The 115,343-nt window shown below is 70.5% G+C and carries 85 protein-coding genes and 6 pseudogenes (1 of these 91 running past the window's edge); 40 read left to right on the forward strand and 51 right to left on the reverse strand.

Annotated elements, in window-relative coordinates:
• Positions 1 to 185: 185 nt before the first annotated feature.
• Positions 186 to 398, forward strand: a complete 213-nt coding sequence (locus tag ACZ7JA_RS11795; RefSeq protein ID WP_389447196.1) for a hypothetical protein — start codon at positions 186 to 188, stop codon at positions 396 to 398.
• A 357-nt stretch (positions 399 to 755) separates the two neighbouring features.
• Here the strand turns inward: ACZ7JA_RS11795 and ACZ7JA_RS11800 are convergent, their stop codons facing one another.
• Together ACZ7JA_RS11800 and ACZ7JA_RS11805 are read right to left on the reverse strand one after the other, a co-directional pair.
• Positions 756 to 1,286: a GNAT family N-acetyltransferase gene (locus ACZ7JA_RS11800; RefSeq protein WP_470807978.1), complete on the reverse strand. Its 531-nt coding sequence runs from the start codon at positions 1,284 to 1,286 to the stop codon at positions 756 to 758.
• A gap of 191 nt (positions 1,287 to 1,477) precedes the next feature.
• Positions 1,478 to 2,206: a TetR/AcrR family transcriptional regulator gene (locus ACZ7JA_RS11805; protein ID WP_351668428.1), complete on the reverse strand. Its 729-nt coding sequence runs from the start codon at positions 2,204 to 2,206 to the stop codon at positions 1,478 to 1,480.
• Positions 2,207 to 2,264: 58 nt separating this feature from the next.
• Here ACZ7JA_RS11805 and ACZ7JA_RS11810 point away from each other — a divergent pair, with 58 nt between their 5' ends.
• Positions 2,265 to 3,125, forward strand: coding sequence for an SDR family oxidoreductase (locus ACZ7JA_RS11810; protein ID WP_470807979.1), 861 nt, complete (start codon positions 2,265 to 2,267; stop codon positions 3,123 to 3,125).
• Positions 3,126 to 3,346: 221 nt separating this feature from the next.
• Here ACZ7JA_RS11810 and ACZ7JA_RS11815 read toward each other — a convergent pair whose 3' ends face one another.
• Positions 3,347 to 4,285 carry a hypothetical protein gene (locus ACZ7JA_RS11815; protein ID WP_389447201.1) on the reverse strand — a complete coding sequence of 313 codons (939 nt, stop codon included), beginning with the start codon at positions 4,283 to 4,285 and terminating at the stop codon, positions 3,347 to 3,349.
• A gap of 217 nt (positions 4,286 to 4,502) precedes the next feature.
• Here ACZ7JA_RS11815 and ACZ7JA_RS11820 point away from each other — a divergent pair, with 217 nt between their 5' ends.
• The 5 genes from ACZ7JA_RS11820 (at position 4,503) to ACZ7JA_RS11840 (ending at position 8,920) form a co-directional block, all read left to right on the forward strand.
• Complete coding sequence (locus ACZ7JA_RS11820) at positions 4,503 to 5,501, forward strand: ArsR/SmtB family transcription factor (RefSeq protein WP_351668434.1); 999 nt, start codon at positions 4,503 to 4,505, stop codon at positions 5,499 to 5,501.
• Positions 5,502 to 5,755: 254 nt separating this feature from the next.
• Positions 5,756 to 6,391 (forward strand): hypothetical protein, encoded by a 636-nt coding sequence (locus ACZ7JA_RS11825; protein WP_351668436.1) that lies wholly within the window; start codon positions 5,756 to 5,758, stop codon positions 6,389 to 6,391.
• A 73-nt stretch (positions 6,392 to 6,464) separates the two neighbouring features.
• Positions 6,465 to 6,905, forward strand: coding sequence for a hypothetical protein (locus ACZ7JA_RS11830; RefSeq protein WP_470807980.1), 441 nt, complete (start codon positions 6,465 to 6,467; stop codon positions 6,903 to 6,905).
• A gap of 273 nt (positions 6,906 to 7,178) precedes the next feature.
• Positions 7,179 to 8,045: a hypothetical protein gene (locus ACZ7JA_RS11835; RefSeq protein WP_470807981.1), complete on the forward strand. Its 867-nt coding sequence runs from the start codon at positions 7,179 to 7,181 to the stop codon at positions 8,043 to 8,045.
• A gap of 215 nt (positions 8,046 to 8,260) precedes the next feature.
• The gene (locus tag ACZ7JA_RS11840) at positions 8,261 to 8,920 is read left to right on the forward strand and encodes an MSMEG_1061 family FMN-dependent PPOX-type flavoprotein (protein WP_470807982.1); all 660 of its coding nucleotides are present in this window, start codon (positions 8,261 to 8,263) and stop codon (positions 8,918 to 8,920) included.
• Between the two features lie 269 nt (positions 8,921 to 9,189).
• Here ACZ7JA_RS11840 and ACZ7JA_RS11845 read toward each other — a convergent pair.
• A pseudogene (locus tag ACZ7JA_RS11845) lies at positions 9,190 to 9,392 on the reverse strand (alcohol dehydrogenase catalytic domain-containing protein); the annotation flags it as partial.
• A gap of 70 nt (positions 9,393 to 9,462) precedes the next feature.
• Here ACZ7JA_RS11845 and istA point away from each other — a divergent pair.
• Together istA and istB are read left to right on the forward strand one after the other, a co-directional pair.
• Positions 9,463 to 10,707, forward strand: a pseudogene (gene istA, locus ACZ7JA_RS11850) (IS21 family transposase).
• A 179-nt stretch (positions 10,708 to 10,886) separates the two neighbouring features.
• Positions 10,887 to 11,522 carry an IS21-like element helper ATPase IstB gene (gene istB, locus ACZ7JA_RS11855; RefSeq protein WP_470808516.1) on the forward strand — a complete coding sequence of 212 codons (636 nt, stop codon included), beginning with the start codon at positions 10,887 to 10,889 and terminating at the stop codon, positions 11,520 to 11,522.
• Between the two features lie 4 nt (positions 11,523 to 11,526).
• On the opposite strand, the gene ACZ7JA_RS11860 is transcribed toward istB, so the two are convergent.
• The 3 genes from ACZ7JA_RS11860 to ACZ7JA_RS11870 form a co-directional block, all read right to left on the reverse strand.
• Positions 11,527 to 11,964: a hypothetical protein gene (locus ACZ7JA_RS11860; RefSeq protein WP_470807983.1), complete on the reverse strand. Its 438-nt coding sequence runs from the start codon at positions 11,962 to 11,964 to the stop codon at positions 11,527 to 11,529.
• A 661-nt stretch (positions 11,965 to 12,625) separates the two neighbouring features.
• Positions 12,626 to 13,285, reverse strand: coding sequence for a formylglycine-generating enzyme family protein (locus ACZ7JA_RS11865; RefSeq protein WP_470807984.1), 660 nt, complete (start codon positions 13,283 to 13,285; stop codon positions 12,626 to 12,628).
• 765 nt (positions 13,286 to 14,050) lie between these two features.
• On the reverse strand, positions 14,051 to 14,737 hold the full coding sequence (locus ACZ7JA_RS11870; RefSeq protein ID WP_470807985.1) for an SDR family oxidoreductase: 687 nt from the start codon (positions 14,735 to 14,737) through the stop codon (positions 14,051 to 14,053).
• A gap of 121 nt (positions 14,738 to 14,858) precedes the next feature.
• Here ACZ7JA_RS11870 and ACZ7JA_RS11875 point away from each other — a divergent pair, with 121 nt between their 5' ends.
• Positions 14,859 to 15,419: a TetR/AcrR family transcriptional regulator gene (locus ACZ7JA_RS11875; protein ID WP_389305560.1), complete on the forward strand. Its 561-nt coding sequence runs from the start codon at positions 14,859 to 14,861 to the stop codon at positions 15,417 to 15,419.
• 545 nt (positions 15,420 to 15,964) lie between these two features.
• Here ACZ7JA_RS11875 and ACZ7JA_RS11880 read toward each other — a convergent pair.
• The gene (locus tag ACZ7JA_RS11880; RefSeq protein ID WP_450743269.1) at positions 15,965 to 16,675 is read right to left on the reverse strand and encodes a peptidylprolyl isomerase; all 711 of its coding nucleotides are present in this window, start codon (positions 16,673 to 16,675) and stop codon (positions 15,965 to 15,967) included.
• A gap of 306 nt (positions 16,676 to 16,981) precedes the next feature.
• On the reverse strand, positions 16,982 to 18,151 hold the full coding sequence (locus ACZ7JA_RS11885; RefSeq protein ID WP_470807986.1) for a hypothetical protein: 1,170 nt from the start codon (positions 18,149 to 18,151) through the stop codon (positions 16,982 to 16,984).
• A 194-nt stretch (positions 18,152 to 18,345) separates the two neighbouring features.
• On the opposite strand from ACZ7JA_RS11885, the gene ACZ7JA_RS11890 reads away from it, so the two are divergent.
• Positions 18,346 to 19,065, forward strand: a complete 720-nt coding sequence (locus ACZ7JA_RS11890) for a YoaK family protein (RefSeq protein ID WP_389305556.1) — start codon at positions 18,346 to 18,348, stop codon at positions 19,063 to 19,065.
• Positions 19,066 to 19,231: 166 nt separating this feature from the next.
• A complete protein-coding gene (locus ACZ7JA_RS11895) occupies positions 19,232 to 19,471 on the forward strand; it encodes a hypothetical protein (protein ID WP_389305554.1) in 240 nt (79 codons plus the stop codon).
• Between the two features lie 282 nt (positions 19,472 to 19,753).
• Here the strand turns inward: ACZ7JA_RS11895 and ACZ7JA_RS11900 are convergent, their stop codons facing one another.
• Positions 19,754 to 21,466 (reverse strand): MFS transporter, encoded by a 1,713-nt coding sequence (locus ACZ7JA_RS11900; protein WP_470807987.1) that lies wholly within the window; start codon positions 21,464 to 21,466, stop codon positions 19,754 to 19,756.
• Between the two features lie 246 nt (positions 21,467 to 21,712).
• On the opposite strand from ACZ7JA_RS11900, the gene ACZ7JA_RS11905 reads away from it, so the two are divergent.
• The 4 genes and pseudogenes from ACZ7JA_RS11905 (at position 21,713) to ACZ7JA_RS11920 (ending at position 25,120) form a co-directional block, all read left to right on the forward strand.
• Positions 21,713 to 22,504: a TetR/AcrR family transcriptional regulator gene (locus tag ACZ7JA_RS11905; RefSeq protein ID WP_389305550.1), complete on the forward strand. Its 792-nt coding sequence runs from the start codon at positions 21,713 to 21,715 to the stop codon at positions 22,502 to 22,504.
• Between the two features lie 139 nt (positions 22,505 to 22,643).
• Positions 22,644 to 22,775, forward strand: a pseudogene (locus ACZ7JA_RS11910) (DUF397 domain-containing protein); the annotation flags it as partial.
• A gap of 65 nt (positions 22,776 to 22,840) precedes the next feature.
• Positions 22,841 to 24,331 (forward strand): alpha/beta hydrolase, encoded by a 1,491-nt coding sequence (locus ACZ7JA_RS11915; RefSeq protein ID WP_470807988.1) that lies wholly within the window; start codon positions 22,841 to 22,843, stop codon positions 24,329 to 24,331.
• A gap of 279 nt (positions 24,332 to 24,610) precedes the next feature.
• Positions 24,611 to 25,120, forward strand: coding sequence for a hypothetical protein (locus ACZ7JA_RS11920; protein WP_351668576.1), 510 nt, complete (start codon positions 24,611 to 24,613; stop codon positions 25,118 to 25,120).
• A gap of 125 nt (positions 25,121 to 25,245) precedes the next feature.
• Here ACZ7JA_RS11920 and ACZ7JA_RS11925 read toward each other — a convergent pair whose 3' ends face one another.
• Positions 25,246 to 26,799: an alpha/beta hydrolase gene (locus tag ACZ7JA_RS11925; RefSeq protein ID WP_470807989.1), complete on the reverse strand. Its 1,554-nt coding sequence runs from the start codon at positions 26,797 to 26,799 to the stop codon at positions 25,246 to 25,248.
• A 741-nt stretch (positions 26,800 to 27,540) separates the two neighbouring features.
• A complete protein-coding gene (locus ACZ7JA_RS11930; protein ID WP_470807990.1) occupies positions 27,541 to 28,674 on the reverse strand; it encodes an FAD-dependent oxidoreductase in 1,134 nt (377 codons plus the stop codon).
• Between the two features lie 54 nt (positions 28,675 to 28,728).
• On the opposite strand from ACZ7JA_RS11930, the pseudogene ACZ7JA_RS11935 reads away from it, so the two are divergent.
• A pseudogene (locus tag ACZ7JA_RS11935) lies at positions 28,729 to 29,418 on the forward strand (TetR/AcrR family transcriptional regulator); the annotation flags it as partial.
• A gap of 495 nt (positions 29,419 to 29,913) precedes the next feature.
• On the opposite strand, the gene ACZ7JA_RS11940 reads toward ACZ7JA_RS11935, so the two are convergent.
• The 3 genes from ACZ7JA_RS11940 to ACZ7JA_RS11950 form a co-directional block, all read right to left on the reverse strand.
• Complete coding sequence (locus ACZ7JA_RS11940) at positions 29,914 to 30,240, reverse strand: hypothetical protein (RefSeq protein ID WP_470807991.1); 327 nt, start codon at positions 30,238 to 30,240, stop codon at positions 29,914 to 29,916.
• Positions 30,241 to 30,769: 529 nt separating this feature from the next.
• Positions 30,770 to 31,483 (reverse strand): SDR family NAD(P)-dependent oxidoreductase, encoded by a 714-nt coding sequence (locus ACZ7JA_RS11945; RefSeq protein WP_389447222.1) that lies wholly within the window; start codon positions 31,481 to 31,483, stop codon positions 30,770 to 30,772.
• 807 nt (positions 31,484 to 32,290) lie between these two features.
• Entirely contained in the window at positions 32,291 to 32,947 is a 657-nt protein-coding gene (locus tag ACZ7JA_RS11950; RefSeq protein ID WP_470807992.1) for a hypothetical protein, read from the reverse strand.
• A gap of 167 nt (positions 32,948 to 33,114) precedes the next feature.
• On the opposite strand from ACZ7JA_RS11950, the gene ACZ7JA_RS11955 reads away from it, so the two are divergent.
• Positions 33,115 to 34,482 (forward strand): Fic family protein, encoded by a 1,368-nt coding sequence (locus ACZ7JA_RS11955; RefSeq protein ID WP_470808519.1) that lies wholly within the window; start codon positions 33,115 to 33,117, stop codon positions 34,480 to 34,482.
• 304 nt (positions 34,483 to 34,786) lie between these two features.
• A complete protein-coding gene (locus tag ACZ7JA_RS11960) occupies positions 34,787 to 35,476 on the forward strand; it encodes an SDR family oxidoreductase (RefSeq protein WP_389305531.1) in 690 nt (229 codons plus the stop codon).
• A gap of 507 nt (positions 35,477 to 35,983) precedes the next feature.
• Here ACZ7JA_RS11960 and ACZ7JA_RS11965 read toward each other — a convergent pair.
• Positions 35,984 to 36,286, reverse strand: coding sequence for a hypothetical protein (locus tag ACZ7JA_RS11965; protein ID WP_389305529.1), 303 nt, complete (start codon positions 36,284 to 36,286; stop codon positions 35,984 to 35,986).
• A 419-nt stretch (positions 36,287 to 36,705) separates the two neighbouring features.
• Positions 36,706 to 37,428 (reverse strand): SMI1/KNR4 family protein, encoded by a 723-nt coding sequence (locus ACZ7JA_RS11970; protein ID WP_470807993.1) that lies wholly within the window; start codon positions 37,426 to 37,428, stop codon positions 36,706 to 36,708.
• 343 nt (positions 37,429 to 37,771) lie between these two features.
• On the opposite strand from ACZ7JA_RS11970, the gene ACZ7JA_RS11975 reads away from it, so the two are divergent.
• A complete protein-coding gene (locus ACZ7JA_RS11975) occupies positions 37,772 to 39,049 on the forward strand; it encodes a hypothetical protein (protein ID WP_470807994.1) in 1,278 nt (425 codons plus the stop codon).
• A gap of 856 nt (positions 39,050 to 39,905) precedes the next feature.
• Positions 39,906 to 40,619, forward strand: a complete 714-nt coding sequence (locus ACZ7JA_RS11980) for a VOC family protein (protein WP_470807995.1) — start codon at positions 39,906 to 39,908, stop codon at positions 40,617 to 40,619.
• Positions 40,620 to 40,701: 82 nt separating this feature from the next.
• Here ACZ7JA_RS11980 and ACZ7JA_RS11985 read toward each other — a convergent pair whose 3' ends face one another.
• Both ACZ7JA_RS11985 and ACZ7JA_RS11990 read right to left on the reverse strand, forming a co-directional pair.
• On the reverse strand, positions 40,702 to 41,409 hold the full coding sequence (locus tag ACZ7JA_RS11985; RefSeq protein ID WP_470807996.1) for a SecDF P1 head subdomain-containing protein: 708 nt from the start codon (positions 41,407 to 41,409) through the stop codon (positions 40,702 to 40,704).
• Positions 41,406 to 41,951 carry a SigE family RNA polymerase sigma factor gene (locus ACZ7JA_RS11990; protein WP_351668468.1) on the reverse strand — a complete coding sequence of 182 codons (546 nt, stop codon included), beginning with the start codon at positions 41,949 to 41,951 and terminating at the stop codon, positions 41,406 to 41,408. Before ACZ7JA_RS11990 ends, ACZ7JA_RS11985 begins: the two co-directional genes overlap by 4 nt.
• A gap of 571 nt (positions 41,952 to 42,522) precedes the next feature.
• On the opposite strand from ACZ7JA_RS11990, the gene ACZ7JA_RS11995 reads away from it, so the two are divergent.
• Complete coding sequence (locus ACZ7JA_RS11995) at positions 42,523 to 43,584, forward strand: M48 family metalloprotease (protein WP_470807997.1); 1,062 nt, start codon at positions 42,523 to 42,525, stop codon at positions 43,582 to 43,584.
• 112 nt (positions 43,585 to 43,696) lie between these two features.
• Positions 43,697 to 44,179: a hypothetical protein gene (locus ACZ7JA_RS12000; RefSeq protein WP_470807998.1), complete on the forward strand. Its 483-nt coding sequence runs from the start codon at positions 43,697 to 43,699 to the stop codon at positions 44,177 to 44,179.
• 54 nt (positions 44,180 to 44,233) lie between these two features.
• Here ACZ7JA_RS12000 and ACZ7JA_RS12005 read toward each other — a convergent pair whose 3' ends face one another.
• Positions 44,234 to 45,697, reverse strand: coding sequence for an amidase (locus ACZ7JA_RS12005; RefSeq protein WP_470807999.1), 1,464 nt, complete (start codon positions 45,695 to 45,697; stop codon positions 44,234 to 44,236).
• A gap of 89 nt (positions 45,698 to 45,786) precedes the next feature.
• On the opposite strand from ACZ7JA_RS12005, the gene ACZ7JA_RS12010 reads away from it, so the two are divergent.
• Entirely contained in the window at positions 45,787 to 46,422 is a 636-nt protein-coding gene (locus ACZ7JA_RS12010) for a TetR/AcrR family transcriptional regulator (protein WP_470808000.1), read from the forward strand.
• Positions 46,423 to 46,504: 82 nt separating this feature from the next.
• Here ACZ7JA_RS12010 and ACZ7JA_RS12015 read toward each other — a convergent pair whose 3' ends face one another.
• Complete coding sequence (locus ACZ7JA_RS12015) at positions 46,505 to 47,107, reverse strand: hypothetical protein (RefSeq protein ID WP_470808001.1); 603 nt, start codon at positions 47,105 to 47,107, stop codon at positions 46,505 to 46,507.
• Between the two features lie 215 nt (positions 47,108 to 47,322).
• Between ACZ7JA_RS12015 and ACZ7JA_RS12020 the strand changes: the two genes are divergently transcribed.
• Complete coding sequence (locus tag ACZ7JA_RS12020) at positions 47,323 to 47,592, forward strand: DUF4190 domain-containing protein (protein WP_468890724.1); 270 nt, start codon at positions 47,323 to 47,325, stop codon at positions 47,590 to 47,592.
• A 294-nt stretch (positions 47,593 to 47,886) separates the two neighbouring features.
• Here the strand turns inward: ACZ7JA_RS12020 and ACZ7JA_RS12025 are convergent, their stop codons facing one another.
• Positions 47,887 to 48,987 (reverse strand): hypothetical protein, encoded by a 1,101-nt coding sequence (locus ACZ7JA_RS12025; RefSeq protein ID WP_470808002.1) that lies wholly within the window; start codon positions 48,985 to 48,987, stop codon positions 47,887 to 47,889.
• Between the two features lie 238 nt (positions 48,988 to 49,225).
• Between ACZ7JA_RS12025 and ACZ7JA_RS12030 the strand changes: the two genes are divergently transcribed.
• On the forward strand, positions 49,226 to 49,468 hold the full coding sequence (locus tag ACZ7JA_RS12030) for a hypothetical protein (protein WP_450743496.1): 243 nt from the start codon (positions 49,226 to 49,228) through the stop codon (positions 49,466 to 49,468).
• A gap of 335 nt (positions 49,469 to 49,803) precedes the next feature.
• Here ACZ7JA_RS12030 and ACZ7JA_RS12035 read toward each other — a convergent pair whose 3' ends face one another.
• Entirely contained in the window at positions 49,804 to 50,415 is a 612-nt protein-coding gene (locus ACZ7JA_RS12035) for a VOC family protein (protein ID WP_389305501.1), read from the reverse strand.
• 78 nt (positions 50,416 to 50,493) lie between these two features.
• Positions 50,494 to 51,252 carry an SDR family oxidoreductase gene (locus tag ACZ7JA_RS12040; RefSeq protein ID WP_470808003.1) on the reverse strand — a complete coding sequence of 253 codons (759 nt, stop codon included), beginning with the start codon at positions 51,250 to 51,252 and terminating at the stop codon, positions 50,494 to 50,496.
• 459 nt (positions 51,253 to 51,711) lie between these two features.
• Between ACZ7JA_RS12040 and ACZ7JA_RS12045 the strand changes: the two genes are divergently transcribed.
• Complete coding sequence (locus ACZ7JA_RS12045) at positions 51,712 to 52,929, forward strand: PP2C family protein-serine/threonine phosphatase (RefSeq protein WP_470808004.1); 1,218 nt, start codon at positions 51,712 to 51,714, stop codon at positions 52,927 to 52,929.
• 146 nt (positions 52,930 to 53,075) lie between these two features.
• On the opposite strand, the gene ACZ7JA_RS12050 is transcribed toward ACZ7JA_RS12045, so the two are convergent.
• Positions 53,076 to 54,323 carry an ANTAR domain-containing protein gene (locus ACZ7JA_RS12050; RefSeq protein ID WP_470808005.1) on the reverse strand — a complete coding sequence of 416 codons (1,248 nt, stop codon included), beginning with the start codon at positions 54,321 to 54,323 and terminating at the stop codon, positions 53,076 to 53,078.
• A gap of 175 nt (positions 54,324 to 54,498) precedes the next feature.
• The gene (locus ACZ7JA_RS12055; RefSeq protein WP_470808006.1) at positions 54,499 to 55,356 is read right to left on the reverse strand and encodes an alpha/beta fold hydrolase; all 858 of its coding nucleotides are present in this window, start codon (positions 55,354 to 55,356) and stop codon (positions 54,499 to 54,501) included.
• A 107-nt stretch (positions 55,357 to 55,463) separates the two neighbouring features.
• Between ACZ7JA_RS12055 and ACZ7JA_RS12060 the strand changes: the two genes are divergently transcribed.
• Complete coding sequence (locus ACZ7JA_RS12060; protein ID WP_351668486.1) at positions 55,464 to 56,009, forward strand: TetR/AcrR family transcriptional regulator; 546 nt, start codon at positions 55,464 to 55,466, stop codon at positions 56,007 to 56,009.
• A gap of 168 nt (positions 56,010 to 56,177) precedes the next feature.
• Here ACZ7JA_RS12060 and ACZ7JA_RS12065 read toward each other — a convergent pair whose 3' ends face one another.
• A complete protein-coding gene (locus tag ACZ7JA_RS12065; protein ID WP_470808007.1) occupies positions 56,178 to 56,567 on the reverse strand; it encodes a hypothetical protein in 390 nt (129 codons plus the stop codon).
• A gap of 172 nt (positions 56,568 to 56,739) precedes the next feature.
• On the opposite strand from ACZ7JA_RS12065, the gene ACZ7JA_RS12070 reads away from it, so the two are divergent.
• Positions 56,740 to 57,096: a PRC-barrel domain containing protein gene (locus ACZ7JA_RS12070; protein ID WP_351668490.1), complete on the forward strand. Its 357-nt coding sequence runs from the start codon at positions 56,740 to 56,742 to the stop codon at positions 57,094 to 57,096.
• Positions 57,097 to 57,509: 413 nt separating this feature from the next.
• Here ACZ7JA_RS12070 and ACZ7JA_RS12075 read toward each other — a convergent pair whose 3' ends face one another.
• Together ACZ7JA_RS12075 and ACZ7JA_RS12080 are read right to left on the reverse strand one after the other, a co-directional pair.
• Entirely contained in the window at positions 57,510 to 59,978 is a 2,469-nt protein-coding gene (locus ACZ7JA_RS12075) for a hypothetical protein (protein ID WP_470808008.1), read from the reverse strand.
• A gap of 168 nt (positions 59,979 to 60,146) precedes the next feature.
• The gene (locus ACZ7JA_RS12080) at positions 60,147 to 60,872 is read right to left on the reverse strand and encodes a DUF6333 family protein (RefSeq protein WP_470808009.1); all 726 of its coding nucleotides are present in this window, start codon (positions 60,870 to 60,872) and stop codon (positions 60,147 to 60,149) included.
• 544 nt (positions 60,873 to 61,416) lie between these two features.
• On the opposite strand from ACZ7JA_RS12080, the pseudogene ACZ7JA_RS12085 reads away from it, so the two are divergent.
• Positions 61,417 to 61,923: pseudogene (locus ACZ7JA_RS12085) on the forward strand (Ig-like domain repeat protein); the annotation flags it as partial.
• Positions 61,924 to 62,115: 192 nt separating this feature from the next.
• Positions 62,116 to 62,289, forward strand: coding sequence for a hypothetical protein (locus ACZ7JA_RS12090; protein WP_470808010.1), 174 nt, complete (start codon positions 62,116 to 62,118; stop codon positions 62,287 to 62,289).
• A gap of 9 nt (positions 62,290 to 62,298) precedes the next feature.
• On the opposite strand, the gene ACZ7JA_RS12095 is transcribed toward ACZ7JA_RS12090, so the two are convergent.
• From ACZ7JA_RS12095 to ACZ7JA_RS12105, 3 genes are all read right to left on the reverse strand, one after another.
• Positions 62,299 to 62,652: a carboxymuconolactone decarboxylase gene (locus ACZ7JA_RS12095; RefSeq protein ID WP_351668498.1), complete on the reverse strand. Its 354-nt coding sequence runs from the start codon at positions 62,650 to 62,652 to the stop codon at positions 62,299 to 62,301.
• A gap of 313 nt (positions 62,653 to 62,965) precedes the next feature.
• Positions 62,966 to 63,214 (reverse strand): hypothetical protein, encoded by a 249-nt coding sequence (locus tag ACZ7JA_RS12100; protein WP_470808011.1) that lies wholly within the window; start codon positions 63,212 to 63,214, stop codon positions 62,966 to 62,968.
• Positions 63,215 to 63,290: 76 nt separating this feature from the next.
• Positions 63,291 to 65,366 carry a glycosyltransferase family 4 protein gene (locus tag ACZ7JA_RS12105; protein ID WP_470808012.1) on the reverse strand — a complete coding sequence of 692 codons (2,076 nt, stop codon included), beginning with the start codon at positions 65,364 to 65,366 and terminating at the stop codon, positions 63,291 to 63,293.
• A 187-nt stretch (positions 65,367 to 65,553) separates the two neighbouring features.
• Between ACZ7JA_RS12105 and ACZ7JA_RS12110 the strand changes: the two genes are divergently transcribed.
• Complete coding sequence (locus ACZ7JA_RS12110; RefSeq protein ID WP_470808013.1) at positions 65,554 to 66,891, forward strand: glycosyltransferase; 1,338 nt, start codon at positions 65,554 to 65,556, stop codon at positions 66,889 to 66,891.
• Between the two features lie 104 nt (positions 66,892 to 66,995).
• Here the strand turns inward: ACZ7JA_RS12110 and ACZ7JA_RS12115 are convergent, their stop codons facing one another.
• A complete protein-coding gene (locus tag ACZ7JA_RS12115; protein ID WP_389305477.1) occupies positions 66,996 to 67,532 on the reverse strand; it encodes a hypothetical protein in 537 nt (178 codons plus the stop codon).
• Between the two features lie 151 nt (positions 67,533 to 67,683).
• On the opposite strand from ACZ7JA_RS12115, the gene ACZ7JA_RS12120 reads away from it, so the two are divergent.
• Together ACZ7JA_RS12120 and ACZ7JA_RS12125 are read left to right on the forward strand one after the other, a co-directional pair.
• Positions 67,684 to 68,856, forward strand: a complete 1,173-nt coding sequence (locus tag ACZ7JA_RS12120) for a sensor histidine kinase (RefSeq protein WP_470808014.1) — start codon at positions 67,684 to 67,686, stop codon at positions 68,854 to 68,856.
• Positions 68,853 to 69,494: a response regulator transcription factor gene (locus tag ACZ7JA_RS12125; RefSeq protein WP_351668510.1), complete on the forward strand. Its 642-nt coding sequence runs from the start codon at positions 68,853 to 68,855 to the stop codon at positions 69,492 to 69,494. The genes ACZ7JA_RS12120 and ACZ7JA_RS12125 overlap by 4 nt, the downstream gene beginning before the upstream one ends.
• A 139-nt stretch (positions 69,495 to 69,633) precedes the next feature.
• Here ACZ7JA_RS12125 and ACZ7JA_RS12130 read toward each other — a convergent pair whose 3' ends face one another.
• The 8 genes from ACZ7JA_RS12130 to ACZ7JA_RS12165 form a co-directional block, all read right to left on the reverse strand.
• Complete coding sequence (locus ACZ7JA_RS12130) at positions 69,634 to 71,088, reverse strand: RNB domain-containing ribonuclease (protein ID WP_470808015.1); 1,455 nt, start codon at positions 71,086 to 71,088, stop codon at positions 69,634 to 69,636.
• A gap of 93 nt (positions 71,089 to 71,181) precedes the next feature.
• Positions 71,182 to 71,805 carry an AAA family ATPase gene (locus tag ACZ7JA_RS12135; RefSeq protein ID WP_403680683.1) on the reverse strand — a complete coding sequence of 208 codons (624 nt, stop codon included), beginning with the start codon at positions 71,803 to 71,805 and terminating at the stop codon, positions 71,182 to 71,184.
• Between the two features lie 193 nt (positions 71,806 to 71,998).
• Positions 71,999 to 74,311 (reverse strand): FdhF/YdeP family oxidoreductase, encoded by a 2,313-nt coding sequence (locus tag ACZ7JA_RS12140; RefSeq protein ID WP_470808016.1) that lies wholly within the window; start codon positions 74,309 to 74,311, stop codon positions 71,999 to 72,001.
• 36 nt (positions 74,312 to 74,347) lie between these two features.
• Entirely contained in the window at positions 74,348 to 74,968 is a 621-nt protein-coding gene (locus ACZ7JA_RS12145) for an SRPBCC family protein (protein ID WP_389447761.1), read from the reverse strand.
• An 825-nt stretch (positions 74,969 to 75,793) separates the two neighbouring features.
• Entirely contained in the window at positions 75,794 to 76,339 is a 546-nt protein-coding gene (locus ACZ7JA_RS12150) for a GNAT family N-acetyltransferase (RefSeq protein ID WP_470808017.1), read from the reverse strand.
• 148 nt (positions 76,340 to 76,487) lie between these two features.
• Positions 76,488 to 76,940: a hypothetical protein gene (locus tag ACZ7JA_RS12155; protein WP_389447276.1), complete on the reverse strand. Its 453-nt coding sequence runs from the start codon at positions 76,938 to 76,940 to the stop codon at positions 76,488 to 76,490.
• A 285-nt stretch (positions 76,941 to 77,225) separates the two neighbouring features.
• On the reverse strand, positions 77,226 to 77,669 hold the full coding sequence (gene mscL, locus ACZ7JA_RS12160) for a large conductance mechanosensitive channel protein MscL (RefSeq protein WP_351668522.1): 444 nt from the start codon (positions 77,667 to 77,669) through the stop codon (positions 77,226 to 77,228).
• Positions 77,670 to 77,816: 147 nt separating this feature from the next.
• Positions 77,817 to 78,332, reverse strand: coding sequence for a GNAT family N-acetyltransferase (locus ACZ7JA_RS12165; protein ID WP_351668584.1), 516 nt, complete (start codon positions 78,330 to 78,332; stop codon positions 77,817 to 77,819).
• A 449-nt stretch (positions 78,333 to 78,781) separates the two neighbouring features.
• Between ACZ7JA_RS12165 and ACZ7JA_RS12170 the strand changes: the two genes are divergently transcribed.
• The gene (locus ACZ7JA_RS12170) at positions 78,782 to 79,009 is read left to right on the forward strand and encodes a hypothetical protein (protein WP_389305461.1); all 228 of its coding nucleotides are present in this window, start codon (positions 78,782 to 78,784) and stop codon (positions 79,007 to 79,009) included.
• A gap of 324 nt (positions 79,010 to 79,333) precedes the next feature.
• Complete coding sequence (locus ACZ7JA_RS12175; RefSeq protein ID WP_351668526.1) at positions 79,334 to 79,975, forward strand: carbonic anhydrase; 642 nt, start codon at positions 79,334 to 79,336, stop codon at positions 79,973 to 79,975.
• A gap of 318 nt (positions 79,976 to 80,293) precedes the next feature.
• Here the strand turns inward: ACZ7JA_RS12175 and ACZ7JA_RS12180 are convergent, their stop codons facing one another.
• From ACZ7JA_RS12180 to ACZ7JA_RS12205, 6 genes are all read right to left on the reverse strand, one after another.
• Complete coding sequence (locus ACZ7JA_RS12180; RefSeq protein WP_351668528.1) at positions 80,294 to 80,974, reverse strand: class I SAM-dependent methyltransferase; 681 nt, start codon at positions 80,972 to 80,974, stop codon at positions 80,294 to 80,296.
• Between the two features lie 508 nt (positions 80,975 to 81,482).
• On the reverse strand, positions 81,483 to 83,918 hold the full coding sequence (pepN, locus tag ACZ7JA_RS12185) for an aminopeptidase N (protein ID WP_470808018.1): 2,436 nt from the start codon (positions 83,916 to 83,918) through the stop codon (positions 81,483 to 81,485).
• A gap of 236 nt (positions 83,919 to 84,154) precedes the next feature.
• Positions 84,155 to 84,811, reverse strand: coding sequence for a GNAT family N-acetyltransferase (locus ACZ7JA_RS12190; RefSeq protein ID WP_470808019.1), 657 nt, complete (start codon positions 84,809 to 84,811; stop codon positions 84,155 to 84,157).
• 98 nt (positions 84,812 to 84,909) lie between these two features.
• Positions 84,910 to 86,406 (reverse strand): dihydrolipoyl dehydrogenase family protein, encoded by a 1,497-nt coding sequence (locus ACZ7JA_RS12195; RefSeq protein ID WP_470808020.1) that lies wholly within the window; start codon positions 86,404 to 86,406, stop codon positions 84,910 to 84,912.
• A gap of 47 nt (positions 86,407 to 86,453) precedes the next feature.
• Complete coding sequence (locus ACZ7JA_RS12200) at positions 86,454 to 88,226, reverse strand: MOSC domain-containing protein (RefSeq protein WP_470808021.1); 1,773 nt, start codon at positions 88,224 to 88,226, stop codon at positions 86,454 to 86,456.
• Between the two features lie 21 nt (positions 88,227 to 88,247).
• Positions 88,248 to 89,114, reverse strand: a complete 867-nt coding sequence (locus tag ACZ7JA_RS12205) for an alpha/beta fold hydrolase (protein WP_470808022.1) — start codon at positions 89,112 to 89,114, stop codon at positions 88,248 to 88,250.
• Positions 89,115 to 89,381: 267 nt separating this feature from the next.
• Between ACZ7JA_RS12205 and ACZ7JA_RS12210 the strand changes: the two genes are divergently transcribed.
• The 4 genes from ACZ7JA_RS12210 to ACZ7JA_RS12225 all read left to right on the forward strand — a co-directional run bounded on the left by ACZ7JA_RS12210 (position 89,382) and on the right by ACZ7JA_RS12225 (position 93,544).
• A complete protein-coding gene (locus ACZ7JA_RS12210) occupies positions 89,382 to 89,612 on the forward strand; it encodes a hypothetical protein (RefSeq protein ID WP_470808563.1) in 231 nt (76 codons plus the stop codon).
• A 174-nt stretch (positions 89,613 to 89,786) separates the two neighbouring features.
• Positions 89,787 to 92,513, forward strand: a complete 2,727-nt coding sequence (locus tag ACZ7JA_RS12215; RefSeq protein ID WP_470808023.1) for a CHAT domain-containing protein — start codon at positions 89,787 to 89,789, stop codon at positions 92,511 to 92,513.
• Between the two features lie 2 nt (positions 92,514 to 92,515).
• Positions 92,516 to 93,022 (forward strand): trypco2 family protein, encoded by a 507-nt coding sequence (locus ACZ7JA_RS12220; RefSeq protein ID WP_470808024.1) that lies wholly within the window; start codon positions 92,516 to 92,518, stop codon positions 93,020 to 93,022.
• Between the two features lie 231 nt (positions 93,023 to 93,253).
• Positions 93,254 to 93,544, forward strand: coding sequence for a hypothetical protein (locus ACZ7JA_RS12225; protein WP_470808025.1), 291 nt, complete (start codon positions 93,254 to 93,256; stop codon positions 93,542 to 93,544).
• A gap of 123 nt (positions 93,545 to 93,667) precedes the next feature.
• On the opposite strand, the gene fabD is transcribed toward ACZ7JA_RS12225, so the two are convergent.
• From fabD to ACZ7JA_RS12245, 4 genes and pseudogenes are all read right to left on the reverse strand, one after another.
• Positions 93,668 to 96,979, reverse strand: coding sequence for an ACP S-malonyltransferase (fabD, locus tag ACZ7JA_RS12230; protein WP_470808026.1), 3,312 nt, complete (start codon positions 96,977 to 96,979; stop codon positions 93,668 to 93,670).
• Positions 96,976 to 104,973: an SDR family NAD(P)-dependent oxidoreductase gene (locus ACZ7JA_RS12235; protein ID WP_470808027.1), complete on the reverse strand. Its 7,998-nt coding sequence runs from the start codon at positions 104,971 to 104,973 to the stop codon at positions 96,976 to 96,978. The genes fabD and ACZ7JA_RS12235 overlap by 4 nt, the downstream gene beginning before the upstream one ends.
• Positions 104,974 to 105,098: 125 nt before the next feature.
• Positions 105,099 to 115,145, reverse strand: a pseudogene (locus tag ACZ7JA_RS12240) (amino acid adenylation domain-containing protein); the annotation flags it as partial.
• A gap of 63 nt (positions 115,146 to 115,208) precedes the next feature.
• A protein-coding gene (locus tag ACZ7JA_RS12245; RefSeq protein ID WP_470808028.1) for a type I polyketide synthase crosses the window boundary here: on the reverse strand, positions 115,209 to 115,343 show its 3' portion. Its footprint extends 2,511 nt past the window's final position; 135 of the gene's 2,646 nt are visible here — the last part of the coding sequence; the start codon falls outside the window, past its right edge; its stop codon occupies positions 115,209 to 115,211.

Below are 115,343 nucleotides of genomic sequence, written 5' to 3' on the forward strand. Positions count from 1 at the left end.
GCACCCCGCCGTCCACCCCACCTGCCGGCGCGCACCGCGCGGACAACCCGCTGCTCGCTCACCGCCCGCCGGCACCCGCCGGCAGGTCCCCACCCGGGAACCGGACAACACCGCCCCACACCACACCCGGACACACCCCACCACAACCCACACCCCACACCACACGACGAAAGGAACCCCACCCCATGAACACCCACCAGCTCCACACCCAAACCGCCGAACTCCTCCCCGCCCGCGAAGCACTCGGCAAGTTCTCCTTCAACCTCACCAAACTGACCACCATCACCAAGAAAACCGCCCACATCAACGCCCACAACGAATCCACCGCACTCAACCAGTGCTCCCCCTACGCCACCGCCCAATCCGAAACCACCCAAACCATCAACATCCACCAGTAACACCCCCACCCCCGACACCCCACCCCCGACAACCAAAACCCAAGACACAAACCAGAATTGACCCAGACCGGTGCCGGGGCCGGGTCAGGCCGAAGCCGCGCCAGGGCTGCCCGCGACCGGAATTCACGGCCGGGGGCGGGTGAGGCCAAGGCCGGGCCGCGGCCCGGACCGGGATCCAGGGCCGACGTAAGGCCCGGACCGGACCAGGAGCCGGCCCGCAACGACCCCGAACCAGGACCAGCACACAAACCAAGACAGGGGCCGAAGCAGGGGGCCGGACCGGCACAGGGGCCCGGGCCGAAACCAACAAACGCACCCAACCCCGGCCCCACCCCCGCATCCGCGATCTCCAGGGCATCAGGGCCTCAGCAGTCCGCCCACCCACCAGTCGTGCGGCTTGCCGTCGTTGGCGATGCCCCGATTGCGCAGTGTGCCTTCGAGGGTGAAGCCGAGCTTCTCGGCGACGGCACGAGAGCCGGTGTTCCCGGCCATGGCCCACCACTCGATGCGGTGGACGTCGAGCGTGGCCCAGCCCCAGTCGCACAGGGCCCGAGCGGCCTCCACGGAGTACCCGTGGCCGCGCTGTTCCTTGACGGCCCAGTAACCGAGCTCCCAGACGCCGCGGCTGACGAGGGTCAGGCAGTACGAGCCGACCAGGGCGCCGGTGTCCTTGCGGAACGCGCCGAGGGTGTAGTCCCTGTCCTCGGCCCACTGAGCGGGCAGCTTCTCGCCGACGAGTTTCTCCGCGTCCGTACGCCGGTAAGGCACCGGCACGGGTGTGTAGTACTGGATGTCCTCGTCCTGGCAGGCTTCGTACACCGCATCCACGTCGGCAGGCGTGAAGGCCCGCAGCACCAGCCGGTCGGTCTCAAGAGTCGCCGCATCCATTGCGGCAGTATGAGCACCACCGGCAAGCAGCGACCAGCGAATATCTCGATCATGCACCGCTCCTACAGCACCGCGGGCCGGTCAACGGCCGCACCGGCAGCCCAGATCGACTGTCACCGAGACGGGCCTAGGCCCTCAGATGCCATTCGCCGGACCGAGGCATAGCCTGCACGTGTACTCCTGACGCCCGATCAGACACGCGGAGCGCCACGGTCCGCCGCAAGGCGAGTGAGCCACTCGCGCAGCAGGTGTTGCTCGGCGTCGCTCAGGACGTCGGCGCCGTCGTGGAGAGCGGCGCGCAGCGCGCGGGCCGCTGCGGCTGGGCCGGTCTCCGCGGCGGGAACCACCGGTTCGGCGCGGGTGATGGCGGCGACCATGGCCTCGCGGAGGGCGGTCAGCAGCGCCGGATCGCGGCGGTCCGCCGGCGTGGAGTGCCAGGTGGTGACCGCGCCTCGGCCGGTTGCCTGGATTATCTGCGCGGCCAGGTCCTCGTCGACCCGCAGCCATCCCCCGGCTGCCAGTCGGCGCACCCGGCCGTGGAGGATTTCCAGGCCCGCGCGGTGCGCCATGTCCGCACCTCTGCCGGTGGCCCTGTCCATCACTGCGAACAGCTCGGGGCGGGAGATCCCGAACTCCACCACCGTGTCCCAGCCCCGGCGCAGATCCTCCACCGCGTCCTGTGGTTCGGGATCGAGCTGCGCGCGCTTGCTCTCGAGGAACTGCGCGTAGCCGTGCTCCGCCACGGCCTCAAGGAGCCCTTCTTTGTCGCCGAAGAGGCGGTAGATCGCCGGCGGTTGCATCCCGGCCGCGGCGGCGACCGCCCGGGTACTCACCGCGTCCGGGCCGCCCTTCTCCAGGAGCCCGACGGCCGCCTCGACGATGCGGCGACGAGGGCTTTCGGTGGCGTCACGCGTAGTCACGGATCGATGATACCGCGCATTTGATTCCAGCGCACTGGAAACAGCGTCGGGAGAACTCATGATCATCGTGACCGGAGCCACCGGAAAGCTCGGCCGCCGCACCGTCGAACGCCTCCTGGAGCGCGTCCCGGCCAACCGCATCGGCGTCAGCGTCCGCGACCCCCGCAAGGCTCGGGACCTCGCCCACCGCGGCGTCCGTGTCCGGCAGGGCAGCTTCGACGACGCTGCCTCGCTCGTCCATGCTTTCGAGGGAGCGGAGCAGCTGCTCCTCATCTCGCTCGACCGCACCGGTGAGGAATGCGTCACCGGCCACCGCACCGCCATCGACGCTGCCGTGAAGGCCGGCGTCGGCCGCATCCTCTACACCAGCCAGATGGGCGCCGCCCACGACTCCCGCTTCCAGGCATGCCGCGACCACGCTCGAACCGAGGATCTGCTGCGCGCCACCGGCTTGCCATGGACCGCGCTACGCAACGGCTTCTACGCGGCCAGCGCCCTGCAGTTCCTGGAGTCCGCCCGCCGCACTGGTGACATCGCCCTGCCCGCCGACGGCCCCGTCGCCTGGACCGGCCACGCCGACCTCGCCGATGCCACCGCCGCGATCCTCACCGAGGAGGGCCGCTTCGAAGGGCCCACTCCGCCGCTCACCGGCCCGGCGGCACTCGACTTCGGCACCGTCGCCGAGATCGCGTCGCAGGCCACCGGACGGCCCTTCACCCGCACCGTCGTCCCCGACGACGCCTTCCGCGAGCAGGCTTTGACCCACGGCGCCCCGGCGGCGATCGCGGACCTGATGCTGAGCATCTTCACAGCGGCGCGCAACGGCGAGTTCACCGCCGTCGACCCGACGCTCGCCGAGCTGATCGGGCGAGAGCCTGCCGCCTTCGGCACCCTGCTCGAACGAGCCTGGGCCGAATAGGCGCAGAGCGACGCGCAGAAGCCGTTGCCCCACTAGGACGCATCCGGTTAACGCACCGTAGGCGGCCCACCGCCTTGCACAGCGCTGACGCCCTCCATGCCGACAGCGCGTGCCCGAGCCTCATGTAGTCGTACGTACCCCTGAAAGGACGATGCTGCGCGACCCGCGCGTCCGGTTTCATGCCGGCCGCGGCGCCGCTCCTCCTTCCCGGACGGCGTCGGCTACCGGCAGGTGGGGTCGGAGAGGGCCGAGACGGTGTAGGGCGGATGCCCCGGCGGCTGATCAAGCTGACTGTTGACCACGTAGAGGCGGCAGCCGTGACGAGCCAGGGTGGTCGGCAGGTCGAACCGGTCACCGGTGACCTGATACTCCACCCTCCCGGTGCGGAGATCCTCACTCAGCTGGGCGATGTACACCCCAGCCGGCGCACCGTAGTTGAGCACCGCATACAGATGGCGGCCGTGCAGCAGCATGCCGTCCGCCCCGAACGACGACCCGCCGAGCTGCACCTCCTCGACGTCCTTCGTATCGGCATCCACCCGCCACACCGCCTCCGTGCCATTGGAGGCCACGAGCAGAGTCCTGCCGGTGCGGTCAGCCGTTATGCCGTTGAGCAGCCAGTACTGTGCCGGAAACCCCGGAGCAGCGCTGCGGATGTCGACCCAGGGGCGCAGCGGGCCCAGGTGACCGGCGCGCAGTACAGCTCGGTGGATCACGGGATTGGCCCAGTCGGTGACATACACGGCGTCTTTGGTGATGACGAGATCGTTGAGGTTCGCGGCTCCTAGGGGACCGTCCTCGGCCTTGCGGCGGGCTACCAGTCGGCCCGCTCGGTCGTGCACCGTGAGGCTCGAGCCGCCCACGGAGAAGACGCGGTGGCGGGCATCGGTGTGCACCCCGAGCGCGCTCGGACGATCGGCGATGCCCTCAGCGGCGAAAGGCCGCAGCTCGGCGTCACCGATGCGTCCCGTGAACAGCCGGCCGGTGCCTTTGGAGGTCACATACATGGTCCCGTCCCGCTCCACCGCGATCCCCTCCGGCAGGATGCCGGGATCTCGCGAGACGACGTAGACATCGGGCAGTTCCCGAGCGCCTGCGGGAACTGCCTGGCCGGCCACCGCGAGCAGCACCGAAGCCCCCAGACAGAGCAGCCGTGTCATGACGCGCATCCATCCACCTCCCCAACAATGTCCAGCATGATCTGCTGGAGCAATCGCCCCTGGCGCGGCCAGACCCACGGTTGCCTCGGTCGATCAGGCCGCGGGCCACCAGGCTGCGCCAATCCGGCATGCCGCCGCGACGTTCCGTGCCATGATTCGAACAGGTTCGAAGGGACGGGGCGCAAATGCCAACGGGATGGGACGGCCGGGAGGTTCGTTGATCGAGCTCACCGTGGACGCCGCAGGGCTCGCCCGTTCCCGCTTCGCCATCTCACCGTTGCACGAGGTCGTCGCGACACTGCTGCCCTGGGGCACTCGCCCGGCCCCCGATGCCGACCCGTGGGTCGCCCGCGCCAGACGCGTGCTGCGCCGGGCCCGGCTGCCCTTGCTCTCCGAACTCGCCCTGGACACAGGCGGGTACATCCCCGACTTCCTCAGCCCGCATCCCGTCCAGCCCTCCCCCAGCGTCGAGGAGGAACTGCAGCGGGTCCGCCGTACCCCGCCCGAGCGTGTCCTGGGCGAACTGCAAGCACTGCGGGATGGGCGGCCGTGCAACGGCCTCGCCGGCTCCGAGCTGCCCCCCGGAGTGCGGCGGGCCATGGCACGGGGCGGTGCACACGTCGCCCGGCAGGCCGCGGACGAGCTACGGCGCTACTGGGAGCTGGCCTTCGCCCCGCACTGGGACGCCGCCAAGAACGCCCTCGACGCAGAAGTCGACCGTTGCGCCGGCGTGCTGGCTCGGCACGGCGCGGCCACACTCTTCAACTCCTTGCACCCTCAGATCCGATGGGCCGACGGCACGCTGCACGTCGAAAGCCGGTACCAGATCTCACTGCCCGTGCCACAGGTCATCGTCGTGCCTTCCCTCGTCGCGCCTCAACCAGCCGTGGCCGTGGACCCCACACGTGACGGCAGCAGACCCCCGATGGTCATCCACCCCGTCCGTGACAAGGCCATCACCGACGCCATCACCCCAACAGCGCCCACCACCCAAACAGCCCAACTACTCGGCCCCACCCGCGCAGCGCTCCTCACCGCGCTCACACAACCAGCCACCACAGCCCAACTCGCAGCACGCCACTACCTCAGCCCCGCCACCGTCTCCTACCACCTCGGCGTGCTCCACCGAGCGGGCCTCGTCACCCGTACCCGAACCGGCCGAACAGTCCTCTACCGCCAAACACCCAACGCGATACGGCTCGCAGGAAGCCAATGAGCGCGACCAAGTCATTCTGAGATGGCCGTTGTCCAGCGTCACGACCGTCGCCCAGCAGCGTTCGAGTCGGCGAACCCGCCTGACTCCTACTGGGTGCGCCGGGGCGGCTGCTCCGAGAATCCGCCGTTTTGGCTCAGGCCCGCAGGGGCGCGGGGGCAGTCGGTCTGATATCACAGCACAGCAACAAGATTCACTGGACAACCACATGTGGTTTAGCGTGTTCCGCCTGTACTAGCACCACCATGGGGGGATCCATGCGTTTCCACATCATCAGTGCTGTCCTGCTCTGCGCAGTGAGCGCGGGCGCCGTTGCCTGTCAGCCGACGGACACAGCCAAGCCGAGCGGCAGCGCCCCGCCGGCCAAAAGCACAAGCGCCGAGCCGACGAAGGATGACAAGCCGGCCAGAGAGTCCAAGTCCGTGCCGAACTTTGTCGGCATGGGCCTTCAGTCGGCCCAGGACACCGCCCAGGAGCAGGGGTTCTACCTCCTCAAGAGCCACGACTCGCTGGGCCGGGCTCGTATGCAGGTCTTCGACCGGGACTGGAAGGTCTGTTCGCAGAGCGTCAGGGCCGGGAAAGTCGCGGCCACAACGACGGTGCTCGACTTCGGCGCGGTCAAACTCGCTGAAACCTGCCCGGCCCACGATGAGGCCGCGCCCTCTACGGTCGGCGGGACGATGCCGAACTTCCACGGCAAGAGCGTGAAGGCCGCTCGGCAGGCTCTCGACAGCGGCACGTCGATCACTGTGACTGACGCGACGGGCGCAAGCCGGTGGGTGCTGATGGAGTCGAACTGGCAGGTGTGCACGCAGAAGCCGGCCGCGGGGGTGAAGCTGAACGGGCAGCCGGTCAGCCTGGACGCGGTCAAGTTCGGGGAGGACTGCCCGTAGGGACAGCGAAACGCCCCTTCCCAGGGAGGGGGCGTTGTCCTTGCGCAAGGTTCGACCTGAAGGGGCTCGGAACATGGGTTACGACCTGCAGGCAGTGATCGCTGACCGGGAGGCGCTGCGCAGCATGGTGCGGCACCTGCCTGCGGCTCGGCTGGCGTCGATCGGACAGGGCCTTGCCCCGATGCCTATGACAGACGTCCTGTTCGATTCCGTCGCGGACGGCAGCGGCAGGGATGCGTTGGGGTTCTGGCGGTTGCCGGGAGGCTTCGAGAACACCCTCGCTGACTGGTCGGTCGGCGGACCGGTGGCCTACGTGGAAGTCGATTACTTCGGCGGTGCGGGCGAGCAGCGGGCTGCCGTGTGGGACGGCGGCACTGTCGTGCTGGGACCGCTTCACGTGACAGCGGGCCAGCTCCGCGTAGGTGCACTGCGCGGTCGTGCGGGAACGGCGGCGAGCAGGCTCAAGGTGTGGAGTCGCAGTCGTGGAGCACACGCGTCTGCGGGGGGCCGATGACGTGTAGGCCTCGACCGGCAGTCGAACGAGCCGGTAGTTCTGCGAGTGCGGTCAGGTCCATGCAAGTCCATGCACTCGCAGCATCCGATCAGCTGCGGAGACGCGCCAAAAAGGTTTGTCACGAGGTCGGACGTCGACGATCATCGCCTCATGACGACCAGAAAGGGCCGTGCCGTCTAGGCGCCCCGCTCCCCTCTCCAGTGCTCGCGCCTCGCCGTCCGCCGCTCACCGCAGAGCCCGATGGCCGTGACCGCCCACCCAGGAGAGCCGCCCGTGCAGAAGGCCACCCTCGTTCCCTACGCCCACCTCCCCCGAGCGCACCACGACCGCCACGTCCTGACCAGTACCGTCGACATCTTCGGCGCCGCCCACTGGCTGCTTGCCGAACGTGCTCCGCAGCCCGGCGGCGATGTCCTGCCCTTCGACACCCTGGTCGTCTCCGTCCATCCGGGCGGCGACATCGAAGTCACCGAGTTGAGCGCCGTAGGGGCCCGCTGGCCGCGCTTGGACCGCCTGCCGGACGGCGGGTTCGTCGTCGCCGCGGCTCGCGCCCGCCGGTTGAAGGACGCGAACCAGGTCCAGGTCTTCGACGCCCTCGGCCGTGAGACCTCATCCTTCTCCATCGGTGATGCCATCGAGCACCTGCTGGTCGATGAGGCCGGCCATGTATGGGTCGGGCACTTCGACGAGAACCCGGTGGGGATCCGCCGCTGGGACGCAAGGGGCCGACTTGCCTGGACGTCGGACGGCGCCCGTATCCCCGGTCTCTTCGACTGCTACGCCCTGAACGTGTCGGGCACCGCCGCCTGGGCGTGCCCATACACGGACTTCCCGCTCGTCGAGATACGCCCCGACCGCCCCGATAAGCCCGTGACGGTGTGGGCGAACCGCGTGCGGGGCGCCGATGCGGTGGCCGTTCACGGAAATCGGGTCGCCTTCTACGGCGGCTACGGCAAGGAGCGGAATCGGCTCGCCCACGGAGAGCTAACCGACACCTGCGTCGAGCCGACGGATGTCGGGCTGCTCGCCCTGCCCGATGGCCCTGCCTCCGGCCACCGACGGGTCGTCAGCCGAGGAAGCAGGATCTACATACAGGCCGACCCGTTCACCGCCTGGAGCGTGTTCGACCTCAGCACCTGATGGCGGTCTGACGGCCCCCGGCGCCGATCGGGGGCCATCGCGCGAACGCCGCGCACAAGCCGTCAGCCTCCCGCCCCCGGGCTCGGCTCTACGCCCTGACCCTCTTCCTGGGGCCTGTGCTGCGCTTCCTCGGTGCGGATGTTTCTGTGGCCGGGCCCTACTCACCGACTCACCGTACGAGCCCAACAGCAGGCCGCCCCATTAGGGTCAGACGCATGACGACACCCCTTGCCAGCAGTGCCTTCGACTCGCTCCGTCTCGACGCCGTGCCCGACCAGGAGGCGCTGCGGCGGGTCTACGCACTGCCCAGCGACGCGGCCGTGCGCAAGCAGATGACCGAACTCACCGAACAGACACGGCAGCTGATTGGATGCTCATCGCTGCTCTTCATAGCCAGCGCTGACGCCGAGGGCAACTGCGACGTCTCCCCGCGCGGCGGACCCGCGGGATTCGTCAGTGTCCTGGACGAACGGACCGTGGCGATACCGGACGCGACCGGCAACAAGCGTCTGGACACCCTGCAGAACGTCATCGCCACCGGACGGGCCGGGCTGCTGTTCGTCATCCCGGGACGCACCACGACGCTCCGGGTGAATGGCCGGGCCTGCATCTCCACCCGCCCGGAGCTGTTGTCGCAGCTGACCGCCGTGGGCAAGCCGCCGGCCAGCGCGCTGGTGGTCGGGATCGAGGAGGTCTATCCGCACTGCCCCAAGTCGCTGCTGCGCAGCGGGGCCTGGAAGCCGGAGCAGTGGCTGCCGGCGGACACCCAGCCGACCTCGGCCGAGGTGACGCTCGCCCAGCTGCGGATGCCGGAGCTGACGATCGCCGACATCGAACAGGCGGAGGCCGATTCACTGAAGTACCGGTACGAGTAACGGGCCGAACGGCAATTGCTGAATCACCGGGCTGCCTGCCCCCGGACCCCCCGGACCCATCGCGGAGCATGCGGTCAGTGGGCGCGTGCGGCGATGGGGTAGCGAAAGCCGTCGCCTTCAGGTCGCCAAGTCGCTGTTCTGCCCTAGCAGCCACTCGGCCGCCATGCGCGGCTCCCTATCTGTTCCAGGGCGCGCCACATGTCGGCGATCGGCTCCTCCAGGGAACCGTCCACGACCGCCGGGTAATGGTGGTCAGCCTCACCGGTGTCGGCGTACCAGGCGTAGGAGCCGGTGTCGGACCAGCCCAGTACCTCGTCCCCCACCTTCAGGTGGTTGACGTCATCGCCGGCGGCGTCGACCACTCCGGCGAACTCCCCGCCGGGTACGGGAGCAGCGTGGTGGGGAAGATGGCCTCCATGACGCCGGAGCGGATGTTGCCGTCCACGGGGTTGACGCCGACAGCGTGTACACGTGTTGACGCTTCCTGAAAAACTGACCCCTGAGCAGTCCGGGAATCTTGACCCCCTCCGGACTCTTGGAGGGTGCTGAAAGTGGAGGACTGGGCAGAGATACGCCGTCTGCATCGCGCGGAGGGTGTGCCCATCAAGGAGATCGCTCGGCGGCTTGGGGTGGCTCGGAACACGGTGCGGGCCGCCTTGAACTCGGACCGGCCGCCGAAGTACGAACGTGAGCCCCGCGGCCAGGTCGCGGACGCTTACGAGCCGCAGATGCGGGCCCTGCTGCAGGAATGGCCGAGGATGCCGGCGCCGGTGATAGCCGAGCGGATCGGCTGGCCGTACTCGCTGCCGCCGCTGCGCAAGCGCCTCGCGTGATCCGCCCGGAGTACGTGGGCATCGACCCGGTCGACCGGGTCGTCTACGAGCCCGGCCAGGTCGCCCAGTGCGATCTGTGGTTCCCGGAGACGAAGGTCCGGGTCGGGGCGTCAGCAACGGATCCTGCCGGTGCTATGACGCTGGGGTTCCCGCTTCATGTCCGCGGTGATGATCCCGTCCCGGCAGGCGGGCGACATCCTGTCGGGCATGTGGTCCCTGATCCACGGCATCGGCCGCGTCACGAAGACGCTGGTCTGGGACCGGGAGGCCGCGATCGGCGGGACCGGGAAGGTCACCGCCCCAGCGTCGGCCTTCGCCGGGACACTGGCCACTCGGATCCAGCTGGCCCCACCACGGGATCCTGAGTTCAAGGGACTGGTCGAGCGCAACAACCAGTACCTGGAGACCTCGTTCCTGCCCGGACGGCAATTCGTCTCGCCCGCTGACTTCAACGAGCAGCTGTCCGACTGGCTCGTCCGCGCGAACGAACGGACGGTCCGGTCGATCCAGGGCCGCCCAGTTGACCTGCTGGAGACCGACTACCTGGCGATGGTGCCGTTGCCGCCCGTGGTCCCGCCGATCGGGCTGAGCCACCGGATCCGGCTCGGTCGGGACTACTACGTCCGCGTCGACACCGTCGACTACTCGGTCGACCCACAGGTCATCGGCCGGTTCGTCGACGTCACCGTCTCCCTGGAGACCGTGACCGTGTTCTGCGACGGCAAGGTTGTCGCCCGACACGAGCGGTCATGGGCGAAACAGCACGTCATCACCGACCCGGTCCACGCGACCACCGCCGCGAGGATGCGCGAGGCCCTCGCGCTGGACCGCCAACGACGCCAGACCGCGATCCGTCACCACAGCGACGGGCACGCCGTCGCGCTTCGGGCCTTGCCCGACTACGACGCCCTCTTCGGCGTCGACTTCAACCCACCCACCACGAAAGCGGAGTGATACATGGCCACGACCACCAAACCGCCTAATGCGGCGAGCAACCCGAAGGATGGCATGCCGTCCATGCTGGCCTACCTCACGAGGGTGCTGAAGATGCCCACCATCGGCGCCTTCTGGGAGGAGCTCGCAGACCAGGCCCGCGACCAGAACTGGTCCACGAGGAGTATCTGGCCGCCCTGCTGCAGCGGCAGGTCGCCGACCGGGAGAGCAAAGGCACTACGATGCGGATCCGCACTGCCCACTTCCCGCAGGTCAAGACCCTAGAGGACTTCAACCTCGACCACCTGCCGTCACTCCGCCGCGACGTCCTCGCCCACCGGGCCACAGGGACGTTCGTCGCGGAGGCGGAGAATGTGATCCTGCTCGGGCCGCCCGGGATCGGGAAGACGCACCTGGCCATCGGGCTCAGCGTCAAGGCAGCCCATGCCGGCTACTCGGTTCTGTTCGACACCGCCAGCAACTGGATCTCTCGCCTCGCCGAGGCCCATCACTCCGGCCGCCTGGAGGCCGAACTGAAGAAGATCCGCCGCTACAAGTTGATCATTATCGACGAGGTGGGCTACATCCCGTTCGACCAGGACGCCGCGAACCTGTTCTTCCAGCTCATCGCGTCGCGTTACGAACAGGGCTCGGTGATGGTGACCTCGAACCTGCCCCTCGGACGCTGGGGAGAGACCTTCTCCGACGATGTCGTCGCGGCCGCGATGATCGACCGCCTAGTGCACCACGCCGAGGTCCTCACCCTCACCGGCGACTCCTACCGCACCCGGGCCCGACGCGAGCTGCTGGCCAAAGACCGGGCCGGACGGGAGTGAGCCTTCACAACGTCCACCAGCAATAAAGCCGCAGGTCAGCGGCGCGAGCACGCTTGGCCAGGCCGACCAGTGCCTCCACGACCACTGTCGCCGTCGCGGCATCGAGTCCGCGCAGGCCGCCGGTCGCAGACCAGGCCCCGGCCACGGTCATCAGGTGGTCCCCGGAGACGGAGACCAAGACGTCGAAGAGCGTGTCCGACACGGTCAGCACGAACGGACTGTCAACGTTCTCAGACGACAGCAACTGTCCCACCCTCGGGCGCTTGCTTGCCTCTTTATAGCTGCAGCCCGTCATGACAGCTTCGAGCTGGGCGACGGCATCAACCGGATCGATGTCCTTGAGGAAGATCACGTCCAGCCCAGCGCGGGCCGGGCCGCCGGCCTCGATCACGGCAACAGCGGACTCATCATCGGCGGCAGAGAAGTAGTCGGCGTCTGGCACACCACGGATTCTGGCACCTGCCACCGACGGTCAACGCCTGCGAGGACCGGACCGGGTCGTCACGCAACTGGGGGGTCAATTTTCGGAGACTGCCCGAGGGTCACTTTTCGCGAAGCGTTGACAACACACACTCTCCGGCACGGGTACGCGGATCAACTGGTGCGGGGACGCGGCCGCACGGTGGATGGACCTGTGCATACACAGGTCGGTCCATCACCTTGTCGGCGTGCCGAGGACCACCGTGGCCTGCAACGTCCCGAAGCCGAGGACGTTTCCAGAGCTCCGGGCACGCTCAGGTGCGCGGGGTCCAGCAGCCAGGCACGGCCTCCGAGAAGGGCGCATCGGCCGGCCTCGGATGAAGGCGCACCGCTCAGAGGCCGTCATGGTTGCTGCAGCGGCGGTGGCAGACGAGGCGGCGGGCGATGCGGCAGACGAACGAGCCCTCCGCCGCCGGGTTCGTCGCGGCGGCGGTCGCGTCGCTCGCCCGGCGCGCGGGAATCGACGCGGAGATGCCCGAACCGAGGCTCGGCCAGGTGTGTGGTGGCGTCCAGCGCGACGTGCGGATTCCCGGCACTCCCCTAACCGCTCGAGCCACCGTCGTCGCCTCTTGCGCACCGCCTCCTGAGACGACCTCTTAACTGATCGAGTCGAAATGAGGCGGTTACGGCTGAGGCAATGGTGTGCAGCGCACGATGCGAAATCCCACGTCGTCGATCCGGAAGGTCGGGTGGCTCCGCCGCCGCACCGACGCGCGGCAGCTCCAGTGCTCGTCGGCCCATCCGCCACCGCGGAGCACCCGGTAGGCCCCGTACACCTCGGCGTCGTAGACGTCCCAGCACCAGTCCCACACGTTGCCCAGCATGTCGTACAGGCCCCACGCATTGGGCTGCTTGCCGCCGACAGGGTGGATCCGCCCATCAGAATTGCCCTGGTACCAGGCGACCTCGTCGAGCTGTCCATACCGCGGGCCAGTAGTGCCCGCACGACAGGCGTGCTCCCATTCGGCCTCGGTCGGCAACCGGTACCCGTCTGCGGAGGTGTCCCATTCGGCCGTCTCGGCGTCGACGCACAGACGATACGCGGGCGTCAGCCCCTCACGCCGGGACAAGGCGTTACAGAACTCGACCGCGTCCCACCACGAAACACCCTCGACCGGCAGTCGCTCGCCCTGGGCGCTGCTCGGCCGCCGGCCGGTGATTCGTGCGTACCAGGCCTGCGTAACCGGGAACGCCGACATCTGGAACGGCGAGACCTCGACCGGCCAACTGCTCTGCGTCCGCCGGTCCGACAGCGTCACCTGCCCCAACGGGACCGCTACCATTTCGTTTCCAGCCCTCGCGTGCACAACGGGCCACCCTACCGGCGTCCGCCCAAAGCACTGTCGATCTCTCCGAACCGCGGTGGAGCGCAGTCGGCTTCCGGCACAGTGGAGGCACTTCCGGTCCGCGCAGTGGTGCCCGAAGAAGTGCTTGGCAACACCCCAGTGGCGCTCGCGACCGTCAGTCGTGACCGGCGACTGGCCGCGCTGAAGTGGTTCGCCGAGATGGACCGGAAGGTCGGGTCCGTCGCGGACCGGACGGTGTGACCAGTCGTTCTACGGTCCCGGGTCCTCCTGGGAACGAGGCGTGCGCGGCCGACGGGCGTTGGCCTCGGTAGCCACAGTGCGTCACCGAGGCCCGCGGTGGTGCCTACGGCGAAGGGCCTAGGGCTCGGCGGGACGGGAGGCGGGGCTGCCCGTCCGGCCGGACCGGGGCCTCCGGCGTGCGGCCGGGTTCGCGCGGTTCCCGCCCGTACCGGGCTGCGGCCGCGGCCGCACGGCCGTCCTGCGTGGTCTCACTGTTAGACACCGGGCGGTGGTCGTGCAGAGCAGAGATTCCTCCCCCTCTCCCGGCCGCCCCGTGTCTCGGCCGCAGACGCGCACACAGCTCCGGTGACGAGCCTTCCGGAACGCGCGCCCGCACAGGGGGCTCTGCCCGCCCCGGGCCAGGACCTCCCCCGCCGCGGCCACCTGTCCATGCATCGCTGCTCCGCCGTGACTTTCCTGACCCGGGTGGACAGCTCCCCGCCTTGTTCGGCGTCGTGCGCCTCAGGCCGCGTTCGGCGATGTGGCAAGGCTCCGCTTCACGTACCGGGTGGTCTCATCGGCGAGGATTTCGGGCAGGCCCGCCTCGATGCCGGACAGGGCCTGGGCGGCAACCTCGGCGGGGTCGACCTTCTGGCCGGTGGGGATGCCTGCGGCCATGTCGGTGTCCATGTACCCGACATACAGCCCCGAGACGGCGATGCCGCGGGGCGCCAGTTCCTCCCGGGCCGCGTCGGTCAGCGCCCAGGCGGCGGCTTTCGCCGCGGCGTAGGAGCCGAGGCCGGCGGGGTGCAGCCAGGACAGCACCGACAGCACGTTGAGCACGGCACCACCGCCGTTGCTGTCGATGACCGGGGCGAAGGCCCGGGTCACGGCGAGCGGCCCGAAGAAGTTCGTGTCCATCTCCAGACGCACCTCGCTCGGGCTGCCCGCGATCAGCGGAGCTCCGGTGGAGATTCCGGCGTTGTTCACCAGCAGCGTCGCGTCGGACGCGGTGCGGGCCGCGGCGCGGATCGACTCCTCGTCCGTCACGTCGAGCCGCAGCGGAGTGGCTCCAGGCAGGTCCACCGTCTCGGGACGTCGAGCCGCCGCGTACACAGTCGCTCCGCGTTCCATGAGCTGGGCGGCCAGGTGTCGTCCAAGCCCCCGGTTGGCGCCGGTGACCACCGCGACCGCGTTCTTCAGTTCCATACCCGCTCCCGGCGTTACGGCCGTCGGCGAGCAGCCGACGGTGTTTTCATTAGATTACTGCCATCATCTAAACACGGGTCTAGAATAGATGCCAGTCGACATCCGATCAGAGAGGTGGCCGATGGGTCGCGTATCGCGGGCGCAGGCCGAAGAGAACCGTCGGCGGGTCGTGGAAACCGCCTCCCGCCTGTTCCGGGAACAGGGGACGCACGCCAGCCTCACCGACATCATGAAGGCAGCCGGACTGACCCACGGCGGCTTCTACAAGCAGTTCGCCTCCAAAGAGGCGCTCGTCAACGAAGCCACCGCTCACGCCTTCGGCGAACTCGCCCGGCACCACGAAAACGGACTGGAGCAGCACGGCGGGCAGCGCGCGGCCGCTCAGCAGGCACTGATCGACACCTACCTCTCCCCCGAACACCGCGACAACCCGGCGGACGGGTGTGCGGTCGCCGCGCTCGTCACCGACATGGCGCGCGAAGTCGAAGACCAAGAGGCCCGCCGGATCTATACCGAAGGCGTGGGCGATTTCGCCGAGTGGCTCGCCACCGAGGATGAGGACGGCATCACCCGGCTGTGCACCATGCTCGGCGCACTTGTCCTGGCCCGAGCCACCAACGGGTCGCCGCTCTCCGAAAGGATCCTCACCACAGCGCGCGCGGCACTGTCAGCATCCGGTTGATCCGTGCCGCGCTGCCGGGCAGCTCGCCGAGGGACACTCTTCGCCGCGTCGCCGACAGCGCGGGCGGCCCCTCCCCCGGTCCCCCACGCACGACCGGATGGCGTGGCAAAGTGCACCCCGCCTGATTCAGGCCTGCGGGGCGTCGGTCTCACGATTGCTCACCCAGCGGAGCCGCCTGGAGTCCCCGCATGGTCGCCGCTGCGGTGACGAGAGTGAGGTGGGAGCACATGTCAGCTCCAACCGACTGTGGACCGTAGCGGCCACTCGTGCGGCACCCGGCCCGGAGAGGGGCCGGAGGAGGTATGGCGGAGGGGACCAGGATTTGAAGCTGCGTGGAGCGCGACAGGGCCCGACCGTGAGGCGAGCTCGCTCGTCCCCGACCAAAGACGCAGGGGCGCGATCCAGGCCCGGAAGTGGTTTTGTGATCGCCGCATCCTCGGCGACCCGTTGCCTACTTCGACGACGCCACGGTCATCGCCGGGGCTGGCGTCACCGTGGCGCGGCCGAGACGTATAGCTGGACCGCCCTGGCCGCGCCACAATTCGTCAGGGCCGGCAGTACGGCCGGACGCTGAGCAGCTCGGTCCGCAGCACGGGCGTGCCGTCGACGGGGTTCGGATCCTCCGCACTAGGTTCAATACCACCGGCAGCGATCTTGTCGAGCGTTTTCAGGCCGGTGGCACCGACGGTGCCGAACACCGTGTAGTTCGGCCGCAGCGCGGAATCGCCGTAGACGACGAAGAACTGCGAACCGTTCGTGTTCGGCCCGGCGTTGGCCATCGCCAGCAGGCCGCGCCCGTACAGGCGACGGACGCCGGTCGGATCGCTCGGTGCCGGCGGCAGGTCCACCGGCAGCTCGTCCTTGTACTTGTACCCGGGCCCACCTTCGCCGGTGCCGGTCGGATCGCCGCACTGCAGAACCTTCAGCGTCGGATACGCCGTCAGCCGATGGCACACCGTACGGTCGTAGAACCGGTGCTGCGCCAGATGCACGAAGCTCTGGGCCGTGCACGGCGCCTTCGCCCGGTCCAGGCGCAGCGGGAGGGGGCCTTGGCTGGTCCGGACAGCCACATCGACCGTGCCGTGACTGGGAGTGCGTCGCGGATCGCGCGGCAGGGGAACCGGCCGCGCCGCCGGCTCGTCCGGGGTCTGGGTGTACTGGCAAGGACCGTGCGTGGTTCGCGGAGGGGCATCGGAGGCGGAGGCGGTGGTGCTGCCCCCGGCCGCGACTAAGGCTGCCGCCGCCAATACGGTCATGAGAGCTCGGTTCATCCTGCACACCCTCCAGAAGATCGCCAGATTTCGGAGCGGTCGCAGTCTAGGCTGCGGGCTTGCGGGCGAGAACCCGCCCGCAAGCCACATCCGCCTCCCGGACCTCGGCCCCGCGGCAGCCGGCCACGTCGCTCCGGATGCGGCACAGCGCGAGTCGGTCGATCAGCGCGTCCACCCGGTGCACGACGGGCGAGCGGCTCCTGGTGCACGCAGAAACTCCCGGCGGATGCTGCCACGCGCAGGGTGCTGCCGCAGCGGCGCGAGGACATCATCGGCGCCCGCGGGACAGCCTCAGTCAGCGGACGGTTCGAGCATTGGCTCGAAGGCCGACTCGTCGTCCTCGGAAACGCTCGGGAGGAATCCGTCGGGGACGGTGCGGGCGGCGGTGATGAGCAGGCGGTCCAGGACTTCGCGATCGGTGGCCGGGGGAAGTCGCAGTGCGGCGAGGAGTCGGTCGCGGACGGCGGGATGGCCCGGGTGGTCGTCGAGGTAGTCGGCGTTGAGGGTCGGGGGCCGGAAACCGGCCAGGGCGTCGTGCCAGGCCGGTAGGACGATGACGAGGGTCAGGGCCTCGGCGAGAGACTCAGCAATGAGGGACGCCCGGCCCTCGGAGTCGGTGTAGAGGACGGGACGGGGACCGTCGGGGACGGCCGGGCCGCAGAGGTAGTGGGTGCCGCCCGCGTTGCAGCCTGCGATGGGCTCCACCGGGAGAGCGTTCGGCAGGGTTATCGATTCGATCGGGTCGGTGCGGGCGAGGTCGAACTCGCCGTCACAGGAGAGGAAGGAGGCTACTTCGGGGTGCGCGGAGATCCGTTGGAGTAGTGCGCTGTCCGAAAAGGCGGCCGGATTGAGGGCCCTGGCGACCGCGGGGGTGAGGGGGTGCCCGGCGAGGACGTGGCGGACGGCGTCGAGGGGCACGGGGCGTTCGTAGTAGTCCTCGAACCATGCCTGAACGGTCTCCGGCGAGCGGTTGGTGAGGAGGTGGAAGAGGAAGCCGGAGCCGTCCGGGTCTTCGTTGCCTGCGGGGAAGGCGATGGCCGAGCCGGTGCGCCAGACGGTGTCGTCGGTCGTCTGCCACAGGCAGGCGGTGACCCGAGGGGCATCGATGCCCTCGTCGTGGAAGGCGGGCTCGTCCAGGAGCGGGCGCAGCTCCGCGGGCACCTCGTCTATGACACCGGGCCAGACCTGTTCGTCGTCCGTGCCGTAGGGACTCATCTCCGACTCATGGTCGAAGCCGCGTATCAGTACGCCGGCCGGGGTGAATAGGACGGCGAAGTCGTCTCCGGAGCCGTTATCCATCAGGGCCGCTTCCACGCCAGGGCCCCACGTGGCGTCGAAGGTGTACTGGCAGAACTGCGGATCCTCACCGAGCGCCATGTCCAGGGCGGCCAGGGCACGCAGATGGGCACGCAGTCGGACGGGATCAGGGAGGAGGGCGGCGCTCTCGTGCACAGTACTCATGCCGCCATGAAAGCAGCCGCCTCTGACAATCCGACACGGACGCCCGGACCGCGTCGCCGCAGCAGGGGCAGGGACAGGGACATCGAGACGAGACGAGCATCGCCGTCGGTCAGATCGACCTCTGCGTGCGGCTTTGTACGCGGTGCAGGTGTCGACCACGGGCCGTGCAGGTCGCGTCGTGCATGCTGTGCTGCATGGCTACGATCCATCGCCGTCCCGACACGCTGATCGTCGGGACGCTTCTGGCGGTAGTCGGCGGGTTCTTGGACGCGTACACGTTCGTCCGGCACCACGTGTTCGCGAATCTGCAGTCGGGCAATGTGCTGCTGTTCTGCGTCGAGGTCACCGGCCGGCACTGGCACAGGGCGGTCTTGCTGCTCATCCCGGTCGTGGCTTTCAGCACCGGCGTGCTGCTGGTGGAGGTCCTCGGCCTGTCACGAGTGCAGCGGTATGTCGGCCGACCGCTGCGGCTTGTCGTCACACTGCAGATCGTCCTGCTGGCGCTGATCGCGGCACTGCCCGACAGCGTGCCCGAACAAGTGACGACGGTGACGGTGTCGTTCGTGGCGGCGTTGCAGTTCTCGACCTTCACCACACTCCGCGACGCCCCGTACACGACGCTGGCGGAGAGCGGCAATCTACAGAAGGGCATCGCCGCCACGCACCGGTGGCTGGCGGCTGGAGAACCGGCGGCTGCCCGGCGTGCAGGCCGGTACGCCGTGATCATCGGGTCGTTCGCGGCCGGCGCGATGACGGGCGCGGTGATGACCCGTCTGGTCGGCGCACCTGCGGTCGGCATGGCCGCCGGTCTGCTTACGGGCGTTCTCGCGCTGCTGATCCGGCAGACGCGGCAATTGCAGCGCGGGGAGGCGAGCACGGGGTCACCGCCACCGAGCCCACCGACCGCTCACTGATCCTCCATCGCGCGAACCACGACCTGGGCCGACGTACCGTTCAGCGGCGTAGGGCTGCCGTTCGTGCTCGTGTGTCGGTCCCAAGCCCGTGAACGGGGCACATCGCCGGCCAAGGCCCGGCGACCTTCGAAGTTCTCGATGACACCGGAAACTCGACGCGCTCCTGATGCCCGTCGGCGGCAGCGACACCGCGGCCAAGGCGCTGCGCCCCTGCACCCGCGTGATCGACCTGAAGCCCGGGGAGGGCGACGAGACCGAGCTCCCGCCGGCCAGTGGTGCGCGCGTCACGTATCGCGTGCCAGGCCGCCACGGCCAGCAGGTCGAAGCCGAGGGGCGACCGGCGTCGCTCACCGATTTCCCAGTGGGGCAGTGGATCGCCGACGCCAAGCGCTCCACCATCCGCTGAAACTGGAGCTGGCCCCTGCCGCCCGGGCGGCGGGGTTCACAGCAGAGTCGAAGGTGAGCAACGAGGGGCGAGCACCTGTGGCCGCCTCCCCCGTCGAGGGCTGCACCAGCCACACGTGCGATGCGCCGACGCGTTCCGCCCGCTCCCGGCCACGTGTGCGTCCCCACCCGCGCGCACAGTACGCGCGCTTCATCGGGATCGGGACGCCCAGGCACACCCCTGAGGAGGAGATGCCCGGTCGTCCCGTCCACGGTGCGACCGGCGGTCGGTGGCCAGCTGGTGTCAGTGTCCGCTGGACTCCTCGGGGCGCGCCTGGCGCGGCAGGAGGAAGGAGAGGAGGAAGGTCAGCGCGAGCATGCCGTCGACGATCCACAGCACCGTTTTCATGACCGACCCGAAACCGCCCTTGAAGGCCGAGGTCGCGGTGGCCTGCAGGGCCGCGGGTATCCGGGCACCGGCCTCGGGCGAGGTCACTGCGGACCGCGTGTCCTTCTCCAGACGCGCGCAGGAGGCCGGGGTGGCTGCGGGGTCCTTGGCCACGGCGCGGTCCGAGGCGCACTGGCGCAGGTCCGCCACGACACGATCCTGTGCGGCAGGCGCGACGTGGGCGGCGGCCAACTGCTCGCGCAGACCGTCCGAGCGGTGGTCGACGGCGGTGGCTATCCCGCCGCCCAAAAGGCCAAAGAACACGGTGCCGAGGATGGCCACGCCGAAGGCGCCTCCGAGCTGCTGCATCGCGGTCATCGTGCCGGACGCCGACCCCGTCTCGTGCTGTTCGACGCTGGCCAGCACGATGTCGAAGAACGGAGCCATGAGCAGGCCCATGCCGATGCCGGTGACGAGCAGGGACGGCAGCAGCTGCCAGGGCCCTACGCCGCTGCCCACCATGTCGAGGGTCAGCCACACACCGAAAACGCCGGCCGCCATGACGACGGTGCCCGCTTGAAGGACGGCACGTCCGAACCGTGCGACACCCTGGGCGATCCCGAACCCGACAATCATGCCGCCGGACCAGGGCACCATGACCAGACCTGCCTTGAGCGGCGAATAGCCGAGGCCTATCTGGGTGTAGAGGTTGAAGACCAGCATGAAGCCCTGCATGGTCGAGAAGAACACCAGTCCGAGGACCATCCCGCCACTGAACCCGCGCTTGCGGAAGAGGCTCGGGACGACCAGCGGGTCAAGGCCGGCGCTGCTGCGGCGCGACTCGTACCTGGCGAAGACCGCGAAGACGACGACGGAGGCGCCCATCATCGCGAAGGCCCACAGAGGCCAGTCGTACTCGCGGCCCTGGACCAGCGGAAAGATGATGAGCAGCGCGGCAAGCGATACGAGGAGCATGCCGGGGATGTCGAGGCGGGGCTTGCTCTCGGAGCGGCCTCGGGGCAGGTAGCGCACCGCGCCGAGGAAGGCCGCGGCGCCCAGCGGGAGGTTGATCAGGAAGATCATCCGCCAGCCGGTGCCGAAGTAGTCGGCGTCCACGAGCCAGCCCGCCAGGATCGGCCCGCACACCGCGGACAGTCCCATGACCGGACCGAACATGCCGAAGGCCTTCTGCGACTCCTTGGGCGGGAACATCTCCTTGATCATGCCGAGGCCCTGGGGCAGCATCACCGCGCCGAACAGGCCCTGCACGACGCGGGCGCCTATCAGCATCTCGGGCGACACGGACACCGCGCACAGCAGCGAGCCCACGGTGAAACCGGCGGCGCCCACAAGGAACATCGTGCGGCGTCCGTGGATGTCCCCGAGCCGGCCTCCGGTGACGAGCCCGACGGCCATCGACAGCGTGTACGCGGCGGCGAGCCACTGCAGGGTGGAGGCACCGCCGCCGAGATCGGCGCGCATGGAGGGACCGGCGATGTTCGTGACGACGGCGTCGAGGAGGTCCATCACCTCCGCCGCGAGGATCACGAAGAGAGCAGCCCAGCGCCACCGGTAGGGCGCGGGCGAGTCGGTGAGCGTCTCCGTGGACGCGACACCGGTGGTGGACATCGAGACTCCTCGCGAGGCGGTGCGCACTGCGGAGACGGTCCGCGAGGCGCGCAGGAACGGATGGACGGACCTAATGAACAGTGTTCACCGTAGCAGAACAGTGCTCGACGGGAGAACGCTGTTCATTAAGATATAGCGCAATCCGACGGCCCCGCACAAGATATATCGCGTCTTGGTGTGGAGGGGTTCAGACGTCGTCACTCACCGGCAGAGAACACTGTTCTCTCGTGTGCCTAGACTGGTCGCATGACAGACGCGGCAGCCGACAGCTCGACCACCCCACCGCCGTCTCCTTGGGAGCGCGAGCGCCCCGCCCGTGCTCACGCCGCTCCCACGCGCACACCGCTGTCCCGCGACCGCGTTGTCGAGGCGGCCTTCACCGTGCTGGATCGCCAGGGACTTGACGGACTGTCGATGCGTCAGGTGGCCGCCGAACTGGGCGTGACCGTCTCCGCCCTCTACGCTCACGTCAACTCCAAGGACGACCTCCTGGAGCTGATGTACGCACGTCTCTTCGATGGCTTCGAGATGCCCGCAGCAGATCCGGACCGGTGGCAGGAGCAGTTGCTGGACTACGCGCGGGCCGGCAGGCAGCGCCTGCTGTCCCATCGGGACATGGCCCGGATCTCCATGGCCCACGTCCCCTTCACCGCCGAACTGCTCCCGCATGTGGAGGGGTTGCTGGCCATATTCCGCACGGCGGGCCTGCCCGACCGCATCGCGGCGGAGGCGGGCGACCTCATCTCCACGTACATCGACGGATTCGTCCTGGAGGAGGGCATGTGGCAGGACCGCGCCGCCCAGCAGAGCGGTGACGCCTCTTCCCTGGCCCGTCCCGACTGGCGTGAGATGGCCGACGAGATGCAGAACTACTTTGCGGCCCTGCCCGAGGCCGACTTCCCGCACCTGCGCGCCCTGTCCGGACTCATGGTGACGGACTCTTCCGACGAGCGGTTCGACATCGGCCTGCAGATCATCCTGCGAGGCCTGGCGAGCTATCTACCGGACCGGACGAACCACGCGCACCCAGAGGACTGACCGTCTCCGCAGCCTCAGTCGGACGTCAGCGGAAGGCGTTGACGTCCGACAGCTGTACGGCTGAGGACTTCAGACGGTGCGTGACTACGACCTGAGCGGTGCCCGCCGACGCAGGGGCGCCTAAGCCAACGGTGACGGCGGCAACTGCGTCGAGGTAGCCGACGGAGTCCCCGGCGTTGTCCCCGTCCCGGACAGCCAGGTGGCCGACGGGTCCGTGGTCCTGGTCGGGCGCGCCACCTGGGTGGGGATCGTCAGGGGGATGGTGGGGTAAACCCCAAGGCGTTTCAGGTTGTTGCCCGGATGGGGCGCGCCCCTGAGATCCGCGAGGCTCGTCGTATGACACAGCGCACTCGCACCATCCGCAACGTCGCCATCGTCGGCGTCTCCACTGCCCTTCTCGCGGTCACCGCGCCCGTGACCGCCTCCGTGGCCGCGAGCCCTTCCGAGGGCCTCGCCTGGAGCACCTGCGGGGGCTCCGGCATCGACAGCCGTCAGCAGTGTGCCACCCTCCGCGTCCCCATGGACTACGCCGACCCCGACAGTCCGCTCATCGACATCGCCGTCTCACGCATCCCGAGCGAGAATCCCAAGACCCGGCGCGGTAGCCTGTTGCTGATCCCCGGCGGGCCGGGCGGCTCCAGCCTGAACGACCCTTCGGGAAAGGGACAGAAACTCCCCCAGGACGTCCTGGACACCTACGATCTGGTCGGCTTCGCCCCACGCGGGCTCGCCCCGTCCACGCCCGTCGACTGCGGGCTGGACCACGGCGATCTCGCCACCTCCAAGCTCCGCCCCTGGCCCGCCGCCGACGGCTCGGTGGACGGGAACATGGCCACCGCCCGCCGCATGGCCGACGCCTGTGCCGCGAACGGCGGCGAACTGATCCAGCACCTCAGCACCGCCAACGAGGCCCGCGACATCGACCGCCTCCGAGCCGCGCTCGGCGAGCGCAAGCTGTCAGCATGGGGCGTGTCGTACGGGACGTACGTCGGAGCGGTGTACGCGCAGCTGTTCCCGCACCGCACCGACCGCATCGTGTTGGACAGCAATGACAACCCCGACCCCGTCCGCGTCGCCCGCGCCTGGCTGGCCGGGCACGAGCAGGGCGTGGAGGACACCTTCCCCGACTTTGCCGCGTGGGCGTCGAAGCCCGGCAACCCGGACCGCGTCGCGAGCACGGCGGCTGACGTCCGGCCGTTGTTCCTGCGGCTGGCCGCCCGGCTCGACCGGGAGCCCCTCCCCTGGCCCGGCGCCAACCCGGAGGAGCTGCACGGCAACGTCCTGCGCCAGACCATGCTGGACAGCCTCTACTCCCCCAGCCGCTATCCCGCGCTGGCCAAGCTGATGCGGGCCGCGCAGCAGGGCACGGTGCCGCCGGCGCCCGCGGCGCCGCCCGAGACCGTCCTGCAGAACGTCGCCGCCGTTGGCGCCGGCACGCTGTGCAACGACGTCGCGTGGCCCACGTCGAAGGCCGTGTACGAAAGGGACGTCGCCGAGAGCCGCGCCAAGTACCCTCTCACCGCCGGCATGCCGCGCAACGCGATGCCGTGCGCCGCCTGGCCGTATGCGCCGCGTGAGGCGCCGGTGCGGATCACCGGCCGGGGGCCGTCCACCATCCTGCTCGTCCAGAACGAGCGGGACGTCGCCACCCCGCTCAGCGGCGCCCTGAAGCTCCGGGAGGCGCTCGGCCGGCGGGCGGTCATGGTGACGGTGAACTCCGTCGGGCACGACGCCTACCTCGCCAACGGCAACGCTTGCGGCGACCGCACGGTCTCCCGCTTCCTGGCGACGGGGCAGCGGCCGGGCATGGACACCTACTGCGCCTGACGGTCGGGAAGTCGGCTTCAAGGGCGGCTGGAAACGGAGGGTCGCCAACACATCGGCAGCTGGCCAGACCCACAGGTCCGGGCACTCTGCGTCCGTCGGGCGGCGGCTGCGTCAGGGCCTCAGGCTCGGGTGGGTTGACCCAAGTTCGCGACCGGTCAGGCCGACCGCTCTCCTGCTGACGCTGCGGACGATGCGATAGGCCAACTCCATCACTTCCAACGCCGCCGGACCCGAGTGGCTGGCTGCGTCCCTGTCAGTGGAGAATCCGGGGTTGTGAGTATGGGCATCTCGGGTTTCGAGCCAACCTTCCTCGTCGGGCTCGAAGCCGTCCGTGAGCGTCACGGACCACGGTTGGCGGAGCTGGGCGGGCGACGCCTGACCGGGTACATGCTCGTGCGCTTCGTTGAGGACGGGGATTGGTTCGCTGATTGCCCGGTGGTGTTGGACTTTGAGGGCGTGCGAGTCGAGATCTGCCACTGGAAGTTCGATGAGCTGTCGATCAGCTGGAACACCATCGACACCACCGCAGCGATCACCGGCTGGCGCTCGTCCGAGTTCACGCCGGTGTGGTCCAGAGCCGACGAACGGCTTGAGCCATTCGTCGGCCAGGAACTCCGCGAGACTTCCCTGCTTGAGTGGCTTCCGTCAGGCCAGGACCTGGCCGATGGCACCACCGCCGTGGAGTTCGCCTTCGATGCGGGCCGCTTCCGTATCGCCAACGGTCTCGACGAGAACAGCATCGAAGTCGGCGATCTTCATCCAGATTTCGTGCGGCATCAGCTGGGCTGATGAGGGTCGGCTGGGCACGTCGGCTTGATGTCGGCGAGCCTGTAGGTCACGGTCAGGACGAGGCAGGACAGGGCTCGCGCGACAGCGCCCATGTGCTGGTGGCCGCCGGCGGATCCGCACGGACCTCAGGACATGGTGCCCCGGCACACCGTCCCAGGGGCCGGGGTGCGGCCCGTGCGGAGGTAGTGGTCGATCCTCTCCGTGACGCAGCGGTTCTGCGGGTATGTGCCGTGGCCCTCTTCCTCGGCCGTCAGGAGCACGCCGACACCGTCACCCAGGGCGCGTGCCATGTGGCGGGCGCCGGAGTACGGCGTAATCGGGTCGCCGGTGCCGCCGACCACTAGGACGGGGGCCGCACCATCGGCGCTCACCTGGAGCGTTGCGCGCTCGCCGTCGAACGGCCAGTCGTAACAGAGGTAGACGCCCGTGGACCAGGCCGCGCCGAAAACAGGTGAGGCAGCTTTGATGCGAGCCTCGTCCCGGTCGAGGCGTTCGAAGCCAGGGCGGAGACTGGAGTCCGCGCAGGTGATCGCGGTCCGGGCGGCGCTGTTGCTGTCGTGCGGGGTCGCCGCGCGGTCGACCGAGCCGATGTCGTCCGCGCCCTTGCCCATCGGACGGCCGTCGTTGTGGTCGATCAGCGCGGTGAGGGCCTTGGCGAGCGGCGACCAGCCGTCCGTGCCGAGGACGAGATGGTCGCTGACGGCGTACGCGAGATCGTCGGCGTCGAGGTTCCGTCCGCCGCCGGCGGGGGCGGGCTTCTTCTGCAGGCGGTCGGCCAGGCGCGCCATGCGCCGCGCGGCCTCCTCGGGCCCGTCGCCGGTCGGGCAGTGGCGGATACGCGCCGCGCAGTACTCGGCGAACCGGTCGAACGCCGCCTGAACCGCCCGTACCTGCGACACCTGCTCCTCGTCGAGATCCTCGGTCGGATCGACCGAGGCTTCGAGGACGAGGCGTCCGACGTGCGACGGGTACAGGTGGGCGTAGACGGCGCCGAGCGCCGTTCCGTACGAGACGCCGAAGTAGTGCAGCCGCTCGTCGCCGAGGAGGTAGCGCAACAGGTCGAGGTCGCGCGCGGTGTGCGAGGTGCCGATGTACGGGAGGATCGCCCCGGAGTGCTTGGCGCAGGCGTCGGCCCCGTCGTAGCCGGTGTCGTCGGCGGTCTTACCGCAGCGCACCGGGATGGTCGCACCAACGCCGCGCGGGTCGAAGGAGACCAGGTCATAGCGGTCGAGGAGCGGCTGGTACTGGTTGAGTCGTTCGGGCAGCCCGCTCACGCCGGACACGCCAGGGCCACCGAAGTTGAGGACGAGCGAGCCGATGCGCCGGGCGTTCGGGCCGGTGGCCTTGCGGCGGATCAGGGCGACGTCGATCGTCCTGCCATCCGGCTTCCGGTAGTCGAGGGGGGCCTTCATGGTGGCGCAGTCGTAGCCCGTGCGTGCGGTGGGCGGCGAGGCGCAGCGGGACCAGTGGAGGTGCTGGCCGGTGGTGAGCGCGGTGGATAAACCGGGGGGCGGGTTGTGCGCGGTGAACTCCGTACGCGGCTCTGCACTCCGGCCGGGAGCGTCGTGCTGCAGCCAGGCGCCGACGGCCCCGATCGCGGCGAGGACGACCCCGGCGATGATCCACACACCGACCGAGAGGCCCGGTCTGCGGCTTCGTATCGGATGTGCGTCACTCATGGAAATCTCCGCGTCCCGCCCCTGGATGCCCGCCCCGCGCCCGCAGGCCCGTACCCGTGATCGTCTGATCGTCGAATGATTGGAGGGTACAAGGTGCCTGCGACAGTTCGGCTCTTGAGAGTGCCCAGAAGATGGACCGTCCCGTGCTCACGCGGCTCCTCGTGCGGGCCGGCCGGCCCGGCGTCTGCTGGACGCTCCTGCTGGACGTGCTGCGGGCGAGGCCGTCACCGAGGGCGTGCTGTGGCCGGGGCCGACGGCTCGCTCCCGCATGCGCCGCCCGGGAGCCTGGCTGCCGGATCTCAAGGACGCGGTCGAGCACTTCGGAGCGATGCAGGCTCCGGTTCACCGCTAGTTCGTGGTTGAAGGTGTTGGCGTCCTGGGCGCTGACCTGAGCGAACGTTCTGCTCGGCGCCGTTCACCGCGGTTCCCCGCTCGATCTGGTGCGCGTGTAGTGCGGCCCAGGATCGAGGAGACAGGATCCCCAGTGAGGGTGCCGATTCCGTAGGGTGTGCCGCTGTCAGGTGCTCTTCTGGGAGCGGAGCGCGAGCGAACTGGGCGCTGCGCTCGTCGCACGCGCCGAACACGTCGACTGCGATCATCGGCGATGATGTGATCATCGGCCCTGGAGTGCGCGTGTGGGAGCGGTCAACGGTCAACGCCGGTCCACGCTGTGCGCGCGTCTCGGTCGGCTTCGACTACGCATTTCGCCCTCGCGTTCCTCGGTGAGTGGGCCGTCCATGGTCACCCCATCGGCGATGGCTGGACCTGGTCGAAGAGAGCGATGGCTTCGGCGGGATCCGGGCTCACGAGGCGTTCCAGACCGGCCGTCGTGATCTTCGCCCACCTGCCGGCCCGCGCCCACATCTGTTCCTCGAAGCCGCGGACGGCCTCGTCAAGAGCTTCGGGGCCGGTGGCGGTGGCGATGGACTCTGCGAGTTCGGCGCCTTCCAGCATCGCGAGGTTGGCGCCCGCTCCCAGAGGGGGCATCAGATGTGCGGCGTCGCCCAGGAGCGTCACCCCGTTGACGTGGGTCCAGGTGTGGGACACGGGCAGGGCGTAGAGGGGGCGGTGGACGAAAGCGGTGGCGTGGCGAAGGAGCGCGAGGACGGAGGCGGCCCAGCCGTCGAACAGCTCCAGCAGGCACGATCGCACGGCTTCGGCGTCGGCAAGCTCCAAGCCCGTGTGCCAGTCCAGCGGCGCGCGGAACTGGGCGTACACCTTGACGTGGCCGCCGCTGTTGCGCTGGGCCACGAGAGCTCGATTCACGCCGTACACGGCCACGGAACCATCGCCGATCAGTCGGGCAAGGTCGGGATGGCGGGTGTCGACGTCGTCGAGGGAGGATTCGACATAGGTGACGCCGGTGTAGTGCGGCATCACCGAGGAGACCGCCGCGCGGGTCCGGGACCAGGCGCCGTCCGCGCCGACCACGAGATCGTAGGTGTCCTGTCTACCGTCCGCGAAGTGGACCAGCACTCCGCCCCGGGTCCCCGGCACCACCTGCGTCACGCTGCGGCCCCACTGGACGTCGAGAGGGCCGAGTAGCAGGTCCCGAAGTTGGCCGCGGTCGATCTCGGGATTGGCCTGGTCATCCGGACCGGCCCGCCAGTCGCGCAGGACGGTGCCGTCCGCCTCCAGAATGCGCATGGCCTGTCCCTCAGGACGGGACAGCGCCTGGAACTCCGCCAGCAACCCCGCCTTGTTCAGCGCGAGCTGGCCCAACTCTTCGTGCAGGTCCAGTGTGCCGCCGAGGGGGCGGGCATCGGGGGCGGGATCGCGTTCGAGGACGGCGACGGGATGGCCGTGGCGGTGCATGACACGGGCGAAGGCAAGGCCTCCGGGGCCGCTCCCGACCACGGCGATACGATGTCTCATAGCGATACACTGTATATTTTCGATACTGTGTATCGCAGCAGAACGGTGTGAACCATGAGTGTGTGGGACCGGCCGGAGCCGCCAACTCGTCCCGTGCCGCTCGACCAGCAGCGGATCGTGGCCGCCGCCATTGCGCTGGCCGACGAGGGCGGGCTGGACGGGGTGTCGTTGCGCAAGGTCGCGGCCCGACTGAACGCGGGCCCGATGCGGCTGTACGGATACATCTCCACGAAACACGAACTGTTCGACCTCATGATGGACGAGGTCTACGCCGAAATCCTCCCCCAGGAGCAACCCGGTGACTGGCGTGAGGCGCTCAGCAGCCTCGCCCACCGCACCAGAAACGCCGCTCTCAGGCACGAGTGGCTGGCCGACCTGCTCGGCGGCCGCCCGGCCCTGGGCCCGAACGCTCTCGCCGTGGGCGAAGCCACACTGGCCGCCCTGGAGAGCGTCGCCGACGTCGACACCGCGATGCGTGCGACGGAGATCGTCGGCGCCTACTTCACCGGCGCGATCAGGCGCGAGATCGCGAACCTTCGGGCCGAGCGTGCCACGGGCCTGTCGAAGCACGACTGGCAGCGTGCCTCCGGCCCGTATCTGACAGGGATGTTGGCCACCGGTCGCTTCCCGGCGCTGGCCAAGGTCGTGTACGACGGCACCGACATCGACGCCGAGGAATCCTTCGAAACCGGACTGGAATGGGTCCTCGATGCCGTGGCCGCCAAACTCACCCGGCCGCCGGCGTTTCGCGAAAGCTGTCGCTGCGCCGGCTTGTTGGTCGGTTCCTTGACTGCCGGCAGCTTGGCTACGCCCCGCAGTTCTACGGCCAATTCGTCGCTGCCTATTGGCACCCACTGGATCGCGCCGGCAGCACACAACAGCGGCGTGTGGGCAATTGAAGCCACGCTGCGCGCCCTATGAGGGAGTCAGCACGCGACGACCCGTGAGTGGGCAGCGTTCTCTCGACTGGTCGCGGTGTCGCGGAGTTGTGCGGTCGGCGCCATCCGCGCGCGAGACATCGAGCCGCACGATGCCGAGGCGAGGCGGCGAGGGCACGGCAGGAGCTTCCTCGCGGGCGCAAGAGACCGCGCACCCGCGAACGGCTCGGGTGCCGGCGAGTCAGTCACTCCCTGGCACCCGAGCCGTTGTGTCAGGCGCCTACCAGGTTCACGCCACCCTGGAAACGCCGGGCGACGTTCTCATCCCCACGGGCCCGCTTCACTGTGCGGCCGATCAGGACTAGTAGCTCCGGACGTTCCAACTGCGTGAGGCGGCTTCCTCGCTGCTGAGGCAGGTCGCGGTCGAGATGTTGTGGATCTTGACCCAGGCGCCGTACCGCAAGGTGTAGGACGTACTGCCGATCTTGTAACACCTGACGACTGCCTGGTAGGACCCGGAGCCGGTGTTGCACAGCACGTTGAAGGAGTTGCCGGTGTAGCTGCTTGAGCAGTTGTAGGGCGATGCATAGGCCGGCGTGCCCACCAGGACTCCACCCATCACTAGCGCGCCGCTGACCGCAGCCGCGCCCAGCACTCTCGCGCCGGTCTTGGGATGTACGAATCTCACGCTCTCTCCTTCGGTTGGTGGCCGTTCAGCTAAGTGGCCACGAGCTGGGGGGACGCGGGAGATGGCATGGACCGACCACCAGCCGCTGGTCACCAGCCTGAGACAGGGCTCGTGTCGCCGCGGCGTTTCGTGGCACGATTCGAGCAGGTTCGAAGGGACAGCGGCGGGACCAACAACAGCGGGGCGTGGATGGTCCGTTGATGGAGTCCACTCTTGGCGCGCCCGGACTCGACTGTTCCCGCTGCGCCATTCGCCGCTGCACGAGGTTGGCGCGATACCGGGAAAGCGGAGCCACATCCTCGCCTTTGATCCCCTGCCCTCAGCACGGCGCAGCCCGTGCGGCCTCAAGAGCAAGCAGTTCGACCCCCGCGGGCGGGCCGGAGCCCAAGCCGAAGCCGAAGCCGAAGCCGAAGCCGCCCGAGGATGCCGCGCCGTATCAGGTCATGCGCCGCGCCAACCTGGTCATCACTTCGGCCGAGGCGGGAAAGGGACGCTGCCCTCCACACGCCGGCCGTGCCGAAGCTACCGGTCAGTCGAGCCGGACTCCCGTGCGCTCCTCCAGAGCTTGCAGGAGCCGGTCCTGGAACTTGGGGTCGTGTGTGGCGCTGTGCGGGTCCTGGGCGCGCTGGTGGTACCAGTAGCCGCCGGTGGACGGCGTGATGTCGTCGTGGGTGGCCAGCCAGACCTGGGTCTGGTGGCCGGCCGCCAGGTCGTCGGTTGCGCCCGGGCCACCCATCCGCGTGGGCACCCAACCCGGATCGACGGCGTGGACGGCGGTCCCCTCCCACCGGGAGGCAACGGCCATGGCCAGGGCGGTCACCCACAGTTTGCTGTCGCTGTAGGAGGCCGTGCCGTCGGCCAGCCGAGCGAGGTCGGTGGAACCGCCTCGATGCATGGAACTGCTCAGGTAGATGAGTTTGGACGGCTTGTCCAGTAGAGCTGTCAGCAGGTAGGGCGCGATCGTGTTGACGGTGGCCGCTTCGGGGGAGTGCATGGTGCCGGCGTTGTGGATGACCACGTCGAAGCGGCCGAAGGCGGCGGCCTGACGGGCGACACCTGGGATCTCGCTCATCTCGGCAAGATCCCCGGTCACCACACCCGCCCAGCGGCCTCCTCCTGTCGGCACGGCGACCCGTGCCGGGGTGCGGGCGTGGACGACCACGTCGTGCCCCTCCCAGGCCAGCGCGTTCGCTGTCGCGTAGCCGAGCCCGCTGGAGGCTCCGGTCACCAAGATCAAGGCCATGTGGTCGGGATCTCCGTCCGTGCGAGGTGGAGGGCGCGAGCGGGGCTGTCGGCCCGGTGTTCAGAGGGTAAGCAGGACCTTCGGCGCGCGCCGCTCGTCCATCGCCTAGTAGCTCTCCGTGGCCTGCTCCGAGGGAAGGGGGGGCAAGATCTTGCCGGTATCCAGGTGCACTGGGGCTGGCGCCCACGTAGGCCAGTTGGCCGACCACCGCAGGTGGCGCCGACGGCCTGGACGACCTCCTGCGTGCCGACCGCCTCGACAACCGAGTCGGCACCAAGGCCGCCGATGAGTTCCTCGATCTTGATGATGCCTTCCTCGCCGCACTCCTCGACCAGGTCGGTCGCCCCATAGCAGCAACGGGCCAGCTTCTGCCGCTCGGCGTGGCGGGACATGCCAGTGATCAGCTCCGCGCCGAGCGGATTGGCGGCCAGGACCGCCGCCAACGCGGGCAGAAAGCGTGCCACGAGCAGCATCGCAACGTCGCGTTTGGGGGGGGGACTAGCTCAACCTCCCTCCGCAGCGACCCACGCCTACGGGGAAGACCTGGACTCCGGCCCCGACGTCCGCTCCGGCCCCCGGGACATCCTGGCCGGTCGGCGCGCCCAGATCACTCCGGAGGAGGCCGGTCTGCCTATCTACGGCCGGCGTCGGGTCCCGGGACTGCAGTGCCAGGAGGTCGCCGCGCCCACTCGCAACCTCCGTCCGAGGCCGAAGTCCATCTCGCCGGGTTCCGGTGGGGGCGGTGGCCCGGTGCGCTCTCGCCGCGGTGCAGGCACCAGCCTGGCTGCGGCCGAAGCCGATCCGCCCCTAAGACCGCGGTGTGCTGTCCGAGCGCCACGTGGTGAGACGAGGGTGGCCCGGCAGTTCTGCGCGGCCGGTGGCCCACAACAAGTTGAGCCACGGATCCGCACCGTCCGGAGCCTTCGGAAACAGACGGGCGAGGACTCGCGAGCAGAGAGCGGAGGGCGGGGTCCAGGCAAGCCCGAGGCCTTCCGTCACATCGTGCATGTGCACGAGCGTTTCCTGGACCCCCAACGCCGCGAAGCCCTCGGGGTCTGACACCCCAGCGGCGTGGTGGGCGCGGACCTGGGGCGGCGTCGTACGCACCATGGCGACCAGCAGCGCGCCGCACGCCTCCAGCACTTGCAGCAGGCCGGCCGGACCTGCATCACGCTCCGCGTAGGCGAAGACCATGGGTCCGTCTGGCTTCTTCTGACTCAACGCGAAAGGCACGTGGGTGTCCAGCGGCGGGCTCTGCGGCCCCAGCTGCACGGCGTAGTAGAGCAGGTCGTTGGCGAGGTGCTCGACGGTCTCCCAGCAGTCCCACTCCAGCGAACCGGCTGCATCACTCCACCCCTGCGCGGGTGCGTCCCGAAGGGTGCCCACGGCGAGCCGCACGGCAAGGTCGACGTCGTCCGCGGTGACGGGAGACGGGACTGATCCGGTTTCGACTGAACGAGACATGACAGCACCGTATCTCGCGGGGAAGACGGCATCCCCTTCCTGTCAATGGGTCGTCCGTGAGAGTGCGCGGGTTGGGGTGCGTGGGGCGGCGCCCCGCATCTGTTCCGGCGCGGCTGGGTAATCGAGTTGAACCGGCGTCCGTGAGGCAACAGACTTGCGCGGTGTTCATGGAGTTGTCGCCCCGCATGCTGACCTGGGACGAGGTGGACCCCGCCCGTCATCCGTTCGACAGCGAAGCGGCGGCGCGGGTGGTCAGATCGCTTGCGCCGTCCGCGCGGGTGCCCCGACGCCCCGACCTGCCGCCGGGTGACCGAGCCCTGCACGACTGGGGCTGGGAAAAGGCCAGGCCCTGGTCCGACGCCATGACCCACGCGCTGGCCGAGCACTACGGCCGTTGGGTCGCCGGCTGGCGGTGGGCGCACGACGAAGGGGATTTCGACGGAGGGCCGGTCGGCAGCTGGTGCTGCGCCCAGCACTCGGTCACCACCTCGGACGAAACCCTCGACCGAGTGACCGCGGCTCTGTGCGAATGGCGGGAGTGGCTGGAGAGCCTGGCCGCACGGTTCGAGGCATACCCGCTGGATCTGGCCGGTATCGACGAGGAGCGGATCCTGTGGGACCGCACCGCCCGCAACCTGATCCTGCACGTCACCGACCGCACCGGCTGCGGCAGCGGCTGGTACGGCCACTGCCATCAGGTACTGACCTGGTTCCTCAGCCGCTGGGGTGTCCCAGCCGACGACGCCGGGGACCTGGTGGAGCAGGTGATCGGCGGCCGGTTCGAAAGCTGGACCGGCCCCGACACGGTGCTGGTCGAGGACATCGCCGAACAGCTCGCGGCCGCCGTACGGCCTGACGCAGAACCCCGGGCCTGCGAGGCGCCCCTGCCCGACCATCTCGAGCGCTGGCTCGCCGTGCGGGAAGCCGTGCCGTGGCATGAGGCAGCCGACAGCACCGGGGACGCACCGGTGACGGCGGCGCGCGACGGAATCACGGAGGAGATCCGCACTTTCGACGCGATTCTGGATCCCGCCCGCGGGCAAGGCCTGCTCGACGCCCTCAAGCTGATGCGCGCCGACGCCGCGCGCGGCGCCCGGCTGGACTTCGACCTCATCCAGCGCTGGCAGCAGCACGTCCTTGCCACACCCGGGCTGCCGCCGTTGCGCAGCCTGCCCGCCTTCGCCAAGGGCGGCCGAGAACGCTACGGCGTCCACCCGGACACCCACGCCCGTCTCGACGCCTGTCTCGCCGAGAGCGCCAAGGACGCCGCCCCGCGCCTCCCGCTGACCGCCCGGGCGGCACGCGCCTTCCTTGACGTCTGTTTCTTGCATCCCTTCGACGACGGCAATGCCCGCTCCGCCCTCCTCACCCTCCTCTTCGTCCTGGCCCGCGAGGGTGTCGCACTCGACAGCGTGCGGTTGCTGCGCCGGGTGTCCTTCCACTCGGACGACCCGCAGGACGCTCTCACGCTTGCCAGCTGTATCGACCTCCACCTCCGCGAAACCCGGCGACGAACCACCAGCCCGACCGCCTAGAACGGTAGGGCCCGGCGACCCGCTGGACGGCCCGAGTAAGTGATGCGGGAGCCCGTAGCCGAGCGCCCGTCTCACATGCGTCACCGCGGCGTTCGATGCACGCTGGGTGGAGTGGACTCTTCCATGAGGCCTTGCGTGTGCGGCGTCCTGGCCGTCCCGGTCCCAGCCCGACGCTTCTCCTCTTACGCGCGAGTCCCGCGAAGGCCTGGTGTGCCAAGACACGGTCCGCTGAAGGCCCTTTTCTCACTGAGTCGTCCCTCGCCCCAGTGCCTGCTGTGCTCAGCAGGAGCAATGGGAAGGAAGCATGATGGAGATCAAAGGATCGACCGCCCTGGTGACAGGGGCCAATCGTGGCATCGGTTACGCGTTCGCACGCGCACTGATCGAGCGGGGGGCCGCCAAGGTCTACGCCGGTGTCCGCGATCCGGCGAGCGTGAGCGACGAGGACCTGACTGTTCTCCGCCTGGACGTCACCGCGCCGGAAGACGTCGCCGCGGCTGCCGCGGCCGCCGGTGACGTCACCATCGTGATCAACAACGCGGGTGTCGGAGGCTTTGACACCAAACTGCTGACGGGCTCCTTCGACGGCGCGCGGGAGGCGATGGAGATCAACTACTTCGGAACCTGGGCCGTCTCCCGTGCCTTCGCGCCGGTCCTGGCCCGCAACGGGGGCGGCGCACTGATCAACATGCTGTCGACGGCCTCCTGGGCCTCCCGGCCGGACTACCCCGGGTATGCGGCGTCCAAGGCAGCCCAGTGGTCCTTGACGGGTGCGCTGCGCGAAGGCCTGCGCGAGCAGGGAACTCTCGTGATCGGTGTCCACGCCGGTTTCGTGGAGACGGATCTCAGCTCCTTCACGGACGCACCGAAGATCAGCGTGGAGGACCTTGCGGAGCAGACCATGGACGCTCTGGCGAACGACCGGGTCGAAGTCCTTGCCGACGAGCGGACAAGGCAGGTCAAGCGGGCTCTGTCGCAACCAGTGGAACGGTGAGAAGACGCCGGCGGACCGGAGAGCCACCGGCACCGTTCGGCCGGCTGGCTCGCTCCTGTTTCTGGGCGGCACCGGAGCCCGCCGGATCCGTGCCGCACTCGATGTCGGTCCCGCGGTCACCGTCGCGCTGCACGCTTTCACGACCGGCCTCGCACTGGGACTGGCACCGGTCCGGGCGAAGCTGATCGCCGCCGGTTTCGCGGACACACCCTTGTCCGCTCGGCTGCTCTGCAGGAGTCGGTGTCGGTCTGGCCGGAGACGGCCGGGGTAGAGGCAAGACCAAGAAAGGCCACGCCTCCGGCGGCTACAAGGGCTGCGACGGACGGGTAGCTGAATTCCGGCCTGCTCGGCGACGGAGGCTAGTCCGCCCCACACAGCCGCACCCTACCCGGTGGGGCTTCTGACCTCGGGATACCGTGGGATGCGGCACGGAGACGAACGACGGCGGCTGCGGCGACCGCGCCGGGGGCCGGGAGCACCGGCGTCTCCCGTCGGCGCGGAAAGGCATCACAGTGTGCCGCCGCCCTTCCGATTACCACCAGCGAGTTGACCTACCATCATGACGATGAGGCCGGCAAGGAGAATCGCGGCGCCGATCAGCGTTCCCGACGGCCGAGCGAGTATCAGCCCGAGAACCAACTGCCAGCACAGTGCGAAGGCCACCACCAGCTGCCCCCAGCCGTAGATCCGCGGGGCACGAACATGGCGCCGGTTCATGGGAAGCACCCAGCCACGGGTCACCGCCGCAACGCCGGAGGCGGCAATGAGTAGCGCCAACAGGATCAGAGGCACGGCGAAGTACAGCTTCACGGTTTCTCCCCCTGCTACCGGGCCCACGCCGGCCACACCGTGATCATGACACCAGCCGCATCACACGTCCACACTCACGCAGTCCCGGTGCTCGGCCGTACAAGTCTCAGCCGAACATGCACCGCATGGACGCCGGCCTCCCCGCGGGGCGAGTCGGCCCGAGAGGGGCAGGGTGTGTCGCCGGCCCTGTCGGCTCCGCCCAGCGCGGGGCCCGGGGTTAGGCGCAGGGCGGCGTCACAGTTCAGGAGATCCTTCACCGGCCCACGCCGCTACAGCGGAGCGGGTTCTGACGATCCCCCCGGGGGTCTGCTTCTCGGCGCGAGGAGCAGGCCCGCCGCATCATGCGAGAGGTGTCCAGAGGGCCGTCCCCGCAGTCACGGGAGGCCCCGACAGTCCGGTCAGCAGCCTCCGGGACGTGGTCAGCGACAGTCGTTGAGCCATTCACCCGGTATCAGGTCTCGAACACGCTCGAGGTCTTCTGCCGTCCGGCCGCGGGCCAGGATGGCCGCGCCGTCGTCATCGCGCAGAAGGACGTCCTGGCCCAGGAACCACCGTGTCCCCTCACCGGCGGGGTACGCCGGGAAGGGCAGTCGGACGGCATTCGCCTCCAGCAGTTCAACACTGTCGTCATCCGGGTCGAGGAAGTCGCAGAGGTCTTCGTCGGCCTGCAGGGACTCCGACAGGATGATCTCCACGAAGCAAAGAGACAGCCATTCCAACCAGTCCTGCCACCGCTCGGCATTCTTGTCGGCAAGGTCAAGCCGGACGAGCACCGCAGGGTCGTCATCTTGGAGGCTGCTGAGAAGGACGCCCCAGGAGGCGGCTCCCTGGTTCTCATGCCGGAAGACCAAGGCCTCCTTGGCGTCGTCGACATACAACTCTGCAGGGCCGAGCAACACATCGTGGTTGCTGGTGAGATCCGGCCGGCGTCCGAACAGCACATACGCCTCGCGCAACGCCGTCGGGAGCCGGAGCCCCAACCTCTCCTCAGCAGCGTCGAGTTCGGCTTCCGGCCATCCGTCATCACGTCCCAGGGCGGCACCTACCCAGTGGGCAGCGAAGCCCTGAACAAAGGCCCATGCACCACTGCGGTCTCCGACACCTCTGGCGAGCGACGCGGCAAGATCGAACTCTTGTGTCATGCGAGGACGATATCCGTCCACTCTGAAGCCGCTTCATCCGCCTCCAGATGAGTTCTAGGCGCACGCCAGTTCCAAACGTCATAAGCAGCCCTGGAACTTGGATGGAAGCGGCATGGACAGTCGTAGACCTGATGGTGGGGCCAGTGTCTCGGAGCCAGAACTTGCGCATCTGGACCCGGTGACGATGGCGGTCGTACGTGGCGTCGAGGTGTCGGCCACGCAACTCCTCCACCCTGAACAGGCGTAGGTCGTTCGCCTGGTTACCCCTTGCAGGGAGGCGACCGCTGGGGCCGATCTAATCCCCCATCACTCTTAGTTAGTCCTGAGCTATAGTCCTCCGACCGTGACCATGACACGTAGAGGGATTCTCAAAGGGCTGGCCGCCGCGCCGTTCACCGCGGCCGCCGGCACCCTGCTGTTCCCCGCCACGGCGGAAGCAGCAAGCATCAACGCACAGCAGTTCAGCCTCACCAGCCGATCAGCCAACAGTTACGGCGAGTTCGCCGATCTGACCACCGGTCTGGCGGCCAAGCTGCCCAAGGTCGACGCGACGACCGTCATCGCCGACACCAACCGCAGCGCGACTCACCTCACCAGCGCTCCCAGCACTGTCGAGGCCTTCTCGACCGGATTCGCCTGGGACCCTGCCGACCAGGCGGTCGACTACTGGATTCCGCAGGGCGTCACGACCAGCGCCGACGCCTACGGCAACGGGCTCTACCCCGAAGGCGGATCCAGCAGGGTCGTTCTCGTCTCCTGGTACTTCGAGACGGACCCGGACGGCGATGGAAGAAACCAGTACGACCTCGACAAGGGCCTGCGGCTGACCTTCGTCGACTACACCACGTCCACCAAACCGACGTACCGACACGTGCTTCTGGTCGAGCCGGTCAAGACCGGCACCGGAGAGTACTCCTTCAACCCCATCCGCAAGCACGCCGGCGGCATCATGTGGTACGGCAACCTGCTCTACGTCGTGGACACATACAAGGGCCTGAGAGTGTTCGACCTGAACACCCTGTTCAAGGTCGCCACCGCCGAGGTGGACATCTGCGGTCTGCACACCGACGGCTCGTACTACGGCTACGGGTACCAGTACGTTCTGCCGCAGATCCGCGCCTACGACAACGCCGGGACGTACCTTCGCTACACCGCGATCGGGCTGGACCGCACCAGCTCCCCGGACAGCCTGGTCGTCAGCGAGTACTCGAAGTCGGGAACCGTCGACTACACCGATGGCACCTTCAACGGTACCGGGCGAGGCACCACCACACCCAAGGTAGTCCGCTGGAACCTCGACTACACCGACAGACGAATCGCCTCACTGACCGCGTCCGAAGCCGTCACCGTCGCTCAGGAGAAGATCCAGGGAGTGGTGTCCTGCAACAGCAGGCACTACCTTGCCGCAAGCGGCGGCCCATCCGCCAAGGGCTCGCTGCGCACCTTCAACTCTGGCGCGTCGACCGCAACCACCATTTGCGATCTGGCCATCGGCTGTGAGGACCTCAGTTTCCACAGCAGCAGCGCGTCCGGATGGGCGTACAGCGAATCCGTGATCTGGAACGTCAGCGAGTACACCGGCAAGCGGTACGTCTACGCGGTACACGCAGACGGTTCATAAGCACCTTCCCCTTCCACAGCAGTTAGGTCCGGCAGGTCGCTGCGCCGCAACACAGGCAGCGATGAGGCGTATAGGCGAGGCCGGATACCTGCCGTGGTCCGGTCCCGCCGCGTAGCGGCCCCGCCCGGTGGGCGGGAGCTAGGCGGCGGGCCGTCACTGCGGGGCGAGCCGAATGAGCTGTGGCGCCGTCTGCGTCTTGCCAGAGGTGAGTGACTCTGCACGCGAGAACAGTCTCTGGCTCACTCCCTGTTGTCGTGTCACGCGGCTGAGCTGCACTCGACGAAAGAAGCAGGTCAGATGGGCCGCCGCATCCCCCGCCTCCAGCGCAAGCTAGCCGCTGCGCCGTTCCAGCCACGGTGTAGTCACTCATTCGGAGAAGAACACCACCGATTTCGCCCGGGCCCACGACTGACCCGTGCGCAGATCGCAGCGTTCGAATCCAAGCACGCAATCGCTCTCCCCGGTCCCTGTCAGAGCACCACGCGGCGACGTGTCGCGGGCGGCCGCCCGGCGGTGCGGCTAGGGCCTGTTGCGAAAGCCGTAGGCCGCCTGCGCTCGACCACCCAGGCCGTCCGCCACCCTGGCGCGGGCACTGGGGCGCCCGGCGCCATGCGCGAGGCCCGCACGGCGTGGGTTCTCGCAACGGCGGCGCTCACCGCTGCGGGCCCGTCGCCCTAGTCGTCATCGGCGAACAGGAGAGCACCTGGTCACCCAGAAAGCGTGACTGCGGTTCTGAGGCCGCGGGAAACTCGGCTGCAACTGAGGCCGCCCGCCCATAGGATCCTCGCTCGAGGCGCGGCGCCGGCATGGCGCCCTGCCGACAGTGGGCACTCGACGGACCGGGACGCGTGACGCAATGAGCAGCCGACTCTTCGCAATCTCCTTCGACGCGCACCAGCCCGAACGCCTGGCGCATTTCTGGTCGGGCGTCCTGGGCTTGGAGACAACCGACGACTCGTACGGCGGCGTCGCCCTGCCGTCCGGGAATGACGCCGACTACCGTCTCGGCTTCCGTCCCTCCCCGACGCAGAAGACCGGCCAGAACCGGCTGCACTTCGACCTCACCAGCTCCTCCCTGGAGAACCAGCGGGAGATCGTGGCCAGGGCACTCGACCTCGGCGCGCGGCACGTGGACGTCGGCCAGGGGCCGGACGCGTCCCACGTGGTGCTCGCCGACCCCGAGGGCAACGAGTTCTGTGTCATCGAGCCGGGCAACGACTTCCTCGCCGGGTGCGGCCTCGTCGGAGCGCTCGCCTGCGATGGTTCGCAGGCCGTGGGTTACTTCTGGAGCAAGGCGCTGGGCTGGCCGCTGGTCTGGGACCAGGACGAGGAGACCGCCATCCAGTCACCGAACGGCGGTACGAAGATCACGTGGGACGGTCCGCCGCTCATGCCGGATCCCGGCAAGGACCTGCATTTCGACCTCGCGCCTGACGACGATCAGCAAGCAGAGGTCGACCGCCTGCTCTCCCTCGGGGCGAAGCGTCTCGACTCCCCCGACAGCGGGGACGGCACGGTGGTGCTCACTGACCCCGACGGCAACAAGTTCCGTGTGCTGACGCGCCGGTAAGACGGCAGCCGCGGCGGGCGGTCGTCGTCACGAGGGCAACCGCGGCCGGGAGGTAACGGTCGAGGGCGACGGAGGCGGCCACTCACCTGCCGGGATTCAGCCGGCGGGCGAGGTCGTGGGCGGTGGCGCCGGTGAGGTCGCCGACGTGGGCCCCGACGATTTCGAACCGGCCGCCGGTGATCGGGGAGGCCACGTAGGGGGTGCCCCAGAGTTCGCCGTCGACGATGATGGCGAACTCGTTCCGCGGGAGTGGGGCCTCCGCGAGGGAGCCGGTGAGGGCGGCGAAGCGGGTCCGGTCGGCGGGGCCGAGGGTCACCTCGACCTGCCAGGTGCCGTCGGCGGTGCTCTTTTCGGCCTTCGCTGAGGCGACACGGACGTCGGTCATGCCTCTGGCCCGGTCGGCGTGGACGCAGGACGCCGGTTGGGTCGCGGTCGCGGGCTCGGTGTAGCCGCCGCTGCCCTCGGGGCAGGCATGCTCCACGGACGAGGTGACCGGCAGGAGAGAGATCGGGGTCGCCTTGCCGGTGCCGTCTCCTGTGGCGGGCTGAACCACGTGCGCGCGCGGGGGCGCGCTGTCCGCGGCGGCCACCCAGGCGGTGGTGACCAAGGCGGCCGCGACGAGGCCCACCCCGGCACGGGCCAGCCGCTGCCGGCGTCGGGCGACCCGCAACGCCTCGTCGGCAAGACCGGCCAGACCGGCACCGGCGGCACCGCCGCTCTCCCGGACGTGGGCGTGCAGGGCATCGCGCAGCAACGTTTCGTGCAGGGGGTGTTCGGTCGAGTGGTTCATGCGGTGACGCCCCTTCCGGAGGTGGTGGAGGAGGCCGACGGTCCTGCCTCGGCCAGGGTGGTGCGGAGCGAGGTGAGGGCCTTGTGGGTCTGGCTGCGGACCGTTCCCTGGGCGACGCCCAGGATCGCGGCGATCTCGCTGTCCGGCCGGTCCTCGAAGTAGCGCAGCACGATCACCGCACGCTGGCGCCGGGGCAATCGCCGCAGTGCGGCCATGATGTCCTGCCGCTGGACCACGGTGTCGGCCCAGTCGGCGGCCTGCCCGGACGGCTGGTCCGGCAGGGTGTCCGTGACCGTCTCACGTCCCCAGCTGAGGAGCCGGAAGCGATCCACCTGGGCGTGGTAGAGAGCCCGGCGCACGTAGATCTCCGGCTGCTCCCGGTCACGCAGCTTCGACCAACGCCGCGCGGTGGAGGCGAGCGCGGTCTGGAGCAGGTCCCGGCCCTGCTCCCAGTCCCCGGTCAGCAAGTAGGCCGTGTGCAGCAGCGATCTGGACCGCGCCGCCACGAATTCGCGGAACTGGCGTTCCTCTTCGGCGTTCAATGCGCCCTCCCTCGTTCGCATGTACAGACGGGTGGGGAACAGGCTTTGACTGCCCTGTCGGTCGGACTTTCTCGGTGTCGCACATCGAGCGCCGACCACCTCTACGTGAAGGGCGCGCAGCAGACGTCCTGGGCGAAGCACGGGCGAGCGGCCCGATTCCTTCCTGCGTCCTGGTGACGAGTCTGCTGCGGGAGTGACCCGCGACGGGGCAGGTCCGCAGCGCACCGTGCGGGGTTCCTCGGGAGGGCGGGCGGTCGCGACCTGTCCAGCCGCGCCTGGATCCTGGGCTCCGGCCTGAACTCAAGGACCCGGACGCGGGTGACGCGCGAGGTCTGCGAACGAGGGACCGGTATGGAGGCCGAACAGTTGTACGTCGGCACAGCTCAAGTATTGCTCAGACCGCTTGCCTGGGCCTTCTCACGGTGATCGGATCACCACGTCTTTGAACGGCACCAGCCGTTCACCGCAAGGGGGACTCGTGGAACGTGACCGCCGAAGTCTGCCAGTAAGCGCTACTCGCGTGAGAGCCAGGACGGCCGCCGCGTACGCCGTCGCCGGCGCGGTCCATCTCGTGACGGCCGCGCTGTTCATCGGCAGCGTGTCGCTGATCGTCGTCGGATTGCGCACGGTTGTTCAGCCCATGGTGGGCCTGGCGCTTCTGGGTCTGGCTCTTGCCATGCGCCCGCGGATCGGGCAGCTGAACGCCGACCTGCCCACGCTGCGCGCGGCAGACGCGCCGGCGTTGTTCGACCTGTTGGGCGGCATAGCCGACACCTGCGGAGTGCGGCCCCCCGAATCGGTCCAGCTCGCACCGGAGTTCTCGGTCACCGTCACCCACTACGGGTTCACCCGGAAGCGCTGCCTTGTTGTCGGCCTTCCGCTGTGGGCGGCTTACCCGCCCCAGCAACGCGTTGCCGCCATCGCCCACGCGATGGCCTACGCGGCTCCTCGCAACGTCCGGTCCCACGCGTTCGTCGCCATGGCCCTCGAGTCGCTGACCGCCGCGGCGAGGACCGTACGAGCCAACGACACCGCGTACATCACCCAGACCGCCAATGCTCTCGCCTATGGTGCGGACGAAGTGGCGGCCGGAGCACGAAGCTTCAACATCCGGGTCAAGACCAGCGAGTGGGTGCTGTGGATCCCGAGGACGGCCTTGGCCGCGACAGCGCGCCTGCTGCTCTGGCTCACGCTGCCGGCCACACAGGGTGCGCTGTTGGAGGCGGACGACGCGGCAGCACGGACGGCGTCCTCCGAGGCCGCTGCCGCCGCGCTGAACGACCAGGACCTCGCGCGCCCGGTCTGCATGGAAGCGCATCGCCTGGTGATCGAGACGAAGACGCTCGCCACCAGACGATCCACCGCGGCCTCCCAGCACGACTTCTGGAAGAAACTCGCCCGCCAGGCGGCACGTCTGCGCGGACAACGAGCCGGTGACGCCACCCCTGGTTCTCTCGATGCCTCGCGCGTGGCCCGGTTGAGCGCGCCGCCGAGGCACCTGGCGGCGATCACTCTGGATGAGCCCGGCCTGACCCGGATCGCCGACGAGCTTCGCCTGCCCGAGAAGGCGGTGCTGGACAAGATGATGCGCGACGGGGTCGCTGAGGCACAGCCGTCCATGGCGCTGCGTTGAGGCCCCGGGCCCGTTGCCTGACCGCTCCCGCAGAGAGCCGGCAATGCAACTGCGCCCCAGAGCTTGGCGCCTCGGCTGGTCAGGACGTCTCGTCACCCTCCACGATGGCCGCATGGACAGATTGCAGGACAGCGCTTGGCAGTACGTGGCGGAGGTACTCCCTCCTGAAGAACTCCCGATGCTCGCTGCGCGAGCGCTCGTTGATGGACGTGACTCCCCTGCGCTGCGCGAACTGGCCGGCCTGACGCGCGGGAGCGACGAGAGCGAAATCCGTGAACTGTACGTCCAGGCCCTGGACGAACTCCTCATACCCCTCCCGGACGAGGAGACAGCCGGCCGATATTTACTCATGAGCCTCGCGTTTGGTCTCGTGAGAGGCGAGCTGAGCCCCAAGGACGTGGCCGACCGGCTGTCGATGACGGTCGCAGCCCGCACCCGGGAGGAGACACGGTTCCTGTCCGTCGCGGCGGAGTACAGCAAGTGGATCGGCGCCGACGAGCTCCCGGCCTGGGAGAACGATATGAGCATCGCGGCCCGCTCGTTGGCCACTTCCATCGACCGCGGCCCCGGCCCGCCGAATCCCCGGCATCAATGACTCACCCCGGACATCCCCCGTGCCAGATGGTGCGGGAATCACGAGAAACACCTCTCAGTGCCCACTGTCGTACATCTCCCTTGCGGCAGCCGGGGCTTCGGGGCGAGGGTCGATCGGCGTGAGCACGCCGAGGCGGTCCTCGATCGCCTGGGCAGCGGCCAGGCACAGATCTTCCCGGAAGGCCCGCCCGATGACCTGTACGCCGGACGGCAGCCCGTCGTCGACTCCGGTTGGTACGGCGACCGCGGGGACGCCCACGAAGCTGGTCACCGTGCACAGGCGCATGCCCTTGGCGACTCGCTCCCGTCCCGCCTCGTCGTGTGACTCAAGGCCCGGCTCGACGGGCGGCTCGGTGAACACCGGTCCGAGTAGCAGCGGGTACTCGTCGAGGAACTCTGCCCAGGAGCGGCGGATGCCGAGCCAGGTCCCCATCAGCTTCGTGAGCTCTGCGGCGTTCGCCGGCGGAGTCTTGTCCATGGCCATCTGGATGTAGCGGTCCCCGCCTTCGCCGAGCGGTTTCCGCACCACCGGCCAGGTCGGGGCGAATTCGGTCACGGTGATCCGGCTGTATGCCTCGAGTGCCTCGTCCAGCCGCGGGACGTCCGCCATCTCCCGTACGTCGTAACCCGCGTCGCGCAGCGCGTCCGCTGCCGCCGTGACGGCGCGGTGGACCGTGGGGTGGACACCGTGACCGCCGGGGTTGGTGACGAGCGCGACCCTGACCGGCCTCGGCAGCGGTTCGCCGTAGAGGGGCACGGGTACGGCCCGTGGGTCCCGCGGGTCGGTCCCGGCCAGCGCCTCGAATGCCAGCCGCAGGTCGGCGACCGTACGGGCCAGGGGGCCGTCGGTGACCAGCATCTGTGAGGCTGGTCCAGGGTCGTCCGGACCGAGGACACGGTGGTCGGCGGGGAACCGTCCGGTGGTCGGCTTCAGTCCCGTCACGCCGCAGAAGGAGGCCGGGATCCGCACGGATCCGCCGGAATCGTTACCGAGTCCGAGTGGTGCCATGCCGGTGGCGACGGCCACTCCGTCGCCGCCGCTGCTTCCGCCCGGGGTTCGGTTCCGGTTCCACGGGTTGGCGGTGTCGCCGAACAACTCGCTGCGGGTGTGCATCCCCGCCAGGACCAAGGTGGGCATGTTGCTGTGGCCGATCGGTATGGCTCCCGCCGCGCGTAGCCGGGCCACCGGGGGCGCGTCGGCCGGGGCCACCAGGTCGCGGAAGCGTGCCGTTCCCAGTGTGGTCGGTACGCCTTCGACAGCTGTGGTCTCCTTCACCGTGAACGGCACGCCGGCCAGCGGCCCGAGCTCTTCGCCCGCTGCCCGCCGCTGGTCCGTGTGCGCCGCGGCCTCGCGGGCTTGCTCGACCATCAGCTGTGTGACCGCATTGACCTGCGGGTTGACCTCGGCGATGCGGTGCAGATGGCTGTCGATGAGTTCAACCGCCGATATTCGTCCGCCTCGGACCGCCTCCGCCTGGGCGGCGGCCGTCATCGCCCATAGGGCGTCCTGCCTGATCATCGCGCTTCCCATCCGGATGCCGAAGTGCTTGTGCCCGAACCTTAGCCCGGAAGCGATACGGTCGTATTGGAATAAGGAGGGTGCCCAGCATGCCCAAGCAGGTTGACTACGAGAGCCGACGCCGCCGGATCGCCGAGGCCGTCTGCCTCCTCGCCGACGAGCACGGTCTGGAGAAAGTGAGCATCCGCGACGTCGCCGCTCGCGCGCAGGTCTCCGTGGGAGCCGTTCAGCGCTGCTTCCGCAGCAGGGACGAGATGCTTCTCTTCGCCGTCGACCACGTAGGTGAGCGCATCACCGAACGTGTAAGGAACCGCCTGGCCGCAAGCCCGGATCAGTCGGCCGCAGCGGCCTTGGAGCACGCGGCCGACGAGATTGCCCTGCTCCGCGAAGAACACCGCGCCGAAGCGCGGATCTGGCTCGCCTTCGTAGCTCAGGCCGCTCTCGGCGAGTCGCTCGCCGGCCCGCTGAGAACCAGCTACGCGGCCCTGCAGAACCTCGTCGTCCGCCTTATAACGGAGGCCACAGAGAGCGGCTCGGTGGGCGAAGGCGTTGCGTCGCCCAGCCCGCAGTACGAGGCCTGCACCCTGCTCGCACTCGCCGACGGTCTCACCAGCCACGTGCTCATAGGTCACTTGACCGCAGAGGAAGCCGAGGCAGTCCTGCACGCGCATCTGTCCGGCATATGGGAACGCCTTGGCATCGCCCGCCCCCGAAAGGCCGTCTGACGCTCGGGGTTCTTAGGCCGCTCAGGGCCTCTCATGTCCCGTGCGGCTGCATGCCGTGCCACTTCATCGCCCGATGGGGTAATCACTGCGTCGTGTCAGTGCCTCTGACGTGAACGACGCGGTCTGGTTGCCCCAGGCCGAAGGTGTCGACCCAGCCGTCACCACGGTTGAATCCCTCGGCGGTCCGGCGCTTGATCCGCCCGGGCGGGGCTGCGGAAGGTTCATAGCCTTGGCTGAGGCCCGTGCCGGTGTCGGCGTATGCGTACCTCGTCGCGTACACGACCCCATCAGGCAGCCATTCGTTGCGCACGATGGGACGCCTGAGGATCGCCTCGAACCAGTCTGCTGTTCGGTTCGCGGTCGTCAGGGGGCTCCCGGTCACGTCGAGAGCGAGGGGGGTGGGGTCGCTCGGGAGAGTGAAGTCCTGATTGTGGAGCTTGTCGCCGCGGGCACGGGCCCCGTCGAAGTGGACACCGACCGTCAGCACGATGCAGTTGTGCCGGGGGGCATCGATGTCGAGGTAGGCCAGCAGCACTCCGTATGGAGTGTGGTCCGCAGGCAGCAGGACGGTGTCGATGGGCTGGACGGGCCAGAACCGTGCACGGTCCTGGAGGACATGGGCGAACTCTCGCTGGGCCGGCTCCAGGTCGTTGTCGTTGCACTCGAACCAGGGGATCTCTTCCACACAGGCACCCTATGGTCAGCTGACCCGAACGGCTCCGGCGCCGACTGAGATGATCTTGGCGCTGCCTACAAGCAAACCACGGCGCCATGCCCCAACTGTGCGTCCCGAGCCAGGACTTGCTCGCGCCCCGAAAGCATGACCCGTCGATGTCGGGCAACCAGAAGGAAACCAAAAGCAGAGAAAAGAACCTCATCACAACAGGTTGGGAGATGTCGATGTCGTCCTACAGCACAGGCACGCACAAGACGAGCCGGACGAGCGGACTGGCGATCGCGGGACTGGTCTGCGGCATCCTCGGCCTGTTCATCCTGCCCATCGTCCTGGGGCCGCTGGCCATAGTCTTCGGAGCCGTGGCGCTGCGCCGGACCGGTTCCGTGATGGCGAAGTGGGACATCGGCCTCGGAGTGCTCGACATCCTTCTCATGATCGTGATGTTCGTCGTCGCCGCCAACAACGGCGGCAGCTTCACCTGGCACATCGGCTGACCTGCACGCCCTGGCGGCGCACGGACTCCATGCGCCGCCGCGAGGGCATGAACGCACACCTGCGCCGCCGCTCGGCCCCGCCGTCGAGAGGCGGCGCCGGCATGAGGTGGACGGGTCCTGCGCGTCGTGGATGCCGTCGCGGGGGGTGCTGGTGACGGAGCACGCCTCCCGCCGGCCCGTCGTCCGCTCGCGGCGACCCTCGTTCCGGTGGGCCTTTCCTCGGTAAGGCGTACCAGCGGTGCCGCAGGGGCCGCGGCCAGCCCCTGCGGTCGAGTGGCCCTGTGCGGGAGTGAGTTAGTTGACGCAGCCGGGGACGGGCGACGGGCTGCAGTTCGTCGGGGTGTTCTCCCTGATGACGGACTGCTTGTTCACCACGGTGCTTCCAGCGCCGTTGAACACCCCTCCGGGAGCGCCGCCCGCCTTGTTCCTGGTGACGCGGCTGACGTTGAGGACGAGGATGGAGCCGGAGTTGACGTTGTAGATGCCGCCTGCCTGCACGCCGGCCGAGTTGTTCCGGACGGTGCTGCCATTGAAGGTGAGGCGCCCGCCGTCCGCGTTCGTGGCGCCCCCTCCGTGGTCACGGGCGACGTTGTCGGCGATGGTGCTGTCGTTGACGGTCATCTGGGAGTCGTTCCACAGGCCGGCGCCGTCACCGGCGTTGACGTGGTTGCCGGTGACCGAGCTGTTGGAGACGGTGACGGTGCCGCCGTCGTTGAACAGTCCTCCCCCGGCGAAGCTGTTGGCCGTGTTGCCGTAGAGCGTGGAGCCTTCGACGGTGGCGGTGCCGCCTGCGGTGGTGGTTTCGCGGGGCTGGATCGCAAGGCCTCCGCCGAACCCTCCGGCCGTGTTGTCGTGGATCCGGGAGTCGGTGAGTCTCAGGGTTCCCTGGTCGTCGATTCCGCCGCCGTCGCCGCCCGCGGTGTTGTTCCTGACCGTCACGGACTTCGCGTTCAGGGTCCCCCCGGACTGCACGAGGATGCCGCCGCCGTCGCCGGTCACGTTGCCGTTCTCGACTGTGACTCGGCTCAGCGTGGCCGTGCCGCCGACCCCGACGTCGAGCAGCCGGAAGCGGGCCGTGCTGGACGGGTCCCGGCGAAGGACGGCGCCGTTGCCCACGAAGTTCAGCCGGACGGTGATGGCCGGTGTCGCGTCCTCGCCGCTGAACGGCGTCGTGAAGTTGTACACGCAGCGGCTGGCGAGGGTGATCGTGCCGCCTCCGGCGGCGTTGGCCGCGGCGATCGCCTCGTTGAGGGACGCCGTGTCGCACCTTACGTGTGTCTCGGCGTGGGCGCCGACGGAGGTGGCGGCCGAGGTGAGTCCGGCGACAAGGCAGATGGCGAGAACCCGGGTTGTTGTGCGTGTGCGACGTGGAGACACCGAACGAGGACGACGCATGAAGGACTCCTTGATGCAGTGATGGGACCACCCGGGCCGACGGGGGCCGTGCGCGTGCAGGTCACACGCGCGGCCCACCGACCTGACCGGGCGCATCGTCCATGCCCGCTGCATGGGGTCTAGGGCCGCCCATGGCGCAAAGTCCACCCGCACGAGGACGCAAAAGGCGTCTTTGGACGTCGCCTCTCGCAGCTGACGCTTGTGCTGTTCAAACGGCCCGGTCGGTGGTCAGTGTGGTGTGGGAGCCTCAAGGGCGTCCTACGCGGCCGCGCTGCTTGAGCGGTGGCGTGACATCACCGAGGACGACGAGGACACCTCACCCTGGTCGACCGGCCCGTTGATCGATGAGGCCAGCGGACCTCTGATCTACTTCGCCATGCGATGGAGTATGGCCGAGGAAGCGTCCGCCTACGCGGCGGCCGTCGCGGAGTCGATGGGACTGGTCCGCTTCGACGTGCAGCAGGACCGGCTCAGGCCGTGAGCAAGTCCGTCAAGTGGCGGCGGCCGATGAAGCACGCGGTAGAGCCGCGCTCAGACAGGCCGACGGGTTCGTGCGCGTGCAGGCGCACATGCGTCTGCACCGCCGCTGCCTCCGCGCGATGCCTCGCCTGTTCCGTCACCGCGCTACCGCCGCACCGCGATGGCGGCATACCGGCTGCCAGTTCCGGTCGGCCGCGCTACCGCCTCCCGGACCGGGGCCGCGGACCCCGCCCTCGGCTCATGGGTTTCGCGGTCCGCTCTCCCCGGTGGTACGGCGGCGCATGCGTCCAGGAGCGACCGCCGTGCCTCGCGGGCGCGCGTTCTGAGCCGTACGCCTTACGACGGTGGTTCCGCTCCGGACTGTTCGCTCACCATGTAGCGCGCGTACCAGTCCGGCCAGTCGGGGTCCTCCGCGCCGATGCGTGCCTCGTGTTCGCCGTGGGCCGCGGCGGCGCGGCGAAGGGCACTCGCCAGGCCCTCCGCCGAGGCGAATTCGGTGGTAGCGGGGTCCAGCCGTCCGGGCAGCCGGTTGGTGATCTCCTGCAGGAACCAGCCGTTGCCGTCCGGGTCGGTGAAGGAGAGGAAGGAGCCGTAGCTGCCGCGTCCCGCGTCGGGACCCGGTACCCGGGCGTCGGTGTCGGCGTGGTGGAAAACACCGCCGGCATCGTGGAACACCTCACTCGGGTCGGCACCGCGCCGCGTCAACTCCTCGTGAGCGGCCTCGATGTCGTCGACCACCAGGTGCAGACCCTGGGCCGAGCCTGGCGCCTGCGCCGTGACGGAGGTGCCGAAGATGACCGATGCCGGTGAACCCGGAGGCGTCACCTGAACCACCCGGAACTCGGCGTCGGGGGCGATGTCCGCGTCGAGTCTCCAGCCCAGCGCCGTGTAGAACTCTTTGGCCCGGTCGACGTCGGACACCGGCACTACGACGACCTCGAGTTTCATGTCCATGATTGTGTCTCCGGATCGGAGGCGGACCGACGCCGCCGGTCCGCGATGCGAGCCGACGTGCTGGTCGGATGGTCAGTGCGCTACGAACTGCTGGCCGCCGTCGATGTCGTACGTGGCGCCGGTGAGGGCGCCGTTGGCCATGATGTGCAGAGCCAGGGCCGCGACATCGGCCGGACCGACGACCCGCCCGATGGGTAGCGTCTTCCTCAACTGTTCCCGACGCGCTTCGAGTTGGTCACCCAGCAGAGAGGCCGAGAGCGGTGTGTCCACGAACCCGGCCGCGATGAGGTTGACCCGGACCGGGGCCAGCTCCAGTGCCAGATTCGCGGTCAGCGCCGGGAGCGCCGCCGTGAGCGCGCCCGTCACGGCCATCCCGGCCGCGGGCCGGCGCCCGCCCGTGCCGCCGATGAACAGCAGCGTTCCTCCTGGCCGGACCTTCTCCCGGCTCGCCCGGCCGGCCGCCAGCATCATCGCGAGACGCCCACCGAAGTCACGTCCGGCGTCGGTGAGGTCGAGTCCGTCGAGGGGTGTGTACGACGGGCTGCCCGCCGTGACCAGCACATGGTCGACGGGATCCGGCAGTCCGTGCAGGAAGCGTTCCAGACGGTCGGTGTCCAGGGCGTCGAACGCGGCCGTGCTCAGGGGGCGCACGTCGTCCGCCGCCCGCTCGAGCCGGTCGGCGTCGCGTGCCGCGAGCACCACTTCACCGCCTGCCGCACGCACCTGTCGCGCGGTCTCCAGACCGATCCCTGAACTTCCTCCCACGACCACGACCGTTCGCCCGGCCAGCCATCCGTCTGCTGAACGGGCCCCTCCGTCCTTCGCACTCACAGCAACTCCCCGTAGTACGAACGCGATTGGCGGGTGTCCCTCCGCACGCCACACCTATGCGTCTCCGTGTCTCCCGAGGCCCAGTACGAGACGACCTGCGGAGCCGAGAGGAGGGGAAGGCGGGCGGTCAGGGTCGACCGCCACAGCCGGCCGAGCTCGTGGCTCTCAGTCTGGCACTCGTCTGGCCTGGGCGCATCCGGGGTCTGGCGCCCAGAGGGACGGGCCCGGGGCGGCGTGGCGCGGCTCAGGAATGGGTGGTGAAGCAGGCGGGGTCTTCGCCGAGCCGGACGCGTTCTACTGCGTAGAGACGAGCGAAGGCGCCTGGCCGAGTAGGAGGTCCCGGACCCGGCAGGGCCCAGAAAAGGAGGAGCGCTGCCGGCCGGCCCGGTACCCGGGCCGAGTAAACTCATGACGCCGACAAAACCCCTTTCGCACCCTTCCTGTCCTTATCCTGCCTCAATGGCTATCGACTACGCGGCAGTCTTCCAAGCACTGCCCGGCGCCGTTGCTCTGCTGACTCCGGACCTGGTGTTCGCCGACGCCAACCTGGCGTTCCTGCGGCAGGCCGGACGCAGCCGCGACCAGGTGGTGGGCCGCTACCTCTTCGACGTCTTCCCCGACAACCCGCAGGACCCGTCGGCCTCCGGCGCCCGCAACCTGGAAGCATCCCTGCGCGCGGTCCTGGCCAACCATGAGATCGACACCATGGACCTGCAGCGCTACGACGTGGAATCCGCGCAGCGCCCGGGTCAGTGGGAGGAACGCTACTGGAGTCCCGTCAACGCGCCGGTCTTCACCCCCGACGGCCACATCGCCCTGGTGATCCACCGAGTCGAGGAGGTCACCGAACTCCTGCGGGCCGCCAGCCGTCCGGACGGCTCACGCCAGCTCGAGGCCGAGCTCTTCAGCCGCATGCGGCAGCTGCACGAAGTCAACGAGCGCCTGCGTCGCGCCCATGCCCGGGAGCGTGAGGTCGCCCTCGCGCTGCAGCGCGCCATGCTCCCCGTGCCGGCCCCGATCGCCCATCACCGGATCGCTGTCCGCTACCGGCCCGCGGTCGGCTCCCTCAACGTCTGCGGCGACTGGTACGACCTGGTCCAGCTCTACGACGGCGACAAGATCGCCGTCGCTGTCGGGGACGTCGTCGGTCACGGCCTCGAGGCCGCGGGCATCATGGGCCAACTCCGCAGCGCCCTGTCCGCCACCTCCCGGGTCGCCGCCGGCCCCGCGCAGGCCCTGGAAGTCCTCGGCCGGTACGCGCACTCCCTCACCGGCGCCGAGTCGACCACCGTGGTGACCGCCTTCATCGACTTCAGCCGCCACCTCATCACCTACTCCAGCGCCGGCCACCCTCCCCCGGTCCTCCTGCGCGGCGACGGCACGGTGGAGTTCTTGGACCAGGCGACCGATCCGCCGCTGGATGCCGCCTTCGACCCAAGCCCCCGACCGGAAGCCGTCAGCGCCTTCACCGACGGCGACACCCTCCTGCTCTACACCGACGGCCTGATCGAACGCCGGCACCAGGACATCGACGTCGGACTCGGCCAACTCGCCGATGCCCTGACCTGCCACAGGGAGCTCACCAACCCTGAAGCACTGGCCGACGCCGTGATGCACGACCTCATCCCCGCCGAAGGGGTCACCGACGACACCGCCCTGGTCGTCGTCAGCCTCTGATCCGAACCGACGCTCGCGTCGCCCACTTCCAACGCGGCGACCACATCCGTACGCGCTGCGAGGTGGCCTCGAGAGGCACGGGGGGCGCCGCGCTCGTCGAGTGCGGCACGCAGTCAGTGATACTCACGGGCCTTGCCTATGTGTGATCAACGGGTGGCGGGGCGGTGTGTGCGGTGCTGATGCAGGTGCTCGAGGGCATCGACAATGATCGTGCGGCGGTACCAGGAACTCCATGACGCGACTTCGACCGCGAGCACGCCCAGTGTCTGCTGCTGTGAGCCGGACAGCCATGTGCCCGGTTGGGAGCGGTGGACGGTCAGTGTCCCGGTGCAGTGGCCGTCGGGCGTGATCAGGGGAAGGCCGTGAACGGCCCGGGTGCCCGCCTCGAGCAGAGCCCGGCCGACGGGGTGCGTTGACAGTGCGGCATCGGTCGCGACGTCGGGCACCGTCACCGGCTCCAGCCGCTGCTGCACCCGCGCGCATACTGCGGGCGGGCCGGCGACGAGGGCGGCTTGATCACGATAGGCGGCATCCAGCCCCTGGTGCTGTTCCAGCACGAGTACGTCGTCCTGCGCCGCATCCTTGAGGTGCAGTTCGGCTGCGTCCGCGTCGGTCACGGTCACCGCCTTGGAGATGGTCGCGATCAGCACCTGGCGCCGCTGGGAAGGCTTCACGCGGTGGGCGCGCAGGAACCCTGCCACCGGTGGCGCGGTTCGAGTGGTGCGCCCGAAGAACCATTGATCGGCGTGTCGTGGCGGTGGAGCCGTGATGACGGCGGAGGCGAGGACGCGCAGCGGCACGTTGAAGTGCTGAGAGGTCTCCTTGAGGAGGTCGAGTGCGGCGGAGGGCTTCGACAGGCCGTAGCGGGTCAGAAGGATGCCTTGGGCGACGCCGATCATGCCGCTGGTGCGGGCCTTGGCCTGCAGGTCGAGCATCTGCTCGTGCAGCACCTCGGGCTCCTCCGGCTCAGGGGCGGGCGGGATCCTGTCCGTCGTCAACATGTCGCCCGGCGCGGACAGCGCGGTAAGGGCTTCGGCAAGGGTGCGGTACTGGCGCATGCCGGTGATCTCGTGGTGGTCGAGGGCTCTGCGGACTCGTGGTGGCGCGGCGATCACCAGGAGCGGCGCATGGTCACGTTCGATGGCCCTTTGAAGGGTGCGGCAGGCACAGGCAGAGATCAGCGGCACACCGGCCATGTCGAGGATCAGCGGCTGTCCCTGCCGTTCCGTGCGGTTGCTGCGCCCCTTCCGCAGACTTCGCATGAGTGGGACGCAGCTGTCGGCATCCAGCGGCCCGGACAGGCTGATCACCGATACCTGGTGGACACCTGATGTCACCGGCAGCCTCTTGTCGCTCACCATCATCGTGTTCGCCTCGCTCCCGACGTCGGCCACGGCTTGACCGCGCTGTCACCGTGTATTCGGCTCTTCACGTATGCAAGGACGCGGAAGCGAGGGGACAAAAGTGATGATCTGGGGCAGCGAGCGATACCAGACGCAACCCCTTGCATGCGTGGTCACAAGCTCCGCGAACGAGACGTCCATCCCTTGACCTCGTCCGCCCCCGTACTCAGGACACGTGCCGGAACGGTTCCGCTCCGGTGTGGATCAGGAAGTCGGTGAGTACTTGGGCGAGTCGTTCGGGCTGGTCCTCGGGGACGAGGGTGGACGAGCCGGTGATCTCGATCAGCCGGCCCTGCGGGTACAGCTCGGCCAGCCGGGGGCCGTGCTCACGCGGCATCAACCGGTCCTCGGTCGCCCAGACGACCAGTACCGGGCGGTCGAAGTCACGCAGTCGCTCGCTCCAGGCGAGCAAGGTCCTGTGTCCGGGGGCCCCGGTGGCGAATTTGGCGAAGTCCCTGCGGATGGCCCTGCTGCGGGTGGCAGGAGCGAACCAGTCGTCCATGATCTCGTCGGGAATCCCACGCAGGCTCATCCCTCCGTATCCGCCCCGGCTGTGGCGGAAGGCGGGAACGCGCATGAGGCGCGTCAGGAGCCAGACGCCGCCGGGAACCCTGCACACCTGGGCCATGGCCTTGGCCGGCCCGGGGGGAAAGTTGTCGAAGGCCTCGCAGGCCACCAGCACCAGGCGCGCGATCTTCTGGTCCTGCCCCTCCGAGATCAGGAACTGGCCCCCGCCCCAGTCATTGAGCACGAGGGTCACCTGGCCCAGGCCCAGCTTCTCGATGAACTCGCCCAGGAGCCGGGCGACACCGCGCTGGGAGAGGTCGGCATCCGGGTTCATCGGCCGGCGGTGGCCACCCAGGGGCAGCGTGGGCAGGACGCAACGGTATCCGTCCAGCAGCGGGACCACCTTGCGCCACTGGGTCTCGTTCATCGGCAGGCCGTGGCCGAACACCAGCACAGGCCCCTCACCGCCGGTGTCCTGGTAGTCGATCGGTCCGTACGACAACTCGATACTCGGCATCGCGACCCCCTTCTTGATAGATCGTTCTACTGTAATCTTGGAGGAGGAGGGAGTGGAAGACAATGGGACAAACGGACACACGAGCCAGAATCCAGGGTGCCGCTGCAGTGCTGTTCCGCCGTCACGGCTACTCGGCCACCGGCCTGAAGCGGATCGCAGCAGAGGCGGATGCACCGTTCGGCTCGATCTACCACTTCTTTCCCGGCGGTAAGCAGCAACTGGCCGAGGACATGATCCGCACGTCCGGCACCGAGTACGGCCGAATGGTCCTGGCTCTGCTGGACAGCGTGCCGGACCCGGTGGAGTCCCTCGAGCGTGCATTCGAAGCGGCTGCCGACGACCTCGCGGCGGCGGACTATGCCGACGCGTGCCCGATCGGAACAGTGGCCCTCGAAGTGGCGAGCAGCAATGAGGTGTTGCGGGTCGCGACGGCGGAGGTCTTCGAGCAGTGGGTGGGCACGGCTACGCAGTGGTTCGGCCGCTGGGTGGCCGAACCGAAGACGGCGCAGTCCCTCGCGTACTCGATGGTCATGATGCTGGAAGGGGCTTTCATGCTCAGCCGCGCCGCCCGTGATCCGGAACCCCTGCGGGTGGCCGGCCGATCGATGGCCAACTTGCTGCGCACCGCAATCCTTCAGGCCGGCGGGACCTGATCTGCCGGCCGCCCGTGCACTTCGACCGAACCGGTGCCTCTCCGAATGACTCGCAGCAGGCGCCGGTCCTCATCGTCATCGATCTCACGAACGCGTACTCGTTCAGCCACTGGCACAGCTTGACGGCCACTCACTCCCAGGGCGGAACCGGTGCGCGCCAATGACTCCTCATACCTGCGGCGGCCGCTCTCTCATTGCTCTGGTCAGTTCCGCGTCGTACTGATCGGCGTCGAAGCAGAACGCTGGGAGTTGCGCCCTGCCGGTCGGCACCTGCCAGTCGGACCACTCCACGATCCCGCCGTGACGCTGCACGAACACGGAGAGGTAGCCGCAGCATCCGCCTGTGCACTCGGGCTCGCCCAGCACTACGCGTCGGCCCTCGCCGGTCGCCCAGAGCGGAGCGCGACCGTCGGCGGGCAGCGCCTCGTCCGTGAAGGGGCCACGGCCTCCCCCTCCGACCGCCTCGGCCACCACGTCCTCGCCGTCGATCCGGAGCTGCAGCTGGGCAGCCCATCGGGGACCCGCCCACAACATGCTGACCTCAAGCCGATTGAACACTGGAGCACCCTACGCGGGTACTGGTCGCCAGGGGCCCCTTCCCAGCACTCGCACGGCCTGCCCGAGATGTCGGCCTCACGTGTTTGCCACTGCGCTTCACGGACAGATGGAGTTCCCGAGACGCAGTCCGGGGATGCGCGCATTCCTCGACAAGCACCAACGGAGGACGAGCATGACTGAGAACATGTGGAACTACGCGCCCACGGCAGGCCACACTCCTGACGCCGATCTCACCGGCTACGCGGTGGAGGCAACGGACGGCGGCATCGGCAAGGTCGACAAGCACTCAAGCGACGTAGGATCGCAGTACATCGTCGTCGACACCGGCGTTTGGATCTTCGGCAAGAAGGTCCTGCTCCCGGCCGCGACGATCACCAACATCGACCATGACGCGAGGACCGTCAGCGTCGCCCGCTCCAAGGAACAGATCAAGAGCGCGCCGGAGTTCGATGAGGACAAGCACCTGGGCGACCCCGCCTACCGGGACCAGATCAGCGGCCACTACCAGACAGGCGGCTCCGGACACTGACCCCGACAGTTGAGGGGGTTCGAGCCCCGGGCCGTCGGCCTGGGGCATCGGCCCCCTCGATATCGAGTGATGTGTCGTCAGACCTGAGCTCGTCCCGCCAGTGGGCGCGGGGGCTCGTCCGGGCAGGGTGCGGGGGCTCGTCCGGGCAGGGTGCGGGGGCGGGTGGCAGGGTGTCGCGTCCGTGCTTCCAGCCGACCGAGGCGACCGGTCATGCAGCGCGGACGGCTCCCGTGGACGCGGGCCGTCCGGCGCGGTTCGGAGCGCGCCGCCGGCACCCGCCTCCCCCACCCCACCACGCGGATCCGCCCCGCTGGATGAGATCCAGCGGGGCGGATTCGTGGGCAGCGTCCCGTGCAGCCGGAGGGAGCCCCTTCGCGTGGTCGGCGCGCGCTCTGGGGCGCTGGTGGGGGATTTCAGCCGGTGGTGCGGCGGCGGCGCATCCACCACCACAGGGTGCCTCCGGCTGCGACCAGGGCGGCGGAAATGCCGGTGATCAGGCCGATGGGGACGGTGTTGCCGGTGTGGGCGAGGTCGCCGTCCGGATCGGGGGTGTTCGGCGCGGAGGTGGCCGGTGCCTGGCCGCCGCCGCTCCGGGTCGGCTGCGGGGTGACGGGGTCGGTCGGCTTGCCGGTGGGCTTGCCGCCGCCGGTGTGGGTCGGCTTCGGCGTCGGGGCGGGGTCGCCGCCCGGGTCACTCCCGTTGGCCTTGGCCGGGCCGCCGCCGAGGTAGAGGGTGTCGGTGTCCCGGTAGGACGCGTCATCCGACTTGGTCGAGTTGCGGGTGGTGTTGTCCAGGTCGCGGTTCTCGACGTTGAAGCGGGTGCGGGTGATGTTCTGCTTGGGCTGCTTGGAGAAGTCGACGCCGCCGACGCCCTGCTGGTAGACCTTGCCGCCGTACTTCAGCTCGAACCACTCGATGCCCTTCTTGATCGAGTCCATGTACCGGTTCCAGACCTGGTCGCGGGTCCAGTTCTGGTTCGGGGCTCGCAGCGGCCACGCGGACACGTCGTTCGAGTTGATCATCTTGTGGAAGTCGTTGGGCGACTTCGCGTCCTGCTGGCGGATGTACTCGGCGGCGACGCGGGCGTTGTAGACGGCGCGCAGGTCGGCGTACTTGGGGTCCTTGTTCACGCGGTCCTGGATGAGCGGGATCACGTTGAGGCGGACGCTGTCCTCGATCGCGGTCTTCTCGGCCTTGGTCAGGTCGGTGCACTCGGTCGAGCCGGGCACGTGGTAGTCGACGTCGAGCCACTGGTCGGAGACCTTCATCGGCGAGTCGAGGATGTAGATGCCGCCGTCCTGCTCGCGTACCTTGGCGGGCTCGGGCTCGATCCAGAAGCGGGTGCCCGGGAAGCAGGGGATGCCGTTGCGCCGGGGTGCGGTGTCCCAGTACCGCTTGCCCTCCACGTGCTTGTCCGGATTGAGGGCCTCGGCGAAGTCGTGCTTCATCATGAGGTCGGCTTCGAGGAGGACGCGGCCTGCGTCTGTCTTGCCGAACGTGGCGTCCATGACCTTGTCCGGCTGGTCCGGGTTCAGGTTCACCCAGAACTTGTCCGGGGTGAGCGCCAGCCATGTGAACAGGGCGTCGGAGGACAGGTTCATGCGGGTCTGACCGCCGTAGCCGGGGTTGTTGTCCGGGTCGGGCATCTGGTCGGCGCGCATGGAGTACTGCATGCCCTTGCCCTTGCCGAGGCCACCGACGTACCGGAGCTCCATGGTGGTGAAGTCGACGCCGCCCGGGCCGCCGCGCGGGAGAGTGCCGCGCGGGTCGAAGCGGCGCGCTCCGGCCTGGATCTGTTTGGCTTCGTTCAGGGTGCGGCCGGAGTTGTTGATGCGCTCGTTGAGCGGGCCGCGGGTTCCGCAGGTGGACGCGGAGCCGAGGGAGGCGAGGGTGGTGGTGCCGGCGCCCTGGCATCCGGGGGCGAACCACCGGTCGTAGCGCGAGTAGCCGCGGATCGGGGTGGTCTGCGGGATCGAATTGTACAGGCGCTGATTGCCGCGGACCGGGTTGACGGCGCCGGGGCGCAGCCGGGAGACGTACCGGTTGAAGTCGTTGATCTTCTTCTTCTGGCCGTCGGTGAAGGGCTTGGCGCCGGTGAAGCGGAACTTGTGGTCCGGCATCAGGCGTGCGATCTTGCGATCCTTGCCGAGCTGCTTGTTCGTCAGCTCGCTGTTGGACTTGAACTCGTTGAATTCCTTGGACTTCTTGTTGTAGGCGTCGTAGCGACGCGAGTCGACCACGTTGCCCTGCGCGTCGATGAGGTCGACGGTGACCTCGCACAGCCAGTCCGGACCGATGAGACGGAAGTCCTTGACCAACTGGCGCTCGAACGCGGAGCCCTTGGAGTTGTTGGTCTGATTCCGGATGTACCGGTTCTCGAACCAGTGGTCGAAGGTCAGGCCCTCGTTGTTGTTGAAGAACCGGGCATAGATCTCCATGGCCCGGTCAGCGGGGTCACCGGACGCGTCGGCGACCTTCTGCCACGCCTTGTAGTTCTTCTCCGTGTTGTTCGGGAATTTGGACATGGCCTTGGCCTTGTCCGCCGCCGTCGGGGGCCCGAGCCCGTCGTACGCTCGTCCGGGGAGCTTGTAGTTGAAGTTCTTCGGCAGGCTGGACGAGGCGTTGAAGTTCGCACCCAGTGGGTCGTTGGGGAACCCGGAGTCGCGCGGCGTGGTGCCGTAGGCCTTGCCCAGGTTGCGTTCGTCGCAGCGCTTCGCGCCGGGACGGATCTTGGTGGTGACCGCGGGACCGGCGGCGACTGCGGTGCCGGAGGTGTCGACGCCGGGCAGGCCGGTCACGGTGACCGCCGAGGCGATCCCGAACGCGGCCAGGACGCGACCCGCCAGGCGCCACCGCTCGGGTATGCGCAGTGCTGTATTCAAGAGTGTGGTCTTCCCTCTGGTGGGGCCAGGGGTGTGGGGCGACGCCATGGGGCCCCCGTGGCATGTACGCGCCGCGCTGCCACCCTAGCCTCAACTGCCTTCAGGTAAGCAGTAGTTAAGACGGCATCGGCGCGTCACCTCGATACTCCAGAGAGAGTTGACGATCTGTCAGCGGGTGAAGAACAGGGACTCCATACGGCTGGTCGCCACGTCCGTGTGCCTCACCCGCAGCGACGACGACAAGAGACCCGACCGTCCCCACGGGTCCGCATCGCCCAGGCACGCCGTCGCCAGCGCCCCCCAGTCGTTCTGGTTCGGGTCGTCGTCGAGGTCGAAGATGACGTCCAGGTCTTCCAGCAGCTCGGTGGTGACACCGCAGGCCGCCATGACGGCGGCCGGATCACCCGATACGACGAACGGTTCATCGCCCGGCCATCCGCACGCGTGGAACATGGGGCCGCCCGGCAGCATCACGAGGTCTTCGGTGTGCTCGGCCCCGCAGTGCACCTCCACCCGACCCACGAGGAGCGCATCGGGGAAGCGTTCACGCAGCAGCCCGGCCTGATACAGCATCGGGGTGTCATTGCCGTCATCCGCATAGCCGGGGTCCGATACCGACATGACGTTCCCCCACACCCCCACCTGCACGATGTCCAGGTCGGCACGGGTGCGCACGGTGAGCATGTCGCTGCCCTGACGCGGCCCGAGGTCTTCCAGCACCTCATCGATCATGTCGAGAGAGCGGGCGAACTCCAGGGCCGCAGCGGCATCGTTGGGCGGCAGGTCCCTGGCATCGACGGTGACAGGAGGCCGCACGACGGTGAGTTCATAGCGGGTACCACTACCGGTCGTCATGTGGTCTGCGGGGACAGTCCAGAATCCGTTGCCAGTCATGGGCGTTACCGTAGTGGCATCCGCTCCGCCCACGCGGAGACGACTGGGACCTAGTGTGGTCATCGCGTTCGGATGACGCAGCGGGGTGAGGCTGGGATTCCCGATCGCGGCATGTCATTCGTGCGTACGGCACGTCACCGCGGGGATCCCCACAGACGGGAGTCGGGGGCGCTGCGCAGCCTCCCCGCCAGCCCCTCATACGGTCGCGCTTGTACGGGCCGCGATTGTCGCTGGCATGCCATACGCTTCGTCTGCGGCAGCGTCCTGGCACCGTCGGAGGGGGCAGGTAAGACGCGCCGCGGTTTCTTACCGCCCGGACATCACCGGGCTTCTTCTGTGGGGGGCACAGCACTGTGCGCAGGCGCAGCATCTCGATCGCGACGGCACTTTCGGTCGTCCTTGGCTCCGCGTCCCTGATAGGGGGCATGGCGGGTCCGGCGTCGGCCGACTCGGCAAAGGTCCTTCCGGTGAAGGCGGTCGGCGACATCATCGTGGACGGAGCCCACCAGCGGGTCTACGTCTCCGATCCGTCCGGCGGCAAGACGACAAGCCGAAGAAGCTGCTGAAGACGGCCAAGGTCAACTCCGGCGGCAACCTGTCGGCGACCGTCGACATGACCCGCGACACCGCCGTCACCGCGGTCTTCGCCGGTGACGCCCGCTATGCGTCGAAGACCGTCAAGTCCACGGCGTACGCCCAGGTCAAGGTCTCCACCAGCGTCTCCAAGCACTACAAGACGGGCCGGATCGGCTCCACGTACTACTACTACTTCCACAAGAACACCGACCCGGTGTTCACCACGACCATGACCTACTACGCCGGCCGCAAGCAGCGCTTCCAGCTCCAGGTCTACTACCAGGGCTCCTGGCACGACTCCGGCTCGGAGTACTTCGCCCTGGGATCAGGCGGCAAGTCGGCCGTGCGCCTGGAGGCAGCGGGCGCAGCCGGCGTCCGCGCCCGCATGCGCTCGTCGTACGTCAACGGCTCATCCGGCGACAGCGTCAATTCCACCACGCACGGTGCCTGGAAGTACTTCACCTTCACCAACTGACCGCCCGGGTGGAGAAGGCCTCCGCGAGGCCTTCTCCACCCGGCCGCCGCCCGCCCTCCTGGCCCGCGCAGGAGCGGCCAGGCGGACCCCGAAGTCCCACGGGGTGGTCCGGTGGCCGACCCGCGGCGGGTTGAACACGCCGTGCCCCGTACACTCGCTAACCGTTTATACACACGGGGAAGGGACACGGCAGTGAGCCAGCATGACCACATCCGGTACACCTGGGGCGATGCGCCGATCTACGACAGGCTCGTCCGGGAACGCGGCGACGTCCCCACCGAGGTGAACACCGAAGCCGCTCGCATCATGAGGGAGGCGGATCGGAGCGTCGACTTCGGTCCGCGGCTGCCATACACGGCACTCTGAATCGGGCCCTCAGGACCTCCGGCTTTCGCTCTCCGCCATGGCCATCGCCTCCGCGTCGGACTCCGCCACGGCAACGGCGAAGCCCAGCGCCTCGGTGATGTGCGCGGCCGCCGCCATCACTCGCGCCGTACCGATCACCGGAGCGATCGCCACCAGCACATCCTGCACCTGCTCCACCGTCAGATTCGCCTTGATCGCGGGATCGACATGCGCAAGGTAGGAGATCGCCGGAGCATCCATCGCCGCGAGCGCGGCAATGCGCGTGAGGATCAGCGGTGCTGCGTCCATCCCACAGTGCTCGATCGAATCCATCGTCATCGCCGCGAGCGTTTCGAGGACCGGAGCGTCGGACGAGGTAGCCATCACAGGTACCCACCTTCCGTGCTGGGCAAGGCACACGGCAACCGGCAGCGACACAGGGAACCGCGCACCAGCCTTCCCCCTGAATTGTCCTTTCACCGTAGAGGCCGACCCGGCCGCCCGCACGCTGACCAGATACCGCCCCGGCGGGTCGGGCCGTGAGGCTCAGGCATCGGACCGCAGCGTGGGCATGGGGTCAGAGGCTGTTGTCACCGCTCACCGCTCACCGCTCACCGCTCACCGCTCACCGCTCACCGCTCATCGTGCGGAGGCGGTGGGATCCGAGCCCACGGTGGCGTCGCTGCCACGACGGGTTTCATGACCGTCCGCCGGACGCGGCCTGCCGGCGCAGGCCCCACGCCCTGAACCGGCCGCTCACGAAGATGCCGACGCCTGCGGACAGCGCGAGCAGCAAAATGGAAGCCCCGCCGTCCAAGGTCACGTGGCGCCCTGGGGCTGCCGATGACCCCAGAGCGGCGACGGCGCCCGTGAAAGTCACGGCCGCCGCGGCGAGGCAGATCGCCATTTCAGCCCACCACATCGCCTGCGTCGGTCGAGTCGTCATGGCGTAGTTGTACCTCACGCCTCCCTGCCGTGTGCGGCGAGGTACAGCAACATGGTGGAGGCGGGCTTCGCCGGTATCAATGGGCGGTTTCGTGGGCCGTCCGCTCTGTCCGGGCGTACTCGCCGACCAGGGCGTCCGCCATGTCGGTCACCGAGAAGCGCGCCGTCGCCGTCCGGCGCGCGGCCTGTGCCAGACGGCGGCGCCGGCTTTCGGGCAGTGCGGTGAGTCGGCGCAGGCCGTGGGCCAGTCCGGCCGAGGAAGCGGTGTCCATGAGCATTCCGTTGACGCCGTCGGAGAGGTAGTGGCCCACTCCCCCGCGGCGCGGGGCTGCTGCGGGAAGTCCGGCTTCCATGGCCTCGAGGATGGCGATGCCGAACTCCTCCTTGCGGCTGGGGCACACGTACCAGGCGCGGACTCCTCCGGTCGGATCGGCGAGAGCTCGCTCCAGGCGGCGCACCTGGTCGTTGGGCATGGCGGGCAGGAGAGCCAGACGGCGTGCCGCCGCGGGCTGGTTTTGTACGAGTTCGCGCAAGGTGGTGCGTATCCGGTGCTCGGTCGGGGTGGGCTGGTCGGTGCTGCCGCCCACCATTATCAGCGTGGTCCGGCGCCAGAGCCCGGTGGCGAGCCAGGTCCGCAGCAGCAAGTCCTGTTGCTTCATGGGGTGCAGGCGGCCCACACAGAGCAGGAGGGGCAGCTCGCGGTCCCGCACGGCCAGGGCGTCGTCCCGTCCACCGTCGCTGAACAGGTCGCCCAGCATCGCCGTCCGCAGAGTCGACTCGTTCACGGCCGGGACGTAGGGGGCGATTCCCTCGGGCGGCGCGGCCGGGCCCGCGACGCCGTAGCGGGCGCCTAGGACGGGAAAGTACCTGACCAGCTCACGGGTGCCCTCGCGGCCGGGGATGCCGATCACGGTGTCGGCGTGCTCGACGAGGCGGTCGGCGAGGAAGACCCGGTGCAGATCGTGCCGGAGGCGTTCGCCCGCCTCCGGATCGGAGCGGCCGGCCCCGGAGTATCTGGCCGCGATCTCCCGGTGGGGATCCGGCGTCGCGGTGAAGACGAGGCGTGTGCCGGTACGCCGGGCCGCCTGGGCGAGAGCCAGGCTGCCGTCGTCCGCGTACCGCAGGTGCAGCACGTCCACCGGTCGCGGCAGGGCCCGCAGCAGTCGCGTGGCCCACCACGCGAGCGCCGCGCGGTGCTCGTGCATCCGGTGCTGCTGGGGCGCGGCCGGTGCGTCGACCGGCAGGTGCAGTACGTGGTGTCCTGGTCGGCGTTGACGCAGGAGGCGGGGGTCGGACACGAGTTCCTTGTGCCCGGCAGGCACTACGGTGATGACGGTCGCCACGTCCTGGTGCGCCGCGATGTGGTCGCCGAGGCCGCCCAGCAGGACGGACAGCCCGCCGCTCTGGCCCTGGCCCGGGGTGTCGAGTCCACCGACGAGCATGGCCTGAGCGATCACGAGGCCCGCCCGGGCCGGTTCTTCCCCGCTCGCGGGGAAGTGGGGGCTGAGGAGGAGGTGCTCGTAGGAGTCGGCTGCTGCCCCGCGATCGGGAAGGTGTGCCGCCCCCTCGGGGTGCCGGTGCAGGTAGCGCCATGCGGCGTGCCGCACGGCGCGGTCCCCCGCCGCGGCCAGGGCCGCCGCGTCGGCCGCGGTGACCGGGCGCAGTCCGGTCGACTCGGCAAGATCGAGCAGCAGGGCCGTGCGTGTGGCGTCCGACGAGTACGCCCGCAGCTCGCGGTGCAGGGCCTCCTCGGCCCATGCCGTTCCGTACCGCTGCACGGTCTGCGGCCACATCTCCGTGAGGACTGCGGTCGTCCGGGGGCCGCCGTGGGCCTGGGTCAGCAACGCGTCGGGGGTGAGGGGGACGGCGAGCCGGCATGCCTGCCGCAGGGCCGCGGTGGTGACGTCCTCGCGGCTGAGTCGCGGCTGCCGGTCCGACGGCACGCTGCGGGGCCCGCACGAGTACTCGGCCTCCAGCAGACGGCCGAGGTCACCGGGTGCCGCTTCCTCACCGCTCTGCGGGAGCGCGGACGAGTGCGTGGCGCCGGCGCGGGGAGCTGCGTAGAACGCGTGGCGCGCGGCGATCAGCGGGTCCGCGTCCGCACAGCGCGTGGCGTCGTGCTGTGCGGGTGTGGCGGATACGGCTACGGCCACCGTCTCTCCTTGGCTGCTCGGGGGGGTTCGCGGATGGTTCGCCCGCGGCGCGTCGGGCGGATGCACCGGCCGGTCCGGCCGGTGTGTCGGACCGGTGCCTGGCGGGCGGGACCGGTGCCGAGCTCATGCGCTGCGGGCGGAACGCCGAAGGCGCATCCGTACGGGGGCGGGCCGGGGAAGCCGTGGTATGCCACGTATCGTCGTCGTCAGCCCGCCCTTCGCCTCTCATGCCGCCCCCCTGTCCGTCCTGGCGGCGGCACTCGGTGCGCGGGGTGCCGAGGTGTACTTCGCCTGCGCCCCCGCTTTCGAGGCGCTCGCGGTGCGTGCCGGCGTCGGCTTCGTGCCGCTGACCGTGACGCGCAACGCCAACACCGGTGTTGCGGAGGCGACCGAGCAGGCAGCGGACGAGGCCGCGCGGTTGGCCGAGTTCGTGCAGGCCACCGGGAAAGGCGCGGTCGAGGCGCTGGTCACCCAGGCGCGGCACCGGCAGGCGGACATGCTCGCCGACCCCGACGGGGTCCATGCGGCGCTGCGTGCTGTGGACGAGCGGCTGCGGCCCGACTGGTTCGTGGTCGACCAGCTGAGCTATCCGGTGACTCTTGCCTTGCACTGTCTGAGGCTGGCGTACGCGACGTTCTGCCCCGGCCACCCGACCTACGTGCTGTCGGGACCGGGCGCCTTGTTCGGCGTGCCCTACGACTGGCCGGACGTCCTGCGTCCGGAGCCGTCGCAGCTGGCCGGGCTCCGGTCGGTCGCTGAGACGAACGACCGGCTGTTCACGGAACTGTTCACCGCCTTCGTCAACGGCAGAGCGCCACAAGCGCCGGTCCCGCGCCGCGCGTTCGCTCTGACGTCACCCTCGGCGGTCGTGTACGCCTACCCGGAAGTGCCGTGGTTGCCGGCCCCGCCTCACGGCCCTGCGCATCTCTTCGCGGGACACATGACAGGCCCGGCTGAACCCCTGTCCGCGGAGTGGGCGCGGCAGATGGAGCTGCTGCGCGCCCGCTCCGAGAGGGTCGTGCTCGTCGCGCTGGGCACGTTCCTGTCGGCCCGCGACGACGTGCTGCGCGCCGTGGTGTCGGATGTGCTGGAGGGATGCGCTGACACGGCTGTCGTCGTCGCCGCCGGTGACCGTACGGGGGCGCTCGCCGACCTGGCCGGAGAGCGTGTCGTCGTGCGGCCCACGGTTCCGCAGCAGCGGTTGCTCGGGCATGTGGACGCGATGGTGCATCACGGTGGCGGCAACTCCTTCACCGAGTGCCTGCGCGCCGGGGTGCCCGCGCTGGTCCTGCCCCTGTCCAGCGACCAGTTCGCCATCGCGCGGGATGCGGAGCGGGCGGGCGTGGGGCTCGTACTGGACCCCAACGCGCTGGCGCGCGGTGACGTGGCGAGAGCGCTCGAGGCAATGGACGTGAACGTGCGGCCGCGTATGGCACGTTGGGCTCGTGAACTCGGCCGACGCGGACCCGGCTGGGCGGCCCGGCACCTACTGGCGACCATGCCGGGACGGGCGCCCGCTCCGTAGGACCGGGCGGATGCCAGTTGATCCGCCCTTGCCCACGCCAAGTTCCAGGTATCCGGTCTCAGACGTTGTGGCAGCTCACTGCGTGTGGCCTCTGGCCTTGAGTGTCACGAGCGCTCGCGCTTGGGGAACAGCGTGTAGCTCGCGGCGATCACCACGTTGATGCCGATCAGCCACAGCATCCGCGATTGCCAGGCGCGCAGCGGGCCGGTCCCGCCGTCGCCGCCGACGTACCAGACCGCCCCCTGCAACAGGGCCAGGGCGACCGCCGAGGCGAGGATCCAGCGGCCCGCGACCTTCCACTCGTGGACGGCGCGGGCCGTGCCGTACTTGGGGGGCCGCTCGGGCGGCGGGCCGTCGGCGAAGCGGTGGGCCACGCGGGCGTCCGCCCATTTGATCGTCGAGTGTCCGAGGCCGACGGTGAAGCCGATGTAGACGGCGGCGAGTCCGTGCCGCCAGTCGGGCTCGGCCCCGTTCTTCAGGTCGATCGCGGTGACCACGAACAGCACGACCTCCAGCAGCGGTTCACAGAGCAGCAGTGCAAGCCCGGTGCGGCGCATCCGCAGCGGGTAGCGGAAGGCCAGCCCCGCAGCCAGCAATACCCAGAAGGCCACCTCGCAGGCGGCGATGAGTCCGACGATCACGAACTGCTCCCTTCACTCCGCTTCCAGCCTCGCGCGGCCCCGCCCGCGGGCCGTCGTCGGTGACGATGAGTTCCGGGTAAGCGAAAGATGCAGTTCGGGACCCTTCCCGCGGCGCAGGCGCGGCGTTTGCGGGTCGTGTTGGATGGAGCCCATGGCCTTCACACTCCCCCGCCCCCACCGCGACGACTGGCGCATCGCCGTGGGCGGCCTTCTCGGCGGGGTGCTGCTGTGGATGCTCGGCATTCATCCGCGCACGCCCTCGGACGGCCTCGTGCTCTGGGACGCCTCATGGGCGCCGCTGGTGCCGCTCGCGGTGACCGCAGCCTGCGAGCCGCTGCGCCGCGCCGTGCCCCGCGCCGGTCTGCTGATCGGCACCGCCGCGCTGATCCTGGACACGGTGACCTGCGGCAGCATCGTCACCATCGTGCTGTACACCGATCTGGTGTACGCGGCCGTCCTGTACGGCACCCCGGCCTCAGCGCGCCGCATCCCCTGGATCACCGGCATGCTGACGGTCGTCGGCGGAGTCGTGCCGGCTGCGCTGTGGCGTGATCCGCAGGGCCTGCTGATCGGCGTGGGCATCGGTGTGGTGGCGTTCGCGCCCGCCGCCACCGGCTGGGTGGTCCGCAACCATCGCGACGCCGCGGAGGCCGCGCGGCTACGGGCCGAACAGACCGCGCTGCTGGCGGAGATGGACCGCGCCCAGGCGGTCACCGCCGAGCGGGCGCGGATGGCCCGGGAGCTGCACGACGTGATCGCCAACCACCTGTCCGCGATCGCCATCCACTCCACCGCCGCGCTCTCCCTCGACGACCCGGAGACCTCGAAGGACGCGCTGAACGTGGTCCGGGAGAACAGCGTGGACGGACTGGCGGAGATGCGGCGGCTCATCGGGATCCTGCGGGACAGGGACGGCGACCTCGAACCCGCCGCCACCCCCACCCTCGACAGCCTCGCGGGCCTCGTCGGCGGGGCCCGCGCCAACGGCCTGGACGTGACCCTGGACGCCGGACACGGCGTGGTGCCCGCGCCCGTGGAACTGGCCGCGTACCGGATCGTCCAGGAGTCCCTCACCAACGCTCTGAAGCACGCGGCGAAGGGGCGCGTCCACGTCGGCCTCCGGCAGCGAAGCGACACCTTGGACGTGCGCGTGACCAGCCCCTACCGGCCCGGCGACTCGCCCCGCGCACCCGGATCGGGCGCCGGTCTGACCGGGATGCGGGAGCGGGCGACGCTGCTCGGCGGCACCTTCGTGGCCGGGCCCGACGGCGGCGTGTGGACCGTGCACGCCGTCTTTCCACTGACTGAGGGAGAGCCCGCATGATCCGAGTTCTCGTCGCCGAGGACCAGGCCGCCGTCCGCGCCGGGCTCGTCCTGATCCTGCGCAGCGCGCCCGACATCGAGGTGGCCGGCGAGGCCGCGGACGGCGAGCGGGCGGTGGAACTCGCGCGTGAACTGCGCCCCGACCTGGTCCTGATGGACGTGTCGATGCCGCGCCTGGACGGGGTGGCGGCGACCCGGCGTATCACCGTCGAGGGACTCGCGGACGTACTGGTGCTGACCACGTTCGATCTCGACGAGTACGTCTTCGGGGCGTTGCAGGCGGGAGCGGCCGGGTTCCTGCTGAAGAACACCGAGGCCACGGACCTGCTGGCGGCGGTGCGGACGGTGGCGCGCGGGGAGGGGATCGTCGCCCCGGCCGTCACCCGGCGGCTGATCGCCGAGTTCGCCGCGAGGCCGGTGCGGGGGGCGAGCGGCGATCCCGCCGTGCTGGACGGGCTCACCCGACGCGAACGGGAGGTGCTGTCCTGTGTGGGTGAGGGCTTGTCCAACGCCGAGATCGCCCGCCGCCTGTCGATGGCGGAGGGCACCGTGAAGACGCACGTCAGCCGTCTGCTGGCGAAGCTCGGACTGCGCAGCCGGGTACAAGCTGCTGTGCTGGCACAGGAGTTGAGGATCTAGCCGCGCGTGCGACCACCTTGGCGGGAGGGGCGTGGCACGGTGCCGCGCCCCTGTGGGGTGGCGGCTCAGTCCGCGCGGCTGCCGGGGGACGACGCCCCCCCATGCCCGAGGCGGCTCCGGGAGCTTTACGGGGCACCCCTTAGGGCACGGTGAAGAGGACCTTGTCCTCGTCCGCGGCGGGGTCCGCCTGCTTGAGTCTGGCCCTGATGCTGGATCCGAGCTGGAGGTCCAGGCCGTTGGTCGAGACGACCTTGGCCAGCACGGCGGGGTCGGCCAGGAACACTTTGCCCTCGCGTGGCCTGCCCCGCTCCGCGTCGGTGTCGATGACCGCGGCGTCGAACACCTCGCCCACGCGGTCCTTGAGCACCGCGGCCTCGGCCAGGTCCAGGGTCTGCCGCTCCGCCAGGCCACTCTTCCCCCGTGCCGTGTCGCACGGGATGCAGGACAGGGCGTCGAGCACCCAGTTCGGCGGGGCCTTGTCCGCGCACGCCGTCACGCACAGCTCACCCGTGTACCGGTCGACCAGGCGCCGTAGCGGAGCCGTGCAATGGGTGTACGGGGCCGCGATCGCCGCGTGCATCGTGTACGCCGGCTTCTGGTTGTCGCGGAAGACGGTGTACTCCGCCTTGAGCATCGTGCTCGTGGCCTCGGTGAGGAAGGCCATGTGCTGCTGCTTCCGGGGATCGAGCTTGCGCACCAGCGTGGCGTACGAGATGCCGGGCCGCCAGACGATGCCGAGCGCCTTCGCGATGTCGTGCAGACGCTTGATCACGTTCTGATCGGCCTGCTCCTTCTGGGTCCGCAGGATGCCGGTACCCGTGTCGAGCATGATCTGGGCCGCGGACATCCCGGTCATGAGGGAGATCTGCCCGTTCCAGCCCTCGACCGGCAGCGTCGCCACGTAACGCAGCTGGAACGATCCGTCCTTGAGGGTGACCTCCTGGTTCGGCGGATTCACCGAGATGCCGCCGCGCGCGACTTCGACGGCCTCCCGCAGTTGGCCGATCTCACGCAGCAGGGCGAGGGACTCCTCCGCCGTGCCGTTCTCGATGGCCTGCTGGGCGCCGACGTAGTCGAGCTGGGCCCGGCTTCGGATCACGGCCCGGCTCACGGACGAGTCGGTCAGATTGCCGTCGGCGTCGAGATCGTGCTGCCACAACAGGGCGGGGCGGTCCTTGTTCGGCAGCAGGCTGGCCGCGCCCTCGGAGAGGACGGGCGGGTGCAGTGGCACCTTGAGGTCGGGGAAGTACAGCGTTTCGATCCTGTCGTGCGCCTCGATGTCCAGCGGGCTGCCCGGCCTGACGAAGGTCGCCACGTCAGCGATGGCGTAGTACACGCGGTAGCCGCCACCGGGCCGCCGCTCCAGGTGCATGGCCTGGTCGAGGTCCTTCGAGGTCGGCGCATCGATCGTGAAGAACGGCAGGTGGGTGGCGTCCTTCTCGGGCAAGCGCGCCTCACCCACGGCCTTGTCGGCCGCTTTGAGTACGCGCTTGGGGAAGCTCAGGGGGACCTTCAGCTCCGCGCGGAGTTCCTCCAGCGCGGTGCGCAGAGCGTCCTGGGCCTCGGCAGACATGTGCATCGGGCGGCGGTGCATGCCCCGAGCGTAGGGCGGCGTTCACGAACCGGCACGGCGAGCTGGGCCGGGCGGTGGAGGGGACCGGGGCCGAAGGTGAGCCGGCACGAGTGGTCACCGACCGGTGGATGACTGTCCTACCGCGGTCTGCGCGTCGGCAGCCGCGAGCACGGTGTCGGCCAGTTCCACGGCAGACCGTCCGCGGCCCGCGTCGATGCGCTCCAGGCCCAGCCTGTCGATTGCATCGATCATGAGTGTCTGGTAACGCTCGGTGCGCGCCAGGAACTTGTCCATCAGGAGCCGCTCCTCGTCCGTGGCGGCTTCGTAGCAGCCCCCCGCGTGAACGCGGGCGCGTAGTACGGAGTCGTCGGTGGTGAGCCATACGGCGGCGGTGCGCGGGACCCGTAGCCGCGCGACGCGGACGGGCCAGAGTGCCGACCCCTCCAGAACCAGGCCCGTCCTGCCGCGGTCCTCGGTCGCATGGGCTGTGATCAGCTCTTCGATGCGGGGCCACAGTCGGTCGTAGTGGCCGAGGACAGAGGTGATCAGTTCGTCCACCGTAAGTGATCCGTAGTGCTCGGCGACGTGCCTCGGCACCTGCCACTCCGGGGTTCTCCAGGGGCGGCCGGGGTGCCGGGCCAGCCGGTCAGTGCTCAGGCACTCGAACCCGAGCCGCTCCGCCACCACTTGGGCAACGGTCGACTTTCCGACGTTCGACGTCCCGCCGATCAGTATCACCCGTACGTCGCGCACGCCGAAGACTCTACTGATCCTTCGATGCCTGGGGAGGGTGTGGGGGTGCGGCGGCCGGAGCCACCGTGAGACCATCGGCGGTTTCCTCTGCTCCGCCCGGTGATCCGGACGAAACCGCCTGGACGGACGGCGGGACCCCGCTGTTGTCAGCGGGGTCCCGCGGCGGCGCCGGTTGCGGTCAGACGGGTACCGACCGGGATCGGGCGCCCGTGGGTTCGAGGCGGACGACGATGCCCTTCGACGTGGGCTGGTTGCTCACGTCGGCGACGCTGTCGAGCGGCACCAGGACGTTCGTCTCCGGGTAGTAGGCGGCGGCCGAACCCTTGGCCGCCGGGTAGGGCACGACCTCGAAGTTCTCGGCGCGGCGCTCGATGCCGTCCTCCCAGACGCTCACCAGGTCCACGCGATCGCCCTGTGCGAGGCCGAGTTCGGACAGGTCGGCCGGGTTGACCAGGATCACGTGGCGGCTGCCGTGGATGCCGCGGTAGCGGTCGTTGTTGGTGTACGGGACGGTGTTCCACTGGTCGTGCGAGCGCAAGGTCTGCAGCAGCAGGTGACCCTCGGGGGCTCGGGGGACCACCCGCTCGTTGGCGGTGAACCGGGCCTTGCCGGTCTCGGTCCTGAACACGCCCTCGTTGACCGGGTTGGGTAGCTGGAAGCCTCCTGGACGGGTCACCCGGGCGTTGAAGTCGTGGAAGCCCGGCACGATCCGGGAGATGCTGTCGCGGATGGTGTTGTAGTCGCCCTCGAACTTCGCCCAGGGGATGTCCTTCTCGCCGTCGACGCTCAGCCGGGCGAGCCGGCACAGGATGGCGACCTCGCTCAGCAGCACGCGCGAGGCCGGCTCGAGCCGTCCCCGGGAGGTGTGCACCTCGCTCATGGAGTTCTCGACGGTGACGAACTGCTCGCCGTCGGCCTGGACGTCACGCTCGGTGCGCCCAAGCGTCGGCAGGATCAGGGCGGTGTCGCCGCAGACGGTGTGCGAGCGGTTGAGCTTGGTGGAGATGTGGGCGGTCAGCCGGCACGATCGCATCGCCTTCTCGGTGACCTCGCTGTCGGGCGCCGCGCGCACGAAGTTCCCGGCCAGGGCGAGGAAGACCTTGACGCGGCCCTCAAGCATCGCCTTGATCGAGTTCACCGAGTCCAAACCGTGCGGGCGTGGCGGATCGAAGCCGAACTCCTCCTGAAGGGCGTCCAGGAAGCTGTCCGGCATCTGCTCCCAGATGCCCATGGTGCGGTCACCTTGGACGTTGCTGTGGCCGCGCACCGGGCAGGCGCCCGTGCCGGCGCGCCCCAGATTGCCCCGCAGCATCAGGAAGTTGACGATCTCCCGGATGGTGGGCACGCCGTGCTTGTGCTGGGTGATGCCCATCGCCCAGCACACGATGACGCGGTCGCTGCGCAGGACCTCGTCGCGGACCTTCTCGATCTCCTCGCGGGTCAGTCCGGTCGCCGCGCGCACGTCGTCCCAGTCGACGGTGCGGGCGTGCCGGGCGAACTCCTCGAAACCGGAGGTGTGGGCGTCGATGAAGTCGTGGTCCAGGACGGTGCCGGGACGCGCGTCCTCCGCCTCCAGCAACAGCCGGTTCAGTGCCTGGAACAGGGCGAGGTCCCCGCCCGGCTTGATGTGCAGGAAGCGGTCGGCGATCTGGGTGCCACGCCCCACGACCCCGCGCGGCTTCTGCGGGTTCTTGAAGCGCCGCAGCCCCGCCTCCGGCAACGGGTTCACCGCCACGATGCGGCCGCCGTTGCGCTTGGCCTCCTCCAGGGCGGAGAGCTGCCGCGGGTGGTTGCTGCCCGGGTTCTGCCCGACCAGGAAGATCAGGTCCGCGTGGTGGAGGTCGTCGAGGCTCACGGTGCCCTTGCCGACGCCGAGCGTCTCGTTCAGGGCGAAGCCGCTGGACTCGTGGCACATGTTGCTGCAGTCGGGCAGGTTGTTGGTGCCCAGGGCGCGGGCGAAGAGCTGGAAGACGAAGGCGGCCTCGTTGCTGGCCCGGCCGGAGGTGTAGAAGACCGCCTCGTCGGGCGAGTCAAGACCCTTGAGTTCCTGCGCGAGGACGCCCAGCGCGTCGTTCCAGCCGATGGGCTCGTAGTGGTCCGACCCGGGCCGTTTGATCATCGGCTCGGTGAGCCGGCCCTGCTGGTTGAGCCACATGTCGGAGCGGGCGGCCAGATCGGACACGCTGTGCTCGCGGAAGAAGTCGGCGGTGATCCGGCGCGTCGTGGCGTCGTCGTTGATGTGCTTGGCGCCGTTCTCGCAGTACTCATTGCGATGGCGCCGGCCCGGAGCGGGGTCCGCCCACGCGCAGCCGGGGCAGTCGACCCCGCCCACCTGGTTCATGGTGAGCAGGTCTACCCCGGTCTTGCGCGGCGAGGTCTGCTCCAGGGAGTACTCCAGCGCGTGCACGACGGCGGGAACCCCGGCCGCCCACTTCTTCGGCGGTGTCACGGAGAGGGAGGTCTCCGGCTCCTCACCGGGCGGGTTCTGCATCGTTTGGCCTTTCTCTTGCCGTGTGCGGTACGCGGGTCAGCCGACGGGCCACTGGGCGACACGGCTCCTGGGCGGTTCCGCGGTGTCGTGCTGAACCCGGCCGTTGCGGATGGTGCCGCGCCAGGCACCGCCCTCCTCACCGAGCCCTTCGATGAAGTGCTTGAAACTCACCAGTTCCCCGCGCACCAGTCGCGCGGTCAGCCCCACGACCCTGGACGAGCGCGTGAGGACCTTCGCGGCCCCCTGCGGTTCGAGGAGCATCCGGACCGTGATCGCGGTGCCACCGGACTCCGTCGGCCTGAACTCGATCTCGCCCTGGTGGGTGGGGTGCTGCTCCAGGCCACGCCAGGCCAGGTAGGCGTCAGGGTCCTGTTCCACGATCTCGACCGCGAAACGGTGACGCAGGGGGCCGTAGCCGATGGTCCACGCGGTGACGGTAGGCCTGATCTGCTCGACGTCGCGAACCACGGTCGAGAAGCGCGGGAACGTCTTGAACTGCGTCCACTGGTTGTAGGCCGTGCGGACCGGCACCGCGACCTCGACCGTCTCCTCGACGTGCCGTTCGCGCAGCGGACGGCGGCGTGCGACCCCGTCGCCGTCGGAGCGCATGTCCGGGGTGCTCGGCACGGCCTGCCCACCGTCGTCTTCGTGCGCCATCATGATCCTTCTTCCGGTGAGGGAGCCGGGCGTCGGAGACCCGGCCCTCCCCTTGTGGGGCAGGGCATGTCTTCCGGTTCCCCGATCCCGGGTTTCGAGTCACCCGATCGCGTAGGCGTCCCGGGGCGGCCCCGAGCGCGAGAAGGGGCCGGGCCCGGCTCGCAGGAGGGGCCCGCCCCGGTTCGCAGGAGGGGCGCCGAGCCGGGGCGTGGCAGGGGCGTTGGTCACGGGCTTCTCCAGGTGGCCGACGGTCACCTCCAGCTTCACCCCTGGCACGGCCGCCCGCCGCCCAGCGTGACCCGGCGGGTGGCCGGCGACCGCGCGGAAGCGGCTCATCGAACTACTTCCGCCCGCCGTCCTCGAGGAGATCGTCGCCGGGCAGCCGCGGCACGGTGAGAATCTGCGAGGCACCCCAGGTGTTGAGCAGGGGCAGAGCCGTATCGACAGGTGTTGAGCAGGGGCAGAGCCGTATCGACGGTGACGAGCAGGCCGTCGACGATCCCGCCGGTGACGCCGGCGGTCCTGGTTGCGAGGGGTTCTACGATCGCCCACTGAAGGGGCCGAAAGGATGACGCGAGCGCAAAACCTCCGCCGCCGACTCTCCCCGCCCCGGGCCTCGCGGGGCGCGGACTGCCGTGCGGCCTCCCACGCACTGGCGAGCTCGGCCAACAACTCGCCGAAATGCGCGCGTGAGACACCGGACAGGGCAGGATGGGAACAGACCGCACGGGCCCAGGTCAGCGTGACAATCACCCAACCCTTGGGGCCCTTTTCGTGTCACGGGCCGACCGGGTCACCCGCCATGTCCGCCGAGGTCGTACGCCGCTAGGCCTGGATCGCGTCTGCCGGGACCTCGAAGACGATCGCGAGCCCGTCGCCCTCGTTCCCCTGCTCGCCGACGCGCGTGAAACCGAAGCCCGCGATGGTGGCCAGGGAGGCGGTGTTGTCGGAGCCGATCCTGGCCCGCACGGTCCTGACACCGGGTTCGGCGGCGGCCCTGACGAGCAGCGCCCTCAGCATGGCGCGGGCATAGCCCTGGCGGCGATGTCCGGGCACGACGGTGTAGCCGACCTCGACCATGCCGGCCTCGTCCGGTGGCCCGTGGAACCCCGCGTCGCCGACAACGGCCCCGTCCGGCTCGGACACCGCAGCCCGCGTGATCCAGGTCGCGGCAGACGGATCCTTGGCGAGCTGGTCAGCGCGATAGCCGAAGATCCAGCGGGCCCGGTCGCAGACGAAGTATTCGTCAAGGGCGACCCCGGCCTCGGCGCTGCCACCGGCGAGGTCACCGTCGGCAAGCGCCCGCAGAGCCTTCGCGCTGAGCTCGACGAAACGGACGCGTTTGGAGATGGAGAGAGGTTCGTGATTCATCGCGGAGATGTTCGTCCGGGCACCGCAGGGCTGTCCATCGCTTTACGGCCTCGGCCGACTTAATGATCACCCGGTCGGTCCCTGACGTGAGCAGGGCCGCACGAATGCCGTGCCCGAACTCGGGCACTCCGCGCCACCGCTGGACGTCCTAGCGCCGGTTGATCCCCGGGAGGCGGACGTCGTAGAAGTTCAGCATCTGCACGGTGCGCGCCCGTGTCCGGTCTTTCATGTAGGGCCAGGCCGCCTCGGCGAGCCCTTCGGCGTTCAGGAGCTGTTCGAGCACCTCGAAGTATGCGGCGCCGCTGACATGCTCACTGGGGTGGGCGACGATGGTTTCCACGAAGTCCCAACAGCGGCCGAGCAGCTCAGTGTCAGGGCTGGCTCTCTTCAACTCGGGCATCAGCACGGGCGTGGTGAAGCACTCGGCCAGCAGCCGGTACAGCCGCACCCACAGTCTCTCGGTCAGCACGGCCGTTTCCGCGGGATGACCGTACGTCTCCGCAATGGAGTCGGCGGACTCCGGGATCATGCGCAGCAGCAACGAGGGGATATCCGCGACGGAGATCTCGGCCCGGCTCAAGTCGGCGGGTACGTCGTTCATGTCTTCCTGTCAGCCAAGGGTGGTCATGGGCGCGTGGCCCACCGTGCGAGGTGCGCACAGGGCGCCACCTGGCTGTACTCGATCAGCCACTCCGGATCAAGTGGGTGCCTCTGGGGCGTCCACGGGAACTCGATCATGATCCTCTCCCTGTCCGGCCCGGCCTCGCTGGTGTTGGGAGCGGCGTGCGCAGGCCGGGCTGTGTCCGCGTGCGGGCCGGTGCCGGGCATGGCCCGTGGCCTGGCTTGGCCGATACCCCGTAGCCCGGGCCAGGCCATGGAAGTCGGATCACCCGGCGCGCTGGGTTGTCTCTCCGGCCTGAGCGGGTACGGCGGGCAGGGAGACGGTGCAGGAGGCGCAGCGTCGGGCCTGGGCGGGTACGGGGCTGAGGCACTCGGGGCAGTCCCGTTTGGGGGCCTGGACGTCCTGGTGCGGGGCGAGGCGTTCGTGGAGCTTGTTGATCGGGAGCACGACCAGGAAGTACAGGGCGCTGGCGAGGAGGAGGAAGCTGATCGCCGCGTTGACGAAGGCGCCGTAGGGGAACTTGATGGCACCGACGGTGAAGGTCTTGCGGCTCATGTCGCCCGTGGCGCCGGTGGCCAGTCCGACGAGTGGTGTCAGGAAGGCGCTGACGAAGCCGTTCACCACGGCGGTGAACGCTGCTCCGATGACGATGCCGACGGCCAGGTCGACCACGTTGCCGCGCAGGATGAAGCTGCGGAAGCCCTTCACCTTCTCACTCCCAAGAGGAATTTGACGTCGATGAGCGGCACCGGAAGCGCGGTCAGGTCGCTCCCTTCACCACCACCTCGGATGCCCTGCCACCCCTCACCCATGCCGGCTGCGCCGCAGGTGCGCCATGACAACTGAACGTTGAGGTCAGCCGCGGGCGAATATCGGGCCGGCCGGCGCAGAGAGTGTCTGGTGAGCGTGGAGGCAGGGCGTGGCGGAAGTGGTTGCGGGAATGCGCATCCGGCGCAGGAGATCACGGGTGGTGCGCTTGTGCAGCGTGCTGCGCCAGGTCAGTCCCGGGTGGCGGGACCGTAGGTGTGACAGCGCGCGGGTGCCCAGGCCGGTGCTCTGGAAGCGCTCGTCGATGACGACGGCGGTGATGACACCCTGGGCGCAGTCCGTGCAGATCCGGTACCGGACCTGGCCGACGACCTGGCGGGTGTGCACGAGGAGCAGGCATTCGTCACCCGGGCCGGGGTCGTCCGGGATGTGTGTGGACAGGAATTCGATCGCCCGGTAGGCGAGAACGCGGCGGCGTAGGCGGCCAGCGCGCCGGCCTCGGTGTGAGTGTTTGACGCCGACGTGACCCGGTGGCGCTGTCTCGGCTGTGGAGGCCCGGCCGATGAGGCTGGTGCTGGTACGACGCGCGTGTAGTCCGTGCATGACGTCTCGTGTGCCCGAACAGTCGACGGCTACCCGTTCCAGCGGGCGGGGCACCCCTTACGGGTGCACCTCGGCTTCCAGAGTGCGGCCGGGCCCCTGGAGGCAGCGTCCCGGCTGCACGATGGTCGGGGCGCCTGTCGGGGACTTTCGTGAACGGCTCGTGAAGCAGCGCTCAGTACCGGTCTTCCGCAGAGCGAGCCCCTCCACCCCGGCCAGACGCCAACCGTGAAAAGCGCACTGGGTCGCGCTGCACGCGAAACACCGGGTGGTGGGATGTCCCCGGGGAGGGAAAGCGATGGTGGGTGAAGATGATGTTCCGTGTCCGTGGTACCGCCGCCAGGGCCAGTCGGCTCGCAATAGGACGCAAACGCCGCACGGCACTGCCCCGGACACCCACGTGACGCCGGACGCCGCCCGTGTCCGGCCCGAGCGCAGACAGGAGACCACACGTGACCGCCATACCCCAGGACCGCGACTGGACCCGTATGAACCGCGCCGACTTCGACGACTGCGCCCCGCTCGACCTGGTCGACGCGGACGTATGCCGACCGGTGCCCGCCGTGCCCGACGAGTGCGGGACCCAACCACTGTTCGGGAAAGACCCGGAGCCTGCGCGTCCCCGCCACCCCCACACGCCGCCCCCGGTACCGACCGACAACACCGACACCTTGTTCTGAAGCCAGCGCGTTTACGCCCGAAGGGTGCAGGCCGTAACCGACCCCGTCCCGCTCACCGACCGCCGGCACCGCGCAATTTCGAGTACGGCGGCTGATGGCATCACGCCTTCGCTCCGGCTGCCGGCCGGCCGGGCCAGCAGCCCCGCCCGGCACGCGGGAAGTGGCGGGAGAGCATCACAGAAGACGTTTCCTGCGGGGCAAGGTCCGCGGGTTCCTGCCCGAGAACCGCGGGTAGGCGCCGGGTGCGGTCGGAGTGGCCACAAACGCGGGCCAAGCGACACGCCCGGCGGTGCGAGGGCTGGTGCTGACTCTTAAGCTGCGGACATGACAGAGATCCGCAACCTGACTCCCCGTGACGCCTTCGAACTGCTGCAGGCTGGTAACCAGCGCTTCGTCGCCGGGACCCCTGAGCACCCGAACCAGGACGCCACCCGCCGCACCGAGACCGCACCGTCCCAGAAGCCCTTCGCCGTGCTGTTCGGATGCTCCGACTCCCGGCTGGCCGCCGAGATCATTTTCGACCGCGGCTTGGGCGACCTGTTCGTCGTCCGAACCGCCGGGCATGTCGCCGGTGCGGAGGTACTCGGATCCATCGAGTTCGGCGTGGATGTACTCAACGCGCCGCTGGTCGTCGTCCTCGGCCACGACTCGTGCGGCGCCGTCGCCGCAGCCTGCTCGGCCCTGGAGAGCGGACAGACGCCGGGCGGCTTCGTCCGGGACGTAGTCGAACGGGTGACCCCAAGCGTGCTGGCCGCCCGCGCCGCCGGACGCGAGACGGCCGATGAAATCCTGGCCGAGCACATCGAGCAGACCGTGGACCTCCTGCTGGAGCGCTCCCGCGTCCTGGCGGAGGCGGTGGCGGACGGCCGGACCGCCATCGTGGGGCTTTCCTACCGCCTGGCCGACGGCAGCGCCCACCCCGTCGCCACCCGCGGCCTCGATACGGCGGTGCCCACCGCACCATGACCGTCCGGGCCGTGGCCGCTCGTGCGGCCCAGTGCAGGACCCGCAGCACGGGAAACCGCTTGGCGAACGTCAGCCCACATGGGCCGAGTACGCCGAGCGGGCCGGGCTCTCCCGCGCCGAGCCCGGCATCGCATCGCCCTCGACGGCAGGGCCCAACGGCACCGCGTCGCGCGGCATGCTGATCAGCGACGACTGTACAACTGCGCCCCATCCGGCTCGCGATACGTCAGACGGGTTCCCGGGCAGTGCGGAGTGCTCTCTCGAATCGCTGCTGATCTCAAGGAGACCGGCGTCCCTGGCGGGTTGATCGCGAGGGGCTCAGCGCAGCCGTCGCGCACGCAGCACCAGGTCGTCGGTATGGTGCGCGCCGGCGCCGCCGTCGGGTGCCAGGCGTGGTCGCTGCTCGTTCACCTCGACCATCCAGTCGTCGGTGAGCAGGGCGGCGACCATCGAGGGCCAGACGTAGTCAGACGGGTCGAAGCCACTGTCGTGCGCCTGCTGGGTTTCCATGCCCGCGTGGTGGACGAGCAGCAGCACGCCGCCGGGCGCGACGGACGCGAGCAGCGCTCGCTCGGCCGCGGCGTCGGGGGTGCGCAGCAGGGCCGGATACTGCGCGGAGACCAGGTCGAAGGAGGCCGGCGGGAGCCCCGCTTCCGTCAGCGCGGCGTGTACCCAGTGAACGGCGACGCCTGCGTCCCGCGCATGCCCCGCCGCCCGCTCCAGCGCCACGCCCGAGACCTCGAGCGCGGTCACGTCCCAGCCCCCGCGCGCGAGCCAGACGGCGTCCGCGCCCTCACCGCAGCCGACGTCGAGCACCCGCCCGGGCGTGAGCCCGGCGACCTCGGCCACGAGCGCACCGTTGGGCCGGCCGCTCCACAGCTGTTGTCGGTCGGCGTATCGGCTGTCCCACTCCGCCCGCACCGCGGGGTCTCCGACGTATCCGTCGCCAGGCAAGAAAGTGTCAGACGCGGGCGATCCCGCTGCGATGTTGTCGGTCACGGGCCCAACGTCGCCCATCGTGGCCCGGTCACGCCACTCCTGTTGCCGCTCCGGCAAAACGGCGTCCAAGGCGGCAAACCGGCCTGGGCCTGATGGCGTGCGGTGTGCAGGGCCGGCCCGGCCGTTCTACCGGATACCCGACCCGTACGCCGGGGAAGGTTCACCGCCTGTCGACCGTCGGCCATGATCGTCATGGCGGACACATCCTGCACCGCACCGCCGCCGGTGACTCTGCTCCTACATGGGAAAGGTTCGCCGGACCACGAGGAGATCCGGCCCGCAATGAGCCGGCCCCGCCCCGACACCGGTGCTCCGCACCGCTCCCAGCTCGCCGACACCGAGATCCACACCGTCGCCGACGCCGTCACCCGCTGAACCCACGCCCACCTCCCGCTCCTGCGGACGGACGAGCGCCTCAGGCGGCGTGAAGGCATCGAGGATCACATGGGCGGCGCGTGCAGAGCCGACAGCCGCGGCCGGCTGGTGGCGATGACGCGCAGCCCGCGTCTCAGCTACGGGAGTGCAGTATGCGGCGCATGCGGTCGGCCCGCTCCAGAAGGTTCGTGCGGACGACCGGGACAGCCTGTGCCGCCAGGTCTTCGGCTCGTTCCACGAAGGTCAGGTCGATGCCGAACAGCGGGAAGAGGCTTCTGGTGAAGACCGTCGCCGGCATGCTTCCTCCGCGGTGGACGGTGGGCACGAGATCGAGGAAGGCTTCCGCGTGGGGCCTGAGCAAGTCGTCCTGACCGGCACTCCAGAACACCGTCGCCACCGAGTGGACTGAAGCGAGAGGCACCGCGCGGTCCGTCACCAGCGTCTGCCACACCGCCTTCTTCTCGGCCGCGTCCGGGATCGCAGCGCTGACCTGGAGCCTGCTGACCCATGCTTCGGGATCCGGGTCGCGGTCGAGCAGAGCGTGTGCCTCGGCTGCGGTTGCGTGCCCGAGCTGGGCCTTGCGGACCAGCGCTCGCCACTGCAGATCGATGTCCTCTCCGGCCTCGTTCTGGAGCCACGCGACCCCTTCCGGATCGGCCGTGGTGCGGGCGAAGCCACGCAACGCCGCCTTGCGGTGGGCACTCACGCCGGAGAGGCCGAGGCACGTCTCAGCCACTGCTCGCAGCAACTCGTCCCGCTCCGACCTCGGGCTCCACAGATCTGCGGCCTCGACAGCCAGGTTGAGATACGGCTCGATCACCGATGCGGACGTCTCGACGGCGAGCACTGCGGTCAGACACTGCACGGCTTCGGCGGCTGTCGCTTCGCCGTTCATCAGCATGTCCCAGACCGTGGTGACGGCGACACCGCGCGCAACCGCGGTGGGCAGCCGGGCGGCGTTGCGGAAGAACGCGTCCCTGGCCGTGGCTTCAGGTCTCGTCGAGGCGAAGGTCAGGTCTTCGTCATTGACCAGATACAGATCGGCTCCTGCCGGCAGGTCGATCCGGGTCCGCTCACCCGCTACCTCGACGTGGACGAGCGCCCCGCGCTCCAGGTGGTCCCCTGAACGCCCGTAGGCTCCGACGGCAAGGACATGCGGGCGCGGGCGGCCACCACCGGGCCCCTGAGCGAGCAGGGCGAACCCGTCCGGGGCGTGGCTGAGAGTCAGCCGGTCGGTGCCCGCCGTTTCCAGCCATCCCGCGCGCCACTGGTCCAGGTCGCGGCCGCTGGCGTCGGCGACCGCGTCGATCAGGTCCTGCAGCGTGGTGTTGCCCCAGGCGTGCGTGGCGAAGTAGTTGGTCAGGCCTTCGGAGAACTGAGCCTCGCCGACGTACGCCATCAGCTGCTTCAGGACGGACGCGCCCTTGGGGTAGGTGATGGCGTCGAACGTCGCTTCGGCCTCGGAGACGTCGCGGACCTGCTGGCGGATCGGGTGCGTCGTCGGTCCCTGGTCGACGAGATAGGCCTTGAGTTGCTCGCCGGCCAGGTGTGCCGTCCAGGCATCGGTGTACGACGTCACGCTCACGGCGGCCCAGTTGCTCGCGAACTCGGCGAAGGCCTCGTTCAGCCACAGGTCGTCCCACCAGCGCATCGTGACGATGTTGCCGAACCACATGTGCGCGAGTTCGTGCAGCAGGTACCTCGAGAAGATGTCCCACTCCGCTCTGGTGGGCGTGGTCCTGCGCAGGAACCAGTCCATCCAGGTGACGCAGCCGAAGTTCTCCATCGCGCCGGGGAACTCGGGCGTGAAGACCTGGTCGTACTTGTGCTGCGGAAACGGCATGCCGAATCTGCCGGCGAAGAACTCGAGCCCCTGGGTGGTCAGGGTGAACAGTTCGTCGGCATCCCGGTCCAGCACCGAGGCCAGCGACTGCCGGGCGAAGAGCCCGAGATCATGACCGGCTCCGGGACGACGCAGTTCGTAGTACGGACCCGCGTTGATCACCGTGTTGTACGTTGCCAGCGGCGGTGTCGGCGGGAAGGTCCAGCGTCGCACGGAACCGAGGTCCTCGACCTGCGGGTCACCGCTGTTGCTCAGCACCCGCCAGCCGGCTGGAGCGGTCACGGTGAACGCCCACGGCGCCTTGAGATCCGGCTGGTCGAAGCAGGCCCAGACGTAGCGGGCGTAGTCGGGAGTGAAGTCGGTGTAGACGTACGTCTCGCCGTCCGCGGGATCGACCGCCTTGTGCACGCCCTGGGCATCGGCCGAGCACTCCACCACGGAGACGACCTTGAGGACGTTGCGCTCCGCGAGATCGGGCAGCATGATCCGGCCCTCGACAGCCGACCGCAGCGGGGCCCCGTTGAGTGTGGCGCCTTCCACCGCCGCCGCACAGTCGACAAAGGTCTCGGCCCCGGAACTGCGACACGTAAAGGTGATCGTCGATTCGCACCGGACCCGCGAGCCTGTCAGCAGACCCGAAAGGTCGACGGCGACGTCATATCGCTCGACCGCCAGCAGACTCGCTCGCCGCTCGGCCTCAGCCTGAGTCAGGCTCCTGCCGCTCATCACTACCCCTCTCGAAGATTCGTTCATTCGTTGCTGACCACCCGCTGAGCAGCAAGAAGCCCCCGTGGGCCGGGAGTGTCCGTCACGTCGTTCCGGCGCTGCGCCGCGCCCGCTCCGAGTCTGCCTTGCCCCGCCCCCGCCGTCATGGGTCCGTCCGATCACTGGGTTCCGCGGGAGTGCGCCATGGCGTAAGGGCGGTTCGGCCGGCGTGAGCCAGTCCCAGCGGTTCGAGAGACTTACCGGCCCCGGGCGATCAGGACGTCGGCTTCGCGGCGCCAGTCGAGGGAGGAGTAGAGACGCTGGCCTTCCTCGCTGGCGATGAGAAGACCGGTACGGGCGCCCTGAGCCACGGCGGCCTCCGCCAGAGCGCTCATCACGGCGCGGCCGAGGCCACGTCGCCGGTGCGCCGCGTCCGTCTCGATACGATCGGCGATCGCGTCGGTGCCGACCACGGCGACGGTGCCGCGCGCCGCCACCTCTCCGGAGGAGTCGTGGAGGGAGACGACCGTGACTGGTCCCTTCGTGCGGACCTCGCGCGCGTACGGCGCGGCGGGCGCATGCTGCGGGTGCCCGATCAGATCGGTCGTCATGAACCACTCGGACCGGTGGAGCAACTCCAGTCCGGCGGCGCCCACGACTGCTTCGACGGCGCCTGGGCGCAGCGTAGGCACCGTGAGCCAGCTGGTCTGCCTCGCGGCGGCGACGGCTGCCGCCAACCGTGCCAACGATTCGGGCTCCTCGTCCGCACGCAGCGCGAACACCTCGACCTCGCGGCCCGGTTGGTCGCACTGGGACCGCAGGCCGTCCCCGACGGGCTCGGCCGCGGGCAGGGAGCGAGCCACGGTCCAGCCGTTCACCCAGCGTCGTATCAGCTCTGCATCGATCTTCTTCATCCGGCGAGTACAGCATGACCGCAACCGGCGGATGAGCGAATAACCGTTCGCCACCGTTCGCTCCCCAGGGCACGGCCGGTGCTGCCCGGGGCCCTGCCCTACCGGCTGTGACGCCGGTCCACGCCGGACACGTGGCGCCGCTCGCGCAGCGTCTCCAGAAGGCGGAGCCAGATCTCACTCGCGGTGGGGTAGCTCGGCACGACGTGCCAGAGCGTGGGCACGGGGACGCGGCCCACGATGGCGGTGGTCGCCGAGTGCACGAGCTCGGCGATGCCGGATCCGACGAACGTCGCCCCCACCACCACGTCCTCACCTCGGTCGACGACGAGCTTGGCCCGCCCGCGGTAACCCTCGCGCATGACGTACGTGCCGGCCAGCGCCGCGAGGTCGTACTCGACGGTCTCCACGTCCAGACCTGCCTCGCGCGCCTGTTGCTCGGTGGCACCGGCGCTGCCGACCTCCGGGGTGGTGAAGACGACCTGCGGTGCCCCGACGTGACCAGCCGTGGCGGACGGCAGGTCGGCGCGGCCGGCGGCGCGGGCCGCGATGGAGTCCCCGGCGATCCGCGCCTGATACTTGCCCATGTGCGTGAGGAGGGCGCGCCCGCACACATCCCCGATGGCGTAGAGCCATGTGCCGTCCGCCGCCCGTACGCACTGCTGGTCGTCGACGTCGAGGAAGCCGCCCGGGGGCAGCCCGACGGTTTCCAGACCGATGTCGTCGGTGTTCGGGGTGCGCCCGGCGGCGACGACGACCTCGTCCGCCGCGATGATCGTCCCGTCGTCCAGCGCCACGCTCACCTCACCTCCGTGCACCCGCCCCTCGCCCGTGTCACGGGTGTCGGACCGCTTCACCCGCGTCATGTTCTGCCCCAGGAGCAGACGGACGCCCGCGCCCCGCAGCTCCTCGGCCACGAGCGTCCCCGCGAACGGCTCGTTGCGGGCCAGCAGCCGCCCGCCGCGATGGACGACCGTGACCTCGGCCCCCAGGGCGTGCAGCCAGGTGGCCGCCTCGCAAGCCACCACGCCCCCACCGAGGATCACCACCCGGTTCGGCACTTCGCTCATCGTGGTCACATCCCGAGAGGTCCAGGGAAGCGCTGCGCGCAGCCCCGGTACGTCCGGTACGGCCGGACAGGAACCGGTGTCGACGACCACCGCTTGCCGGGCGGTCAGCGTTTTGGTCGAACCGTCGGGGCGGCTCACCACGACCAGGCGCTCACCGGCCAGGCGTCCATAGCCGCGCACCACGTCGATTCCGCTGTTCACGGCCCACTCCACCTGGGACGTGTCGTCCAGTCCGTTGATCACGCCGTCTCGTCGGGCGAACACTCCGGCGGGATCCAGCCGTGCCGAGACGCCGGGCAGGTGGGCGGCGGCGTCGACCACCTCGGCCGGCCGGAGCAGGGCCTTGCTGGGCATGCACGCCCAGTACGAGCATTCACCGCCGAGCAGGCGGTCCTCCACGAGCACCGAGGACAGGTCGGAGAACTGGCTTGCGTACTGTGCGGCGTTCTCACCCGCCGCGGCGCCGCCGAGGACGATCACGTCCCACTCCGACCGATCCGGGTCCACCGCTGCCGTCCTGGAGAACATTCGATCGTCCTTCCGCCGAGAAGGCCTGCCTGCGGCGCGGGCAGGTGTCAGAGATCCAGGACGACGTCCTGCGCGGGTCTGCTGCAGCAGATGAGGATGTTGCCCTCGCCCGGTGGCTCGACCGGGTCCGGGGAGTAGTCGACGGCTCCGGACATCATGGCGAGCTCACAGGTGTGGCAGACGCCGGTGCGGCACGACCACTGGACCGGAACGTCGCATGCTTCCGCGAGTTCCAGCAGGGAGGCCTGGTCGTCGTTCCACGCGACGGTCAGTCCGCTGCGGGCGAAGGAGACGGAGGGACCGGTGCCAGGGTCGCCTTCCGGCTGGTGCGGCGCCCTCACCGCGGGCGTGCCCTTGATCCCCGGGGTGAGGGAGGGGCCGCCGCTGAAGTTCTCGGTGTGCACGCGGGACGGCCGCAGGCCGGCCTTGACCAGCGCGTCGGTCATGTCGTCCATGAAGGCCGCCGGTCCGCAGACGTAGGCGTCGGCATCGGTGGGCAGGCCCAGACCGAGGATCCGCTCGCCGGAGAGGCGGCCCGCTTCCGAGTAGTCCCTGCCGCGTTCGTCGGCGGGGTCGGGCCTGCTGTAGTAGACGACGGACCGTGCGTCGGCCAGCAGTGCCACCAGGTCACGCACCTCCTGGGCGAAGGGATGCTCGCGGCCGTTACGGGCGGCGTGCAGCCACCACACCTGTCTGCCGGAGGAGGCGCTTGCCAGTGAGTGCAGCATGGCCAGCACGGGAGTCGCCCCGATGCCGGCGGACACCAGCACGACCGGCGTGTCACCACTGGGCAGGTAGAAGGTGCCGCGCGGTGCGGCGAACTCCAGGCTGTCCCCGGCCCGGACGTGCGCGCGCACGTAGGTGCTCGCCAGGCCGTGTGGTTCCGCCTTCACGCTGATCCGGTACGTACCCGTGCCGGGCCGGCCCGACAGTGAGTAGCTGCGGATCAGGGATGTCCCGTCCCCGGTCGTGTGCATCCTCACGGTCAGGAACTGTCCCGGCAGCGCGGCGGGCAGGGCGGAGCCGTCGGCCGCGGCCAGACTCAGGGAGATCACGTTCTCGCTCTCGGGGTGGACGTCCGTGACCGTCAGAGGACGGAAGCCGCGCCATGCCGGGGGCGGGACGCCGGCCGCGACGGTGAGGCCGGCGCTGCCGGACGACGCGGGCGCGCCCTTGTCGGCCTGTTCGAGCAGGTCGCGCATCGAGGCCTGCCAGCCCGGACTGAGAGCGGGTATGCGCAGGGCACGGCGCACCTGGTCGATCGTGTGACCGGAGAGGTAGAGGACGGCATCGATCTCCTCGACGGTCATGGCTTCCGGGCCGGTGGAGACCTTGACGATCTCCTGCCCCGCCTCCACCTCGCCCTCCTCGATGACACGCAGGTAGAAGCCGGGCCGATGGTGGGCCACCAGCAGCGCCGCCATGCGCGGTTCCTTCAAGCGCATGCCGACCCGATAGCAGGTCACCCGCGGCTGCGAGACCTCCAGAAGGGCTCCGCCGACCCGGTACCGGTCGCCGATGCACACTTCGCCGTCGGGGAGCCCGTCGACCGTGAAGTTCTCCCCGAAGCTGCCCGGCGTCAGGTCGTCCCGGCCCAGTTCCTCGGACCAGAAGCGGTACGAGTCGAGCTGGTAGACCAGCACGGCCCGCATTTCCCCGCCGTGTCCGCCCAGGTCACCCTGACCGTCTCCGTCGATGTTCAGCCGCCTGACCATCCGCGGCCCGGACACGGGCTGCTTGTGCACCCCGGTGTACACGGACCTGCCGTGCCAGGAGACGTCCTTCGGTATCCCCACGTTGACTGAGATCAAGGTGGCCACCGCTCACCTCCTCGTCCACCCTCAGCCGGTCACGCGGCCGAGGAATTCATGAATGTGACCGCTTATGGCGTCAAGGTGCGTTTCAAGGGCGAAATGACCTGCTGGGATCAGATGGACTTCGGCGTCGGGCAGATGCTGCGAGAAGGCGCGAGCCCCGTCCGGCCCGAAGATTTCGTCGCGCTCGCCCCAGACGGCCAGGAGTGGCACCTGGCTGGTGCGGAAGTACTCATGGAGCTGCGGATACCCATCGATGTTCGTCGGGTAGTCCCGGAAAAGCGTCAGCTGTACCTGGTCGTTCCCTGGTCTGTCCAGCAGGGTCTGGTCGTGCAGCCAGTTGTCCGGGCTGACCAGGCTCGTGTCCTCGGCCCCGTTCTCGTACTGCCAGCGCGTGGTCTCGGGGCTGAACTTCGCCCGCGCGCCCGGCTCGGTGTCGGGGCCGGGTGATGTCGCGTATGCGAACAGATCGTCCCAGAAGGGTTTGGCGAATCCCTCCATATAGGCGTTGCCGCTCTGGGAGATGATGGCGGTTACCTCGAACGCGGGATTCAGGGCAAGGCGCCAGCCGATGGGCGCCCCGTAGTCGTGTACGTAGACCGAGAAACGGTTGATCCCCAGTTTTTCCAGCAATTTCGCGGTGATGGCCGCCAGATGATCGAAGGTATAGGCGAAATCCTCGACCTGAGGCATGGACGACTGCCCGTATCCGACATGATCAGTGGCGATCACGTGATAGCGGTCCGACAGACCGGGAATGAGGTGCCGGAACATGTGGGAACTGCTGGGGAATCCGTGCAGAAGCACAACCGTCGGTGCTTCCTCGGGACCCGCCTCGCGATAGAAGACCTGCTGGGCGTCGATGGTCGCGGTCCGGTGGTGGGTAGCGGACACGGTGGCCTCCCGTGGTCGCCCCGAGCGATGGTGAACTACTTGGTGCTCGATCTGGATGTGGCGCCGGGGAGACGTCCCTGCATGTCAAAAGATCGCTCGAGGACGGTGCGCGTGCGCGCCATGGTCGACCACTCCCGTTCGGGCTACGGGCATCCCTGGGCAGGCGGGCGTCGGCGGCGTCCAGCCGGTGAGCCGTGCTCTTCCATAGTCACGAGCACGGCCATCCGCCACAAATCGCACCGATAACGCATCGAATGCGCAGGCCGAGTGCCGCGCGTCCGTTCCGCAGGCGGCCGGGACCTGGCCAGCCAGGGACGCTTCACCCTGCCGTACGGCGCCACCGCGCTCGCCGTCGTGGACGTGGTCGGACACAACGGCGAGGCCGCCGCCGGCATGGCCCGGTCCCGTGTCGTGCAGGAGGCTGCGGCGGACCTGCGCTGCGGTCGCTTGCGCGGGGCGGAGGTCATGGCCGTGCCGTCCTCACGGCAGGTCCCATAATCCGGCGCCCGCCGGATGGCGTGGCCGCATTGCCGGTGTCGCGTGCCGCCGCACCTTTACCGGCCCGCCCTCTCGAATGCCGGACAGTGCCGGAATCGGCGGTGCTTCTCCCCCGGTCGCCGTACTGTGATGTCCCGTCAACCGTTGGGACGATGCGGCGCGGGGTGAGGGTGGGTGTCGGGCGGCAAGGCCGGTCGAGAGGGACAGGACTGGCGCTGGAGGCTTGCCGCGGCGGGCGACGCCTTCGCCATGCGGGTGCTGGCCACCGCGCTGGCCGAGGACGGGCGTCACGACGAGGCCGTCGCGTGGTGGGAGAAGGCGATCGCGGCCGGAGACGAGACCGCGCTGCACCAACTCGCGGATCACATGGGCGCCAGGACCCTGGAAGGACAGCTGCGCCGGCAGGCCGAGAGCGGTGACCTGACCGCCATGGGCAACCTGGCGAAACTCCTCGTGCGCGACAGCGGCGGCCAACGGCTCGCCGAGGCCGTCCACTGGCTGACGCTCGCCGTGCGCGCGGGCGTCACGCCGGAGCGGGAACTCGTCGCGGCCCTCGACAGCGCCGGACGGTCGGCCGAGGCAGAGGATCGACTGCGGCACATGGCCGCCGCCGGTGACCTTCGTGCCCTGCGCGATCTCGTCCGGCGGCTGCGCGAGGGGGACGACGGCGAGCGGCTCGACGAAGCGGTCGTATGGCTGACCCGGGGCGTCGCGGCCGGTGAGCCATGGGAGTGGGACCTCGTCGCCGTCCTCGACCGCGCCGGGCGCGCGGACGAGGCCGAGGCGCGGCTGCGGCGGCTGGCCGACCGCCATGACGTCAAAGCGGTGGCGACGCTGGTGCGGCGCGCCCCCGAGAACATGCGTGCGCAGGTGTCCCGACGGGAGCTGGACGGGCCCGTGCGGGCGCGCGCCGTGGACCACGTCCGCCGGGTGGCGGCCGCGCTCGCCCGTCTCGATCTGCGGGAGGAGGCCGTCCGCTGGTGGACGGCGGCGGACGCGCTCGACGACCGTGTCCTCTCCTCCCCCGCCGCGCGCCTGGCCGCCCGGCCGGCTCCCGTGTCCGGGGCCCCGGACTCCGGTGTGGAGTGGCAGTTGCAGGAGATGGCCGCCACCGACGACGTGACGGCGACGCGGGTGCTGGCCGGATATCTCGCGCGGACCGGCCAGACGGCCGAGGCCGTGCGCATGTGGACGCGCGCTGACGCCGCGGACGGCCGGAGCCTCTGGGGAGATGTTCTCGAACAGCGCGCCCTTGGCGGCACCTCGGACACGGTGACGACTCATGGCGTTCAGGGCGGCGCCCCGGGGGACTGCGTGGTGGCGGACGCCTCTCCCGCGGACGCCGAGTCCGAGGAGACCCCGGCCGGGACCGTGGGGGAACCCGACACCGCTCCCGCGACGGCCACGCACCGCTTGTCGGCCCAGATGCCCTCCCACGCCGGGCTGTACGAACCGGTCAGCCTGGTCGTGCGGGTGCCGTTCGGGGCGGATCACGACGACGACGGGGTGTCGGCCCCGCTGGCCGGGTTCCGGCCCGCGCCCGACGGCTCCCCGCTGACACTCATCGTGCGGGCGCCCGCCGGACTCGACCCCCAGGGCCCGCTGGAGCACACCCTGCTGGTGCCGCCCTCCGATGCCCCCGCGCCGGTGCGGTTCGCGTTCCTGACCCGGGAACCGGGCCTGCACCGCGTCCGGGTCAGCGCCTGGGCCGGGGGGACGTTCCTCACCGAGATCGGCCTCGAGGTGACGGTCGAGCGCGACGGCCCCTACGCGGTGGAGCCGCCCAGCACCGCCGACATGGGCGAGATACGCGCACACCCCGGCGAGGTCACGCTGCTCGTGGATCGGGTCGGCGACCAGTACACGTTCCGTCTCATCTCCGACCGGTGCATCTACGGCGCCGTACTCGCGCAGGCCCTCACCGCCGCCCCGGAAGCGGCCGCGGAGCGCGCGTACGCCATGCTGCAGAGACTGGCGGCGGGCCGCGGGGAGTACTCCGGCGCCCACGCCCGACGCTGGATGAAGGAGACGGGGGTGGGGCTGTGGACGGAGATGGTGCCGGACGCGGTCAAGGAGCAATTCTGGCAACTGCGCGACCACATCACGGCGTTCAGCGTCGCCTCCGAGCACGACGTCCTCCCGTGGGAACTCCTCTATCCCGTCGCGCCGGGCCGCGACGAGGGGTTCCTGGTCCAGCAGTTCCCGGTCCTGCGCAACAGCCTGGGCCAGACCCGCTCATCCGTGCTGCCGATCGGTGAGCCGCACTACGTCGTCTCCGCGCGGGCCCCGGTCAACGGCGACAGCGAGATCGAGTCGATTCGCCGCATTCTCGGCACCGGAACCGTCGTGGACACGCTGGACGGCGTCCTGACCGCCATCGACGCGGGCACGACGGGACCCCTCCACTTCACCTGCCACAACACCTTCGACCCCGGCGGCGGTTCGTCGATCCTCCTCGCGGACGGCCCGTTCGTCCCCGCTCTTCTGAACAGCGCCGTCGCCCGCCGCGCCCTGCAGGACGGCCGGCCGCTCGTCTTCGTCAACGCCTGCCGGGCGGCCGGAGCCGTCCCGCAGTACACCCGGATGCTCGGCTGGGCGCAGCAGTTCATGGGCGCGGGCGCCGGCGCCTTCGTGGGCACGCTGTGGGCGGTGCGCAGCGACAGCGCCCAGCGGTTCGCGGAAGCCTTCTACGCCTCCCTCTCGGCGGGGGAGCCGCTGGGCACGGCCGTGCACCGGGCCCGCTCCCACGCCGGACACGACGAGACCGACCCCACCTGGCTGGCGTACACGGTCTACGGCGATCCCGCCGCGATCGTCTCCACTCCCGTCCCCGCCCCCGCCGCTGCCGTCTTCAGTCCCGCCCGAGCCGTCCCCACCCCCGTGCGATGCGAGGACACGTGAACGTGACCGACGACGGCGTGCCCGTCGAGGACCTGGTGACCGCCGTCAAGCGAGCGGTCACGCAGTCGAACATGTCGGCCACCGCGGCCGGGCGGGATCTGCGTGTCACCTCGGTGCGGCTCACCCTGCACGCCCTTGCCACTGCGACGGCCGGCGGTTCCCTGAACTTCCGGCTGCCGTTCATCGGCATGAAACTCAGGATCGGGCGCACGGTGTCCCGCCGCGACACCCATGTCATCGAGATGACCCTGGTACCTCCTGACCTGGCGCACCAGCACGAGCTGCGGCACGGCACGGTGGACGCCGTCCTGGTCGACGCGATCGCGATGATCCGTCGCGTGACGGCGTCGGCGCAGACCGGCGACGACCCCTTCCACCTCCAGGAAGGCTCGGTGCGGCTGGAGTTCGCGATCACAGCGGACGGGTCCGTGTCCCTCGGCCTGGACGGCGCCCTGCGCGAGGAGGTGACACACACCCTGCTCGTCACGGTAGCTCCCCCGGCGGACTGAACCCCCGCCGCCGCCGGACCTGCTGATCGGCTGCTGAGCACCGGGTGGGCCGCCAACGCATGTGACGGGAAGCCCCGTCCGCCACCGCGTCGTCGGGCGGCCGCAGCGAGAGAGGTTCTCCGCTCGGTGTCCGGTTCGGACCGTTGTACATAGCCTTCGGCCGGGTAGCCGCTGCTGTGATCGACGCAGGGCGCTGACGGCGTCCGCTTCGCGAGAAGGAGATGAGGACGCATGGCTACCGGCGCTGACTCGGCGAGAATCACGGCGAAGGTCCAAGGCAGGGACATCACACTCCACGGCCCCCTGACGAAGGACGAGATCCGGAGCGCGATCTGGTGGTGGCAGAGTGCCGACCCCGAGACTTCCGAGGAACGGGAAGAATCTCAGCACGATCGCGACGCCTCCCACAAGAACGTGATCACGACCCTGGGCGGGTACTACGAGGTCTCCCCCGATCCCCGTACGCCCGAGGCCGAAAGGCTCGTGGACCTGGTGCACGACGAGCTCAACGCGAACGAGTGACACAGCGCGGCACGGACGTAGCCGGAGTCCGAGTTCGCCACGTGACGGGGTGTGGGGAAGCGGAGTCGCCGACCGGCGCGGTCCGCCGCGGACCCGGTCGGTGCCGGGGCCGCGGCGGGGCTCTCAGCCGAACTCGCGCAGTCGTGCGGTGAGATGGGCGGCGGCGCCGTCCATCAGGGTGTCGGCGATCGCTTCGACGGTGCGGGCCCGCCAGGAGTGCAGGACGGTGCCCGCCACCACCTGGTTGAAGGCGCCCATCGACGGTCCGCAGTGCACCAGGTAGTCCACCCGGGCGCGCTGGTCACCGCGCGCCGCGAGGCGCAGGCCGCGCGTGAAGTAGCCGCGGAACACGGCGGCCAGGTACTGCTTGGGGTCGGTGCCGGGGGCTGCGGGCGCGGGGGACTCGCCGCCCAGGTAGCGGTCGAGGACCTGGCTCCTGGTGTCCTCGTCCAGGTCGGCGAGCGAGTCGTGCCGGCGCCACAGTTCGTGCAGCCGGGACGCCCGGGCCGGGAAGAACAGGCCCCGCTTGAGGTAGCGGGCCTGGACGCCGAGGTCGAACAGCTCGCCCCAGGGCGCGGTGTCCACGTCGTACTCGCGGGCCTCCTGGAGGATGTCCTTCACCTCCGCGCTGGTGGCGGCCTCCACGGAGCACTGGTTGACCGAGCCGGTCAGGACGAAGTCGGCACCGAGCAGGAACGCGGCCCCGGCGGCCTCGGGGGTGCCGATGCCGCCCGCGCATCCCACGTGCACCCGGTGGCCGCCGGCCGCGGTCGTGTCGCGCAGCCGCAGGACGGCGGGCAGCAGGGTGAGCAGGTCGGCGGTACTGCTCAGCCAGCCGCCGTCGGCCTCCACGCACAGATCGTCCGCCATCGGCCGGCCGGCCGCCGCGCGGGCCTCCTCCTCGGTGACCTCGCCCGTTTCCAGCAGCCGGGTGACCAACCGCTCCGGCGGCGGGGCCAGGAACTCGGCGGCCACGTCCGTGCGGGACACCTTGGCGATGATCCGGCCGCCCTTGAGGCGGAACCGGACCAGCGCCGGGGTGATCAGCGGGAAGCCGGAGGCCTCGACCAGGTCGACCCCGTGCCGCAGGAGCAGGTCCACCAGGGCGGACTCCTCCTCGGGGGCGCCGTGCCGGTACAGCAGGTTGACGCCGAAGGACCCGCCCAGGCCCAGTTCCCCGGCCAGGTCGCGCAGCAGGCCGTCCACCTCGTCGAGGGGCAGGCCGCCGGTCCCGAGGAAGCCGAGCAGCCCGGCCTTGGCCGCCGCGCCCAGCATCTCGCGGCCCGAGATGCCCCCGTACAGGGCGCCCAGCAGGTACGCGCGCCGCAGACCGTACCGCTCGCGGAAGGTGGCGGCTCCGAGGGTGTCGGCCGTCGGGGCGGTGAAGGCCGCGGGGCGAGCGGGGGGTGTCGAGTGGTCGGAGGGCAGCGGCGCGTCGGGGCGTTGCCCCGCTGCCGGCGCGGGCAGGGGGGCGTCGGGGCGTTGCTCCGCTGCCGGCGCGGGCAGCGGGTCGGCGTTCTTCCTGATCTTGGCGACGAGGTTGGTCAGGACCCTGCCCGGGCCCAGCTCCACGAACTCGAAGTCGCCGTGGCCCATCAGTCGGCGCACCGTGTCGGTCCAGCGGACCGGGGAGGCGATCTGCGCGGTCAGGGTCGCCTTGACCGTGCCGGGGGCGTACGGCTGCGCGTCCACGTTGGCCAGCACCGGGACGGCCGGGTCGCGCAGGGTGAAGCCGTCCAGGAAGCGGGTGAACTCGGCGGCGGTGTCGCGCATGTAGCGGGAGTGGAAGGGCGCGCTGACGTTGAGCCGGACGGCGCGGACACCCGCCGACTCGAAGGCCGCGCGGGCGGCGTCGACCCGCTCGGACGGGCCGGACAGCACGAACTGGTCGGGAGCGTTGTGGTTGGCCAGGTCGAGCTCGTCGATGCCGGAGTCGGCGAGCACCCGCAGCACGGTGGCCTCGTCGCAGCCGACCACCGCGGCCATGCCGCCACCGCCGGCCTGCGCCATCAGGGCGCCGCGCCGCTGCACCAGGCGCAGTCCGGTCTCGAAGTCGAAGACGCCGGCGGCGAACAGGGCCGTGTACTCACCGAGGCTGTGGCCGATCAGGTAGTCGGCCGGCTCGGCGTCCTCGGCGAGCCGGTCGAGGTAGGCCAGAGCGCTGACGACGTAGAGCGCAGGCTGGGTGTGCTCCGTACGGCCCAGGCGGCGTTGCGGGTCGTGGACGCACAGTTCCTCGATCGAGTGGCCGAGCACGCGGTCGGCGATCGCGGTCTCCTCAGGGAACCTGGCGAACAGGTCCTTGCCCATCTCCCGCTGCTGAGACCCCTGCCCTGGGAAACCGTAGACCTTCATGCGGTGTGCCTTCCTTGCCGTCCTGGCTGTCGCCGGAGTCGGATGCGGATGTGGATGGGTGATCGGAGGGGTGGAGGGGGTGGCGGCCGGTGCCGCGAGCGTCCGGGCCTGTTCCAGCACCCGTGGATCATGGCCGAACGGGCTGAGCAACGGCAGCGAACGGGAGCGGTCCCCCGTGGTGAGGTTGCCGCGTACGAAGTTGTGCAGGGTGCCCGAGGGGCCGAGGTCGAGGTAGAGGAAGTCGCCGCGGGCGCGCATCGCGGCCATGGCCCGTTCGAACTCGATGGGCCTGCGGGCGACCTGCCAGAAGTGGTCGGCGCCGGGCCGCTCGACGAGCCGTCCGTCCACGCACGACACCCAGGGGATGCCCGGAGGAGCGAAGGTCACCCCGTCGAAGGCGGCCCGACAGTCGGCGAGGACGCCGTCCATCAGGCTGGAGTGGTAGGCGTACTCGACCGGCACCCGCTGGTGCAGCACGCCGGCCGCGCGCAGGGTCGCCTCGGCCCGGTCCAGGTCCGCGTCGGCGCCCGCGACCACGATGTGGCCCGGGTAGTTGCGGGCGGCGACCTCACAGCCGGGCAGTTCCGGGAGGCGGTCCCGGCCGTCCGGGCGGGTGATGATCGCGAGCAGCCCGCCGTGCGGGGCCGCCGACAGGCCGTCCGCCTGGCGGACGAGCAGCCTCAGGCACGTCTCGACGTCGATGCTGCCGGAGACGACCGCGGCCGCGTACTCGCCGAGGCTGGAGCCGAGCAGGTGGTCCGGCTCGATGCCGGCCGCGCGCAGGGTCTCGGCGAGGGCGAGTTCGATCATGACGATCGCGGGGTGGGTGAGCCGTGTGTCGACGAAGGGGTCGTTCTTGGTCCGGGCCGGATCGAAGACGCGGGCCAGGACCGACTCGCCCAGCAGCCCGGCGGCGACGGCGTCGTACCTCAGCAGGGCGGTGCGGAACACCTCGTCGGTCTCGAAGAGTTCCTCGCCCATGCGGTGGTACTGCGAGCCCTGCCCGGAGAACATGAAGACCACGGGCAGGCGTCCGGCGGGCGTTCCGGTCGCCGGGGGCGTCCCATTGGCCGCGGTCATCGGTACACGTCCCAGAACAGGCCGGACTGCGCCGGCTGGGCGGGGGCGCCGGACGTCTCGGGGGCGGCGCCGCGGATGACGACCGTGCGCTCCAGCGGGGGCTGGGGCAACGGCACCCGCGTGGCGCGGTGGTCCGTCGGCGCCGGGGCGAGCAGCAGGTGCGCGTTGGTGCCGCCGTCGGCGAAGCAGTTGAGCGCGGCCCGGTCCGCGGCCGCCGGCCAGGGCCGGGGCTCCCTCGGGAAGTACATCGCGGAGCCTTCCAGGTCGAAGTGCGGCAGGGGCTGCCGGCCGGAGAGGAACGGCACCTGCTGCCGGTGGTGCAGCATCAGGACGACCTTGATGAACGCGGCGATGCCCTCCGCGGCCAGCGGATGACCGATGTTCGGCTTCACCGAACCGAGCGCGAGCCGCTCCGAACGGGCCGGGGCGGCGCCGTAGACACCCTCGATCGCCTTCAGTTCGAGCAGGTCGGTGACGGTCGAGCCGGAGGCGTTGGTCTCCACCCAGCCGACGTCCTGCGGCGCACGGCCGCTGAGCTTCAGCGCCTCGGCCATCACGTCCTTCTGCGCCCGCAGGTTGGGGGTGGCGGGTCCGGCGGTGCGGCCGTCGTTGTTGATCGCGATGCCTTCCAGCACGGCGAGCACCCGGTCGCCGTCCGCCTGGGCCCGCGCCAGCGGCTTGAGGAGGACGACGCCGACGCCCTCGCCGAGCACCAGGCCGGCCGCCCGGTCGTCGAAAGCGTGGAACTCCGGGCCGGGGTTGAGCAGCCCGCGCTGCCCGAACACCCGGTGCGCCCGGTCGTCCGCGAGCAGGCTCACACCGGCGACGACGGCCGACTCGACGGAACCCGCGCGCAGTGCCTGTACGGCCGTGTCCATCGCCACCAGGGCGGAGGAGCAGGCGGTGTCCACCACCAGGCTCGGGCCCTGGAAGTCGAAGAACTGGGAGATGTTGGCCGCGAGGTAGTTCTGGCCGGTGACCACGACCGGGTTCTTGGCCCGCTCCAGGTCCGCCGGGTCGGGGGTGTGGGTGGCCCGGCCACCGACGTACACGCCGACCCTGCGGCCCTTGAGGTCCGCCGGGCGGTAGCCGGCGTGGTGCACGGCCCGGTCGACCTCCTCGAGCAGCAGCAGCGCCTGCGGGTCCATCGCCTTGACGTCCGCCTCGTTCAGCAGGAACCGCTCGGGGGCGAACCGCAGCACCTCCGGCAGCAGTCCGGCGTGGTATCCGAGGGAGCGGCCGAAGCGGGAGTCCGGGACGGGACGCAGGGTCGTACGGCCGTCCCGCAGCAGCTCCCAGTACGCGTCGGCGGATTCGGCGTCGGGGAAGCGGCAGGAGAGGCCGACCACGGCCACGGCGTCGGCTCGCGGGTCGGGGATGCGGGAGGGTGTGGCGCCTCGCTGCCGGACGGTCGCGGGCGGGGAGGCGGGCGGGTCGAAGGCCCAGACCGATGCCGGGGCGGCGGAATCCGACGGTGCCGGGGTCGCGGGCTCCGGTCGTGCCTCCGCGTCGGCCTGCGCCTCGGGTGCCGTGCCGCTGGTCTCCGTGCCATGGGCGTTCGTGCCGCCGAACTGCGCGAGCAGTGCCGTGCGGTGCTCCTCCCCCAGGTACGCCGCGAATCCGTCCACTGTCGGGTGTTCCAGCAGGGCCGACGGGTCGACCGAGACGTCCAGACGCTTGGCGACGGTCTGGACGAGCTGGGAGACCATGATCGAGTCCATGCCGTAGTCATGCACCGGGACGTCGCCGGCCAGTTTGGCGCGGTCGAAACGCAGGTCCTCCGCCAGCCGGTCGAGCAGCCAGGCGGTCACCGCTTCGACGGCGGCGCGCACGTCCGCGTCCGCGCCGGCCACGGGTGGTGTCGCGGCGGGCGGCACCGGGGCCGGTGCGGCGGGTGGCGTCTCCAGGCGCCGCGCCGTCAGCCGCTCCGCGCTGAACTCGGCGCCGGGCCGCGGCAGTACGGGCATCACGACCCGGGCGCCGCTCTCCAGCGCGCGGTCGAGCAGAGCCAGCCCCTGCGCGTCGGTGAGCGAGGCGAGGCCGGAGGCCTGGTAGGCGGCGCTGCGGGCCTCCCCCATGCCGGTGTCCTTCCAGCTCGGCCACTGCACGCTGACCAGGGGCAGGCCGTACGGGCGGGCCTCCGCCACCGCGTCCAGATAGGCGTTGGCCATGGCGTAGTCGCTCTGGCCGACGGCGAGGGCGGGAACGGTGGCGGCGACCGACGAGTACAGCACGAACAGGCCGAGCGGCTCGTCCCGGAAGCACTCCAGCAGGGCGTCCAGACCGAACACCTTGGGTGCGAGGACACGGGCGACGCCGGTCTGCGGCTTGCGGACGAACGCCGGGTTCTCGAAGTCGGTGAAGCCCGCGCTGTGGATCACGCCGCCGACCGGGCCGAGCCGCGGTCGCACGTCGGCGAGCACCTGGGCGAGGGCCTCCTGCTCGTCCAACGGCACGGCGACGACCTCGAGTTCGACGCCCTGGGCGGCCAGTTCGGCGAGCGGCCGCAGCTTGCGGCCCAGCGGGCCGTCCTCGGCGATGTGCGCGGCCCACTCCGCGCGCGGCGGCAGTTCCTCGCGACCGGTGAGGACCAGCTTGCGCACGCCGTGACGGGCGACGAAGTGGCGGGCGGTGAGCAGCCCGAGGCCGCGCGTGCCGCCGGTCACCCACAGCACGTGACCCGCCGGGAAGCCGAGTCGGGCGCCCTGTGCCCGCGGGGCCTCGGCGAGCGTCGCCAGGTGGCGCGCTCCCCCGCGGTAGGCGACCTCGGCGGGCTCGCCGTCGGCGGACAGTTCCTCGACGACCCAGCGGCACAGCTGCTCGTCGGTGGCGGCGCGGTCGATCTCCACGTGGCGGGAGCGGACGTGGCGGTACTCGCTCTGGAGCATCCGGTACAGGCCCACCCGGGCCGCTCCGCCGAGGGCGGGCGCCCCGCGCGAGACGAGCAGGGCACGCAGGTCGCGGCGGCCGAGGTCGACCAGGTGCTGGAGCCAACGCAGCCAGGAGGGCAGCGCGGCGTGCGTGGGCGGCAGCACGGGTGCGGTGCAGCCGGCCAGGTCGACGACGGCGTCGAAGCGGTCCCAGCGGGTGCCGGCGTCGGTGAGTTCGGCGTTGATCCGGTCGGCGGTGAGCACCTCGGCGCCCGGTAGTACCGCCGCGAGCCGGGCGGCCAGTGCCTCGGTTCCGGGCGCGGCGAGTACGGCGGTCAGGGCGGGCGGCGCCGAACGGGGCACAGGCGGGGCGGGGCGCCACTGCTTGGTCAGCAGCAGCCCCTCGGAGGCGTGTCGGGCGCCGGGGGCGCTGTGGCCGGCGTCGGACGCGTCGTGGTCGGCGCCCGGTGCGCTGCGGCCGTCACCCGGCGTGTCACGCCCGGCGCCGAGGGCGGCCAGTTCGGCGTCGGCCGCGGCCAGCCAGACCCGGTCGCCGTCGAAGGGGTAGCCGGGCAGCGCGACCCGGGCGGGCCTGCCGGCGGGGTGCAGGGCGGGCCAGTCCACCCGCTGTCCGCCGGTCCAGGCGGTGGCGTACGCGGCGGGGTCGGCGGGGAGCCGCTCGGCCGCGGCGGGCCGGCGCGGGTCGACGGCGCCGGTCCAGCTGCCGGCCGGGGCGCCGCCTGCGGCGAACTCGTCGAGCCGGTCGCACAGTTCGGGCAGGTCGTGGAAGAGCACGGCCAGCCGGTGGGCCATCGCCTCCCGGCCGGTCTGCAGGGTCCAGGCGACCTGCGCCGGGGTGACCTCGGTGTCCTCGGCGCGCAGGTGGCCGGCGAGCCGCCGGGCCTGCGCGGCCAGCTGGCCGGCGTCCCGCGCGGAGAGGACCGCCAGCTGGGGGCCGGCTGCCGGGACGTCCCCGGCGCCGTCGCCGACGTACTCCTCGAGGATGATGTGGGCGTTCGTGCCGCCCGCGCCGAAGGAGCTCACGCCCGCCGTCCGCGGCCGTACCCTGCCGTCCGCCAGGACGCGGCGGGGCCAGGGCTTCCGTTCGCGCTGGACCTCGAACGGCGTCGTGGTGAAGTCGATGTTCGGATTGAGCCGCTCCGCGTGCAGGGACGGCACCAGCTCGCCGTGCCGCATCTGGAGCAGCACCTTGGTGATCGCGGCGATGCCGGCGGCCGACTCGGCGTGCCCGATATTGGACTTGACCGAGCCGATGGGCAGCCGCTCGGGCGGTTCCTCGCCGAAGGCCCGCAGCATGCCGGTGATCTCCACGGGGTCGCCGAGGGCCGTGCCGGTGCCGTGCGCCTCCAGGTAGTCGAGATCGGCGGGCGCGAGCCCGGCCCGTTCCAGCGCCGTACGCACCAGGTCGCCCTGGGCCTTGGGGTTGGGGACGCTGTAACCGGCGCCCGCGCCGCCGTGATTGACGGCGGACGCCTTGACCACCGCGAGGATCCGGTCGCCGGCGGCGAGGGCCGCGTCCAGGCGCTTGAGCAGGACGGCGCCCGAGCCCTCGGCGGGCACGTATCCGGTGCCGCCCTCGCCGAAGCTGCGGCAGCGCCCGTCCTCGGCGAGGAAGCCGCGCTGGGCGAGCTGGAGGAACTTCACCGGGTGGCTGGAGATGTTGACGCCGCCGGCCACGGCGACGTCGCAGTCGCCGTTGCGGATGGCGAGGCAGGCCTGGTGGATGGTGACCAGCGACGAGGAGCACATGGTGTCCAGGCCGACGCTGGGGCCGGTGAAGTCGAAGAAGTACGACACCCGGTTGGCCACCGAGGCGTACGACGAGGAGGTCGCGAAGCCCTCGCCGCGCAGCGCCTCCTGGACGCCGTACAGCTGGTAGTGGCCGTACATCATGCCGACGAACACGCCGGTGCGGGCGCCGCGCAGTTGCTCGCGGGTGTATCCGGCGTCCTCCAGCAGATGCCAGACGGTCTCCAGGAACACCCGCTCCTGCGGGTCGGTGTGTTCGGCCTCGATCTGCGACATCCGGAAGAACAGCGGGTCGAAGCGGTCGGCGCCGGGGACGAAGCCGCCCCACTTGCCGTAGGTCCTGCCGGTGGCGGATCTGTCCGGGTCGTAGAACAGGCCGTGGTCCCAGCGGTCGGCGGGGATCTCCTCGACGCTGTCCCGGCCGGCGCGCAGGTTGCGCCAGAACGCGGTGACGTCCTCGGCCTGGGGGTAGCGGCCCGCGACACCGATGATGGCGACGGCGGTGTCCTGCGGGGCGGGCGCGACCGGCTTCACCGGCTCGTCCGGCTCGACCGGCTCGACCGGCTCGACCGGCTCGACCGCAAGCACGGTCGCCGTGGGGGCGCCGGCGTCCGTCGTGGCGGTGGCCGGGGTGCCGGGTTCCACGGCGCTGGTGGCCGGGGTGCCGGTGGCCGGAAAGGCGCCGGGGTGGGCCCCGGCCAGGTGGCCGGCGAGGTCGCGTACGGTCACGTACTCGAACAGCAGGGTCTTCGACAGCGGGCCGACGTGTTCCTCCAGGCGGCGGATGAGGCTCATGGTGATGAGCGAGTCCACGCCGTACCGGTCGAAGGGTTCGGTGACGGCGATCTCGGCCTCGGGCAGCTTCAGTTCCTCGGCGAGGAGGCGCAGGACGAGTTCCTCGGCGCGTTCGTGCGCTCCGGGCTCGGCGGTGGTGGCGGGCTCGTCCTGGCGCGGCTCGGCGCCTTCGAGTGCCCCGAGGATGCGGTCGGGGTCGCCGGCGGCCAGGAGCAGGCGGGGCGCGGTGTGGGCGAGGGCGCGGTCGAGGGCCTGGAGGGCGGGGGCGGTGCGCAGCGGGCGCATGCCGAGCACCCGCTCCATGTAGGTTTCGGCGTCGGCGTCGAGGCGCATCCCGCCCTCGGCCCAGACGGGCCAGGCGGCCGCGAGGGTACGGCCGTGCCGGGTGCCTTCCCGGCGGCGTCGCTCGCGCTCCTCGGCGAAGTGGTCGAGGAAGGCGTTGGCGAAGGCGTAGTCGCTCTGGCCGGCGTTGCCGAAGGCCGCGGCCGCCGAGGAGAACGCGACGAAGTAGTCCAGCGGTTCGTCCGCCGTCGCCTCGTCGAGCAGCACGGTGCCGTGCACCTTCGCGGCGAGGACGGCGTCCGCGTCCGCACGCTGCTTGGTGCGTACGAGCCCGTCCCTGAGGACACCGGCCGCGTGCACCACGCCGCTGACCGAGCCGTGCGCCCGGCGGGCCTCGGCGACCAGGTCGCGTACGGCGGCCGGGTCGGCGACGTCGGCGAGCACCACCCGGGCGCCGAGGGCGTCGGCGCGGGCGCGGGCCTCGGGACCGGGAGCGGTGCGCGCGGCCAGCACGATGCCGCCGCCGGTGACGCCGACGGCCCGCCGCGCGGCGGCGATGTGCTCGGCGATCAGCAGGCCCAGGGCGCCGGTGCCGCCGGTGACGATGTGGGCGCCGGCCCCGGTGAACGCGGCGCCCGGCGCGGCGGGGAGGCTCACGCGCCGCCAGGCGCGGCGGGCCCGGCCCTCGGCGTCCGCGCGCATTTCGGGGCCTCCGTCCGCGGCGAGTTCGGCGACGACGGCCTCCGCGACGGGACGGCCGGGGGCGAGGGCCAGGACGCCAAGGGTGACCGACGGGTTCTCCAGGCGCACGGTGCGGGCGAAGGCGGCCATCGCCGGCTGGGCGGGTGACGGGGCCGGCTCGGGGTGGACGTACAGGTAGCGCAGCGCGTCGCGGCGCTCGTGCTGCCAGGCCCGCAGGAAGGCCAGGGCGGCGTGGAAGCCGTGCTCGACGCAGTCCCGGGTGGTTCGGTCGCGTCCGGCCAGGTGGACGACGTGGACAGGTCCGGCTCCGGCGGCGCGCACGGCGGCCTCGGCGTCGAATCCGGGGCCGACCGGGACACGGTGGACGTCGGCGCCCGTCGCCGTGAGGGCGTCGGCCACGTCGGTGGCGTGTGCGGAGGCGGGTTCGAGCAGCAGGATCCGTGCGTGCGACGGGAGTTGGCCGTGCGCGGCGGGCGCGGCCAGCCAGCAGGGCTCGAAGGCGTGGACGACGTCGGCGGCGGGCACGGCCCGCGTCGCGGGCGCGGTGTCCGTCGCGGGCGTGACGCCGGCCGGACGCAGCGCCCTCAGGGTGAAGGACTCCAGGGTGGCGGTGACCTGCCCGTCCTGGTCGAGCAGGGCGACGTCGAAGGCCAGGGAGCCCGCCGGGGCGGGGCGCCGGGCCGGGGTGGCGTACGCGTAGCCGCGTTCGGGCAGCGGGGCGTGCAGCCGGACCGAGCCCAGGGAGAACGGCAGGTACGGCGCCGGTCCAGCAGGGTCCCCGGCGCCCGGGACGAGCCGGCCCGCGGTCTGCAGTGCGGCGTCCAGCAGCGAGGGGTGGAAGGTGTGGTCGCCGGCGTCCGCGCGCCGCGGTTCCGGCAGGCTCAGCGTCGCCAGCGCCTCCCCGGGCCCCTCGGCGATCTCCTCGATCACCCGGAAGGAAGGGCCGTAGGCGAAGCCCAGCCGGGTGAAGCCGTCGTAGCAGTCCGCCCCCGCCCGGACGCGGGTGCAGCGGGCGCGTGCGTCCGCAAGGGCGACGGGGGCGGGCCGGGATCCGGGAGCGTCGTACCGCAGGATGCCGCCGGCGTGCACCGGCGCATCGTCGCCGGTGCCGCGCACCTCGAAGGCGGCACGGGAGCGGTCGCCGGTGACGCGGACCAGCAGCGGGTGCCCGGTGCTGCCGGGGGCGAGCCGGACCGGCGCCGCCCACACCAGGTCGTCCACGCCGCTCACCGGGGCTCCCCCGGCGGCGAGTTCGCCCGCGAGGCGGCCCATCTCCAGATAGGCCACGCCGGGCAGCACCGGGTCGCCGCCGACCACGTGGTCGCGCAGGAAGAACTCCTCGCCGGTCAGCGTCTTGGTGAACCGCTGCTCGCCGAAGGTGGAGACGTTGGCGTCCAGGAGGGTGGGGTGTAGACCGGAACCGGGCTCCGCGGGACGCTCGCCGGGCGCGACCCAGTGCCGGGGGCCGGCGAACGGGTAGGCGGGCAGGTGGACGCGGCGCCGGGCGGCGCCCTCGTGCAGGGCCCGCCAGTCGACGTCGGCTCCGTCCAGCCAGGCGGCGGCCAGGGCGTGCACATCGTGCCGGTCCGGTGAGAGGGGGTCGCCCGGGCCGTCACGTGGGCGGTGCGTACGGCGGAGGGGCGGCCGGCCAGGTGCGCGGCCAGCTCGTCGCGCAGGGCCGCGGTGCCGTCGGCGACGACGGCGAGTCGGTGCGGCATCGGTTCCCGGCCCACCTGGAGGGTGTGGGCGAGGTCCCCGGCCAGGACGTCGTGGCGCCCGAGGTGGTCGGCGAGCCGGGCGGCCGAGCGCCGCAGCGCGTCGCCGTCGCGGGCCGAGAGCACGAAGACCTGCTGGGCGGCGGGCTCGTCGCGGGTGTCCGGCATGCGGGGTTCCTCCAACACGATGTGCGCGCCCGCCCCGCCGAAGCCGAAGGAGCTGACGGCGCCGCGGCGGGGCAGATCGGCTCCGCGCGCGTCCCGGCGACGCGGCCAGGGCCGGGCGGTGGCGGCGACCTCGAAGGGGCCGCCGGCGAGTTCCAGGTAGGGGTTCTGCTCGCGGAAGTGCAGGCTGGCCGGGATCGTTCCGTGCCGCATCGACAGGACCACCTTGAACAGTCCGGCGATGCCGGCGGCGGCCTCGAGGTGGCCGATGTTCGTCTTGACCGAGCCGATGGCGCACGCGGCGGAACCGCGGGGCGCGTCCCGGCCGTCACGCAGTCGCCGGAAGGCGGTGCTCAGGCCGGTGGTCTCGATCGGGTCGCCCAGGGCGGTGCCGGTGCCGTGCGCCTCGATGTAGCCGACGGTGTCCGGCTGGACGCCGGCGGCCCGATAGGCCTCGACCAGCAGGTCCGCCTGGGCGTCGGGGTTGGGGGCGGTGAGCGAGGTGGTCCGGCCGCCGTGGTTGAGCGCGGCGGCCTTGATCACGGCGTGTACGGCGTCGCCGTCGCGCTCGGCCCGCTGCTGCGGCTTGAGCAGGACGACGCCGACGCCCTCGCCGCGCACATAGCCGTCGGCGCGGCTGTCGAACGCCTTGCAGCGGCCGTCGGGGCTGAGCATCTCTCCCTGGCTGAGCGCCTCGTAGACGCCCGGGGCCAGGATGAGGCTGACGCCACCCGCGATGGCCATGTCGCAGGTGCCGTCGCGCAGGGCGGCGCACGCCTGGTGGACGGCGGTGAGGGAGCCGGAGCAGGCGGTGTCGACGGCGATGCTGGGGCCGCGCAGGTCGAGCAGGTACGACACCCGGTTCGGGACGATCGACAGGGCGGCGCCGGTGAGGGTGTGGCCCTCGGTGTCGCGTCCGGCGGCCCGCTGCACCTCGTGGTAGTCGGAGTTGGTGACGGCGATGAACACGCCGATCCGCTTGCCGGCCAGCTCGGAGGGGCGGTAACCCGCGTCCTCGACGGCCTGCCAGACGGTTTCGAGCAGCAACCGCTGCTGCGGGTCCATCAGTTCGGCCTCTCGGGGAGAGATGCCGAAGAACGCGGCGTCGAACCGGTCCACGTCCGGCGCGAACCCGCCCCAGCGGGAGCGGGAGCGCGGGTGGTCGCGCCAGTCCCAGCGGTCGGCGGGGATCTCGCCGACCAGGTCGTCGCCGGCGGCGAGGTGGTCCCAGAACTCGGTGAGGTCCATCGAGCCGGGCAGCCGCCCGGCCATGCCGATGACGGCGACCTCGCGGCCGGCGGGGGCCGGCAGGACCTCGTTTCCGGCGGGGGCCGCTGAGGTCACGGCCCCGGCGGGGACCGCCGAGTCCCGGGCCACGGCCGGACCGGCCTGTTCGGCGGCGGGTTCCTGCGGGGCCGTCCCGAAGTGGGCCGTCAGCGCGGTCGGGTGGTGCTCCCACAGGTGCTCGGCAAGCGCGTGCAGGGTGCCGTGGCGGTAGAAGAGGGTCGGGTACTCGGTGATGCCGTACGCCCTGCGCAGCGCGGCGCTGAGTGCGGTGAAGCTCACGGAGTTCATGCCGGTCTCGCCGAGCGGTGTGTGCGCGCCGATGTCCTCGGGGCGCAGGTCCACCAGGTCGGCGACCAGGCGGGCCAGTTCGGCGACGAGGGCCTGCGTGCGGCCGCCGGTGGCGGGCGCCGGGGCGCCGGGACGGGCGGCGGGCGGGGACCCGGCGCCGAAGCGGGCGCGCAGGTCGGCCAGGGGCAGGGCGGCCAGCGTGGTGCGGTCGGTCTTCCCGTTCAGGGTGCGCGGGAAGCCGGTCACCCGGACCAGGGCGTCGGGCACCATGTGGTCCGGCAGCCAGGCCGCCAGTTCCTCGCGGTCCGGCTCGCGCGCGCCGTCCTCCAGTACGTAGCAGGCGAGCAGGGTGTGTGAGCCCGCTGTCCGGCCGCGGGCCACGACGACGGCCTCGCGGACGCCGTCGAGCCGGCGCAGGGTCGCCTCGATCTCCTCCGGCTCGACCCGGTGGCCGCGCACCTTGACCTGGGAGTCGAGCCGTCCGAGGTACTCGATCGTGCCGTCGGCCAGCCGTCGTACGAGGTCGCCCGTGCGGTACATGCGGGCGTCGGCGCGCGCCGCGAACGGGTCGGGCAGGAAGCGCTCGGCGGTCAGTTCGGGGCGGCCGAGGTAGCCGTCGGCCACGCCGTCCCCGCCGATGTACAACTCCCCCGCGACGGCGGTGGGAACGGGCCTGCGGGCGCTGTCGAGGACGTGGAGCGCGGTGTTGGCGATCGGGGCGCCCAGGGTGACTCGGCCGCCCGGGGCGAGGCGGCTCACTGCCGACCAGATGGTGGTCTCGGTGGGGCCGTAGAGGTTCCACACCTGCCCGTTGCCCGCGAGCAGCGCCTCTGCCAGGTCGGCGGGGAGCGCCTCGCCGCCGCACAGCACCTTCAGCGCGGGATCGCCCTGCCAGCCGGCGGCCAGCAGCATGCTCCAGGTGGCCGGGGTGGCCTGCACGACCGTGGGGCGGGCCCGTTCGAGGGCCTCGCGCAGCCGCAGCCCGTCGCGGGCGTCCTCGGCGGCGAGCACCTCCACCGTGCCGCCGGTGACCAGCGGGAGGTACAGCTCCAGACCGGAGATGTCGAAGCAGACGGTGGTGAGGGCCAGCAGCGTGTCGCCGGGTCCGAAGCCGGGTTCCCGGGCCATCGACCACAGGAAGTTGGTCAGCGCCCGGTGCGGCACGCGGACGCCCTTGGGGCGGCCGGTGGAGCCGGAGGTGTAGATGACGTAGGCGGCGTCGGAGGGGCCGGCCGGGCCGGGCGAGGGTAGGGCCGGGGGCTGCTCGGAGGTGTCGACGGTCAGCCGGGGCACCGTCGCGAAGCCGGCGTCGCAGGTCGAGTGGGTGAGCAGCAGGTGCAGCCCGGCGTCCTCGGCCATGTAGGCGAGCCGGTCCTGCGGATAGGTGGGGTCGAGCGGTACGTAGGCGGCGCCGGAGGCCTGGACGGCGAGGAGCGCCACCGGCAGGTCCTGGTCGCGCGGGAGCAGCACCCCGACGGTGCGGCCACGGCCCGCTCCGGCGGCGGTGAGCCGGGCGGCGAGGGCGTCCACGCGCTCGACGAGTGCGCGGTACGTCAGCTCGGTGCCGGCGTGGCGGACCGCGACCGCGTCGGGCCGGGCGTCGGCGTGCCGCCGTACCAGTTCCCAGACCAGGGCGTCGGCGGGGTAGTCGGCGGCGGCGGGCGGGGTGAGCCGGGCGCGCTCGTCGTCGGTGAGCAGCTCCAGGTCGCCCACCGGGGTGCCGGGTCCCTCGACGGCGGCGGCGAGGAGGGTGGAGAAGTGGGCGCCGAGGCGGGCCACGGTCTCCTCGTCGAAGAGGTCGGGGTCGTACTTGAGCGTGTAGCGGCAGCCCTGCTCCTGCTCGACGACCTCCAGGGTCAGGTCGAACTCGCCCTCCTGGTGCACTCCTTCGACCGGGCCGAGCACCGCGGCGTCGCCGGTCGCTTCGCGGCGGGCGGTGCGGGTCCAGTTCTGGAAGTAGAAGGCGACGTTGAACGGGGCGCCGGCCTCGGGGTCCGCGCGGCGCAGGTCGTCGGCCAGGGTGATGAGCGGGTAGGCGCTGTGTTCCAGGGCGTCCAGGACGGTGCGGTGGACGCGGCGGACCAGGGCGCGGAACTCTTCGGCGCCGTCGACGCGTTCGGCCAGCACCACCATGTTCATGAAGTAGCCGAGCGTGTCGTCGAAGCCGCTCGCCGGGCGTCCGGCCGTCGGTGTGCCCACGGCGATGTCGGCCTGGTCGCCGTAGCGGTGCAGCAGCGCGAACCAGGCGGCGAGGACGACCCCGAACAGGGACGTCTGCTCGGTGCCCGCGAGCGCCCGGGCCCGGTCGGCGACCGCGGCGGGAATGTGCCCGTCCAGGCTCGCCCCGCGGAAATTGGGCACGGGCGGGCGGGGCCGGTCCAGCGGCAGTGGCACGGTGGTCCGGCGTCCGCGCAGTCGTTCGGTCCAGTAGGCGCGCAACCGTCGGCCCTCGGCACCGGCGAGCAGCTCGCGCTGCCAGGCGGTGAAGTCGGCGTAGCTGCGGGCGGGGCGCTCGGCGGGGAGGGGGCGGCCCGCGAGGAGTGCCTGGTATCCGCGTTCCAGCTCGCGCAGGAGCAGGGCGATGGAGACACCGTCGAAGACCAGGTGGTGGAAGGTCAGCAGCAGCGCGTTGCGGCCGTCGCCCAGGGTGTAGAGGGTGGCGCGGACGAGGGGGCCGGTGGCCAGCTCGAAGGGGCGGCGCAGGTCGGCGCGCATCCGGTCACGCAGCTCGGCGTCGCTCCTGGCGGTCAGGAAGACCTGCTGGAAGGGCAGTTCGGGCTCGGTCGCGATCCCGGCGTACGGCTCCTCGTCGCCGGTGTGGACGGTGGCCCGCAGTTCGGCGTGCCGGTCGACCAGGTCCTGGAGGACGGTCCGCAGGGCGAGCACGTCGAGGTCGCGGTCGAGCCAGAGGGCGAGGGGCAGGTTGTAGGCGTAGGTGCCGGGCGCGATCTGTTCGATCACCCAAAGGGCGCGCTGCCCCTCGGACAGGGGGTGGCGGCTCTCCTCGCCGGCGCCGCGCGGGCGCAGGACGCGGGCCGCGGCCTCGGTGGCCGGGGAGACGGCGGCGGGGGCGGCTGGGGCGGGTGCGGTGGACGCCGACGCGGGCACGGTGGGCGCGGGTGCGGCGGGCGCGGGTGCGGCGACGGCTTCGGGCAGGGCCGGTCCGGCCGGCACACCGGTGAGCCAGTTGGCGGCCAGGTGGTCGGCCAGCTCGCGCAGGGTCGGCTGCTCGAAGAAGTCGCCGAGCGGTACGGCGACACCGAACTCCTCGTCCACGGCTGCGACGATCTTCATGCCGCTGAGCGAGTCGAAGCCGTAGTCGGCCAGCGGGCGGGTGGGGTCGATGCGCTCGTCCAGCTTGAGCACCCGCTCGACGAGGCCGCGCAGGCGCTCGGTGAGGGCGTCGGTGGAGGTGGTCGCGACCGGTGAGACGGGGGCGGTGGCCGGGCCCGCCGTGGGCACGGGCGCGCTCAGCAAGGCCCCGTCGCTCTCCGCCACCAGGACGGTCTGGCCCAGCGCCGGGTCGCCGGCGCCCAGCGCGTGGACCGGGGCGTAACCCTCCTCGTGCAGGAGCCGGGTCCAGCCCTCCGGGGAGGCGAGCGGGGAGTCGGGCATGCGCAGGTGGCCGTCCTCGAAGGCCCACCAGCCCTCCAGGACACCGCCGCCGATGGTCAGCAGCGGCCGTACGGAGGTCAGTTCGTTGAGGACGAGCCAGCCGCCGGGCCGCAGCAGCGCCTTCGCCTTGCGCAGGGTCGCCCGCAGGTCGCTGGTGGCGTGCACGACGTTGGTGGCGACGACGAGGTCGGCGCACGCCTGCTCGAACCCCTGCTCGGCCAGGCCGCGTTCCAGGTTGAGCACCTGGAAGCGGGCGAAGTCGTGGCGTTCGGCGAAGCGTTCACGGCCGTGTTCCAGGAAGCGCGGCGAGATGTCGGTGAAGGTGTATCCGACGCGTCCCGGGTGGGCGGCCAGCGCGGGCAGCACCCGTTCGCTGGTGGCGCCGGTGCCGGCGCCCAGTTCGACGACCTCGATCGTGCGGTCCTGCGGCAGGTGCGGCAGGCGCAGGTCCAGGAAGTGCCGGACCGTGTCGCGGACCAGGAGGTTGAACGAGTCGGTGAGCGGATTGCCCTTGTAGAAGTTCTGCACCAGCTTCATCGAGGAGCCGGGGAACATGATCTCGGTGGCACCCACCTCGCCGCGCAGGATCCGCGGATACGCCTGGAGGAACAGGCGGTTGAGGGTGACGGTCGGCTCGATGTCCGGGTAGGCCGCCGCGATCCGGTCGAACTCCGCCTCCCAGCGGTCGGCGTGCCGGTCCGCGTCGACGCCGTCGACCGCCGGGGTGGTGGTGACCACGTCACCGTCGCGGGTCAGGAACCCGGCGCCGGCGAGGATGTTGAGCAGTGCCTCGTGCAGCCGACGGAAGCGGTCGACGATTCCGAGGCGGCCGCGCAGCTCCTCGGCGCCGTGCCGTTCGCCGGAGCGCTGGAGGGCTCCCATGCGCTGGTAGACGCCGAGCAGCATGGGGGCGGAGACGGCTTCGAGCTCCTCGTACCCGGTGAGGACGCGGCGGGCGGCCGGGGCGGCGGCGGTACCGGTGCCGAGGTGTCCGGCCGCGGCGGCCAGCGCGGCCGGGTGGCCGCCGCCGAGGACCTCACCGTCCAGGGCGGGGTCGTGGCCCATGGCCTCCAGCGCCCGGCGCCCGGCGCGGATCGGCATGACCTGCGGCAGCCCGCTGCCGAGGATGCGGTGGACGGCGGCGATGCCCGCGGCAGGGCTGAAGCCCTGGATGCCGAGCCCGGCGAAGATGTCGGCCAGTCCGGGCCGGGCGCCGGAGCCGACCAGGCCCCAGTAGCCCTGGTTCACGACGGTCACCGGATACGGCACCCGGTCGCGCAGGAACAGGGCGTAGGCGTCCTCGGTGGCGGAGGCGCAGATGTAGGCGCCGTTGCCGGCGAAGCTGCCGAAGGACCCGGCGGAGGAGAAGTAGACCAGGAAGTCGAGGTCCTGGCCGGCGACGGCGGCGGCGAGCGCGGCGGCGCCCTCGGTCTTGACGCGGGTCGCGGCGGTGAAGGTCTCCTCGTCGAGGTCGGCGAGCGCATGGTCGTCGAACACCATGGCGGCGTGCACGACCCCGTGCAGGGCGCCGAAGCGGCGATGCGCCTCGGCGACGGCGGCGGCGAGGTCGGCGGTGGCACAGGCGTCGCCGCGGACGTGGGCGACGTCGCCGCCGAGGGCGCGGATCTCCTCGGCGGTGGCGTCGTGTTCGGTGCCCAGGTCGCCGCGGCTGAACCACACCAGCCGGGCGCGGTGGCGCTCGGCGAGGTGGCGGCTGAGTTCCTGGGCGATGCCTCCGGTGCCGCCGACGAGCAGGTAGACGCCGCCGTCGCGGAAGACGGGGCCGGGCTCGGGCAGGGTGACGCGGCCGAGGCGGCGGACGTAGCGGACCCCGCCGCGCAGGGCGACGGTGCGGCCGGTGACGTCGGCGGGCGCGGCCAGGATCGCGTCGGCCAGGGCGGCGGTCGCGTCCTCGCCCGTGAGGTCGGCCGTGGCGAAGTCCAGGGCGGTGACCTGGAGTTCGGGGCGTTCCTTGGCCACCACCTGGAGCAGGCCGTGCATGCCGGCGGCGAAGGGGTTGGCGGCGGTGCTTCCCGCGACCGGGTGGACGTCGCTGGTGACCACGACGACGCGCGCGGCGGTGGTCGAGCGGACCAGGCGGAACAGGGAGAGGGAGCCGGTGCGCAATTGCTCGGCGGCCCGGTCGGCGCCCAGTCCCTGGGTGATGCCGGTGCCGACGCCGCCCAGGTGGAGCACCAGGTCGGCGCCGTCGGTCCTCTCCAGCCATGCGGGCGGGGGAAGTTCGTCGATGCGGACCGGTTCCAGGCGGCTCTCGGGGATGCGGGCCGCGATCGCCTCGGCGAGCCGGGCGGACGCCTCGGTCACCAGGGCGACGACGCGGCCGGGTCGAGGGGCGGGTCCGGGAGCGGGAGTTTCCTCGCGTACCCACAAGGGCCGGTAGAAGTGCGGGAGTTGTTCCGCGGAGACGTCGCCGGGTCCGGTCGGCCGTGCGGGGGCGGTGCGGGCCGGGGGCTCGGGGATCCAGTAGCGCTTGCGGGCGAAGGGGTACGTCGGCAGCTCGGTCCGGCGGGCGGCGGCGGGGGTGACACGCGACCAGTCGACGTCGGCGCCGGCCACCCAGTGCTCGGCCACCGCGGTCAGGTCCCGCCGGGCCAGGGCCGCCTCCAGGGCTTCGGCCTCGGTGCCGGTGAGGACGACCCGTGCCCGGGTGACCCGGCCGGTCGTGATCCGGGTGTCGGCGGTGCCGTCGGCGTACGCCTCGAGCAGCGCGGCCGCCTCGGCCACCGAGCCGGCGACCAGGGCCAGCCGGAACTCGTAGGGGGTGCGGCCGGACTGGAGGGTGTGGGCGACGTCGGCGAGACGCAGGGGGCCTTCGGCTCCACGGGCGGTGGCCCGGGCACCGGAGCCGGCCCGGATGCCGGGCGCGTCCGACGACGCGTCCGGGGTTCCCGGAGCGCGCGGGCCGTCGGCGCCCGCGGTCGCGGCGATCGCACGCGCCATCGCGCCCAGTGTCCGTGCCGTGATCACCGCCGCGGGAAGGGGACCGTCCAGCTCGGCCGTCAGTGACGCCTCGAGGCGGGCGCGCTCGGGGACGCCGAAGCCGCAGTCGGCGAGGTCGGTGCCGAGGTCGAGGTACTCGGGGGCCACGCCGGCGGTGTCGGCGGCCAGGCGCAGGCACAGCCGCTGGGCGTCGCCCAGGGTGTCCCGGCCGGCGTCCGCCGGTTCCGTGTCCGCGCTGCCGTGCAGGAACGCCGCGAGCTCGGCGGCGTACGCGCGCAGCCGGTCCTCGCTCCTGGCGGACAGGACGAGGAGCTGGTCGGTGTCCGGGGCGACGGGCTCGGCCGGTGGGGTGCGGTACTCCTCCACGATCAGGCAGGCGTTGGCGCCGCCCCCGCCGAAGGAGCTGACGACCGCGCGCAGCGGCTGGTCGCCGTCGTGCTCCGGGGGCCTCCAGGGCTGGAGGGTCTGCTGCACCTCGAAGGGTGTGGTGGTGAAGTCGATGCCGGGGTTGCGCCGGGCGGAGTTCAGCGAGGGCACCAGCGTGCGGTGGCGCAGCTGGAGCAGCACCTTGGTCAGGCCCGCGACACCGGCCGCCGACTCCAGGTGGCCGATGTTGGACTTCACCGAGCCGACGGCGACCGTCGGCCGCTCGGGCCGCTGCGTCGCGTCGATGCGGCCGCCGAAGGCCTCCACGAGCCCGGCGATCTCGATGGGGTCGCCGAGCGGGGTGCCGGTGCCGTGGGCCTCCACGTAGCCGACGGTTGCCGGGTCGGTCCGGGCGCGGTGCAGGGCGGTGCGGATCACCTCGGCCTGCGCGGTCGCGCTGGGCACGGTGTAACCGCCGGTCTTGCCGCCGGCGTTGATGGCGGAGCCGCGGATCACGCCGAGGACGCGGTCACCGTCGGCGATCGCGTCCTTCAGGGGCCGCAGCAGTACGGCGCCCACGCCCTCGCCGTCGACGAACCCGTCGGCGTCGGCGCCGAAGCTCCTGAGCCTGTCGCCGCGCGAGATCATCCCGCGGTCGGCCAGCATGCGCAGGTGCATGGGGTGCAGGATCAGGTTGACGCCGCCGGCGATCGCGGAGTGGCACTCCCCCGATCTGATGCTCTCGCAGGCCAGGTGGATCGCGGTGAGGGAGGCCGAGCAGGCGGTGTCGACGGCGAGGCTCGGGCCGGTGAAGTCGAAGGTGTACGAGACCCGGTTGGCGATCGACCAGTGGTTGGAGTGCGCGTCGGTGCGGACGCCGAGGGCGGAGGCCTCGCCGCCCATCCACTCGTAGTTGTTGTTCATGACGCCCGCGAAGACGCCGACCGGGCCCCGGGCGGCCAGCTCTGCGGCCGGGTGGCCGGCGTCGTCCAGGACGGCCGCGGCGGTCTGGAGGAACAGCCGCTCCTGCGGGTCCATCGCCTCGGCGTCGGCCGGCGATATCTGGAAGAAGAGCGGGTCGAACTTGTCGACGTCGTCGATGAATCCGGCCCACTTGCTGTAGCTGCCACGCACCCCGGCCGGGTCGTGGTGGGCGCCGGCGTCCCAGCGGTCGGCGGGCGCCTCACGGATGCAGTGCCGGCCGGCGGCCAGGTTGTCCCACAGCTCGGCGGGTGTCTCGGCCAGCGGGTAGCGGCCGGCGACGCCCACGATCGCCACGCCGTCGCTCGCCGGGGCCGGGGCGGAGGCCCCGGCCAGCAGGCTCAGCAGCAGCTTTCGCTTGTCGTCCACAGTTGCTCTCTCTCAGGTCTTCGGTCGGCCGGCGTGGGCCGTGGTGTCGCCGCCGGGAGGGGGTCAGGCCTGGCCGGTGCGGCGGGCGGCCGCGCGCTGGGCCCGTCGGGAGGTGCGCGGCGCCGGGGCGGTGCCGTCGCTGCCCGGGGCCGTGCCGGGGGTGAGGCCCATCAGCTCGGCGAGGTTGTCCCCGAAGGA

The sequence above is a fragment of the Streptomyces sp. NPDC038135 genome (assembly GCF_055601245.1).

Bases quoted from the DNA above. Each gene is read 5' to 3' on its own strand.
- ACZ7JA_RS11915 (WP_470807988.1), top strand. From the start codon at position 22,841: ATGACACAGCGCACTCGCACCATCCGCAACGTCGCCATCGTCGGCGTC.
- ACZ7JA_RS12150 (WP_470808017.1), bottom strand. From the start codon at position 76,339: ATGAATCACGAACCTCTCTCCATCTCCAAACGCGTCCGTTTCGTCGAG.
- ACZ7JA_RS12100 (WP_470808011.1), bottom strand. From the start codon at position 63,214: ATGACGACTCGACCGACGCAGGCGATGTGGTGGGCTGAAATGGCGATC.
- ACZ7JA_RS11840 (WP_470807982.1), top strand. From the start codon at position 8,261: ATGACGACACCCCTTGCCAGCAGTGCCTTCGACTCGCTCCGTCTCGAC.
- ACZ7JA_RS11875 (WP_389305560.1), top strand. From the start codon at position 14,859: ATGGGTCGCGTATCGCGGGCGCAGGCCGAAGAGAACCGTCGGCGGGTC.
- ACZ7JA_RS12080 (WP_470808009.1), bottom strand. From the start codon at position 60,872: ATGACTGGCAACGGATTCTGGACTGTCCCCGCAGACCACATGACGACC.
- ACZ7JA_RS11960 (WP_389305531.1), top strand. From the start codon at position 34,787: ATGATGGAGATCAAAGGATCGACCGCCCTGGTGACAGGGGCCAATCGT.
- ACZ7JA_RS11925 (WP_470807989.1), bottom strand. From the start codon at position 26,799: ATGAGTGACGCACATCCGATACGAAGCCGCAGACCGGGCCTCTCGGTC.
- ACZ7JA_RS11980 (WP_470807995.1), top strand. From the start codon at position 39,906: ATGAGCAGCCGACTCTTCGCAATCTCCTTCGACGCGCACCAGCCCGAA.
- ACZ7JA_RS11830 (WP_470807980.1), top strand. From the start codon at position 6,465: ATGGGTTACGACCTGCAGGCAGTGATCGCTGACCGGGAGGCGCTGCGC.
- ACZ7JA_RS12045 (WP_470808004.1), top strand. From the start codon at position 51,712: ATGGCTATCGACTACGCGGCAGTCTTCCAAGCACTGCCCGGCGCCGTT.
- ACZ7JA_RS12095 (WP_351668498.1), bottom strand. From the start codon at position 62,652: ATGGCTACCTCGTCCGACGCTCCGGTCCTCGAAACGCTCGCGGCGATG.
- ACZ7JA_RS11900 (WP_470807987.1), bottom strand. From the start codon at position 21,466: ATGTCCACCACCGGTGTCGCGTCCACGGAGACGCTCACCGACTCGCCC.
- ACZ7JA_RS12175 (WP_351668526.1), top strand. From the start codon at position 79,334: ATGACAGAGATCCGCAACCTGACTCCCCGTGACGCCTTCGAACTGCTG.
- ACZ7JA_RS11885 (WP_470807986.1), bottom strand. From the start codon at position 18,151: ATGAGTACTGTGCACGAGAGCGCCGCCCTCCTCCCTGATCCCGTCCGA.
- ACZ7JA_RS11895 (WP_389305554.1), top strand. From the start codon at position 19,232: ATGCCCGTCGGCGGCAGCGACACCGCGGCCAAGGCGCTGCGCCCCTGC.
- ACZ7JA_RS12000 (WP_470807998.1), top strand. From the start codon at position 43,697: ATGGACAGATTGCAGGACAGCGCTTGGCAGTACGTGGCGGAGGTACTC.
- ACZ7JA_RS11920 (WP_351668576.1), top strand. From the start codon at position 24,611: ATGGGCATCTCGGGTTTCGAGCCAACCTTCCTCGTCGGGCTCGAAGCC.
- ACZ7JA_RS11985 (WP_470807996.1), bottom strand. From the start codon at position 41,409: ATGAACCACTCGACCGAACACCCCCTGCACGAAACGTTGCTGCGCGAT.
- fabD (WP_470808026.1), bottom strand. From the start codon at position 96,979: ATGACCGCGGCCAATGGGACGCCCCCGGCGACCGGAACGCCCGCCGGA.
- ACZ7JA_RS12125 (WP_351668510.1), top strand. From the start codon at position 68,853: ATGATCCGAGTTCTCGTCGCCGAGGACCAGGCCGCCGTCCGCGCCGGG.
- ACZ7JA_RS11905 (WP_389305550.1), top strand. From the start codon at position 21,713: ATGACAGACGCGGCAGCCGACAGCTCGACCACCCCACCGCCGTCTCCT.
- ACZ7JA_RS12055 (WP_470808006.1), bottom strand. From the start codon at position 55,356: ATGCCGAGTATCGAGTTGTCGTACGGACCGATCGACTACCAGGACACC.
- ACZ7JA_RS12010 (WP_470808000.1), top strand. From the start codon at position 45,787: ATGCCCAAGCAGGTTGACTACGAGAGCCGACGCCGCCGGATCGCCGAG.
- ACZ7JA_RS11810 (WP_470807979.1), top strand. From the start codon at position 2,265: ATGATCATCGTGACCGGAGCCACCGGAAAGCTCGGCCGCCGCACCGTC.
- ACZ7JA_RS11950 (WP_470807992.1), bottom strand. From the start codon at position 32,947: ATGTCTCGTTCAGTCGAAACCGGATCAGTCCCGTCTCCCGTCACCGCG.
- ACZ7JA_RS12035 (WP_389305501.1), bottom strand. From the start codon at position 50,415: ATGAAACTCGAGGTCGTCGTAGTGCCGGTGTCCGACGTCGACCGGGCC.
- ACZ7JA_RS11795 (WP_389447196.1), top strand. From the start codon at position 186: ATGAACACCCACCAGCTCCACACCCAAACCGCCGAACTCCTCCCCGCC.
- ACZ7JA_RS11865 (WP_470807984.1), bottom strand. From the start codon at position 13,285: ATGGTAGCGGTCCCGTTGGGGCAGGTGACGCTGTCGGACCGGCGGACG.
- ACZ7JA_RS11970 (WP_470807993.1), bottom strand. From the start codon at position 37,428: ATGACACAAGAGTTCGATCTTGCCGCGTCGCTCGCCAGAGGTGTCGGA.
- ACZ7JA_RS12120 (WP_470808014.1), top strand. From the start codon at position 67,684: ATGGCCTTCACACTCCCCCGCCCCCACCGCGACGACTGGCGCATCGCC.
- ACZ7JA_RS12025 (WP_470808002.1), bottom strand. From the start codon at position 48,987: ATGCGTCGTCCTCGTTCGGTGTCTCCACGTCGCACACGCACAACAACC.
- ACZ7JA_RS11890 (WP_389305556.1), top strand. From the start codon at position 18,346: ATGGCTACGATCCATCGCCGTCCCGACACGCTGATCGTCGGGACGCTT.
- ACZ7JA_RS12225 (WP_470808025.1), top strand. From the start codon at position 93,254: ATGGCTACCGGCGCTGACTCGGCGAGAATCACGGCGAAGGTCCAAGGC.
- pepN (WP_470808018.1), bottom strand. From the start codon at position 83,918: ATGAGCGGCAGGAGCCTGACTCAGGCTGAGGCCGAGCGGCGAGCGAGT.
- ACZ7JA_RS11955 (WP_470808519.1), top strand. From the start codon at position 33,115: ATGGAGTTGTCGCCCCGCATGCTGACCTGGGACGAGGTGGACCCCGCC.
- ACZ7JA_RS12110 (WP_470808013.1), top strand. From the start codon at position 65,554: ATGCCACGTATCGTCGTCGTCAGCCCGCCCTTCGCCTCTCATGCCGCC.
- ACZ7JA_RS12140 (WP_470808016.1), bottom strand. From the start codon at position 74,311: ATGCAGAACCCGCCCGGTGAGGAGCCGGAGACCTCCCTCTCCGTGACA.
- ACZ7JA_RS11800 (WP_470807978.1), bottom strand. From the start codon at position 1,286: ATGGATGCGGCGACTCTTGAGACCGACCGGCTGGTGCTGCGGGCCTTC.
- ACZ7JA_RS11945 (WP_389447222.1), bottom strand. From the start codon at position 31,483: ATGGCCTTGATCTTGGTGACCGGAGCCTCCAGCGGGCTCGGCTACGCG.
- ACZ7JA_RS12165 (WP_351668584.1), bottom strand. From the start codon at position 78,332: ATGCACGGACTACACGCGCGTCGTACCAGCACCAGCCTCATCGGCCGG.
- ACZ7JA_RS12155 (WP_389447276.1), bottom strand. From the start codon at position 76,940: ATGAACGACGTACCCGCCGACTTGAGCCGGGCCGAGATCTCCGTCGCG.
- ACZ7JA_RS11880 (WP_450743269.1), bottom strand. From the start codon at position 16,675: ATGACCGTATTGGCGGCGGCAGCCTTAGTCGCGGCCGGGGGCAGCACC.
- ACZ7JA_RS12070 (WP_351668490.1), top strand. From the start codon at position 56,740: ATGACTGAGAACATGTGGAACTACGCGCCCACGGCAGGCCACACTCCT.
- ACZ7JA_RS11930 (WP_470807990.1), bottom strand. From the start codon at position 28,674: ATGAGACATCGTATCGCCGTGGTCGGGAGCGGCCCCGGAGGCCTTGCC.
- ACZ7JA_RS12190 (WP_470808019.1), bottom strand. From the start codon at position 84,811: ATGAAGAAGATCGATGCAGAGCTGATACGACGCTGGGTGAACGGCTGG.
- ACZ7JA_RS12130 (WP_470808015.1), bottom strand. From the start codon at position 71,088: ATGCACCGCCGCCCGATGCACATGTCTGCCGAGGCCCAGGACGCTCTG.
- ACZ7JA_RS12195 (WP_470808020.1), bottom strand. From the start codon at position 86,406: ATGTTCTCCAGGACGGCAGCGGTGGACCCGGATCGGTCGGAGTGGGAC.
- ACZ7JA_RS12005 (WP_470807999.1), bottom strand. From the start codon at position 45,697: ATGATCAGGCAGGACGCCCTATGGGCGATGACGGCCGCCGCCCAGGCG.
- ACZ7JA_RS12145 (WP_389447761.1), bottom strand. From the start codon at position 74,968: ATGGCGCACGAAGACGACGGTGGGCAGGCCGTGCCGAGCACCCCGGAC.
- ACZ7JA_RS11825 (WP_351668436.1), top strand. From the start codon at position 5,756: ATGCGTTTCCACATCATCAGTGCTGTCCTGCTCTGCGCAGTGAGCGCG.
- ACZ7JA_RS12020 (WP_468890724.1), top strand. From the start codon at position 47,323: ATGTCGTCCTACAGCACAGGCACGCACAAGACGAGCCGGACGAGCGGA.
- ACZ7JA_RS11870 (WP_470807985.1), bottom strand. From the start codon at position 14,737: ATGGAACTGAAGAACGCGGTCGCGGTGGTCACCGGCGCCAACCGGGGG.
- ACZ7JA_RS11815 (WP_389447201.1), bottom strand. From the start codon at position 4,285: ATGACACGGCTGCTCTGTCTGGGGGCTTCGGTGCTGCTCGCGGTGGCC.